The sequence below is a fragment of the Staphylococcus sp. 2S1 genome (assembly GCF_046721335.1).
Taxonomy (GTDB): Bacteria; Bacillota; Bacilli; order Staphylococcales; family Staphylococcaceae; genus Staphylococcus; species Staphylococcus equorum_A.
In genome coordinates, this window is sequence record NZ_JBEUUJ010000003.1 from 2,420,253 (window position 1) to 2,535,595 (window position 115,343).

Below are 115,343 nucleotides of genomic sequence, written 5' to 3' on the forward strand. Positions count from 1 at the left end.
AGGATGATGATAAATGAAATTAGAACAGATTACCGCAGAATTAAAATCACAACAAGTTGGAGCGACATGGATTACAACACCATTAAACATTTTTTACTTTACAGGCTATTTAAGTGATCCTCATGAACGTTTACTCGCATTATTAATCAAAGAAAATGGTGAACAAGTATTATTTTGTCCACAATTAGAAGTTGATGAAGTAAAAGCCTCTCCTTTTGAAGGTGAAGTAGTTGGATATTTAGACACAGAAAATGCATTAGATAAATATACGTTCACTGTAAATAAATTATTAGTTGAAGCTGAACATTTAACAGTAAAACGTCAACGCGAACTCGTTGAAGCATTTAATGTACAAACTTTTGGTGATATTGATCAAACAATTAAAGACTTACGTAACGTAAAAAGCGAAAATGAAATTGCTACTATTAAAAAAGCATGTGAACTTGCTGACAAATGCATTGAAATCGGTGTAGACTTTTTAAAAGAAGGTGTGACGGAACGCCAAGTTGTTAATCATATTGAGAATGCAATCAAAGATTACGGTGTAAATGAAATGAGTTTCGATACGATGGTACTCTTCGGTGATCACGTTGCTTCACCACATGGTACGCCTGGTGATCGTCAATTACAAAGAGATGAATATGTATTATTTGATCTTGGTGTTATTTATAACAATTATTGTAGTGATATGACTAGAACCGTTAAATTTGGCGAACCAAATGATAAAGCCCAAGAAATTTATAATGTGGTTTTGAAAGCTGAACAAGAAGCGATTGCGAGCAATCAAACCAGGCGTTACGATTAAAGATGTAGATGATATTGCACGTAATATTATCAGTGATGCAGGTTATGGTGATTATTTCCCTCATCGCTTAGGACATGGATTAGGCTTGGAAGAACATGAGTATCAAGATGTTTCTAGTTCAAATACCAACCAATTTGTTGCTGGAATGGTTATCACTGTTGAACCAGGCATATACGTTCCTGGCGTTGCAGGTGTGCGTATTGAAGACGATATTTTAGTAACTGAAGATGGTAATGAAAGTTTAACGGGTTACGAAAAATGATAAAAGAAGCGGTTGTTGAAACGATTCAACAAGTTGAACAAGCAATAAGCAATGGTGCTGATCGTATAGAATTATGTGATAATTTGAGTGTCGGCGGGACGACACCTAGCATCGGGATGATTGAAATAGCGACAGAAATTTGTCATACCAACGATGTTGAAATCGCAGTAATGATTCGCCCTCGCGGCGGTGATTTCGTATATAATTTATATGACTTTGAAATCATGCAACGAGACATGAAAGCAATCAAACAACTCAACGTAGATTACTTTGTATTTGGATGTTTAACAGAGGATAATGTCTTAAATGAATGGCAAATGAAGACTTTGAAAAACCTAGCGGCACCTGTATCGGCCGTATGCCATATGGCATTTGATGAAATTCATATACATGGTCAAATCAAAGCACTACATCAGCTGATTGATATTGGCTTTATCAGATTACTAACACATGGCGGCCCTTCAGACACTGATATTTTCGATAATTTAAATCATCTTGGCAAACTTGTGGTTAATACAGGCGGCCGTATCGAAATTATGCCTGGTGGTGGATTAAATAAAGATAATTTACAAGATTTAATATCTTCTTTCCCTTTCCAAGAAGTGCATGGTACAAGAATCGTTTAAAACATGTCATTTATAGTTTAACTGCTTGAGACACAAGATCTTATAGCATCAATAAAACAGGCTGAGACATAATTACATGTCTCAGCCTGTTTTATTATATTGGCAGTAGCTGACTGAATTGAAAATGCGCTTATAACAAGCGTTTAAAGAACTACTGCTTGTCCTATAACACCACTAGACAATCATGTATAAAAAGTGCCGACAAAGTATCTGACTTTGTCGGCACTTTAGAGTGAGGTACATAAATACATGTCCTACTCTCATTTTATTTACATCAATTTAATACAATCAATTCGTTATGGTTGAGTTGTATTATAGGTATTTTTATTTTAATGCACTTTCAATATCGGTATATGATAAGTTTAATGCATCTGCAACACCTTTATTAGTTAATTCACCATTAATCGTACTTAAGCCTAAAGATAATGCTTGGATTATCTTGTAGTGCTTTTAAATAGCCTTTTCCAGCTACTTGTTGCGCATATGGTAACGTCGCATTGTTTAATGCGATTGTTGACGTACGCGGCACTGCACCTGGCATATTAGCTACTGCATAATGTACTACACCATGTTTTTTATACGTTGGGTCATCGTGTGTAGTAATACGATCTGTTGTTTCGAAAATGCCACCTTGGTCGATCGCAATATCAACAATCACTGCCCCATCTTTCATTTGTTTAACCATTTCTTCAGTAACGAGTTTTGGTGCTTTTGCGCCTGGAATAAGCACTGCACCAATGACTAAGTCACTATTTTTAACACATTGCTCTATATTTAATGGGTTTGACATGATTGTATGTACTTGGCCACTAAACAAATCTTCTAATTGTTGTAAACGTTTAGGGTTAACATCTAAAATTGTAACGTCAGCACCTAAGCCTAAAGCAATTTTTGCAGCATTTGTACCAGCTTGGCCACCACCAATTATACTTACGCGTCCTTTTTCTACGCCAGGAACACCACCAAGTAGAATACCCATGCCGCCTTTATATTTCTGTAAGAACTCAGCACCAATTTGAGCAGACATTCGACCTGCCACCTCACTCATTGGTGTTAATAATGGTAAAGAACGATCTGGCAATTGCACTGTTTCATAAGCGATACTAATGACTTTGTTTTCTAATAAAGCTTTAGTCAATTTCTCTTCATTTGCTAAATGTAAATAAGTAAATAGAATTAATCCTTCCTTAAAGAATTGGAATTCTTCTTCCAATGGTTCTTTAACTTTCATAACCATATCTACGTTCCATACTGCAGACTTGTTCATTTACAATTTTTGCACCAGCTTCAGTATAGTCCACATCTTCAAAATAAGAGCCTAAACCAGCAGATTTTTCAACAATAACATTATGACCTTGCTCAACTAATGCATGCACACCACTTGGGGACAAACTCACCCTGTTTTCGTTGTTTTTAATCTCTTTAGGAATACCTATAATCATTTCATCCACCTCCAAATTTATAGTAACGTGTATTCTATGAAAGCGCAATCAAAGAATAGGGTACTTTTACAACAGCGAATTATGTTAATATTCTGTAAATGGTGGTATAATATAAATAAGAAGAATAAGGAGGTCATTGATATGCTAACTTATAAAAACATTTTAATTGCGGTAGATGGTTCACACGAGGCTGAATGGGCGTTTAATAAAGCTGTAGATGTTGCAAATCGTAACGAAGCAAAATTAACAGTTGTGAACGTCATTGATTCACGAACATATTCATCATACGAGGTATATGATGCACAGTTCACTGAGAAATCAAAAAATTTCTCTGACGACTTGTTAAAAGGTTATAAAGAAGTTGCAACAAACGCTGGTATTAAAGATGTTGAAACTCGCTTAGAATTTGGTTCTCCAAAAGCAATTATTCCAAAAAAATTAGCAACTGAAGTAGAAGCTGATTTAATTATGTGTGGTACTTCTGGTTTAAATGCTGTAGAAAGATTTATTGTTGGTTCTGTTTCTGAAGCAATTGTACGCCACTCACCTTGTGATGTACTTGTTGTACGTACTGAAGAACTGCCAGAAGATTTCCAACCACAAGTAGCAACAGACGAACTTAGATCGCAACACCAAGCTCAATAAAAATTCACTAGTTTAATTTCATAAAAATAATTTAGTTACCTTTAAAATCGAAACAAAGATAATTGGCTTGTTTCGTTAGGATAGTTTGTTCATTTATTTAGAGCAATCTATCCTTTTTAATATCCAAAGAAATGAACTTGCAAAGTTATATTGCGCATTCAAAGTGAGTTTTACAAACTCCTTATCAAAACTTCATATGCACTTTAAACAAAAGATATATGATTGAAGTTGAAAAGCATAATGAAAGGAGTATGAACAACCTATGAAACCGATGCGTAAAGCGCTTATTACAAGCATGTTTACATTATTCATTTCGAGCACAACCTTACATAGTGAAATAATTGCTACAGAAAAAGACAATACAACACGTACCGCAGATCATCTCAAATTAATAGACACCAAAATCTTACCGTTCGATAAAACTTACAAAGATACAAAAGTTGGTGGATTATCTGGTATAACGTATGACCCTAAAAATGATAAATGGCTACTTATGAGCGATGACCGATCAGAACACAATCCAGCAAGGTTCTATGAAGCTGATATCGACTATAATAGTAATGAATTCAAAGACGTCAAATTTAATGGCGTTCACAAGTTAAAACAACCGAATGGCAAAGATTACATCAATAAAGAGCAATATAAGAACGACGCTGATAATATTGTCGCTGACCCAGAATCGATACGGTTCGATCCACAAACTAATGAGATTCTATATACTAGTGAAGGAGATCGTTCCTTAGGATTGAATCCATTTATTCGTAAAGCAACTGAAGATGGTAAATACTCAGCTGAAATTCCTATTAAAGATACAATAAAAATGGACAAACAAAATAAGAAAGGTTTCCGCAATAATCAAGCTATTGAAGGTAGCACTTTTTCTCAAGATGGTAATACGTTATGGACTTCTATGGAAGGTCCACTAATACAAGATGGCCAAAAACCTACGCCTGAGTCAGGCGCCTTATCACGCATCACACAATATGACCGCGAAGGCAACATATTATCTGAATTTGCATATCCACTTGATGCGATTCCTAAAAAGCCTGGCAAAGACAAACAAGCTGATAATGGCATCACAGAAATATTAGCCCTCAATGACCATGAATTTCTTACTTTAGAGCGTGCATCTGTACAAGCGGAAGATGGCTCATTTAGTAATTATGTGCGTATATATAAAATTGATGTGAGTAAAGGAACTGATATCAAAGATATAGAGTCACTCAAAGAAACAAACTCAAAACCTTTAAACAAAACGCTGATTGCTGATTTAAATGAACAAGACATTGGTAAAGTGGATAATATTGAAGGTATGACCTTTGGTAAAAAGCTATCCAACGGTAATGACAGTCTAGTATTGACAGCTGATAATAATTTTAATGAAACACAACAATCTCAAATTATTGCTTTTGAGGTTAAACCAGAGAAAAAATAATCCATTTGCTAAAATGGATTAACAATATAATAAAAGCACCCATTCATTAGTTTTTCTAATGAATGGGTGCTTTTAATTTAAGTATAAATATTTACAACTCATACTTATTTAATGAATCTGGGTTTACTTCCAGATTATTTTACGTTTCCAAAATCAACAACATCACGAGCAATCATTACTTCTTCGTTCGTAGGAATAACAATAACTTTTACAGGTGAATGTGGATAATTAATGAAACCTTCAGATCCATGAATCATTTCATTTTTCTTAGCGTCCCAATAAACACCCATAAACTCTAAACCTTCTAAGACTTTTGCTCTTACAGGGTCAGAATTTTCACCTACACCTGCTGTAAATACAATAACGTCTACACCATGCATACGCGTCGCATATGAACCGATATATTTGTGAATACGAGATGCAAAGACATCAAGTGCTAATTGCGCTCTTTCTTTACCCTCTTTAGAGTCTTCAATGATATCTCTTAAGTCACTTGAAGTACCTGAAATACCTAATAATCCCGATTCTTTATTAAGTGTATTTAATACTTCTTCTGCATTTTTACCCGTTTTTTCCATAATAAATGGAATTAAAGCTGGGTCAATATTACCTGAGCGTGTGCCCATTGTAACACCTGCTAGAGGAGTGAAGCCCATAGACGTATCTACAGATTCGCCACCATCAATAGCGACGATTGAAGCACCATTACCAATATGACACGAGATAATACGTAATTCTTCAATTGGTTTTCCTAAAATTTCAGCTGCACGTTGTGAAACATATTTATGACTCGTGCCATGAAAACCATATTTACGAATTCCAAAATCTTCATAATATTGATATGGTAAACTATATAAATAAGATTTCTCTGGCATTGTTTGATGGAATGAAGTATCAAACACAGCGACATGTGGTGTCTCTGGTAAAAGTTTTCGGAATGCACGAATTCCCATTAAGTTTGTCGGGTTGTGTAACGGAGCTAATTCACTTAACGATTCAATTTGCTTTTCTACTTCATCAGTTATATAAACTGATTCTGGGAATAATTCTCCACCATGAACAACACGGTGACCCGTACCATCAATATCATTAATACTTTCAATGATACCATGTTTTTTAAAGCTTTCTAACATAATGTTTACTGCTACTTCGTGATTAGCAATATCATTGGTATCAGTAATTTTTTCTCCATCCACTTCAATAGTAAAGACAGAATTTTTTAAACCAATACGTTCAATTAGTCCTTTAGTAACAACTTTTTCTTCCGGCATTTCAATAAGTTGGAATTTCAGTGATGAACTACCAGCGTTAATGGCCAAAACTAATTTTGACATAAGCTTGTTGCCTCCATTTTCAATTAAGTTTTAATATACCTATCTATTTAATCATTAATACAGTTTATTTTCAAGAATAATACAGTTTAATTTTCAGGATGATTTTCTTCCATCCACACATTTAAATCTTGTAAAAATGCTTGGAATTGTTGAGGGCTTTTGAAGTCAGGAATGTTCGCTAATAAAACCTCTACTGGTTTAGTAACGTTTGTTTCTTTTTTCTGTAGTACAAGAATAGATTTGCGTGCTTTTTCATTTTTAAATAATGTTGAGGGTAAATTTAAAAATGCTTGCATTTCCGTCTCTGTTGCAATGAAGTTTTGTAACTGTTTCACATTTGAACCTTCGAAAATATTACTTGGAACAACTAAAAAAGCATAACCTGATTGTTTTAAGGCTACAACAGCTTGTTCAATTAATAAAAAGTGAGAGAAACTGTGACCTTCTTCAAATCCTAAAGCCATTTCCTTACTTCTCTCATCTGCCGGATAATAACCAACAGGTAAATCGCCAATAACAACATCTGTCTCCTCAAAAGGTAATGGCATAATTGCATCTTGTGGATAAACATCAAATGGTATTTCTAAAAAGTTGGCTAAATGAACGCTGACTCTTGATAATACTGGATCAACTTCTATAAGATGATGCATTACCGTATGTTCAGTTAACACTTCATGTACAGACGCACTTAGATGACCTGCCCCACTTGCGATATCTACAACGTGTAATTCTTCTTTGTTTTTTAAGAAGCGTTGAGATAAAAAGCCTAAAATTAAGCCAATAGAGTCTGGTGTAATTTGATGATTTGCTTGGATATCTTCTTTTTGCATTAAGCTTAAGTAAGCAAACTGAAATGCTTTTCTTCTATCTTGCAATGTAGCTTGTTCTAACAAGTCTCTTTTACTTGTATAAATATGTTCCATTGCTAGTCCTAAGTTTTCAATAAAACTTTGACCGTTATTTTCATTTAAAGCTTTAGCTTTTTCGTCGAGTGTTTGGAATAACTTTTCCATTACTGTTTCTTCTTGTGTCATTTAATAGTCCTTTCTAAAAAAACTGTCCATAATTTGTTTGAAATTAAGTCAGTTTATGCTAACTTATATTACCAAATAATTATGGACAGTATACTTTATAATGTCAATGATACTGTTTGATTGTTTAACTTCAAATCAAATGACAAATTTTATATTACCTATATTTAATTTAAATAGCACGATATGCTTCTAAAGCGACGTCGAAGTCTGGGAAATCAGTGCCTTCAGAAACAACTTCAGTATATACTACTTTATTATTTTCATCTAAAACAAAAACTGAACGTGCAAGTAAACGTAATTCTTCCATAACTACGCCGTAATTTTTACCAAATGAAAGTTCTTTATGATCACTTAAAGTAACCACGTTATCTAAGCCATTTGATGCACACCATCTTTTTTGTGCGAATGGTAAGTCAACAGAAATAGTTAACACGACGCCATCTTCTGCTGCTGCTTCTTCGTTGAATTTACGTGTTTGTTTATCACAGACACCTGTATCAATAGATGGTACTACACTGATCAATTTCTTTTGACCATCATAGTTTGATAAAGTTACTTCATTTAAATCATTGTCTAACACTGTAAAATCTGGTGCTGTTTCACCTTTTTTTACTTGTGATCCTAATAATGTAATTGGTTCTTGTTTAAATGTAATTTGCGCCATTTGAATGCCTCCTATAAAAAGTGCTTACTCAATAATTATAACTGTTTAATCTGATGAAATAAACCTTAAACCCTTTGAAACATAACAATCTACTTCAAATAAAACAATTTTTCGAATTTGTTTTTTATTACAACAGTATCAGCAAAATAATCATGTATACCTTTGTGTTTATCTGTAAATATTGTTACTAAATAAGGTAAATTAGCAAATACGCCACTGATAATGCGACCAATCCATTCTCTAAATAATACGTCTACCCAAGTTAATGGTTGTCTATCTGCACGTTCCACTCTTATATTCAAAATCATTTTACCAATAGTTTGTTTAAAATATTTCGTTAATAACACAAAGTACAAATAAAATACGAGTGCATCTAATACGTGACCTACACTAAAATAATCAATCCATAACTTTGCATTATCTATATGTGTAAAATGATAGATTGGTTTCAATATAATACTTTGAATACCAAAAATGATGAGCAAATCAATGAGAAAACTACAAAATCTTATACCAAATCCTGCATATAGTGCTTTTGCTAATTGATTATGAGCAAGTACATCTGACTCTGTTTGTGCTTCGTTTGAATCTGCAACCGAATGTGCAGTATCATCTTGTTTCATATTATCCATTATTACACCTAACCTTCGTATAGATACATAGGTTCAGCTTCAGTATCATTTTTAATTATTGATTTAACTTCATTGAATTCATTTTTAAACTGACCAATACTCGCTTTTGCATTACTAAACGATGAGAAGAAACTACCTTCTTCACTATATTCAAACACTTCTGCATCTTTTGCTTTCATATCTTTTTTCATTGCTTTTAAAGTTTCATCTTCATAACCAATTTCGTCAATTAAACCATTATCTTCCGCTTGTTCTGCACTGTAGATGCGTCCATCAGCTAACTCTCTAACTTTACTTTCAGACATACCTCTACCATCTTTAACTATATTCACAAATCGATCAAAACTATCATCTAATACAGATTGTAAAATATCTTTTTCTTCACTTGTCATAGCTCTTGAGCTACTTAATATGTCTTTATGATCCCCTGATTTTATAACATTTTCTTTAACGCCTATTTTTTCTTGTAATTCTGAATAATCAACACTAGACATAATAACACCGATTGATCCTGTCATTGTTTGAGGACCTGCGTATATTTTGTCTGTTGGTGCTGAAATGTAGTATCCACCAGATCTTCGCCATACTACCCATATGTACATAAATCTTTTTATCTTTTTGCTTAATTTCTTTTATCTTTTGATAAATTTCATCACTTGGATACGTGCCACCACCAGGAGTATTTACAGATAACAACATACCTTTGACTGTGTCATCATTTTTTACGTTTTCTAATTGTTTTAAGAACGCCTCATGGTTGTAACCACCGCCACCAAACATGCCCCCGCCTGTACCTTCAGCTATTTGGCCATCTAATGTTAAATGTGCAATTCGTTTACTTGAATTGCCCTCTTTTTCTACTTTTTCTGTAAATGGGTCCATTTTAGATGTAGCTTGTTCATCAAATAAAGATGAAAAGACCGCTGAAATTGAACTCATCACGATGCCGCCTAACACGATGACAACCGCAAGTATGATTGCGATAATCCTTTTCTTCGACATTTACACTCACTCCCATAATTTATTTTCCTTTTAACTCCATCCTCAATTTAACCATAATCAATTAAGCTATGTATACCTTATCTCAAATATAAAATAAAAGAGTTTTAAAATAATAATAATGTTTTATCGTAACTGTAGTAATAAGGTACTAAAATATGAACAGACATTATATTATATTTTCGAAAATCATATACAAAAAAGAACGGAAATACGAAGTCAAAATTTGATTTCGTATTCCCGTTCCTATAAGGCTGGACTGAAAAAGGAAGATAAGCACTGAAGATTTTGCATGAGATTGTTATATAATTTTTAATTTAATCTATTTTTAAGTACTATATGATTTGCATTAAATAATCATACGCATTTTTCAAAATTAAAATAGCAGTAACTACAATAAACAGACCTTTGACATAACCAACACCTTTTTTAATTGCGAATAAAGCACCCAAATATGAGCCACAAATCATACTACCGACCATGATAAAACCATAAAAATAATCGACTTGATCTAAAAATATAAATAATATTAATGCCCCTAAATTGGATGCAAAATTTAACACTTTAGCATTGCCTGCTGCACCTAGAAAATCAAATCCAAACATTAATAAAACAAAAAGCATAAATGAACCTGTGCCACCGCCTAAAAATCCATCATATAGACCAATTAAGCACATTAACGCGGCAAATAATATGGCTTTACCGGTAGTAAGTTTTGTAAAAGTACGTATACTACCCCAATCTTTTTTCATTAATGTATAAATCATGACAAGTGTTAAGATAATGATTACGACTGGCTTCAAAAGTTCAGACGGTAAAAATGTAGCAACACTCGCACCACCCATAGCCATTAGGAATACAAATGGAAATAACTTTCCAACAATTTTCAAATCGACATTGCCTGACCTTAAAAAACGAAATGCACTAGTCATCGATCCAAACGCACTGGCTAATTTATTTGTACCTAAAGCCATAGCTGGTGGCATACCCACTGCTAAAAGCGCAGGGATAGAAATTAACCCTCCACCGCCGACAACTGCATCAATAAACGCTGCTAAAAATCCAAGAAGTATGATGATAATTACAATTGAAATGTCCCACTCTAACATGCGCCAACCCCTGTCTGTTTAAATCATGTTAACTGATTATTCATTATAAATTGAACATCTAAAACTAAGTTTTCTATTTTTTAAATGATGCTTACTATAATTTAAACTTATATTTATATTTAAAATAAATCGTCTGCCAAAGCTTGTGTCTCTGAGTCTTTATCACTTTGGTAGTCATTTGAAATTTCTATTGTTTCGATTTGATCCACAGCTTGTTGTACTAATGGTTCAAAATCAAAAATATTTTCATATTTTTCCACTTTTTCAATATCAGGTTCAGTTACCGGATTTTTTGGTGTGAAAATAGTACAACAATCCTCATAAGGTTGAATAGAGACATCAAAAGTTCCAATTTCTTTAGCTCTTTTCACGATATCTTCTTTATCTAATGTGAGTAATGGACGTAACACTGGTGTTGAAGTTACGCTATTGATTGCGTACATACTTTTTAACGTTTGGCTCGCAACTTGACCAAGATTCTCACCATTTACAATGGCATGCCCATCAATTTCATGAACAATTTTGTCTGCCACTCTCATCATCATACGACGTGTAGATGTCATTGTATAACGTTCATGTACAACTTTATTAACTTGTTTTTGTAAATCTGTAAAAGGCACAATGTGTAATTTAATTGGACCTACATGAGAAGCTAAAATACGTGTTAATTCAATAACTTTTTCTTTAGCTTTTTCACTTGTAAATGGCGGACTATGAAAATGAATGGCTTCAATCATTGCACCTCTACGCATGACTTCCATACCTGCTACAGGAGAATCTATACCACCTGAGAGCATAAGTAATGTTTTGCCACCTGTTCCAACTGGCAAGCCACCAAGTCCGAGCTATGGTTTTGTCATAAACATAAATGGCATCTAAACGGACTTCTACTTTTATATTGTGATCTGGATTGTGGACATCAACAGTTAAATCCTCTGTTGCATTTAATACCATGACACCAATGCCACGTTGTAATTGATAAGTGTCATAAGGAAAGTTTTTATCTGAACGTTTCACGTCTATCTTAAATGTATCTCCGTTTGCGTAGTCTTTTGCAAATTGAATGGCTTGTTCATTTGCCGCTTCTACAGTTTTATCAATTTTTAACACTGGACTAATAGAATAAATGCCGAATACTTTTTTAAGTCTATTACACATTTCATCTATATCTGCGCCTTCGTCTAATTCAATATACATTCTATCTCTATTCGCTTTTACTTTATAACCTTGCAATGGCATTAATGAACGCTTTACATTTGCGCGCAATTTATTCACGAACATTTTACGATTAGCGCCTTTTAATGTTAATTCACCATACCTAACTAATATATGATCATAAATCATACTAACAGCTCCCTTACTTCTTCATATACTTTATAAAAATTATCTTTAAATATTTGAATATCTTCTTGAGTCGTATTGGCTCCCATTGAAATTCTAATACTACCTTCAATTTGTTTTCTAGGTATATTCATCGCTAAAAGCACCTCGTTTAGACTCGATTTTTTAGATGAACATGCACTTGTTGTAGATAACATAATACTATGTTTTGAAAAAGCATTGACCAATACTTCGCCTTTAACGCCTGGTAATCCAACATTAAGAATGTGTGGCGCCGAATTTTGAGGTGAATTCAGTTTAATGCCGTGAAAACCTGTAAGAAATTGACATAAGTCAGCATTAAATTCACTTAAAGCATGGTTAAGTTCTGTGGTATGATTCACAGTTGCTTTCATGGCTTTAACAATTGCAATATCCATTGGTAAATTAACTGTACCACTTCTCACACCATATTCTTGTCCACCACCGTGAATAATAGGTTCAAGTTGATGAATATTTCGAACAAATAATATACCTTGCCCTTTTAAACCGTGAAATTTATGCCCACTCAAACTCAACGTATCTACACCTTCAAAGCATAATGGCACTTTACCAATCGCTTGTACTGCATCTACATGAAAATGTGCTTTGGGATATTGGTGCACAATTTTTGTTGCTTCTTCTATTGGTTGGATTTGACCCATAATATTATTAACGTGCATACAGGTTACTATAGCAACATCATCCGACATCAATGTTTTTAAATGGTCCAAGTCGATTTGACCCTCGTCAGTAACATCAACATATTTAATAATAAATCCTTCTGTTTCTAATGAACGTACAACTTCTAATACAGATGGATGCTCAAGTACTGAAGTGATTATTTCATTAGCAAATGCTTTTTTCTTATATGCTACGCCTTTAAGCGCCATATTATTAGATTCAGTCGCACCACTTGTAAAAACAATATCAAATTTTTCATCTAAATTAAACAAATCTTTTATTTGTTTTTTAGTTTGTTGTAACAATTGGTCTGCTTGTAAGCCGGCTTGGTGTGGACTATTAGGGTTAAAATACAATGATTGATTTACTTTTACATAAGTATCCAACACGTCTTGGTTTGGCTTTGTCGTTGCGGCATTATCAAGATATATCAATTCTTTCACTCCATTTCATTTTTATCATACACACTTATATAAGAAGTGACACTAATTTTATATTTATATTTAAGTTATTACATCAACAACAATACTTTTCTGTCATTTTAAAAATTAATTTTATACTTTCCCTTTAAGCATTATACGCGCTTTTAATAAAAAGAAAAGACACGAAATCATAATTCATTTCGTGTCTTACTCGTGTTATTTTTAAAAAATAAATAATTTAACCAATAACTTGATCTTCTATTTGTTTTGTAATTCCTGGTTCCACACTTTCTAACGCATGTTCAGATATTTCAATTGAACGTTTATATCTATTATTTTTAAATAGTCTTTCAGCTTCATTAAGGCTTTTATCTATATTTGAACTATCTTTACGGTAACGGTTACCATATTCAATAAGTTTCTCAGCATAAACTGCATTAACGAGTACATCCGTAGCTTCATCTTCAAATTTATTCATTTGCGGCACTACTTTAGATACTTTATCTTTCAATTGCTTAACATGTATCGGACGTACACTGAATTTCTTGTTTACTTCACGCACTTCGTAATCAATTTCATTTTTCATTATAATGAAACGTTCCGGTACGCTAGGTAAATTAGAAGCTAATAGCTTTCTATAAACCTCTTCTTTTTTACTTTGTACACGTAAGATATTTTCTTCTGCTTCCGCTTCATCTTCGCGTAGTTGAATTAAGTGATTTTGTAATTTTTCTTGTTTTTCATTAATTACAGCTACATGCTCTTCGATATATTTCAAGTTATCTTGAACTTCACTGTAACGTACTGCAGATTTGGCCATTTCTTTTAGAATTTCATCATAAACAGCTATTAAGTTTTGAATTTCATTTTCAAACTGTCTTACATTCTGTACATCACTTTCATTTATATAGTAATTTTCACGTACATATTCAATTTCAGTTTGTAATGTATAATTCATTTCTTTCGCTCTAAACAAATTATCTGTAATGACTTCTTTTGATTCTTCTACTTCATTTTTTGCTTTAACTTCATGCTCAATTAATTCATACATTTCATCAAGACGATCATTAATATTATTTAATTTTTCATTCGCTTCATCAAGTTCCAATCTACTAATCATCGGTTCTACAAAGCTAAGTTCTGTTTTAAGCGTTTGTAAAGTACTATCAATTTTGACATGATCTAAATCATAGCCCTCTACTTTGAGATCTCTACATCCGTATTTCATATCTTGGAACTGTCCAGGTAATTCTTTTTGTGCTTCTCTGATTAACTCAGGAATTTCTGACATATCCTTTTTTAAAAAGTTCATATCTTCATTTAAAGTTTTGATATGTTCATGTGCGTAAACATAATTACCTTCTGCTTTATATGATTCATAGCTTTCCATTTCTGGTACGAATGCTTCAATTTCATGTTCTAATGGCGCTGTCGCTTCACCGAACTGATGTCTGTTCGCTAACACGTCGCGCTTCATTTCTCGGTAATCCACTTTACATGCTTCATATAAGTGATCACTTTCTTTATGTACGCCCATAATATCTTCGACATCTGTAGTTAATACATTATAATTTTCTTCGTATTTATCCATCAATTCATGTGCTTCATCAATTTCAGTTTGCGCTTGCGAAAATTTAAATTTATCAAGTAAACCTTCCGCATTGTGAATCTTTTCTTCTAATGGTAACAAATATTGATTTTTACTATCTAAAGACGTTTGTTTTAATCTATCATAAGTAGATTTTGTTTCACCTGTTAAAGTTAAATCAGATAATTGAGATAAACTTTCATCATAGGGTAATTGCTCTACTTGTAATTTTCGTTCTTCAGCCTTCTCAATCATTTGGCTTTTATTCGAACGCATATAGAATAATACACCGACAATAATCAGTATAATAACAATAATTGCTAGAATGATATACAATACCATATGTTTTCTCCTCCTATTTTATCACTATTCATTATAACGTAATTTACCCATGCATTAAAAGAGAAAATGAATTAATCAATAATAATATTTTAAATTTCATAGTAAATCTATCTCTGTTAATATTATGTATCATGTTGCTACTAAAAAAAGCCCTTACAAATCATTTGATTGATTACTATTAAAACAGTCTTTATACTAAATGAAAAGTAAAAAGTGAGGTTTTATTAATATGACAGAGGTAAAAGAAACAAATTACGATTTATTACAAAAGCAAGTTGCTAGTCTAATCGAAGATGAATCAAATTTAATTGCTATACTTAGCAATGTCTCTGCTTTACTAAATGATTCATTAGATCAAATTAATTGGGTTGGCTTCTATTTAATAGAAAATAATGAATTAATCCTAGGACCATTCCAAGGCCATCCTGCTTGTGTACATATCGCTATCGGCAAGGGCGTATGTGGCACAGCTGTAGAAACAAATGAATCACAACTCGTTGAAGACGTTAATGCTTTTCCAGGACATATTGCATGTGATGCGAATAGTAAGTCAGAAGTTGTTGTTCCTATTCATAAAGGCAATCAAGTCATTGGTGTCTTAGATATTGATGCCCCTATTATAAATCGCTTTTCAAACACAGATAAAATTGCTTTAGAAGAAATCGTAAGCATTATTGAACAACAAATAGCTTAACATTTAACGCTTGCCTTTCTAATAAGTAAATCTTTGTTTACTGTTGACAGTCATTTATAACAAAGGTACAATGTACTTTGTGTGAATAAACGAAATTAGCAGTTGCCTATTAGTTGGCTCTATGTTGTTCCCAACGCGGACGTGTCGTGTAACCGTAGCTATGAGGTGAGGATACATAAAACAATATATCCAAATAAGCATGCAACACTCTTTTTTGTTTTTTCATAACAACAAAAGAGAAAAAGGAGGAGTCTATTATGGCTCGATTTAGAGGTTCGAACTGGAAAAAATCACGTCGTTTAGGTATCTCATTAAGTGGTACTGGTAAAGAATTAGAGAAGCGTCCATACGCTCCAGGCCAACATGGTCCTAACCAACGTAAAAAATTATCAGAATATGCATTACAATTACGTGAGAAACAAAAATTACGTTATTTATACGGAATGACTGAAAGACAATTCCGTAACTCATTTGAAATTGCTGGTAACCAACACGGTGTCCATGGTGAAAACTTCATGCAATTACTAGTCTGCTCGTTTAGATGCAGTTGTATATTCATTAGGTTTAGCGCGTACGCGTCGCCAAGCTCGCCAACTTGTTAACCACGGTCATATTTTAGTAGATGGTAAACGTGTTGACATTCCATCATATACTTTAAAACCTGGTCAAGAAATTTCAGTACGTGAAAAATCTTTAAAATTAGATATCATTGCTGAATCTGTTGAAATCAACAACTTCGTACCTGAGTACTTAGAATTTGATGCAGACAACTTAAAAGGTAAATATGTACGCGTTCCTGAACGTAGTGAATTACCTGCTGAAATCAACGAACAACTTATCGTTGAGTATTACTCAAGATAAGCGTTTTAATTTCAAACCAAGAAGTCCTTTTGAGGATTTCTTGGTTTTTTTATTTCTATAAAAGTAATAAACTGCCCCCTATTATTTAATTATAAATAGAAATCTTTTTAACTCCCCCGCTTTAAAGCACAATATCTTTTTACTTTTTTATAATAATTACTGTATGCTATGGGTAAAGGAGTGTTAAATTTGATTATTAGAGCATTAGAGGAGACAGATTTAGATTTTGTACATCACTTAAATAATGAATATTCCATTATGTCTTATTGGTTTGAAGAACCTTATCAATCATTAAGCGAGCTTCAATCATTATATAAAAAACATTTATTAGATGAAACTGAACGTAGATTTATTATTGAAAAAGATCAAACGCGTATCGGTGTTGTTGAATTAGTTGAAATTGACTTTATACATAGTAATTGTGAAATTCAAATTATCATTGATTCCGAATATGGTGGTAAAGGATACGCTAAAAGCGCTTTTAAAATGGCTATTGATTATGCATTCCTAGTACTTAATCTCCACAAAATATATTTATTTGTTGATGTAAACAATGAAAAAGCCGTTCATATTTATAAAGCACAAAACTTCTCCATCGAAGGTACATTACAAGAACATTTTTATACTCGCGGTGAATATAGTGATTGTCATGTGATGGGGTTATTAAAAAAGAATTGGGTAAATCATCACGATAATGATTTATCTCATATTAAATAATATGTCTTGCCTATTTATTAAAACTATAAAAAGCTTAAATGAATCTTTACTATTCATTTAAGCTTTTTTAACTTTTTCATTTTACAAAATATCATTTTGGTTATCTGAAATCAGTCCGTCTACCCCTAATTTCTGCAATGATTTTGCTTGTTCATGTTCATTAACTGTATAGGGCATCACTGACAATCTATACTGATGTGCACTTTTTAAAAACTTCTCTGTAACTAATGCATAATTGGGATTTACATAATTGGCATAGGCCGCAATGCTTTTAAATGGAGGTAATTTATACCAATACTTCTTTTTACTAATCAATACACCTAGCTCATATCCTTCATTCATATCAAATATTTTTTTCATACTTTTTTGATTGAATGATTGTATGATGACTTTGTTTTTTGGTAAATTCCAAGCATTTAATGCATCTATTAATTCGTTTTCAATTTCAGGATAATTCTGCGGTTGTTTTAGTTCTATTAATAATTTTTGAGGATAGTCTTGGATTAATTTAATTACTTCATCCAATGTTGGTAATGTCTCTCCTTCAAATTGCTTATCTTTAGTTATACCATAATCAAATTGTTGCAAAGCTGCTAAAGTCATATCCTTGATTTTTCCTGATCCATTTGAGGTACGGTCAATCGAATCATCATGAATAACTACAAGTTGATTGTCTAATGTCCTGTGTATATCTATTTCTAATATATCAATATTACTTATAAGTGCGGCTTTAAAAGCAATCATCGTATTTTCAGGAAAATATGTAGCAATACCACGATGTGCCACTAATATGAGCTTGTTGTCAGAAGTATATATTGTCATTAAAATTGCTCTCCTCTTTCTTTATAGCTTATTTTCATCTAAACTTAAATTATCACAAATCAACTGGAGGTCAATCGTTATGGTTCAACATGAATTCAAAGTAAACACACAATGGTCTGGTGGTCGCGAAGCTGTAGGTCAACTTCACGGAGACGTATTAGATGAACAAATATCTATACCATCAGGTTTAGGTGGCAATGGAACTGGTACAAATCCAGATGAATTGTTAGTTTCAGTTGCATCTTCTTGTTATATTATCTCACTTGCGGCTGTACTCGAACGTTCTGGTTTTAATAATATAGAAATTCAACAATCATCTATAGGTACAGCTATTTTTGAAAATGCAAAATTTCGTATGGACAACATTATCCATTACCCTGTTATTGAAGTTGAAACTGCACAAAAAGATAGTTTAGTTAGAAAACTACCTAAACTCTTAAAGGTTGCGGACAATAATTGTATGATTTCAAACTCAATTAAAGGTAATGTCACTGTAAAAATAGAACCAAAAATAAAATAATTTAAAAAAATTTTATATATGACGGAATATGAATGTGATAACAATGTATGCCCTTTCATGATATTTTATTTTGTTTATTTACATTATCTTTTAACTTTTGCACTTTTATATTTTCTGAAAATTTGCTAAACTAAGACAATCATAAGCATTGGGGGAATCACACATGAAATATTATCGTCCTATGTTACTTACACCAGGACCAACGCCAGTACCAGAAGAAATTTTACACGCAACACAGTCACCAATGGTCGGACACAGATCAAGTGACTTTGAAACAATTGCTGAAGAAGCGTTTCGTGCACTAAAACCAATATTCGGTGCGCAAAATGACGTAATGATATTAACTTCTAGCGGGACAAGTTCTTTAGAAGCAAGTATGTTAAATATTGCAAATCCTGACGACGATATTGTTATCATTGTTTCAGGTGCTTTCGGTAATCGTTTTAAACAAATTGCTGAAACATATTACGATAACGTACATATTTTTGAAGTCGAATGGGGTAAAGCTGTAAATGTGCCTGAATTTATTGACTTCTTAAAATCATTGAACACAGATATTACAGCAGTTTATAGTCAATATTGTGAAACATCCACTGCAGTTTTGCACCCTGTCCATGAATTAGGACATGCCCTTAAAGCCTACGACGAATCGATTTACTTTATCGTTGATGGCGTGAGTTGTATCGGTGCAGTTAATGTAGACTTACAACGAGATCAGATTGATGTTCTTATATCTGGTAGTCAAAAAGCCATTATGTTGCCTCCTGGCTTAGCGTTTGTAGCTTACAATAATCGTGCTAAAAAACGATTTAGCCAAGTTACTACGCCGAGGTTTTATTTAGATTTAAATAAATATTTAAAATCATTAGAAGCAAATTCAACACCTTTCACACCAAACGTTTCGTTATTTAGAGGTGTGAATGCATATGCCAAATTAGTTGAAGAAGAAGGATTAGACCAAGTTATTGCACGTCATTATGCAATACGTGATGCTTTAAGACAATCACTCAAATCATTAGACTTAGAATTATTGGTACAAGACGAATATGCTTCACCTACTGTTACAGCTTTTGTACCTAAATCAAAAGAAGAACTCAACTTCATTAAAAAAGAACTTAAAAACCGTTTTGCTATAACAATTGCGGGTGGACAAGGTCATCTAAAAGGAGAAATTCTACGTATAGGTCATATGGGTCAAATTTCACCTTTTGATATTTTACAAGTCGTATCAGCATTAGAAATTCTATTAACAGAATTCAGAAAAGAATCATATATTGGTACCGCAATTACTCAGTACATGGAGGTCGTAAAAGCATATGTATAAAATTTTAGTATCTGATCCAATCTCACCAGAAGGTTTAAAAAGTTTAATTGACCATAAAGACTTCGAAGTCGAAATCAATACAGAATTAAATGAAAGCGAACTCGTTGAAAAAATTGGTGATTACCAAGGCTTAATCGTTAGAAGTCAGACACAAGTCACTGCAGAGATGATTGAAGCAGCGCCAAATTTAAAAGTTATTGCTAGAGTCGGCGTCGGCGTTGACAACATTGATGTTGATGCGGCGACCAAAAATGGTGTTATTGTAATTAATGCACCAGATGGTAATACTATTTCTGCAACTGAACACTCTATGGCCATGATTTTATCAATGGCGCGTAATATCCCACAAGCACATCAGTCATTAAAAAATGGAAAATGGGACCGTAAAACATATAGAGGTACAGAGCTTTATAATAAAACGCTTGGCGTCATTGGTGCTTGGTAGAATTGGTTTAGGTGTTGCAAAACGCGCACAAAGTTTCGGTATGCATATCTTAGCTTTTGATCCTTACTTATCTGAAGATAAAGCAAAAGAACTAAATGTAACACGTGCAACAGTTGAAGAAATTGCTGAACAAGCAGATTTCGTTACTGTACATACACCATTAACTCCAAAAACCAAAGGTATCGTCGGTAAAGCATTTTTCGAAAAAGCAAAACCGACGTTACAGATTATTAACGTAGCACGTGGTGGTATTATTGATGAAGCGAGCGCTATTAGACGCTTTGAACAATGATCAAATTCAAAGTGCGGCGATAGATGTATTTGAAAGCGAACCAGACAACTGAGTCCCCTCTTGTTGAGCACGATAAAATTATTGTTACGCCACATTTAGGTGCATCCACTGTTGAAGCACAAGAAAAAGTAGCTGTTTCAGTAGCAAATGAAATCGTGGATATTTTCGAAAATGGTAACGTCTTAAATGCGATTAATGCACCAAAAATGACTTACAGTGAAATCAATGATGAATTGAAGCCTTATATTGAATTAAGTAAAATGACAGGTGAAGTGGGTATTCAATTACTTGAAAAAGCACCGCGCGAACTACAAATCAAATACGAAGGTGACATTGCATTAGATGATACAAGTTTGATTACCAGAACACTTGTATCTGGTGTCTTACGTCAAGATTTAGCAGAGCGTGTAAACTTAATCAATGCTTTAGTACTCTTAAATGAACAAGGTGTATCTTATAATATTGAAAAAAACACAAAACATCGTGGTTTTAGTAACTATATAGAATTAACATTAATCAATAAAGATACTCAAATTAAACTTGGTGCAACTGTACTCAATGGTTATGGTCCAAGAATCGTACGTATAAATGACTATCCAGTAGACTTTAAACCTGAACATCACCAACTGGTAATAAATCATAACGATAGACCAGGCATTGTAGGCCGTACAGGACAAATTCTTGGCACATATGATATCAATATCGCTTCTATGCATCTTGGTCGTACAAACCAAGGTGGTAATGCGCTAATGGTATTATCAATAGATCATCCTGTTACACCAGATGTTATTGATGCTTTATATCAAATTGAAGGATTTAATTTAATACGAAGCGTTGAACTTGATATCCAGAGTGATGCAAACTACAACATTTAAATAGTGAATCATCATAAAAGAACCCGGAACATAAATAGCTTATTTCTCAAATTAAAAATACCAATCTATTAGTTTTCTAATGGATTGGTGTTTTTTATTAACAATAAAAAAGATACTGACGCTTTATTTTTTAGTCATCAAATAATAAGCGTAGTATCTTTTTTAATTACAATAATATTTCTCTGATATCTCCTACATGGTCTACGATATATTCAGCGTCATAAGACTCTAATTCTTCACGAGCATTCTGACCTTTCAAACCTGTTAATGGACCAATGAAAGTCGCCCCTATTTTCTTAGAACTTAATAAATCTGCTAATGAATCTCCTACCACAAAGACATCATCTTTATTAACACGATTTTCTTGATTTGTAGCATATCGTTCATAATTTTTTAAATGATTACCTTCTAATGTTGCTAAATAGCTAAAGGGATTAGGCTTACCTAATGGCTTTAACTCAGGATATTGTTCCTCAGCGATTAATACCTCACTTGCGGTAACAATATGTAAGTCATCAAATAAATCTTTGATACCAATTGCTTCAAATGGCACTATTGTTTCTGTTCTAGGTCTACCAGTTGCAATGGCTATATGATAGCCAGCAGCTTTCAAATCTGTTAATAACTGTTTAATTTCAGATACAGGTCTTAACACGACTTCTTTATATATGTATCCTTCTTTAAATTCTGTACGGTTAGGCTTTTGTTCTACTTCATTAAATAACTGGGAGCCTAAGTACCACTCTTGGTAAACTTCTTGCGCAAGCGTCCAAAACGGACTTTTTAGTTCAAATAGTGCTGTTTGTTTTGTATTTAACTGATCACCGAGCATGCGTAACAAGTGTTTGATAAATATTGTCTTTTCCTGAACTTATACCATCTAAAAACGATAATGGTGACTCAAAGTTCAATTCTATATCAAAAATGTTTTCACCAATCTGTTGCAATGTTTCTTGATTAAAGCTTTCTGAGTTTAAAACTTCCACTAATTTTTCTTGGGGTAATGTCTTGCAAATTTCAATAAAGTGAATGGCAACTACTACAAATAACATATCCCAATTTGAATTTAATCCAAGTGATTTTAACTTAGTTAAAATTTCATCATGATAGAATACGATATCTCTTATTTCAGTAATTTGTTGATCACTTAAATCATCAAATTGTATAGATGGATCTAATCCCATATAATCTTTACTCATAAGCATTTCGTAAACCGTCAATGCGGATACATCAAAACACCTTTCTTCACTTAAAAAAACACCATCAACATCAAATAATACCGACTTCATCTCATCTACTCTCCTTAAATCAGAAAATTCTGATACTAGTTCATCGTACTATTTACCCATGAAAAGAGCAATGTATTTTTATCATTTTATCAAACAAATCATATCGTTAAATATTTAATTTTTTTATATAAAAAATACGCCCTACAAAGATCCACTTTTTCAGTGATAACTATGCTTAGGCGTATTCTAAAATAAACTATTTAGATATTATTTTTGTTGCTCTGATTCCATTTGTACTTCAATTTCATCAGCTACTTGCTGAACTTGAGTGCCGATAATAACTTGGGCATTATGTTTACCACTCTTCGTCACACCGACAGCTCCTGCGCCCTTAATCTTAGCTTCATCAATAATGCTATTATCATGTAATTCCATGCGTAATCTAGTAGCACAGTTTGTTAATGATGCAATATTCTCTTTGCCACCTAATCCATCTAAAATTTGGCTTGCTGTATTTGTATATTTATTAGTTGCCGCTGTAGATGCGCCTTCTGAATCTGCAGCATCCCCCGTTGACGCTTCATCAGAAGTTGGATCTGGTAGTAAGTTATCCCCACGACCAGGCGTATTTAATTTCAATACTTTAATCGCTATTCTAAATACAAAGTAATATATCACAAAGAATACAAGTCCTTGTAGTAATAACATGAATGGTTGACTTGAAACAGGATTAATTAATGATAGTACATAGTCTATTAAACCAGCACTAAATGAGAACCCTGCTGTCCACTCAAACAATGCTGCTATAAACATGGATAAACCAGTTAAAAATGCATGTATAACAAATAATACTGGTGCTACAAACATGAATGAGAATTCAATTGGTTCAGTAACACCAACAAAGAATGCTGAAACTGCGCCACCAAACATTAAACCATAGACACGTTTTTTCTGTTTAGATTCAGCTGTGTGGTACATCGCTAATGCTTGCAGCAGGAATACCAAACATCATTACTGGGAAGAAACCAGCCATATAACGTCCTGTAATACCATGTACTGCACCATCACCAGTTTGGAATTTAGCAATGTCATTAATACCTGCTAAATCAAACCAAAACACTGAATTTAATGCATGATGCAAGCCAGTTGGTATCAATAATCTATTAAAGAAACCATATAAGAAAGCACCGACTGGACCTAAATCTAAAATCCATGTCCCAAATGTTACAATTGCTGAATAGATAACTGGCCAAACAAATAACATCAATACAGCCAATATAATACTAAAAAATGCTGTTAAAATAGGTACTAAACGTTTACCACTAAAGAATGATAATGCTGTAGGTAATTCAGTTTTACTAAATTTGTTATAAGTATACAGCTGCAATTAAACCAATCAACAAACCAATAAAAACGTTAGAATTATTCATTTGTTCAAAAGCTTCGTTTACGCCTGTCTCCTTAACACCTAATAATGGTGCTAATTTGGCTGGGCTTAAAACCACTGTCGTTAAAAAGAAACCGACTGCTGCAGCAAGTGCTACTGCACCGTCATTTTTCTTAGCCATTCCTAATGCTACCCCAATCGCAAAAAGAATACCTAGTTGTTCAAGAATCGTCGAACCGGCAGAAGAGAAAAACGCTGCTACCGTTGGCAAGACTCCTATTGCTGTTAACGCGTTACCGATACCTGTAATAATCGCGGCTGCTGGTAATACTGCAACAGGAAGCATAAGAGATCTACCAAGACGTTGAAAGAAACTAAACATAACAATTCCCCATTTCAAAATAGATATTTACACAAACAAACACCACATGCACAATATGTCCACGTGGTGTTTGTAAACGTTTTACTTGTTGTCATTGTACAGTTACATAATAACACAAGTTTAAAAAAATTCGTATATAAATTAAAATGTCTAACTTTTTAAAAAATATTGAAACTTACTATTTATCATTCACATAATCATTTAATTCATTTTGTAATTGTATCGTTCTACTTTCTAATTCTTTAGTTAGATATTCTAACTTTTCATTGCGTTTCATGTTTTTTGGTAAATGCTTTGTTTCGATAGGTTCACCAAATTTAACAATTGCTTTACCTGTAATGAGTCCCTTAATTTCTTTAGGTCCAACATATGCGGCAGGTAAAATGGGAGCTTGCGCCATCAAAGCAATAGTTACTGCGCCACGTTTCATTGGCGATCCCTCATCATATTTCATACGATGACCAGTTGGGAATATACCTACCGTTTTATTTTCTTTTAATAATTTAACCGGTTTTTTCAATGTACTTGGCCCTGGATTTTCTCTATCTACAGGAAAAGCATTTAAAGAACTTAAAAACTTACCAAACCATTTATTGTTGAATAACTCTTTTTTAGCCATGTAATGAATTTGATTTGGGTATATTGCTGTCCCTAACATGATTACTTCATTATAGCTTTCGTGAGTACAAGTCACTACATATCTGTGAAGTTGAGGTATATTTTCTTTACCTTGCACCTCTAGTGATTTACATATTTTCATAATAATTAAATCTAACAAACCGCTAATGAATTTATACATTTCTCCACCTACTTCATTTTCCATTATATTTACCTATTGATTCTATCATTTAGTCACCTTATGAACAAGAATATTTATATTTCAGTCTAAAGTTGTATAGTGATATACTAGAAAAAGTTGTATAAACCTAGCATAATAGGTTATATAGAATAAATCGGAGGTAAAGTATGTCAGATTTTAATAACGATAATAACTCTAATGAAACTCAAAACCCTCGTCAACCGCAACAACCGGAACAACCTCAAAATAAAAGGTCAAAACATAAAGCCAAATTCCCCTGGTTTAAAACAATAATCGTGGCCTTAGTTGCCGGTATTATAGGTGCGCTTTTGGTATTAGGCATTGGGAAAATTATGGAAAGCACAGGTTTAAATGATAACGGGTCTTCCGTTCAAGACGCTTCTAATAGTAGCAATGGCGGCAATACACTTGATGGGAAAAGTGAAAAATATGATTCTGTGAATCAAATGATTAACGATGTCTCTCCTGCTATTGTAGGCGTTATTAATATGCAAAAAGCTCAGAATTTAGATAGTTTACTGAAAGGTGAATCTTCTAAATCAGAAGAAGTCTGGTGTTGGATCAGGTGTTATTTATCAAAAAAATAATGGTTCTGCATATATCGTAACGAATAACCACGTCATTGATGGTGCAAATGAAATTAAAGTACAATTACATAATTCTAAACAAGTCGATGCTAAATTAGTTGGGAAAGATGCGTTAACAGATATAGCAGTATTAAAAATCAATGATACAAAAGGTACAAAAGCAATTGATTTTGCTAATTCTTCAAAAGTAAAAACAGGAGACAGTGTTTTTGCAATGGGTAATCCTTTAGGCTTACAATTTGCTAACTCAGTGACTTCAGGTATTATTTCTGCTAGCGAACGCACAATTGATACGAAAACATCTGCTTGGTACGAATAAAGTAAATGTATTACAAACAGATGCGGCAATTAATCCTGGTAATTCAGGTGGCGCACTCGTTGATATTAATGGTAATCTCGTAGGTATTAACTCAATGAAGATTGCAAGTGAACAAGTTGAAGGTATTGGTTTTGCAATCCCAAGTAATGAAGTTAAAGTTACCATTAAAGAGCTTGTAGAAAATGGCGAGATTGAGCGCCCTTCTATTGGAATTAGTTTACTCAATGTAAGTGAGATACCAGAACAATATAAAGAAGAACTGAATACAAAACGCAAAGATGGTGTCTACATTGCCAAAGTTCATGCTGATAATGAGCTTAAAGAAGGTGATATCATCACTGCGATTGACGATAAAAAAGTTAAAGAAGACACGGACTTACGCTCTTATTTATATGAAAATAAAAAACCTGGTGATTCAGTAGAAATGACTATTGAAAGAAATGGTAAAGAGCAAACAGTGGAAGTACCATTAAAAGAACAAAAATCAACATCTTCAGAGTCATCTGAGAAAGAAAGTGAAAATACTTCACCGTTTAATTAAAAACAATAACAGAATACCTATTTTGAACCAACCAAGTAAATTAATCTGACTTGGTTGGTTTTTTATTACATAACAATCAGGCCTATTCCATTTTATTCAAATTAATAATTATGATAAAAATTAAACTCAGTTCTATCCTACAGAAAGCACTTTTCCCATGAGACAATTTTCATTAAAAAATGACAATACTTTAGCCGACTCCTGTGGAAAAAATGTATTAGCCGAAGAATAAAGGCTGAGGCAAGCTAAACAAAAACAGCCGACAAAGTCCTAAGGCATTGTCGGCTGTTTTGTCGATAATTTAAATATCGTATTATTCTTCTATCTTTATATATATTATTTATAATTAACCATGAAATATTTTTTCTTACCACGACGAATAATTGTAAATTCGTTCTCAATTTTATCGTCAGCTGTTAATTCATATTTCACATCCTGTTGTCTTATACCATTGATATAAATTGCACCGTTATTCACATCTTCACGTGCTTGACGTTTAGACGATGAAATACCAGTTTCAACAATTACTTCAACAATATTTGTTATTTCTTTGCTCAATTCAACTTGTGGCACATCCTTGAATCCTGCTTTTAATTCTGAAGCCGACAATGATTGTAAGTCACCGACAAATAATGCTTTTGAGATACGCATTGCATCGTCTAATGCGAGCTTGACCATGGATGAAACGTGTTACATTTTCAGCTAAGGCTTTTTGTGCTTCACGTAAATGTGGTGCTTCATTTAACGATTTTTCTAATGCTTCAATTTCTTCTTTTTCTAAGAATGTAAAATATTTCAAGAATTTGATTACATCATCGTCTGTAGTGTTGATCCAAAATTGGTAAAATTCGTATGGACTCGTTTTTATAGCGTCTAACCAAACTGCGCCACCTTCTGATTTGCCGAATTTTTTACCATCTGATTTAACGACTAATGGAATCGTCAGTCCGTAAGCTTCTGTTTGGCCGTACATACGACGCATTAATTCAATTCCACTTGTGATATTGCCCCATTGATCAGAACCACCAACTTGTACTTTACAGTTGTAAGTGTTGTTTAAATGACCAAAATCAATTGCCTGAAGGATTGTATATGTGAACTCAGTGAACGAAATACCATATTCTAAACGACTTTGAATGGAGTCTTTACCCAACATGTAATTCACACCAACATGTTTACCGTAATCTCTTAAGAAATCAATCAAAGAAATTTGGCTTAACCAATCTCTATTATTAACCAGTTTAGCACCTTTATCAGTACCAAATTCGAAAATTTTATGCATTTGTTCACTGATGCCTTGAACGTTTAATTCAACTTGTTCTTCTGTTTGTAAGACACGTTCTTCAGATTTACCTGATGGATCACCAATCATACCTGTGCCCCCACCGATTAATACGAGTGGACGATGCCCATGTTCTTGGAATCTACGTAAAGTTAAAAATGGTAATAAATGACCGATGTGTAAACTATCTGCAGTTGGATCGGCACCACAGTATAATGTAACTTGTTCTTTATTCAATACATTCTCTATACCAGACTTCGTCTGTTTGTTGATAAATTAAGCCTCTCCATTTTAAATCTTCTAATAATGCATTTGTCATTGTATATACCTCCTATATTTATTAAGATATTGTTTCGAATAGATTTTAAATATCATCCAAAGTTTAATTTACTTTTAGCAAGTGCGACCGAATAACACTTAAAAAATAAAAAAACGCCCCTACAAATTAATGTAAGGGCGCATGCGCACGGTACCACCATACTTTAAGTCAAACAACTTTATTAATGATACGTTCATTAACTTAAACGTTTGGATGAGTGAAATCATTAAGGTGTATTCACATATGAATCATCGTTAGTTCACAGCAACCACTAACTCTCTGAAGATGACACCATATGTTACTTCTCCTTTATCCAAAAACGATATCGAATTGATGTTAATTATAAGTAACTCTATTTTAAAAGTCAATATCAAATATTATGTTATAATATTGCATACGTAAGGAGGTCAGACATGGAAAATCAAACACATGAAAATAATGTTCACAATCATTTACATAACTCTAAATTCTCTAAATTTGAAATTATCTATAAAAAATTAAAGCATCTTTTCATTGGCTTGTTTGCAATTTTCGCATGTACCTTTATTATTCTATTAGCCATATCGGTATTTTACTTCCAAAGTTTGACTGATGAATCTGTAAACATGTCAGATAACGAATTACGTACTAAATTGCTGAACATTGTTGGTAGTCAAGATATAAATTATAACAGTAAACATATTTTAACAGAATACAATGGATCAACAAATTCACTTATCGTAGGACCAAAACATGTGAATAGCAATGTGATAAAGGCGTTAACTTCTTCAGAAGACAGCTTGTTTTTCTATCATAATGGTATTTTACCAAAGGCTATTATTCGAGCTGTTGGTCAAGATATATTTAATACAGAAGCCGCAACTGGAGGCGAGCACCATCACACAACAACTCGTAAAAAATCAATTACTGACAAACGAAAAAACATATCATCGCAAAGCTAATGAACTCATCCTATCTATGCGAACTGAAAAGATTTTAACCAAAGATGAAATTATCTATACTTATTTGAATATCGTGCCTTTTGGACGTGATTATAATGGCACTGATATCACAGGTATCGCTTCAGCATCCTACAGTTTATTTGGAAAAGCAGCTACAAACTTAAATATCGCTGAATCAGCCTATCTGATTGGACTTTTACAAAGCCCTTATTATTACACTCCTTATGAAACAGATGGTTCACTCAAATCTGACGCTCAAATACAAATTGGTTTGGATCGCCAACACTATGTGCTCAAACGGATGTTAGTTGAAGGTGAAATTACTACTTATGACTTTAAAAAAGCTGAAAAATACAATATCAAACAACATTTAATGACAAAATAAAGTGTCTAGTTCATAAACTTCTCTGACAATTAAAAAAATAGCTGTGAAGAAATCTATCTTTATAGATTTCCTTACAGCTATTTTTAATATGTTTGTATTATATAATAGTTAAAATTTAGAATAGACCAATTGCATGTCCATCATCAGTAACATCCATGTTTAATGCTGCTGGTTTTTTAGGAAGACCAGGCATAGTCATGATTGCTCCAGTCAATGCAACAATAAATCCTGCGCCAGTTTTAGCTTCTAATTCACGAATAGTGATTTCAAAACCTTCAGGTGCGCCTAATTGTGTTGCATCATCCGAGAATGAATACTGTGTTTTAGCCATACAAACCGGATAATTATCCCAGCCATTTTCTTTAAATTGTTTAAGCTGTTTTTGTGCTTTGCTCGCTAAATGTAACTTTTGAGCCACCATAAATTTCTTTAACAATTGTTTCAATTTTTTCTTCAAGTGGTAAATCTAATTCGTATAAATGTTTGAAGTCTTGTGGTTCATCAAGCACCTCTAGCACTTCATTTGCTAAATCGATGCCGCCTTTACCACCTTTTTCCCAAACTTCAGTTAAAGCAAGTCTCACACCGTTCTCTTTTGCCCATTGTTGTACATATTGTGTTTCTTCTTCAGTATCATGTACGAACGCATTCAACGCAACTACAGGTTCTAAACCATATTTTTTAACGTTTTTAACGTGGCGTTCTAAGTTCACGATGCCTTTTTTAACCGCTTCAACATTTTCTTCTTTTAAGTTGTCTTTAGCTACACCGCCATGCATTTTAAGCGCACGAACTGTCGCAACTACTACAACTGCTGAAGGTTCAAATCCTGCTTCACGTGCTTTAATATCTATGAATTTTTCAGCACCTAAATCTGAGCCAAAGCCAGCTTCAGTTACAACAATATCTGCTAAGTCTCTTGCAGTTTCTGTTGCTAAAATTGAATTACAACCATGTGCAATATTAGCAAATGGCCCACCATGTACAAGGGCTGGTGTGCCTTCAATTGTTTGTACTAAGTTAGGTTTAATTGCATCTTTAAGGATCATAGCTAACGCGCCTTCTACTTTTAAATCAGCTACTGTAACAGGTTTACGTGATCTAGTATAACCTACAGTAATCCTACTGATTTTCGCTTTTAAATCATTAAGGTCATTAGATAAACAAAGAATTGCCATTATTTCAGAAGCAACGGTAATATTAAAGCCATCTTCTCTTGGAACCCCTTGCGTTGGTCCACCTAAACCTACATTTACATTACGTAATGCACGGTCATTCATGTCTAAAACACGTTTCCATTCAATACGTCTTTGATCGATTTCTAATTCATTACCTTGATGCATATGATTATCAATAAATGCTGACAGTGCATTATTTGCAGTAGTGATTGCGTGGAAGTCACCATTGAAGTGTAGATTTATATCTTCCATTGGTAATACTTGTGCATAGCCACCACCAGTTGCCCCACCTTTTATTCCGAAAATAGGACCTAAAGCTGGTTCACGTAACGCTACCATGACGCTTTTTTTAAGTTCGTTGAATGCATCTGCTAACCCAACTGTAACTGTCGATTTACCTTCACCTGCTGGCGTTGGACTCATAGCAGTAACTAATACTACTTTCCCCTTACCATTTTTTTGTTGAACTTGATTAATATCAATCTTAGCTTTATAGTGCCCGTATGGTTCTAATGCATCTGCGGGTATGCCCGCCTGCTTAGCAATGTCTCCAATCGGTTTTAATGTTGATTGATTTGCTATATCTAAATCAGATAAGTGTGCCAAATTCATTCGCCCCTTCTTAAATAAATTTTAAATCAATACATATATTTCCTATATATACTACTGATAAAAATAAATCCTTACATATTAATATTAACTAACTTATGTTGTGTTGTCGATTAATAGAGATAGCGCTTTCAAAATAATAAATGAATATTTTCACCTTATGTGACCTATGTTACGCTTAAATTGTTATTTTACACCAAAAAAACTCCCTGAATATCATCATAATCTTTAGTGTGTAGCATAAAGCACATACTTAAAGTTGATAATATAAAGGGAGTATAAAATAGCTTGTGTTATTTTATATTGAAAATACAGGTTAACTATTTATGATTAAACTAAGTAAAATAAAACTACTTTTTTGTTTAATTAGTCTTCCATTGTACTTAAATCGCCTTCAGGTAAATCAAGTTCCCAAGCTTTAAGGACACGACGCATAATTTTACCAGAACGTGTTTTAGGAAGTTTTTCTTTAAATTCTATTTCGCGTGGTGCGGCGTGTGCGGCTAAACCTTCTTTAACAAATACGCGAATTTCTTCTTTTAGTTCATCTGAAGCTTCATACTCTGGGCGTAAAGCAACAAATGCTTTAATAATTTCTCCTCTTACTGGATCTGGTTTACCAATCACACCTGCTTCGCAACCGATTCATGTTCTACTAGTTTCGATTCTACTTCAAAAGGACCTACACGTTCGCCTGCCGTCATGATAACGTCATCTACACGACCTTGGAACCAATAATAGCCATCTTCATCTTTGTAAGCAGAGTCTCCAGAAACATACCAATCACCAATAAAGTATGAATCATATTTTTCAGGATTTTTCCAAATAGAAACCATCATAGATGGCCATCCTTTTTTAATTGCAAGGTTGCCCATTCGATTTGGTGGCAACTCGTTACCTTGATCATCAACAATAGATGCTTCTATACCTGGTAACGGTTTACCCATTGACCCTAATTTAACATCCATAGATGGATAGTTAACGATCATATGGCCCCCTGTTTCAGTCATCCACCACGTATCTAAGACACGTTTACCAAAGACATCTTTTGACCATTTAATAACTTCAGGATTAAGCGGCTCACCTACAGATAAGATACTTTTTAGTGATGATAAGTCGTATTTGTCGATAATATCATCGCCGGCACTCATCAACATTCTTAATGCAGTTGGCGCCGTATACCATATTGTAACTTTATATTCTTCAATCATGCCGTACCACGCTTCAGGTGAGAATCTACCTCCAACGATACAATTTGTCACACCATTTAACCAAGGACTGAAAATACCATATGAAGTACCTGTCACCCAGCCCGGATCAGCTGTACACCAATATACATCGTCTTCTTTAAAATCTAGTACATATTTACCAGAAATATAATGAACGAGCATTGCTTTTTGAGCATGTAATACACCTTTAGGTTGGCCTGTTGATCCTGAAGTATAATGCAATATCAAACCGTCATCTAAGTTTAACCATTCTGTTTCAAATTGGCCACTCGCATTTTTAAATTCACTATTAAAGTCAACATATTCACTATCTACTTCTTCATCTACGACTACAATCGTTTCTAAATGTGGTAATTTATCTTTAGGAATACGTGGCAATAATGCATTCGTCGTCACAATCACTTTCGCTTCACTATTTTCTAAACGATCTGCAACAGCTTTTTCCATAAATGCTTCAAATAACGGTCCTACAATTGCACCTATTTTTAATATTCCAAATAAAGCAAAATAAAGTTCTGGTGTTCTAGGCATAAATACAAAAACGCGGTCACCTTTCTCAATGTTTGCTTTATCTTTTAATACATTTGCGACTTTATTAGAATTTGATTTCATTTCTTCAAAAGTATAACTTTCTTTACGCTTATCATCTTTATAATGTAATGCGATTTTTTCACCATTACCTTCATCCACATGGCGGTCAATACATTCATGTGCCATATTGATCTTACCAGTTTCTGACCATGAAAATGCTTTTTCTATTTCTTTCCAATCAAAATTTGCGTATTCTTTTTCATAGTCTTGTAGGTTAAAATTTCCATTTTCCCCTTTGTATACTTCTACTTTCATTTTGAATCCCCCTCTTAATGAAATCGCTTGCTTAAAAATTATTATAACTAACATTGTCAAAATTTTCAAAATAATAGTGTGTAAACGAATACATTATTGTGTTATTTTAAACTTTTTTAACTTATAATAGAGTTATATTAGATTGTTTACTGTATGCGTATGCGGTAGTTTGGAGTGAAAAAATGGAACATATAAAAACATATCAATCTCAAACTTATCATTTGGAGCAAGGAACATTTGTGATAGAAGGTCCTGTTTCAAGAAATAACCTTGAATCTATGACATTTGATGATGGGCTCTTTGCATTTCGCCCACCTGAGGATCAATTTGAAGCCATAAAAGAAATTAGTGAATTAGAAGAAGGCAGAATTTTTGTACTACGTAATTCACAACATATTATTGGCTATGTCACCTATCATTATCCAGACCCATTAGAACGTTGGTCTAGTGGTAATTTGGAATACTTAATAGAATTAGGCGCTATAGAGTTAAGCCTAGCCTATCGTGATTTACATTTAGGCAGTGAACTTATCAAAGTCAGTTTAGCGACTGATGAATATGAAGATTACATCGTGTTAACTACTGAATATTATTGGCATTGGGATTTGAAAAATTCTGGACTTGATGTATATGAATATAAAAAATTAATGCAGAAATTGATGGGTTATGGGGGCCTTGAAGTATTTGCAACAGATGATCCAGAAATTACAAGTCATCCTGCTAATTGTCTTATGGCAAGAATTGGTTCAAGAATTTCTATAGAACAATTACAAGCATTTGATGACATTCGATTTATGAATCGCTTTTTCTTTTAAAGGGGAGAAACATATGAGTAATACGCAACAATCAACGGGCTTTGTCTATTCTAATGAAATACTGCAATATCGTTTTAGTAATAGCCATCCATTTAATCAAATGAGATTAAAATTAACAACAGAATTATTAACAGATTTAGGATATTTAAAATCACATCATATTATTAAACCACGTATAGCTAATGATACCGAATTATCATTAATTCATTCTCATGATTATATTCAAGCGATCAGACGTGCTTCACATGGTATTTTAAGTGACAATGAAGCTAAGAAGTATGGATTAGATGGGGATGATACCCTACAATTTAGAATGATGCATAAGCACAGTGCACGCATTGTGGGTGGCGCATTGAATTTAGCTGATCACATCATGGATGATACAGTCACCAATGGTTGCCATTTAGGTGGTGGTTTACATCATAGCCTACCCGGCCGTGCAAATGGTTTTTGTATTTATAATGATGTTGCAGTTACAATCGCCTATCTCATACAGAAATATGGGCAACGCGTGCTATGTATTGATACAGATGCACACCATGGTGATGGGACCCAATGGAGTTTTTATACAAATGATCAAGCCTTAATTTATTCGATACATGAAACTGGAAAATTTCTTTTCCCTGGTTCTGGACGTTACACAGAACGTGGTAGCGAACAAGGTTTTGGCTATACAGTAAATATTCCACTTGAACCTTATACAGAAGATGATTCATTTCTGGAAATATTTAAAGAAACGATAGAGCCTATAGTAGCTTCATTTAAACCAGATATCATTGTGAGTGTGCATGGTGTTGATATTCACTACTTAGATCCACTCACGCATTTAAACTGTACGCTTGAATCACTATATCAAATTCCATATATCATTAAAGATTTAGCAGATAAATACACAAATGGTAAAGTATTAATGTTTGGTGGTGGCGGCTATAATATTTGGAAAGTTGTCCCACGTGCTTGGAGCCACGTTTTTTTAGCTTTAATCGGAGAAAAACCACAAACTGGTCGTTTGCCTGATAAATGGTTAACAAAATGGCAACAATACGCACCTTGCGAACTACCACAAACTTGGACCGATGAAAAAACTGACTATCACATCATACCTAGACAAAAAGAAATTACGGAAACCAATTTAAAATATGCTAAACAAGTGCTGAGTTGGTTTTAAATAAATCTACATCACATATACTGAGTTAAATCTTTAATTTAAATAAAAAACGAAATTCTTAATTAATAAGAATTTCGTTTTTTGTATTTCATTATAGTTTAATAACATTGATTGTTAATTATACTTTGCTATATCTACAAAAATTTTATTTTGTAGTACCTCTATACTCAACTCTATGAGGTAAAATCACATTAGGCTCGTCGATTTCTTCATCATTCATATATTTAGTAAGAAGTCTCATACCCACTGCCCCAATATCGTATAACGGTTGGATTACACTAGATAATTGAGGTCTTACCATTTCAACAAGTCTAGTATTGTTAAAACTTACAATTTGTAATGACTCCGGAACATTAATCCCTGCATCTTGAGCGACATGAACTAGGCCAATTGCTTGTTCATCACTGATTGATAAAATTGCATCTGGCTTAGCAGATTTCAAAGCATCAAATGCACGTAGACCATCTTTATACGTTTCATTACCATTAAAAATCAATCCTTCATTTAATGAAAGTTTATGCTCTGCTAAGACGTCTTTTAATCCTACTAGCACATCTTCTTGTGCTTTTTTAGAATAATCGCCGCCCACAAAAGCAAACGTTTTTGCACCGTTTTCGATTAATTGATTTGTAATTTGTTTAGTTGCTGATTTGAAATCAATATTTACAGATGAAATACCTTCATCTTTACCATTTGTACCTGAAACTACTACAGGAACTGATGTTTTATTAATCAATTCTTTGATTTCTTCTGAAATTGTTCCACCTAAGAAAATAATACCATCTACTTGTTTACTTAATAGGTTGTTAAATATTTCTTTTTCTTTACTTGGATCATTATCAGAATTTGAAATAATTGAATGGTATTTATACATTGTTGCTATATCTTCTAACCCTCGAGCAAGTTGCGAATAATAGACATTTGAAATATCTGGAATAATAACGCCTACTGTTGTTGTTCGTTTACTAGCTAATCCTCTTGCTACTGCGTTTGGACGGTAGTTCAATTTATTAATAACATCGTTTACTTTGTCACGTGTTTCGGGTTTAACATTTTGATTACCATTAACAACACGTGAGACAGTTGCCATAGATACTCTTGCTTCTCTAGCTACATCATATATAGTTACAGTCATAATTTCCTCCTTGAAAGCGATTTCTTTATTATTATACTCTGTTTTCATAACATTTTCAAAGTTTACCATATTTTCACTAAATGTAAAATAGTTTTGTTTTGAATGTCATAATTATGTCATTTTATAAAATTATAAACCTACTAAATGTATTATATTTCTTATTTTCAGTGAAAACAAACCTTTTTCGTTTAAATTTTTATGTTTTTCATTAAAATCAAGTGTAATTTGATGATTCATCATTTATTTTTTATTTTATATTTAAATATGCTATTCAGTTAGCACGTCACTCCAAAGCATGAGCATTTTATAAATTACCACAATATGCTTCATTCATTTCAAAAATAGTATAAAGACACAAAAAACCCTTATTACAATTACTAATCAAGTAGTAACGTAACAAGGGCTATATATATATTATTTTAATTGTTTGTTATTGTACATATCAGCTAATGGTCTAATTTCATTATAGAAATTCTCGAATTCATCGAAATCCATTTGTTGACCACTATCGCTTAATGCAACTGATGGATCAGGGTGGACTTCAGCCATGATGCCATCTGCGCCTACTGCTAAGCCGGCTTTAGCTGTTGGTAACATGATATCTTTACGTCCTGTACTGTGTGTAACGTCAACCATTACTGGTAAGTGTGTACCTTGTTTTAAAATAGGTACTGCAGAAATATCTAATGTGTTTCTTGTTGCTTTTTCGTAAGTACGGATACCGCGTTCACATAGAATAATGTTTTCATTACCTTGAGAAGCAATGTATTCTGCTGCAAAGATAAATTCTTCAATTGTTGCAGATAAACCACGTTTTAATAATACTGGTTTATTTGAACGACCTGCTTCTTTTAATAATTCAAAGTTTTGCATATTACGTGCACCAATTTGGAATACATCTAAATAATCATCTGCTACTTCAAAATCTGCAGGATTTACAATTTCACTAACTACATTCAGGCCGTATTTGTCTTTAGTATTTTTAAGAATCTTAAGACCTTCAACACCTAATCCTTGGAAATCATATGGAGATGTACGCGGTTTGAAAGCACCACCTCTAATGAATTTTTCGCCTCTAGCTTGTAAATTAGCCGCAACTGCATCAACTTGTTCTTGAGATTCAACTGAACATGGTCCAAATACGAATGATTTATTACCACTTCCAATAATGCCCCCATTATCGAATTGTACTATTGTATCTTCTGGTTTTAATTTTCTTGATACATATAAATGTTTTTCATTTTCAGATTTTTGTAAATCAGTAGAGGCTTTAAAAATTTCCTTGAATAATTGTTTAATCACATTATCGTTAAATGGACCTTCATTTTTATCTAATAGTTTGTTAATCATTTCTTTTTCACGTTGAGGATCGTACACTGCTGTACCCTGCTTACGTTTTTCCTCACCAATGTTTTGTGCTATTTTCCCTCTTTTAGATAAAAGATTTAAAATTTCTTCATTAATATCAACAATCTCGCTTCTGAATTCTTGTAATTTGTCTGTCATTTTATTCACCTCTATGAAAAATTTAAAATCGATATTTTATTCTGCTTTAAAGCGATAAAATATTTGTTAAACGTAATTCTAACAATAACTACTTATAAGTTCAAGTAATGATTGTTAAAATTTCACTTTCTGTAAGTGAATATCCCTAATGGTAACTGAATTTTCAGTCATTTACCAGTAATATTTTACACTATTCTTTCATTTTCTATAATTTATTAACTTAAGTTTCATTTAATTCAATTTATTGCCATATAAATGCTCAATTGTACTTTCTAAATAATGATTTACTCAAACATTTATTAAATAAATACATTGTTTATCTCATAATTATTTTTGCTTTAAAAAGCACTAAAAAAGGATTGGCATTAATTTTAAGCGTCCATTATAAATTTGCAAAGCACATTGCACGTTGAGGCATCAAAATGTAGCTATATCGTCTAATCAATCAAATATATGCAATAAAGCATTTGTAGGCATTCTAGATGACTTAAATAACGTTCTAGATGCATCATAGTTATTTGTGTAATTATAATACTTCAAAAATAGTAACATAATCGTTTTAAGAGGCTCAATGAGTATAATAAATTCTAATTCGTATTACACTTAACATGACCTAGCTAATAAAAAGTATAAATTAAAAAGGAATCGAACAAAACATGTTCGATTCCTTTTATTATATTTCAATTTTAGTAATGATTAATCATTAAAAGTTCTTTTGTCTATTTTACTTTGAGCTTTTTCTGATTTTTTCAACTGCGATCTGTTTTTAGAGTAAGTTGGCTCATTATGTCCACCTTTACTTTGTTGTGCTTCACTATCGTCTGTTGTTTTATCAGTCTCTACTTCATCATGCACAAGGATGCCATCTTTAAATGATGATGTCTTATCTGTTGTATTAGTAGTGGTCGCGTTCTGTTGCCCTTCACTTGCACTTTGGTTGCTAATATCAGTTTCTGCTTCATTATGAACAATAATACCATCTTTGAAACTTACAGTTTTATGTGTCTGTTTTACACGTTGTTCTGCTTTTTCTGGTTTTGCAATCGTATTACTTTTATTTTTGTCTGCAGAGTTTTCTACTTTATCAGTTGATTCTACCGCATGACCAACTTTAGGTGTTACTAAATTAGGCACATCTTTTTTTGTGCTTTGTTTAGGTGTTTCTGGTTTTAATAAACTTGCTGTGTTTTCTGCAACTTTATTATCGTCATTTAAAGCTTTGTTTTTATTTTTAGCCGCTAACGCTAATCCAGATGCTGTGACAGTACCTGCTAAAGCGCCCGCTTTCAAATGATCATTATTTTTACTTTCATCTTCTTTTGAGTCTTTAGTAACTAAGTTAGGCGCATCTTTTTGATTATCACCTTTCGTTGTTTCTTCAGATTTCAAAAGATTATCAGTGTTTTCTGCAACTTGTGAATCATTATTTAATGATTGCTTTTTATCCTGTGCAACTTTAGCTAAACTACCTGCCGCTATTGCACCACCTGTTGCTCGCAGCTGCAGTTTTTGTACCTTTATTATTTGAAGGTGTAGTAGTGGAATCAGCTAAGTTATTATCTGTCGCTTCTTCTTTAATAGCATTCTGTTGCGCACTGACCTCGTCCTCAGTCGGTTCTGAATTGGGATCAATATGTGTTGTTGTGTCGTCACTCTGATCCAAATTATTATCATCTTGTAGATCTTGTGCTTGTGGTGACGTATCTGCTAAATTGTTGTCTGAAGTTTCTTGCTGAATCGCCGCTTTTTGAGCGACTAGTTCAGAATCTGTTACTTCAGTATCTTTGTTTTGCGCATCTGCGACTGTAGATTTAATACTATCTACTTGTTGTTCAGCATCTGTTTGTTCGCTTTCAGACTGCTCAATAATACTAGATTTAAAACGTGAGTCATCTTCAGAATCAACTTGAGATTTATCTTTAGTGCGTGACTTGCTTATAGAAATTAATCCAACAGCTGAGCCAATAAATGCACCGATTAGAAATCCGTAAACAAACTCATTTCTGGCACCTTTAGTAAAATATTCTGGCACTTCATAACTTTCTACATTTCTTTCGTAATTATCACGGTTATAGTACTTCATAATTGAATGCCTCCTATAACAAATGCACTTAAATAAGTTTCATACCTCATTTAAGTGCATTTGTTTGTTTAAATATACGAATTATTTATTATCTACACGTGTAGTATAGCTATGATTAGAATCATCTGCTACACTGCTCGCTTTATAATTTGCACTATCTCTACGATTTCTTCTGTTTTGCCATTTGTCAGCAACTTCCATTGCTACATTTGACCATTGAACTACTTGAGAAATTTTATCTTCATTTTGAGAAATATTGTGCGTGATTGAGTTTGTAACTCTATCAACTGAACCATTTAACGTTTGAGCTGATTCACCGATGCCTTTCACTGCATCAACTACAGAATTCAAACGATCTGATTTGTCTTGGATATCTTCAGTTAAGCGATTTGCTTTATGAAGTAAGTCCGTAGATTCACGTGTAATACCTTGAATTTGTCCTTCAACACCATCAAGAGTTTTTGCAACGTGATCTAAGTTTTTCTTAACTGAAAGTAAAATTACAACGATACCAATTACTAAAATAAGAAAAGCAACCGCCGCAATAATACCAACTATAGGTAAAATCCATTCCATTTAAAACGCCTCCTATTAATCATATGTTGTTATTTAATATAAATACCCAAATCATTTTAACATAAACATATTAAAATGAGGTAGTAACACCCATTTCTTTCATATAAGCACGTTGAATCTTTTGAATATCGCCCGCACCCATAAATAAAATAACTGCATCACTATATTGTTCTAACGCATTCACAGTAGTTTCATCAATTAATGTCGCATTATCAATTCTTTGGAGTAAATCTTGAATTGTTAAATTACCAGTGTTTTCTCTTATTGAACCAAAAATTTCACATAAGAAAGTTTTATCTGCTAAATTTAAACTTTCAGCAAAATCATCTAAGAATGCTTGTGTTCGACTAAAAGTATGAGGCTGGAATACAGTTACAACTTCTTTATTCGGATATTTCTTTCTAGCTGTCTCAATTGTAGCACTAATTTCTCTAGGATGGTGTGCATAATCGTCAACTAATACTTGTTTTCCCACTTTTGTCTCATTAAATCTTCTTTTTACGCCACCAAATGTTTCTAAGGCTTCTTTTATATTATTTACATCCAAACTTTCAAGATAGCTCACTGTAATTACAGCAAGTCCATTTAATATATTATGATCACCAAATTGTGGAGATAAGAACGTATCATAATATTCATTTTTAATGTATACATCAAATTTAGTTCCATTTTCACTAATTTGTAGGTTATCCGCATATACATCATCATTTTTTGAAAACCCATAATAATATACTGGAACATCTGCTTCTATCTTACGTAAATGATCATCATCACCCCACGCAATAATTGCTTTTTTAACATTATGTGCCATTTCTTGGAAAGCACTAAATACATCTTCAACATCTTTAAAGTAATCAGGGTGATCAAAATCAATGTTAGTCATAATAGCATAATCAGGATGATAGCTTAGGAAATGTCTACGGTATTCACAAGCTTCGAATGCGAAATAATCACTTGCGGGAATACCTAAACCAGTGCCATCTCCAATTAAAAATGATGTCTTTTTATCCCCATTCATCACATGTGACAATAAACCAGTTGTAGATGTTTTACCATGTGCACCTGTTACAGCTACAGATGTATACTGACTGATAACATGACCTAAAAAGTCGTGATAGCGTATGACATCTAGTTTTAATTCATTCGCTTTAACAACTTCTTCGTGTGAATTTGGAAATGCGTTACCTTGAACAATAACCATGTCTTCTTTTATATTGTTTTCATCAAAAGGTAATATTTGAATACCTTTATTTTGTAATGCTACCTCTGTAAAAACATAATTATTTATATCTGAACCTTGTACTTCATTTCCAAGATCATGCATTATTTGTGCTAATGAACTCATGCCGGCGCCTTTTATGCCGACAAAATGATAATGTGTCATTGTAACACTCCTTTATCTCTATTTAATTCTCATTCAAATCTGATTCTGTAATGTATACATCTCTTGGTTTTGAACCATTTGCTCCAGAAACATAACCTAATTGTTCTAATTGGTCTACAATTCTCGTCGCACGATTATAACCGATTTGGAAATGGCGTTGTACTAATGAAGTAGAAATATGACCTTCTTTCAACATAAAACTACATACATCATCGAATAAACTATCCTGAGGTTGTGCTTCCGTTTTTTTCAATAATTCTTTTTCTTCAAATAAATATTCTGGATCTCTTTGTTGTTTTATAAAATCAACAACATCATCTATTTCATCATCCGATACAAATGTGCCTTGAACACGTATCGGTTTATTCATACCACTGCCTAAATAAAGCATATCTCCATAACCTAACAAGCGTTCAGCGCCGCCACTATCTAAAATGGTTCTTGAATCAACGCTAGATGATACCATAAATGCAATTCTTGTAGGTATGTTTGCCTTAATTAAACCTGTAATGACATTTACTGATGGACGTTGTGTTGCTACTAACATATGAATCCCACATGCACGGGCTTTTTGAGCAATACGTGCGATAGATTGTTCTACTTCTTGTGGCGCCATCATCATTAAATCAGCTAATTCATCTATTACTATAACAATTTTTGGCATTCTATCTTCGTAAGTTGCTTTCTTATTAAAAGCAGTAATATTTCTTACGTGATATTTTGCGAACACTTTATAACGACGTTCCATTTCTTCTACAGCCCATTTTAAGCTTTGTGTCGCCGCTTTTACGTCAGTAATAACAGGCGCTACCAGATGTGGTAAATCATTATATGGTGCCAATTCTACCATTTTAGGATCAATAAGTAATAATTTTAGCTCTTCTGGATGATTTTTATATAATAATGACATTAAGATACTATTTATGCACACAGATTTACCTGAACCAGTTGCACCGGCTATAAGTGCGTGTGGGGTTTTAGATATATCCATTAGTAAAGGTTCGTTATTAATTCTAAGCCCCATAGCAACAGTTAATTTAGACTCTGCATTTTTAAATGTGGGATCTTCAATAATTGAACGTAAATTGACTGTGGTAGCGTTCTGATTAGGAACTTCTATACCTACAAGGCTAGTACCAGGGATTGGTGCTTCTATACGAATATCTTTAGCCGCAAGTGCCATTTTAATGTCGTCTTGCAATGCAGTGATTCGAGAAACTTTGACACCTTTTTCTACTGATAATTCAAAACGTGTGACACTTGGTCCTTCAGTAACGTTTTGAACTTCAGCGGGTACATTAAAATAGTAAAACGCATCATTCAATTCTTGTTTTTTATCTTCAATCCAAGCGTTATCAATTTCATGTTGTTTAGGTTCTTCTAATAAATCTAAGTTAGGCAACTTAATATTTGGCCCTCTTCTAATTGTTGGCTTACCACTGTCGTCAGTTGTCTTGTTAGCGTCTAATTGATTGTGTGCCATCTCGGGTTTTAATTTCGGCTCTTGATTTTGTGTTATTGGTGACGTCTGTTCATTATTAATTTCAGTTTCCTTATGCTCCGCATGTTGAGCGGAGTCAACTGAAGATGGATTTATTTCATCGTCATGTTTTTCTGACGTTCCATGATTGATAGATTGTTCACTATGATTTGATGCATCCATAGTAGTTGATGGATGTTCTGTTATTTCGGGCGTTGATGTCAGATTTTGCTCTTGTTGCTCTTGTTGCTCTTGTTGCTCTTGTTGCTCTTGTTGCTCTTGTTGCTCTTGTTGCTCTTGTCCAACTGTTTCATCTTTAACTACACTTTCAGTACCAAGATCATTGGATTCAATTTCTTTACTTTCATTTTGTGATGATTGTGATGTGTTACTTGAATTTGTAAAATGCTGATTACTATTCTTAGGTTTTTTAGCATCCATCATACGTTTTTTGTCAGAAGGTGTCATAACAACATTAAATGGCTTGCTACCTTTTCTAATTGATGTTTGATTGCTACTTGTAGTCGCTTCACTTGATTCAGTTGTTTCATTTTTTAGTACACTTGATTGCGTACTACTAGGATTAAGCTGTGTTTCTTGATCAACCACTTCATCTTCGATTTCAAATTGGTCTGTATCAGATTGCTCTGTATTGTATTGTGCTGAATCTTGTTGTACTTCAGCTATTTCATTAGATACAGATTCCGATGACATCTCTGATTCTGACGGTTGTGTCATATCTTGAGCACTATTTAGTTCTGTTTCAGTCGCTAACTCCTGATCTTCACAATGTATTTCGCTCTCGCCCTCAGATATAATACTATCCGCTTCTGTTAATTCATTTTGTGGGCTTGTCACTTCTCTATATTGAGCGTCTGATATATCTTCATTATCTTCTATTTCTACATAAAGATTTTCATCAGAAATATTTTCATTATTATCTTCAACTGTATTTAAAGTATCATCGTTTGAAATGGTTGTTTCGACATCATCATTTAATGATTTGTACTCAGTTGATGCATGATTTTCAATGTCACTATCAGGCGATTCTGATTCTAAATCTGCATCTACATTTACGTATTCATCATTAATTGTATGTACATCACGCACATGATCTAAATCAATTTCTTCATAATTAAATGGTGATGTAGCGCCTAAGCTGCTTTCATCCTCATTTTGTTGACTATCATCGGATAGTTGAGCGTCTTGAATCGATGCTTCTGTTTGATGTTCAGAAACATTTTTATTTTTGCTCTCTTCGTCTAAAGAGCTTTCTCCAATAAAATGGTGTGCTTGTTTGGCATACATTTCATCTATTGCTTTTTGTATGCTGTCTTCGTTATTATCTTGGTTTTCTTGACGTTTTTGTTGCAACGCTTTTTTGAATTGGCGTTTTTGAAGTACTTTACGTTCACGTTCTCTTCGAATTTCTTCTACGATTTGTGATGCGTAAATATTTTCAATATTAATTGCGTTGTTTACTTTAGGTTGTTCATTTGAAGATCGGCTGCTTTTGTTCAGAAAGTTGTTGTGACTGTTCATTATCTTCTTCCACTTGCGCTTCTAAATAGTCATTATCTTCAAAAGAATATGGTTGCTGATTATCAACTTGTAAATTTTCATCGTCTGTTGCATCATTTGATGGTTCTACAAATTGGTCATTATAAATTTTAGTGTCATGTATTTCAGATGATTCCTGTGCTAGAGTTTGTGATTGTGTTTTGTTATCTTCATCATTTGAAACTTGCTCGCTATTTCCGTTTTCAGTTTCGTCTGAAGGTTTTATAACACCGTTTTCCAGCGGGTGTGGCTTTTGAGTACCAAATATTGCAGATGGCACTTCACTCGCTTTAAAATCACTCTCATGATACATAGGTATGTCTCTTTTAGTTTTCTTAGAAGCATTTGCACGTAAAACATCAGTTTGTATTCTCATTCGTTGACCTTTATGAGATTTTGGTTCTCGTTTTGGTTCTGAATATGTTTCTTTTTGTGACGGCTGATTTTCTGTTTGTGTATTAACATCATTAGAAGCTGTCTTATCATACATATGTCTACGTCTTCTCTGCTTATGATTAGCATTTATTGAGTCTGAAGCATGACGGTCACTATGTTGTTGATTACCATAATCTGAACTATCTTTTGAAATTGAATCTTCTTCTGGATGCTTGGCTTCATTCGCTTCTTCTAAAATACGCATTGGAAACCTGAATTTTCCTTTGGGTCTTTCATAAACATCATTGTTCTGAGGAAGTAATGAATCTTGTTCTTCTTGTTGTGTAGCTTTTTGACGTCGTTGGTTTCTTTTACTAAGATAATCTTCTGTAGAATCATTATCTTCTCCAAATAACTTGTCGAACCTGACTCATTCGTACATTACCTCCTTTTATTCTTCAAAAAATGCTTGGCCAACTGTATAATCATCAGATAAGACCATAATCCCTTTTTCTTGAGGTGCATTGGGTAAATCAAGTTCCTTCATAGAACAAATCATACCACTTGAAGCTACACCTCTTAGCTCAGCATCTTTAATAACCATACCACTTGGCATTACAGCGCCTACTTTAGCCACTACTACTTTTTGTCCAGCATCTATATTAGCCGCACCACAAACTATCTGTAACTTTTCAGTACTTACATCAACACTAAGCACACTTAATTTATCAGCATCTGGGTGCTTTTCTTTAGTTTCAACATAGCCTACAACAAACTTAGGAGATAAATCTGCCTTTAATTTAAATGTAAATCCGAGCATCTTCAATGGCTTTTTGAAATTCATTAACTAATGTTTCAGTTAACTTAACATGTCCATTTCCACTTATAGTTGATTTTTCTGATACATTAAAAATGTTATAACCTACAACTTGTGATTCACTTTTAATTTCAACAACATCACCTTTATACTCATAGTTGAACTCACCGCTAGTTGGTTCAACTTGTAAAAATGCAACGTCTCCTACTGCTTCTTTATTATAAAATAAATTCATATCTATATACTCCTTATTTCTTATCTTTATTTTCGTATTGTTTTCTTGTTGCTTCTAATCTTTGTATCACGTTAGGATCTCTTTTTTGTTTGTTATTTTTTCCTAAGATGAAAATAGGCTCAAAATGACCTTTGTCGTAACCTAATGATAATGATGTGATAGGCACTAAGCCTTTTGTAAAGAATTCCATAGTTAAATGTGCCATTACGTCATAACCCGTTTTATTACGGATATCTGCAATAATCAAGACATCTTGATGTGGCACTGCAACTAACATTTCTCCTTCACATTGGTCTTGTATTTCATTTAAAAATGTTGTATTTAAGATTCTACTCGCATCATAGCCATCGTTAGAGTTAATAAAGTAAAATATATTGCCTTTTACTTCATCTGTAGTATATTTATTTTCTAATTTTCGCACATTAAATAAAGCCATTTCTTTTAATTGTTGCTTAGATAACTTCATTGACTCTAACATTTTTTCATCCATAAGACGATATGATTTCCCTAGATCAACTACATAGTAAATATTTGTTTCTGCAGTGTGTTCTTCTATAACAAATGCATTACCATCTTTGTCTTTTTTATCAAAGCTTGGGGATCTCAGTACTGGCATGATTTGAGCACTATTAACCTCTGATAGCCCCTCCCCTTTCATTTGTTCAATTGCTTCTTCTACATAATATACAATTTCATCTACTATATTTTCTTTTTGTTCTTTATATTTAGCTACTATCGTAGCAACTTTAACAGTGACACCCTTGCCATTGTCTACTCTAGATATACGTAGCGTTTCATCTTCACGATTAAAAGTAAACTTTACTTCTGGTTTGCTTAATCGATCTTTTAATTTATCTCTCATTTGAAAGACATTCATTGTTAACACTCCTATTTACGTGCCTTATTATAGTTTACAATAAATACACCCTTAGGAACAGAAAAAATGTAAGTTCTAAGGGTATATATTTTTATATTTCAACATTAATTATTTACGAAGTAAAATTTTTTATAAAGAAGCTAAAAAGTTATCAATTTGTTCAATGGATTTTCTTTCTTTTCCAATATAACTACCGATTTGTGAGCCATTACGGAAAACTAAGAAACTTGGTATACCCATAATTCCATTTTCCACACAAATATCTATAAATTTATCTCTATCAACTGAGATGAATTTGTAATTAGTGTATTTTTCCTCCAACTGTGGTAATTCAGGTTCAATCACTTTACAATCAGGACACCAATCAGCCGTAAATAAAAATACTGTTTGCTCGTTTTTAAGTTGCTCAAATTGTTGTTCAGTTTCTAATTGTTGCATCCAATCACTCCTTAGTGTGTTATTTATATTGTAATTCTTCAATTTTAGAATCATCTAATTGAGTTGTAGCTTGTGTTAATAATGCTCTTGCGACTTCGTAATCTCTTATATCAAACACTGCATTTGTACTATGGATATATCGTGCACAAACTCCAATTACTGCGGTTGGGATACCGATTTTTGCTTTGTGGATTTCTCCACCATCAGTACCACCAGGTGAAATATAATATTGATGCTTAATTTTAAATTGGTCAGCTAAATCTAATAGGTAATCTCTAAGAATTGGTTTAAGTAGCATCGTACCATCTTTAATTCTAATTAATGTGCCGGCACCTAATTCTCCAGATAAATTCTGTTTACCTTTCATATCATTAGCTGGTGAACAGTCTACTACAAAAGCCACATCAGGGTCTATCAATTCAGCAGACGCTTTAGCTCCTCTTAAACCAACTTCTTCTTGGACATTAGCACCTACATATAAGTCATAGCCAAGCTCTACATCTTTTAATAATTCCAATAATTCAATGCTAAGCAGACAACCATAACGATTGTCCCAAGCCTTACTTGAGAAACGATGCTCTGATAATTGTGTGAACGGTGTTTCTGGAACAATTGAATCACCAATTTCAATGCCACGTTTTCTTACCTCTTTTGGATTTTCACAGCCAATATCTAAAAGTAAATCTTCTATTTTAGGTGCACCTTCATTACCTGTCCTAAAATGTTTAGGTATATTCGCCACCACGCCGATGATTTCTTCATTTTTACGCGATTTTACTTTAAGTCGTTGACCTTGCCAAATATCTGTAGCAACGCCACCCAAATTTGTAAATTGTATCATACCGTTTTCTGTAATATTTGTAATCATAAAGCCAATTTCATCCATGTGAGCGACCACCATTACACGCTTTGGATTCTTTACTTTCGAACGTTTAACACCGTAAATGCCACCCATGCGATTATAAACAAACTCATCTACAAATGGTTCTAATTCTGATTTCAGGTATGCTTTTACATCATCTTCAAAACCAGGTGCCCCATGTAATTCTGTTAATGTTTTCATTCTAGCTAATGTTTTATTATTGTCTATATTCAATGTCTCTCACTCCTTACTATTTATTATATCATCTTCATTATGGTAAACTATAAATATGACTTTATTGGAGGTAGATTGTGTTATGTTAAATAAAAAGAATTGGCTTATCATCTTATTTATTTCACTAACAACAATTGTCGGAGTGGCTTATTTTTATAAACGTCAAAAAGATCTACAATATCACGATCCAGATAAAATTATTACTGAAGTAAGAACATACTTTATGAATGTTGTAGGATCTTATATATTGAATGAACCGATTACGTATAAAAAATCCGATGATAATTTTATTGTTTTTCAAGGTGGTATTACCACACAAAACAATAAAACATTAACATATTATGACTTTTTTGCAGATGCAAAAAGTGGAGAAGTTATAGATATTATTGAATGTGAATCATAAAAGGTTAAAGTTTTGAACATGTAATGTATCAATCGCTCAAAGCACTGATAAACATTACAAGACAAGAGATAAAGGTTTACACTGTATAGACACAAGGACCACACCCATCCGTTTCTAAAACAGTGATTATCCATATCTCTTCGTTCATAACTTTAACCTTTTTAATTTCTCGAAATATAAGTTTCTATTTCATTCAATTTATTCTTATCAAATTTCACAGCAAAGTAATTAGCATCATGATAGTATAAGAACCAATAATCTTGCATAATATAGTTTGGAATTAAACGTTCTTTCTCTCTTATGGATTGCATAGGATAGTCATCATATGCTGTTACCCACAATGGATTTCTATGAGCCAGTGTCGGGAAGATGTCTCCCATGTGCACTGCTTTTTCTCCTTCACTTTCTATTGTTACTACTGAATGTCCGTAACTATGTCCCCCAGTATGACGAATTTGAATGCCAGGATATATTTCTATCTCTTTCTCAAAAAGCATTAATTTATTTTTAAAATCTCCATTATTTTTCTGCCAGTAAGTCGATTTACTACGTATATTTGGACTTTGGAACTCATGCCATTCGTCTTGTTGAATGACATGGATTGCATTACTGAAAATAGCGTGCCCATCGTTATCCGTTAGCCCAGTCGCATGGTCAAAATGAAGATGAGTCATTAATACATAATCAATATCCTCTAGTGTTAGATTTAACGCTTTTAAATCATTTTCCATATCACTCTCATAATGGACACCAAATATTTTACGTTCTTTATCAGTTAATTTTCCCGCACCAACACCAGTATCAACAACAATATTTTTGTCCTCAGTTTGGATAAGTATCGGATGCGTCGGTAATGGGATTTGATTTTTTTCGTTTACTTCATATTTCTTTGTCCATAATGCTTTAGGTACAACGCCAAACATTGCGCCCCCATCAATATGAGTAATACCCCCATTTAAATAATGTACTTTATAATTACCTAATTTCATCATTTAATTCCTCCTCACCTTTCATTTAACAACGTCAATTACTTACTATAGTAATACAATACATTTACTACGTAAAATAAAGGCAATGATTTGAAATTTAAAATATCCCCAATTCTAATTCTTCATTACTTTTTATTAGATAGTGAGTTATTTTTAATACATTGATTTCTTAATAAACATCCGTTACAACTATCACTGTCATATAGTTTGAAATCTCTTCTAAAACCATATTTATCATTTCTATAATCATACTTTATAAAAGGTAATCTACAATTATTCGGACAAATAAGTTCATCGTTAATCTCGTTGTATGGCCAGTTTTGTGTATTAAACTTGTCATTTTTATATTTCTTTTTTTGTTCTTTGATAAACATTCCATATGTAACTAAAGGTGTTTTACCAAAATCATCTAGAATAGATAAATAATTTGGTTCACTTCCATTGCCTGCGAGCAACGATATATACAGGAATGTCACCATGATAATTTTTAATGTGCTCTAAATAAGGTTTAATTGTACCGATTTTTTAAAGCGCTGACGCCTAGTAGAATAGTATGAGTCTGTAAAACAAATAATATCTCAACTCTATTGCTATATTGGCAGTAGATGACTGAAGTGAAAACGCGCATAATATGAAGCTTGTTTCACTTCTAGTCATCTTTGCCGAGGTGGGACGACGAAATCTTATTAGAAAAATTAGATTTCTGTCCCACTCCCATACCCGAGGCAAACATGCGTTTTCAAAATCGGAATATTTTAAATAGAAAAGCGACAATCCATTAGAAACTGAACTGCACCCAGTCAAGTAGACAAGTAAATAATTAAATTTTAGGTTGATCTCGTATTAAGCGAGATCAGCCATTTTTAATGTGATGCGCTCATTATTAAAAAAATGAATATAATCATCTATAATAATTTTAGCTCTTTCTATATTCTCAAATAAATAATGTTTATTTCCTCTATAAATCTCACTTTTAATAATCCCCCAAACACTTTCCATTGGTCCATTATCTATACATCTACTAACACGCGACATACTTTGAATTACGCCAAAGCGATTTAATTTATCTCTAAATCGCCTAGATGTGTATTGGTACCCTCGTTCACTATGCAAAAGAATACCTTCGGTAGAGTCCATATTACATACTGCTTTATCAAAAGTGTTAAATACGAGTTGATTATTATTTGAAGCACTTGTTTCATAACTAACTATTTTATTTGTACCTAAATCATAAATAGCACTTAAATATACTTTGTTTCCAGCTTTAAGTCGAAACTCAGTTACATCAGTTAACCATTTAACGTTAGGTTTATCTTCTTGAAATTCACGATTCAATATATTTTCAGCTGTGATTTGAGGCGTTGAACGTTTATATGGTGTTCTCTTACGACGTATGACAGCAGTTAGCCTCAGTTTTTTCATTAATCGATAAATACGCTTCTGATTCACTTTTTTACCTAATTTAATTCGAATATAAATGTAAATACGTCTGTAACCATAAATGCCTTTATATTTATCATATATTTCTTGTATGTCTTCCATTAAAGATTCGTTTTCTACATCTCTTTGTGTAGGTACGCGATGAATCCATTTATAATAACTGGATCTTGAAATTCCAAGCGTTTGGCATAGTTGTTGAACAGGATATTCTTCTTTTAGCGTTTGGATCGTTTCGTATGCCGTGATTTGTTTGATTTTTGATTCATCATCTCTCTTTCTATTTCTTGATATTTTTTTAAAACTTTATTTTCCATTTCTAAAATTTTATTACGTTCTTTTAATGCTTTAATTTCAGCTTCATTAACTTCTTCAGAAGTTAATATTGATTGAGGTTTACCTTTACCTCGACCATCGATTAGACCGTCGCCGCCATGCTCTTTATATTTTTGTATCCATTGGTACACTTGACCGTAAGTAACATTAAATCTTTGGGCTATTTCTTTGTAACTTAATTCATTATCCAGATAAAATTTAACGATATTTAATTTTTCTTCATAAGTCGTTTTTTTCGCTTTCATTATATACACCTCAGATATTGAAGAATAATTTTGGTTCTCTTTATCCTCAGTATAACGTTTTGTCCAATTAATTATAGTCTTATGTGATGGCACGTTGTATTTAATCGCTAAATCTCGATAAGATAACTCACTATGAAAATATTCATCAACAACGTTCATTTTAAATTCTTTTGAATAACTATTGTTATTTGATTTTGGAATCAACGATTCCATACCTTTATCTAAATATTGATAGTATTTATCTCTTAATATACCTGTAAGAATATCTAGGTTTAATTCATCTACAATATTCGCAAAACTCATGCCTTCTTCATATTTGTCAAAGGCAATAAGAAGTGAATTTAAATCTACTTTAAGTTTTTGAGACACAAAAAAACTCCCTTCAAAGTTTTTACTTTTTAAGTGTCTACTTTGAAGGGAGCATATCAAAACTAATAGATTGCTTGCTTTTAATTTGAAAATCATTATAAATTTTTATGGAATTTTGCTTCCATTCGATAAATTCTTGAACCTCTGTCAGAAAACTTTCTTTCATACTCAGTTTCTATATTATCTTCGTCATCTTCTTGATGAAGATTTAAATTGAGTTTAGTAAAATACATGCCGAATTGAGACATACTCTCTAAACTATAAGCAAAAAGACCTCTGTTGTCAGTTTTAAAGTGAAGTTCTCCGTCTTCTTTCAAAACTTGCTTATACAGTGCTAAAAACGTATGATACGTCAATCTGCGTTTAGTATGTCGTTTTTTAGGCCATGGATCTGAAAAATTCAAATATATGCGATCAATTTCGCCATCTTTGAAATATTCATTGAGCTCCAGTGCATCGTTACAAATCAATTTAATGTTAGTAAGACCAAGTTCTTTAACTTTATCTACAATATTAACCACTACACTTTTTTCTCGTTCCAAAGAAATAAAATTTATGTCAGGGTTTTGTCCGGCAAGTGTTGTAATAAACTGTCCCATTCCTGATCCTATTTCAATGTATATCTCTTGGTCTTTATCAAACCAGTCACTTATATGCCCCGCATGACTACCATCCATATCCACTAGTTCAGGATGTGATTTCAAATAATCTTCTGCCCAAGGCTTGTAACGCATTCTCATTCTGATAACTCCTTATATAAAAGCATTGTTATTCATTACTTCATTTAAGAATTTGAGCCACATATTCATATCTTTGTAGCGCTTTTGTTCTTCATACCATTGGACCATACCTATAGACTGAATAACTGTATACCATTTCATACGTTTTTGTAAGTCCATTGAGTCTTTAGTTCCATAAACATCTAACCAGTGAGGCCATTTTTTTCAGGAACGTAATTGTATAGCGAGCATGCCTAAATCAATTGCAGGATCAGCAATCATCGCGCCTTCCCAATCAACTAAGTAAAGCTCATCACGATCTGATAATAGCCAATTATTGTGGTTAACATCGCCGTGTACAACGGTAAAGAAACGTGGATCTAAATTAGGCATATGGTCTTCTAAATACGTTAATGCTTTTCTTACTACATGATGCGTTAAAACTTCTCTAGATAATGAAGCGTTAATTTTATTTAACAAAATATCTGGTGTGATCGGCTCCATTTCCATTCGTTTTAACATATTCAATAGTGTTCTAGAACTATGAATTTTTTTCAATAAATTAGCTACTCTTTGTTCATGCATTTCATTGAAAGTAAGTTCTCTACCATTTTTCCAATGTTGCGCCGTTACAACTTCTCCAGTTTCGATTCGTTTCGTCCAAACTAGTTTTGGCACAATACCTTCAGCAGATAAGGCTGCGATAAAGGGGTTTGAATTTCTTTTTAAAAATAATTTCTGCCCATCCTGTTCAGCCATATAAGCTTCACCAGATGCACCACCTGCTGAATCAAGCGTCCATCCTAATTGATAAAACTGCTCCAACACGTTCACCTCACTTTCAACTAGAAAATGGCTCCTGAAAAGAATTTTCGAGAGCCATATATAATAATTTTTTAATTCAAAATTATAAACTCCAACCAAAATTGTGCAGCCTCAAGTTTTATGACTGACACATTGTCCCATCATGGTTCAAGTTCTTTTTAATTTATTAATACTCATACTGTCTGAGCTAATTTACAATAACTTTTACATCATATCATAAATTAGCTCTTAACAGAGTATTAATTTAATATTTCTCTATCTTTTTTTGTGAAATTTTTTACTTCCAAATTTCACGACTTATAAAAGATTTTATAATCTTTAATACTTTATTTCAACTATAAATGAGAAATTAAAATTCACATTTTGATTCCATACCTTTATGGAATTCTATTAAACGGCTCAGTAAGAATTATAACATAATTTGACCTTAATATATGTTACATTTTCTATCCATTTATTGAAATTATTAACTATGCGTGTCAATATATCTATTAAATCCTTCTTGTAGCGATTTAGTGATTGGTCCTACTTTTCCATCACCTACAGCTTCACCATTTAATTTAACAACTGGCATCACTTCAATTGATGTACTTGAAACCAAAACTTCATCCGCATTTTTTAAAAATTCTAAAGTAAATGTTTCTTCTTTAAACGAAATACCTTTTTCTTCAGCAATTTCTTTTATTACCATACGCGTAATACCATTCAAAATATAGTTATTGATTGGGTGCGTATAAATCACGCCATCTTTAATTGCGTAAACATTGCTTGAAGATCCTTCTGTAACAGTTTCACCACGGTGTTGGATTGCTTCTTGTGCATTATATTTAACAGCATATTCTTTTGCTAATACATTGCCTAATAAATTCAAGCTTTTTATATCACATCTTAACCGACGGATATCTTCAGTCGTTACGGCGTTTATGCCTTCTTCTAATAATTTGTATGGACGGTCATAAGATTTTGTAAAAGCTGTGATATTCGCTTTTACTGATGGCGTTGGAAAGGCATGATCACGCGGCGCAGTACCACGCGTCACTTGAATATATACGCCGCCATTAACGATACCATTAGCGACTATCAGTTCTCGTACAAGTTCTATAAGGCCATCAACTGTATAGTTTAATTCTAAGCCAATTTCTTTAGCGCTTCTTAATAATCTTTCAAAATGCGCATTGGCAGTAAAAGGATGATTGTCATAAACTCTTATATATTCATAAATACCATCACCAAATACATATCCTCTATCGTTATAAGCTACATTTGCATCTTTTTCCTCTAGTAATCTTTCATTTATTAATACTTTTGTCATATTTATTCCTCCACACACAAAGTATATAGTGATTCTAAGTAGATACTCGTCGCATCAAACAATTGCTTTTTACTGATATATTCATTTTTTTGGTGCATTAAATCTTCAGAATCACTGAACATTGCGCCAAAGGCAACACCTTTGTCTAAATTACGGGCGTATGTGCCACCACCAATTGTGTATGGTTCTGTTTCGTCACCTGTTTGATTTCTATAGGCTTGTACTAACGTTTGAACGAATGGATCATCTTTTTCTACATAATGCGGTGTTTGGTTTTTACCTAATTCAATTGAAAATCCAAGTGGTTGAACTTCACTCTTGAAGCGCGTCATTGCTTCTTCAAATTCAAATCCTTGTGGATATCTTAAATTAACACCAAATGTTCCACCTTCAACATTGTCATAAGACATGACACCTATATTCGTCGTTAAATCACCCATAACATCTGTGTGGAATTTCATACCCATTTTTTCTCCAAAATGAGAATTAAATAAATATTTTTCACTGAAATTCACGAAATTAGCTGCTGTTTTGTCTAAATCTAGACTAGATAAGAAATTCAACAAGTACAAACCAGCATTAACACCTATAGAAGGATCCATACCGTGTACGGCTTTTCCTTGAACTTTTAATACAAGTACGCCACTATCAACGATGCTTTCCCCTTCAATATTGTTCTCGTGAACAAATTGTTCGAAGTTTTGAATGACATCAGTCATGTTTTCTTTTACAGATACATTCGCCACAGCTTCATCAGGTACCATATTATATCTTTGTCCTGAATTGAATGAAATTAATTCATATTCTGGCTCGTCTTGGTCTTCTGCTTTTTCGTTTTGAATCACATCAAAAGTAGTAATACCCTTTTCGCCATGAATTGCAGGGAATTCTGCATCTGGTGCAAATCCTAAAGCAGGCATTTCTTCAGTTTCAAAATAACGCTCAGTACATTGCCAATCAGATTCTTCGTCAGTGCCTATTATAATATGTATACGTTTTTTCCAATTTACATTCATATCATTTAATATTTTAATTGCATAGTACGCCGCAATTGTTGGTCCCTTATCATCAAGCGTACCTCTTGCAATAATTTTATCGTCTGTCACAACTGGATCAAATGGGTCAGAATCCCAACCTTCTCCAGCAGGTACGACATCAACATGGCATAATATACCAAAAACATCTTCTCCGAGCACCCGCTTCAATTCGACCAGCAATATGGTCTACATCATGTGTGCCAAATCCGTCGCGTTCAGCTATTTTGTACATGTAATCTAAGGCTTTTCGTGGACCAGGTCCAACTGGATATTCGGTCGATGCTTTATTATCTTCCCTAACACTCTCAATAGATAATAAACCTTTCAAATCTTCAATGATTAGATCTTCATATTCTTTCACTTTGTCTTTCCACATTTGTGATCCACTTCCTTCTCCAAACTTATATATTTAATATTTTACATGATGTGTGGCAGAAACTACAGTGAGATGTCATTATTTTTTAAAAATTCCAACTGTTTCGCTAACAGATAAAACAGTTCAACCTATATATATTAATATATTTTAAAATCTGTATTAATATAAAAAAGAAGGTGAGATAAAATACATATCTCAGCCTCAATGATTAATTTCGCAGTGATTGACTAAATTGAAAAAGCGCTTCAGCGCTTGTATTCCATTTTCTAGTCTACTTTGTCGGGTCAGGTTCATACGACGAAATCTTGTTAAAAATATAGATTTCTGTCCCACACGCATAAAAAAACCTAGTTCATTAAAGTGAACTAGGTCGCCAAATAGTAATTTACTATTTATTATCACGTTTATTACTATTATTTTTTAATTCTTCTTCAGTTACGACACGTAGATTATTAGAAGGATCTCCGCCTTCATCATCGAATCTAGCTTCTTCAATCTCTACGTCTTCTTTTTTAACACTATTTTTGAAATTATTTTTCTGATCTTTAAGGTAACCTTTAGGGTCTTGTTTTACTTTTGAAGCATAACCTTTAGGATCTTGTTTTACTTCGCTATAAGTTTCGCCTGCTTTTGAACTAATTTGACTAGCGATATCTTTCGCGTTTTGCTTATATGATTCTGGATTAGATTTGTATTTGCCATACTCATCTTTCAATCTATCTCTATTTTCTTTTTTAGAAAGAACAACTGCAGCCAGTTGCTCCACCGATTCCTAATACTGCTTTAAATAAATTTGACATAAAAACACCTCTTCATTATTTTAATCCTAATTGTTTAAAATCTTGTTGAGTTAAATGACGAAATTCTCCTGGCGCTAATGCTGAATCTAGCTTTAAGTCGCCAATGCTAATACGTTTCAAAGCTAAAACTTCATTATCTATAGCATGAAACATACGCTTAACCTGATGATACCTTCCTTCGTATATTGTGACAAATGATTTGTTCTTTTCATCACCTTCAACTAATTGAGCAGGTTTCGCCAATCCCTCATTTAATTCAATACCCGTTTTAAAGGATTCTATATCATTTTTTGTAATAGTTTTTTCAGAAATCACTTCATATGTCTTAGAAACATGCTTTGTTGGACTCATCAATTGGTGGTTAAACTGCCCATCATTCGTGATGAGCAATAACCCTTCAGTATCTTTATCCAAACGACCAACTGGAAATAGTTCTAAATATCTAAATTCATCTACTAAGTCTATAACAGTCTGTTGATTATTGTCTTCAGTAGCTGATAAATACCCTTTTGGTTTATTTAACATCAAATAGATTTTATCTATATACTGAATTTGCGTTTCATTGACGCTTACAATATCCGTTTCTGGATTAATTTGAATTTTTGGTGACTTCTCTTTTTTATCATTCACGGTAACATTGCCTTTTTTTAATAACTGTTTCACTTCTGTACGTGTTCCTACGCCCATATTAGCTAAGAATTTATCTATTCTCATTCTGCAATACCTAACTTACGTCTAATTTTCTGTGGAATATCACCTAAAAACTGATCTGCAAGCCTTGTCTTCATTGTCATGCTAGCATAAACTAACATACCTACAATTACACTAACAATAATTATAATCAGCGATCCAAATTTAGATTGTGTTGAAATAAATAATTGTAAGATAAAGAATGTTAACTCAACTGATATCATCATAATTAAGCTATATAAGAATATTTTACCAAAATGTAACCATGTTTCTGAAAAATCAAATTTAGCGTGTTTTTTAAGTATATACAGATTACATGATACTGCAAATAACAATGCAATTGCCGTACTTAATATCGCACCAAGCAGAATGGAACGCTAAAATTAATGGCGTATTTAATACTACTTTTATTACAACTGTCGCTAATATAACAAATACTGTTAATTTTTGTTTATCAATACCTTGTAACATAGATGCTGTTACACTCAGTAAACCAATTAGAATCGCTACTGGCGCATAGTAGAATAGCATTTGGCTACCATCAACATTATAACTATAAAAGACTGTATATAATGGTAACGCTAATGCCATAATACCTAAACTTGCAGGCACTGTGATGAACATTAAAACACCTAACGACGTACGCATTTGTCTGTGCATCTCATGCAATTCACCTTTTGCATAAGTTTTCGTAATAAATGGAATTAAACTTACTGCAAAACCTGCTGATAATGCTGTTGGAATCATCACAATTTTGTTTGTCGTCATATTTAAAATTGTAAAGAAATAGTCATGCATATGACTTGGAACGCCGACTAAACCGAGTGCACTGTTATGTGTAAATTGATCGACTAAATTAAATAATGGGAAATTTAAACTCACAATGACGAACGGGATACTGTAAGAAATAATTTCCTTATACATTTTACCGTATGATACATCGATATCCGTTGTATCCGTTGCAACCATTTTTTCAATATTAGGCTTTCTTTTTCTCCAGTAATACCATAGCGTGAAAATCCCTGCAATTGCTCCTACAGCCGCTGCAAATGTAGCAATACCATTAGCTGCAAGTACACTACCGTTAAATACATTAAGCACTAAATAACTACCAACTAAAATAAATAGTATACGTGCGATTTGTTCGATAACTTCTGACACTGCCGTCGGTCCCATAGATTTGTAACCTTGGAACACACCACGCCATGTAGCAAGTAGCGGGATAAAAATAACTACCATACTAATAATTCTAATAATCCATGTAATTTCATCTACTGACCATCCGCCATTTGCACCTGCTTTATTTGCTAAAGTAATAGATGCAATTGTTGGAGCTAATAAATATAAGATGAAAAAACCTATAAATCCTGTTACAGTCATAACAAGAAAGCTTGATTTGTACAGTTTCTCACTTACCCTATATGCGCCCATTGCATTATATTTAGATACATATTTAGACAGCCGCTAATGGGACGCCCGCAGTTGCAATAGCAATCGCTATATTATACGGGGTGTATGCATAGTTGAAAGGCGCCAAATTTTCCTCTCCACCAATAATCGAGTAGAATGGAATAATATATATAACACCTAAAACCTTAGTAATCAAAATACTAAGCGTAATTAAAAAGGTGCCCCTCACTAATTCTTTACTTTCACTCATTCAGATCTTCCTATCTCAAATTAATTTTTACACTCATAACTTTAATAATAACGTTATAACTACTTTTTTCAAAAGTATATTACTATAAAATAACACTATATAGCTAAGGGAGGCAATAAAATGTATCAAACAATTATAATCGGTGGTGGGCCAAGTGGACTCATGGTCGCCAGCTGCGACAAGTCAAAATAGTGAAAATGTTTTATTAATTGAAAAGAAAAAAGGATTGGGTCGCAAGCTGAAAATTTCTGGTGGTGGCCGCTGTAATGTTACTAACCGCCTTCCTTATGATGAAATTATTAAAAACATACCGGGTAATGGAAAGTTTTTATATAGCCCTTTCTCTGTATTTGATAATGAATCCATCATTCAATTTTTCGAATCCAGAGGTGTAGGTTTAAAAGAAGAAGATCATGGTCGTATGTTTCCAGTATCTAATAAAGCACAAGACGTGGTAGATGCACTCATTCATACGTTACAACAAAATAATGTCGACGTTAAAGAAGAATCAACTGTTCAATCTATTGAATATACGCCCCAACAAACGTTTGAAGTTATGCTAAATAATCAACAACAATTTGAATGTAAGAGTCTTATTATTGCGACTGGTGGTACTAGTGTACCCAAAACTGGTTCTACTGGAGATGGTTATAAATTCGCTAAACATTTAGGGCATACAATTACAGAATTATTTCCAACCGAAGTCCCTATAACATCTTCTGAACCATTTATTAAGAACAAACGTTTAAAAGGATTAAGTTTAAAAGATGTTGCACTATCCGTATTAAAAAAGAATGGCAAACAACGTATCACACATCAAATGGATATGATATTCACACATTTTGGTATAAGTGGACCTGCCGCACTGAGATGTAGTCAATTTGTATATAAAGAGCAAAAAAGTCAAAAACAAAAAGAGATTCAGATGCAACTTGATGTTTTTCCAAATCTGAGTGTCGCTCAATTAGAAGCACAAATTAGAAATATATTAAAAGATACACCTGACAAATATATTAAAAATAGTTTGCACGGGTTAATCGAAGAACGTTATTTATTATTCATTATTGAACAAGCACAAATTAGTGATGACTTAACTGCTCACCATATTTCAAATGCACAAATTAATAAATTAGTTGAATTATTTAAAGGATTTACTTTTACTGTCAATGGAACGTTGCCCATCGATAAAGCTTTTGTAACTGGTGGTGGTGTGTCATTAAAAGAAATACACCCTAAATCTATGATGTCAAAACACGTACCAGGGTTATTTTTATGCGGTGAAGTATTAGATATACATGGTTACACAGGTGGATATAATATCACAAGCGCTTTAGTCACTGGTAATGTAGCCGGTTCAAACGCGGGTGAATTTCATCTTTAATGCTGAAATATAAGCTTCACAAATCAAAAAAAACAAACAAAATGCGCTTATAGCATTTTGTTTGTTTTTTTGATTTGTATTTTTCTTTGAAGTAATCTTTGTCTTCGACAAGTTCATAGCTAAAGACTATAAGATGATGTTGCGCTTATGGAATACTGCACAAAAAAATGCCAACAAAGTCAGAGACTTTGTCGACATTTTAAAATTGCAATAAACGCTCTAAAAATAAAACTTACAATATTTTCAATTCAATATTATAAGCTTTATTTTAACTTAAATACTATTGATTTCTCAACCTTCGTCGCCCCATGCATCCATGCCGCCTTCAACGTTAACTGCATGGATATCATTTTGCTCAAGGTATTGTACTACTTGTGCACTACGACCGCCCACTTTACAGATGATGTAGTATGTTTCATCTTTATTAAAATGATTTAATTCATCCGGAACTTGATTCATCGGTATTGTTTCTGCGCCTGGTATCACACCCATAGCTGTTTCTTCATCTGTTCTAACATCAACGATATGAATTGGGTCACTATCTAAAATTTTCTCTTTTAATTCATCAATTGTTATAGATTCCATAAATAATTCCTCCTGTTATTATTGAGCTACAATGTTAACTAATTTTTTCGGTACTGCAATGACTTTCTTAATCTCTTTACCTTCAATTTCAGCCTTAACATTTTCATTACCAAGTGCTAATTGTTCCATTTCTTCTTTTGAAGTGTCTTTAGGGATATTAATCTTAGCACGTACTTTACCGTTCACTTGAACAACAATCTCGATTTCATCATCAACGAGTAATGATTCATCATATGAAGGCCATGGTTGATAAGTGATTGTTTCTTCATGTCCAAGTTGCGTCCATAATTCTTCAGATATATGTGGCGCAATTGGTGCCAACATTTTAATGAAACCTTCAATGTATGGTTTGTAAATTTCATCTGCTTTATAACAATCATTAATAAATACCATAAGTTGACTTATTGCAGTATTGAAATTCAACGTATTATAATCTTCAGTTACTTTTTTCACTGTTTGATGATAACTCTTATCTAAAGCTTTACTGTTATTGTTTACCACTTTATCGGAAATCAAACCATCATCAGTTACTAATAAGCGCCAAACTCTATCTAAAAAACGTCTAGAGCCGTCCAGGCCATTTTCGCTCCATGCAATTGCTGCATCAAGTGGTCCCATAAACATTTCATACATACGTAAAGTATCAGCACCATGTGATTTCACGATATCATCTGGGTTGATTACATTACCTTTTGACTTACTCATTTTTTCATTACCTTCACCAAGTATCATGCCTTGGTTAAATAATTTTTGGAATGGTTCTTTAGTAGGAACTACACCTAAATCATATAAAACTTTATGCCAGAATCTCGCATATAATAAGTGAAGTACTGCGTGTTCTACACCACCAATGTATAAATCAACCGGTAGCCAGTGTTTTAATTTTTCTGGATCTGCAAGCATTTGGTCATTATCAGGATCAATATATCTTAAATAATACCAACAGCTACCTGCCCATTGTGGCATCGTATTTGTTTCGCGGCGACCTTTCATTCCAGTTTCTTCATCAACCACATTAACAAAATCTGAAATGTTAGCTAATGGAGATTCACCTGTACCTGAAGGCTTGATTTCATCCGTTTCAGGTAAAAGTAATGGTAGTTCTTCTTCTGGAACAGTGGTCATTGAACCATCTTCCCAATGAATTACAGGTATTGGTTCACCCCAATATCTTTGGCGACTAAATAACCAGTCTCGTAATTTATAATTTACTTTGCGAGTACCCGCACCTTTTTGTTCCAACAATTCAATTGCTTTAGCAATCGCTTCTTCGTTGTATAAACCATTTAACTCACCTGAATTAACATGTGGTCCATCTCCATCATAGGCTTCTTGCGATAAGTCTCCACCTTCGATAACTTCTAAAATTGGCAAATCAAATGTTTTTGCGAATTCATAGTCTCTTTGGTCTCCACTTGGTACTGCCATAACTGCACCAGTTCCATATGTGGCAAGCACATAATCAGCAATCCAAATTGGCACTTGTTGCCCCGATAAAGGATTCGTTGCATATGCGCCAGTGAACACACCTGATTTTTCTTTAGATAAACCTGTACGTTCTAAGTCTGACTTTTTAGCCGCTTCTTGTTGATAATCTTTGATAGTCGCTTCTTGATCAGCTGTTGTAATTTCATTTACTAGTTCATGTTCAGGACTTAACACTAAGAAGGTTGCACCGTATACAGTATCTGCACGTGTTGTAAACACTTCAATTTGGGCATCACTGTCTTCTACGTCGAATGCGATAGCGACTCCTTCTGAACGACCAATCCAGTTACGTTGCATGTCTTTTAAAGACTCAGGCCAATCTAAGTCATTTAAATCTTCAAGTAAACGATCTGCATATTCAGTAATTTTTAATACCCACTGTTTCATTGGTTTTCTTACCACAGGGTGGCCACCACGTTCAGACAAACCGTCAATAACTTCTTCATTTGAAAGTACTGTACCAAGTTCTGGACACCAGTTTACTGCAACTTCATCTACGTAAGCGAGTCCTTTATTATATAATTGAATAAAAATCCATTGCGTCCATTTATAATATTCTGGGTCTGTAGTATTCACTTCTCTATCCCAATCATAACTGAAACCTAATTCTTTAATTTGACGTTTAAACGTCTGAATATTCTTTTTAGTAAATTCACGAGGATCATTCCCAGTGTCTAAGGCATACTGTTCTGCGGGAAGACCAAATGCATCCCACCCCATTGGATGTAACACATTATATCCTTGCATACGTTTATAACGAGAAATAATATCTGTAGCTGTATAACCTTCTGGATGCCCTACATGAAGTCCTGCACCTGATGGGTATGGAAACATGTCTAGCGCATAGAATTTTTTTTGACCTAAATTATCGCTCGTTTTAAAAGTTTTATGTTCTGCCCAATAATCCTGCCATTTCTTTTCAATTTCATTATGATTGTAGTTCACTACTTTTCCTCCTATTCAATAAAAAAACACCTCAAACTATTATCGACTTCAAAAGGGACGACTTTCACCGCGGTACCACCCAGTTTCACATTAAATGTGCGCTCATTTAAATTAATAGTTAGAGATGTTATAAATTCATTTAAGTCCTGGTAAGTTCACTCAATGCTTAACACTAGGTTCCACCTTTCCTAGTTCTCTGTAGAAAAGCTTTTAAGTTACTACTCCTATACATTACTAATGATATTTGAAAAAAGGTTTTATTTCAAGTGGAAAACGTGAAATAAAGCTACACTAAAAGTTTCTGTGTGGCGATTTATTAGTTTTTATAAAAAAATCGAACAGGCAACCTTACACCTGTTCGAGAAAATGATTAAACTTTTTATTTTCCACGTATAACTTATACGTCTTTTGGTAATTTCTTATCATAAATCATTAAGAAAAACACTGCGATAACTAATAACCCTATCATACTTAAAAACATCGCTTGCATATTTAGTGTATCTACAAGGACCCCACCTATAAGTGGACCAAAAGCCTTACCAACAGTTGTTGCTGAGTTAACATACCCTTGAAACGCTCCTTCTTTCCCTTTTGGAGCTAATTGGTTTGCAATTGTTGGAACGAGCTGGCCAAACAAACATTTCACCTAATGTCAGTATAATCATACCTATCATGAACACTGAAAATTGTTCAGCAAAACTCGTCACTAAAAATGACACTATGAAAATCGATATACCTACTAACATTTGATATTTCAAATTACCTTTTAGCAACCTGATCACCGGCATAATCAGCGGTTGTGCAACCAGAATCATAATACCATTAACAGTCCATAATAAACTGTATTGGCTCATTGACATATTAATTTCTTGAGTGAAAGAAGCAATCGTACTCTCCCATTGAATATATGCAATCCAACAAATACTAAACATCACACATAAAAGTGACAGCGCAGTAAATTGAACTCTGTTTTGTTTAGATAATAAGGACATCGTATCATTCGATTTTACTTTCACATCAAGTTTAATATTAAATTGTGTAATTGCTACCACTGCAAATGCTACATACATTAATAAGTTAGCTATAAATATATAATTGAAACTCAACTCTGCCACAAAACCTCCGGATCTTGCTCCTATAGCGACGCCTAAATTTTGCGCTAAATAGATTGCGTTAAATGTTTGGCGGCCACCTTGAGGCCATGCGGCGCACTGCAAGTGCATAAATAGCTGGAATAATCATACCCCCGCCAAAACCTAATGCTACGAGCCAAACCGCATACCAAGGCCATCCGTGGAAGAAATTCAAGAGTGTTGTACTGATTAAACATATAACAGTACCTATCATAATTGTTGGATAGCCACCTAATTTATCAAATAAATTACCACCTAATAAATTACCAATGACCATACCAAACGAATTAATCATTAGGACAAAACCAGCCATTGTAAGACTTTTATCTAATTGTTCATTCATATAAATTGTATTTAAGGGCCATAAAAAACTTGAGCCAGTGATATTTAATGCCATCCCAATAACTAACCACCACACTGATTTAGGCATTTTCATAACAGTAAGCTCCTCTCTATTTTAAAAATTTCTAATTTTACACTAAACACTATATCATTAAAATATGTTAAAATCTTTAACTAGAATGAATTCAGAAAGGAAAATGTTTTATGGGACAATTTTTCCCTTACGCATTCGAGAATAAAAGATATCACACTTGGAATTATCACTTAAAAAATAAATTTGGACAAAAGATTTTCAAAGTAGCAATTGACGGTGGCTTTGATTGTCCTAATAGAGACGGTACTGTAGCACATGGAGGATGTACTTTCTGTTCAGCTGCAGGTAGCGGAGATTTTGCAGGTAATCGTGTGGATCCAATCGATGTACAATTTCAACAAATTAAAGATAGAATGCACGAAAAATGGAGTGACGGTCAATACATTGCTTACTTCCAAGCATTTACAAATACGCATGCACCTGTTGAAGAATTACGTGAAAAATATGAAACTGCTTTGAAGGAACCTGGTGTTGTTGGCCTTTCAATAGGTACACGACCTGATTGTTTGCCTGATGATGTGGTTGAGTATTTGGCAGAGTTAAATGAGCGTACATATTTATGGGTAGAGCTTGGCTTACAAACGGTACACCAAGAAACATCAGATTTAATCAATCGCGCGCATGATATGCAAACATATTATGAAGGTATCGCTAAATTACGTAAGCATAATATTAATATTTGTACGCATATTATTAATGGTTTGCCAGGCGAAGACTATACGATGATGATGGAGACGGCTAAAGAAGTCGCTCAAATGGACGTCCAAGGTATTAAAATTCATTTACTTCATTTACTTAAAGGCACGCCAATGGTGAAACAGTATGATAAAGGCATGTTAGAATTTATGTCACAGGATGAATATACTAAATTAGTTTGTGATCAATTAGAAATCATTCCAAAAGATATGATTGTTCATAGAATTACTGGTGATGGTCCGATTGATTTAATGGTAGGTCCAATGTGGAGTGTTAATAAATGGGAAGTACTGAACGAAATTGATAATGAACTAGGTCGCAGAGAATCATATCAAGGAAAACATTTTGAAAGTACGATAAAATCATGAAATTAGAACGCATTTTACCATTTGCGAAAACGTTGCTTCAACAACATATGACATCAGAAAGCATTGTCATAGATGCTACTTGTGGTAATGGCAATGACACACTTTTTCTTGCGCAACAAGTGCCTCACGGTAAAGTATATGCATTTGACATCCAAGCAGAAGCTATTAGTAATACAAAACAAAAAACTGAAGGTTATGACAATGTAATGTTGATTCAAGATAGTCATGCGCATGTAAAACAGCATATTCAAGAGATTGAAGCTGGTAAAGTGGATGCTTGCCATTTTCAATTTAGGATATTTACCTAAAGGTGATAAATCGATTGTTACCCACCCTGAAAGTACATTATCAGCTATCAACTCAATTTTTGATATATTAGCTCCAGAAGGCGTCATTATATTAGTGATCTACCATGGTCATGATGAAGGTAAATTAGAACGTGATGCTGTAATTGAATATTTGTCACAGTTTGATCAAACTAAAGCACATGTATTGCAATATCAATTTATCAATCAACAGAATAACCCGCCGTTTATCTGTGCACTTGAAAAAATTTAGACTGTGAATACCTCATGAGTTCAAGATATAATTTCTTAACACAATCACGATTATTAACAATTTATTCGAAAATAAAATAAAAAAGACAAACAAAAGCCTCGGTATTTGACTACCGAGGCTTTGCTTATTCCCTATAAGTTAATGATAGATTTAAGACTAGTTTGAATGCTAGTTGATTTTGATTCAATTTCTTCTTTGAAGAAATTTAAAAGGCTTTCCCGTTGCGCTTTTAAATCTTCATTGAAATGAATGATAACTGTACGTTCGTCATTTTGTGGTCTTTCTTTAATGATCCACGCTTTTTCCACTAAATCATTATAAGTTCTTGTACGCTTATAAGATTTAATGTGCACAAAATCATCCATTTCTTTTAAAGTCATCGATCCTTCTTTCCAAAGCGTTAAAAGAATCAAAATTTCTTCTTTCGACATCTTGTACTGCTTTTGAACTTTGTTAAAGATATCTTCGATGTCATTCAACACCATTTCTAATCTTAAAACGCCATCAACATTATCAGTAAATGTCTTCCCCATAGAATAATCCCCCAATCATAGTATAAAGTTAAACATGTAAAATTAATTTATCAAAAAACATCATTCTTAGTAAATAAATTCTTCACTGAATTAACATTAGAATTTTTAATAAAATTAATCTTATATACAGTTTAAATTTAAACTATGAATTATGCAATTATATGAGATATTTTATTTTGCATTTCTTTCAAAATAGTAGCTGATTTTTCGAATAATTCGCGCTCATGGCTGTCTAGAGGCATTTCAAAAACTTTTACAGCACCTTCTTTATTTACTTGTGTTGGTACACCAATATAGACATCTTCTTGGTTGTATTCACCTTCTAAATAACTCGAAACTGTTAGTACAACATTTTGGTTATTTAAAATTGCTTTTGTAATGTGTAATAGCCCCATTGCAATCCCATAATACGTTGCACCCTTTGCTTGTATTATATCGTAGGTCAGCATCACGCGTATTTGTAAAAATCTCTTCAACCCTGTGTTGTTTTTCAGGGTCATCTTTTAAAAATTGATATAAAGATTGACCGGCTATATTAGCTTGAGACCATACCGCTAATTCTGAATCGCCATGTTCACCGATGATTTGACCATGCACACTACCTGGTGAAACGCCAAATTCTTCAGCTAATTCATATTTAAAACGTGCTGTATCTAAAATTGTCCCAGAGCCTATCACTTTTTCTTTCGGTAAACCAGATACTTTGTATGTCACATATGTTAAGACATCTACCGGATTGGTTGCAATTAAGAAAATACCATCAAATCCAGATTCCATAACTTCAGAAACAATTCCTTTAAAAATTTGGGTGTTTTTTTCGATAAGATCTAAGCGTGTTTCACCTGGTTTTTGAGCTGCTCCGGCAGTAATAACTACTAAATCTGCATTTGTACATTCATTATACGCGCCTGCTTTGATTTTCACTGGTGAATCACCATATGGCGCACCGTGATTTAAATCCATGACGTCGCCCTTAACTTTTTCTTCGTCTAAATCAATAATTACTAATTCATCAGCAACACCTTGAGCTACTAACGCAAAAGCATAACTTGAACCTACTGCCCCATCACCTATTAAAACTACTTTATTATTTTTAATTTGTTTCATTATATGACGCTCCTCACGTATTCAATCATTTAGTTAATGTTTGTGATTTATTTCACAATATAAATATAACAGTATTTCATAAGTTTTTCAATAACTTTGTTATTTTTTTCACAATATTATTTTGTTAATCTTTCTAATAGATTTACATACACCATACTTCTGATAATTTTATAAAAAAAAGCATCAGATAACATTTAAAGTTTTCCGATGCTTTTCTTACTCTATTTTAGTATAAGGGTTCTTTTAATTAAGATACTTCATGTTCATCATGAACGATAAAGCCATTATTGCTTGCACTATTATTTAAAAATGCCAAAATATATCTCATTACTTCATCTCTTTCAGGTTCATTATGTACCTCATGATAAAGTCCTTCCCATGCTTTGAAATATAATTCTTCGGTTGTGACTTTGTCTTTAATTAATTCCATTGTTGATACATCCGCAACTTGATCTTCTAGACCATACATTAACAATAGTGGTAATGGTTTAATATCAGTTAAATGTGTTACCGTTTCTTTCATAATTTCTATGATTTGTTTATACCAATGATAAGTTACTTTTTGCAACATCAACTGGTCATTTTTTGTTTCTTCAATTACTTCTTCGTTTCGTGTTAAGTCTTCAACTGTAATCCCTACTTTAAATCTTGTATCTTTAGCTACTTTACCTATATTTGAAATTATTTTGTCTTTACGAGATTTATTACTCTTTTTAAATTCTAAAAGTGGAGATAAAAGCATCAAACCTTCAATTGGTACTTCTACTTTTTCAAGTAAATTAAGTGTAATTAAACCACCTAAACCGACACCTAACACGTAAGTAGGTATTTTATACTCATTCGCTATTCTAATCCACTCTAGAATATGCTCATGATATACATCAAAACTGTCAATTTGACCTTTGTTAGAACGTGACGTTTGCCCTTGTCCAGGTAAATCGCCCATAATAACATGATATCCATTTCGGCGAAGCATCGTAATTACATATGCGTATCTTCCCGTATGTTCAAGCATGTTATGTGCAATTACAACGACACCTTTAGCTTCCTTTTCGGTTTCCCATTTCCACATAATACATACTTCCCCTTCTCGTTAAATTTCATTATATTTATTGTATCAAAATACGATGTACTTTTTCCATTTTAAAGATAACCATAGACGCGAAAAACTCAATTTGTTTTAAAAATTAAAAGCATCTTATAATCAACACTTTATCATAAGTGTATTTAATAAAATAAAGTGTAATATATTCTATTGTAAACGATTTCATTCCCTTTAGATTCATGCTACACTTATATTGAAAGATCAGCTGTAAGCAGAATGGGAGGAATTAATATGCCAATTGTGAAAAATTTTTTTATCGGGTTATCTAACAACCCTTTTTTAAATAAGAGTGCTAAGGAAATCGGTCCAATGCTCGGTGCTAATAAAGTGGTTGCCGGCAATACAATCGAAGCCTTATTAAACACAATTGAACGTCTAAACAGCAAGGGAATTACAGTTACTGTAGATTGCCTTGGAGAATTTGTTGTAACTGAAGGTGAAGCAATTCAATCAAAAGATCAAATATTAGAAGTGATGTATGCTATTTATAATCGTAGCTTAGATGGTCACATGTCTATTAAATTAAGCCAGTTAGGCTCTGAATTTGATTTAGATCTTGCTTATCGCAATCTACGTGAAATATTATTAAAAGCGAATGAGTTTAATAATATGCATATTAATATCGATACTGAAAAGTATGATAGTTTATTTGACATCACGCAAGTGTTAGACCGTTTAAAAGGTGAATTCAAAAATGTAGGTACCGTAATTCAAGGTTATTTATATGAAGGCGATACACTTGTAGAAAAATATCCGGAATTACGATTGCGCATGGTTAAAGGCGCATATAAAGAAATTGATACAATAGCTTATCAAACTAAAGAAGACATTGACGAAAATTACATACGTTTAATTGAAAAAAGACTATTAAACGCTAAAAATGTAACTTCAATTGCCACTCATGATGATAAAGTTATTACACATATAAAACAATTTATCAAAGATAATAATATTGAAAAAAATCAGTACGAATTTCAAATGTTATATGGTTTCCGTACTGATTTAGCAGAGAAAATAGTCGGTGAAGGTAACAATTTCTGTATTTATGTACCATATGGGGATGATTGGTTTAGTTACTTTATGAGACGACTAGCTGAACGACCTCAAAATTTAAATTTAATGTTTAAAGAGTTAATGAAACCCGAAGTAATGAAAAAAGCGGGTATCGTTACAGGTGTAGTTGCGGCCTTTGGAGCGGCTAGTGCTTTAGTATATCGTCTTTTAAAAAAATAATCTTTAACAAAAAAGAATTGGACAATAACGATTTCGTTAAGTCCAATTCTTTTTATTTTAGTAGAAACACCTATAGCCTTTATAAAAAAGTTAGTGCTTCAGTCTGGTTCTATTATATTTCTTTTAATAAATTAGCCATTTCTATTGCACTAATTGCTGCATCTGCACCTTTATTACCTGCTTTTGTGCCGGCACGTTCTATTGCTTGTTCAATATTTTCAGTTGTCACAACACCGAAGATAACTGGTGTATCGGCAATATCATTTGCCTTAGAAACACCTTTCGCCACTTCATTACAAACATAATCATAATGAGAAGTAGATCCTCTTATTACACAACCTAAAGTGATTACAGCATCATATTCACCTTTTTGAGCTAATTTTTTAGCTACTAATGGAATTTCAAATGCACCTGGTACATATGCTACATCAATGTTTTCTTTCGGTACTTCATGTCGCACTAAAGTATCTTTAGCCCCGTCCAATAAACGATTTGTAATAAAATCATTAAACCTACTTACCACAATTGCTACTTTTAAATCTGAACCTATTAATTTACCTTCAAAATTCATCTTATTGCCCTCCTATATTAAATGACCCATTTTTTCTTTTTTTGTATCCATATAATCTTGATTAAATTTATTTGTTGGAACTACTAGCTCAATTCTTTTCGCAATATTTACACCATAAGTTTCTAGACTTTCGAATTTTTTGGGATTATTGCTTAACAAATTCACGCTTTCAATACCAAAATACTTTAAAATTTTTGCGGCGTCTTTATAATCTCTCAAATCTTCGTCGAAACCTAAAGCAATATTAGCTGTCACAGTATCATAACCTTGTTCAATAAGTTCATATGCTTTTAACTTATTAATTAAACCAATACCTCTACCTTCTTGAGGTAAATATAAAATAATGCCACCATGTTCACTTATATATTTCATAGAAGCTTCAAGTTGTTCTCCACAATCACATCTTTGACTATGAAAAATATCTCCTGTCAGACAAGAAGAATGAATACGCACATTCTCAGTTTTCTTTATGTCTCCACTTACAATCGCCACAAGTTCTTCGTCACTCGTCTGTGAAGTAAAACCATACATATCAAACTTACCATGTTTAGTAGGCATTTTTACTTTTGCTTTTGCTTCTAACTTAGATGTGAGTGATTTTCTATATGTTTCTAAATCTTCAATAGAAATCATTACAAGCTCATGCTTTTCCTTAAATGCTTCTAATTCTTCACCTTTAGCCATTGAACCATCTTCATTCATAATTTCACAAATTAATGCTGCTGGCTTTGCTCCTGTTAGTTTTGCTAAATCTACAGATGCTTCTGTATGACCACGTCTTTCTAACACACCATTATCTTGTGCAATTAACGGAAATAAGTGACCTGGTTTATTAAAATCACTAGCTGTTGCATTTTCTTCTATCAACGCTTTTGCTGTCATTGTTCTTTCTCCGAGCACTAATACCTGTCGTCGTATTAATATGATCGACACTCACAGTAAACTCTGTACCATAAACATCAGAGTTATGACTCACCATTGGATTGAGTTCTAATTTTCTGGCTATATCTTTGCTAATTGGTGCACAGATGAGTCCTCTACCATATTTCGCCATGAAATTAACGGTATTATCTTGCATCCATTCTGTCACAGCTACTAGGTCGCCTTCGTTCTCTCTGTTTTCATCATCAACGACCACAATACTTTTACCTTTTTTAAGCTCCGCAAGCGCTGTATCTATACTATCTAATTTCATACTACCCCTCCTAAAATCCAAATGCTCTAAGTTTTTCGGTGCTTAATCCTGATTCATTATTACTGACAATTCTCTCTACATATTTGAATAACATATCAGTTTCAATATGGACCGGATCGCCTACACGTTTTTGATTTAAAATAGTGGATCTTCGCGTTTCAGGAATGAGATGAATGTCGAATTCAGCATCTTTTAATTGAAAAATAGTTAAACTTACGCCATCTACAGTTATGGATCCTTGTGGCACCATTTGTTTAATAAGTGTAGTAGTAGGCTTTATTGTTACAATTTTAGAATTATCTGATGCTTGTATACGTGTAATCTTAGCTACTTCATCTACATGCCCGAGCACAAAGTGCCCTCCAAAACGACCTTGACCACTCATCGCTCTTTCTAAATTCACTTCTGCAGATTGGTTTAAATGATTTAGATAAGTCTTATTTTCTGTACCTTTAATTACTTGTACTGAAAACGAATGCTTATTAAAATCAACAACAGTTAAACATGCGCCATTCACACTTATAGAATCTCCTATATGCATGTCTGATAAGATGGTCTCGCAATCAATTGTTAAGTTAACTACAGATTGTTGTGTCGTTATTTTTTTAATCGTGCCTATTTCTTCAACAATACCGGTAAACATGATTATTCACTTCTTTCGCAACTCTAATTTAATGTTTTGCTCAAGCATTTGGGAATTAACAATTTCGAATTGTGGTACTTCTGATAATCTAAAAATGTTTTTAGTTTGATAAAATTGATAATTACCAGAACCACCTATAATTTTCGGGGCATAATATAAGATAAGTTCATTCGTATATTGAGATTGTAGAAATGCTGAAGATACGGTTGGACCCGCTTCTACTAACAATTTCCCAATTCCCTTTTGATATAAATCTATTAAAATATTTTCAATTGAACAATCAGTTAAAATAATAATTTCTACATGTTCAATATCTGTTTTCAAGTTTTTATTTTGTGTATAAATCCAAATAGGTGTATTAGCATTTTTAAACATGTCTAATTCAAAATCAATTTGGCCTGATTGCGATAAAATCACTTTTATTGGATGCTTACCTTCCTCAATTCGTGTTGTATATTGAGGGTTATCTGCATCTAACGTGCCTCTACCTGTAAGTACAGCATCATGCGTATGACGTAAGTTGAATACATCATGCTTAACGGCTGTATTCGTAATCCATTTACTTTCACCTTCATCAGTGGCCTGTTTACCGTCTAAACTACAAGCTACTTTAACTGTCACTTCAGGAACCTCTTTACTTTTGCTTATAAAGAAGTCTTTGTACAAGTGTTCTGCTTCTGCATTATGACGAAATTCAACTTCTACTCCCGCATGTTGTAATATTTCGTCACCGTTAGACGCTAAAGTCGTATCTTTTACAGCATATATGACTTTCTTTATGCCAAAATCAATAATTTTATTTACACAAGGTGGCGTTGAACCAAAATGTGTACATGGCTCTAATGAGATAAAAATGGTACCCTCTTTAGCTTCATCTTGTGCCATATCTAACGCTTGTACTTCAGCATGTTTATCGCCCTTTTTTAAGTGTGCGCCCATCCCTACGATTCGGCCGTCTTTAACAACTACCGCGCCTACAGGTGGGTTTACACCCGTTTGACCATTGACCATTTTTGCTAATTGGATTGCATAATTTAAATATTGACTCACGTTATCACCTCTAAATAATAAAAAAACACCTGAAATAAAATATTTCAGGTGTGGGATATATTGATATAACATCATTAGCTTCAAGTTAAATACACTTATCCATTTTCAAACATAAGTGTATGCCAAATAAACACTTAAAAAGTGTCGTTTTTGTTATACTTCATTCTTTCTCCCATCCAGACTTTACTGTCGGCTCTAGAATCTCACTAGATCAGCCACATTTGAATAATCAAATGCGGGTCGCAGGCTTTGTTTACTGCCGGTTGGGAATTTCACCCTGCCCCGAAAGAATATCTATGAAATTGTAATTAATGATTGAGTCAAGTAACTCTTACTAAGTTACACCAATATCGTACTACATTTTAGGCAGAATGACAATTCATATTATCTAAGTCGGCTTTATTTTTAACGTATTATTATTATTAAAATGCTTTAAATACTAATAAGAAAAGCTTTTTACTTAAATTAATGAAAAAATAAATTAATTTTTATTATGACTTTTATAACCTTAATAATCTAGTTATCATTTAACAGATTAACCTCTCGAAACCATACAGTTAATGTTTTTATTTTTGTAATTACTTATTCGGTAATAACTGATTTACTATGCTAACTGCTTGTTTAACTATCATTGCTACACCATTTCGAGACTGATTGATTCCATTTGTTAATTGACCTAATGCGTACATGTGTTTAAGTGTTCCATAACGAGGGCTTATAATTTGATTTGTTTCAGCAATAATTTGAATACCACCAAGTGGATGCGCTTGTACAACCTGTCTATTTTCAAGATTCAAAACCAATTGATCATCACTATCAAGATCTGAAAGTTGTGTTTTTGAACCAGTTGCGTTGATTACGACATCAAATTTATGGTTTGCCTCTGTTTCATTTTTATATTTGAAACAAAATTGACTTGCTTCATATTGAACATCCTCTAGACCACTTTTAATTTCAATAGTCCCATTTTTGATATGATCTATAATTAATCGAGTCTGTGCGTGGAGGCATTGGATTAGAATTATCCTTTAATATAGATTGGTAATCTTTTAAAAATTGTTTTTGATCTTCCCTACTGAAACTATTCCAAATCCAATTTAAATTCTCTTTTACTAATTCAAGTATACTTTGGAATGCCCCTAATTCAGTTGCGTGTTCTAAATCATATGTTAAATCCTTCACAGGGTCATTTTGTCTACGGTGCACTAATTTTTCAATTGCAATATCATAATATGCACAATCTTTCATAAATAAAGTTAGTGCTTTTTCTAAAGGTACATTTCCAAAATTTTCGTTCTTTATTGCATTAAAATTTTCTGGTGTTAAGTATTTAAATTCAATGTCAGGCATTTCGCCTCTCACGCTTGGCAATTGACCTTTGCGACTTGTTATAGTAATTGGTAATTTAGGATGATGTGCAGTAACATAACGAATTACATCTAAAGATGCTAAACCTGTGCCAATGATCGCAATTCTGTCAGTATCCTTCACATCATCTAACGTATTATAAGTTGGATATGGTGTGTGAATATATCCTTTTTTTCCTTTCAAATGGTATGGATCATGGTATGACAGTGTACCAATCGTTAAAAATACAGCATCATACTTTTGACAATTCGACATGTCTTTCGACGTACAAACATAATATTTAACATCCGTTTGACCTACATCAGCCTCAATGAAAACTTCTGACACTTCTTCTTTAATCATCTGGACATTTTCAAATTGCTGATTATATTTTTCTAAAAAATCTTTCATATAATGACCAAATATAAACCTTGGTAAATACTCCGGATTAGAAAACTTAAATATCGATTGTGATTTGTACCATTCGTAAAATTCACCTTGATTATCTAAATTTAAAGACATTTGTTTCGCGGGCATATTGATTAATAATTGATCACTGTCATTTTGAAAAGGTACACCTTGCCCCATATTTTTAGGATTATCGTACATGTCTATATTCATTGTTGCAAAATTATCATGTTTCACTAATTCCTTTAGCAAGCTTACACCCGCTGTGCCCATTCCTATGATAGCTATTCGCATTGTACACATCCTTATTAAATTTATTTATATTCATTATAGCAATGATTAACCTTATATTACATGCTAATGTATTCAACTACCGTACAATTTAGCGTTGTTATAATATTTTGATAAATATGTTAATATTAATATATTGAAAAAATATTATTTCTGTACTTATTTTAAGGAGCTAGACAATGAAATTTTTAAAACATTTATTATTTTTAATTATAGCAAGTACAATATTATTATCCGGTTGTGGATTGCCAGGACTTGGTGGAAGTCAATCAAAGAACGAGATTAAAGTTTCAGCTTTGGCTACGAGTGAGTCTCAAATCATGGCATATATGATCATAGATCTTATCGAACATGATACAAAAGGTAAAACTAAAGGTTCAATCATTAATAACTTAGGCTCAGCTACAATCCAGCATAATGCGCTAATGAATAACGATGCTGATATTTCGAGCACGCGATATACTGGGACAGATTTAGTGGGTGTCCTTGAGTCTGAACCCGTTACTGACCCTAAAAAAGCGATGGCTTTAACTAAAAAATTGTTTCAGCAAAAATTTAATCAGACCTTTTTTGATTCATATGGTTTTGAAAATACCTTTGCCTTTATGGTAACCAAAGAAACTGCTGAAAAATATGATTTACATACTGTTTCAGATTTAGAAAAAGTAAAAGATCAAGTAGATGTAGGCACAGATACCACTTGGATTAAACGTGGGGGCGATGGTTATGCACCTTTCCAAGCACATTATGGTTTTGCTTTTGATTCTATTAAACCGATGCAAATCGGACTCGTTTACGATGCTTTGAAAAGTAAAAAATTAGATGTTGCACTAGGCTATACGACTGATGGTAGAATTGCGAGCTTATGATTTAGTAGTACTTGAAGATGATAAAAAGTTCTTCCCAACATATGATGCAAGTGCTGTAGCACCAAATAAACTTTTAAAAGAACAACCAGAAGTTAAGAAAGCACTTAATAAATTGAACGATAAAATAAGTACGGAGCAAATGCAAAAATTAAATTATGAAGCAGATGGAGAAGGCAAAGAGCCCGCAGTTGTTGCAGAAGAATTTTTAAAAGAGCACAATTACTTTGAAAAAGAATAATGCTCAGTATATACACCTGTATGTAGTTATTGATGTATCTTCACACCCATTTAATGTTAATATGTTGGCATAGATTAGGATGTGATAATATGAAATTTACTATAAAAGTGTTTATATCAGCGCTCATGTTCTTCATTCTTATAAGCAAAAAAAACAAAGTAGAATAATAAAAAAGAGTTTCCAAAATTGGAGACTCTTTTTTTATATAAATTATGAAATTAATAAATAAAGCTTACTTCAAGAGAATAATATCAATTAAAAAATAGGATTTATAGATGCTCTGCCATTATCAATTGATTGATTCAACATAATAAACACCATCACTGTTTAATTTATAAATATTAAAATATTGGCAGTAATTTGGGCCGACGCCTGACTCGTTAATAAATCACAAGCTGAAGACTACAGGCTAAGGCAGTGCCGGCGGAAAGCGTGCACAAAAAAACTGCCAACAAAGCCAGAGGCTTTGTTGGCAGTCTGAAACCAACTGCTTTTATAGCAATTGGTGTTCTTCGTTCTATTGTATTAGAAATAATATTTCAAATACTTATCTAATTTTTGTGCTTTTCATCATCTTTATAAACAAAATATTTATAATATTTACCTTCTGTTTTCATATCTTCATAGAAATGAGCCATTAAAGTCGCATTACTTTCAGCCCATTTAATGTCTGTAGCGTATTGGTGTTCTCCTGGATTTTTAGGATTCCATCTCATACTATAAAGCGTGTTTTGATCTTCATTAGATAAAAAGTGATCATGAATGAAGTTAGCCCCACCACTAATTGCTTTTTGTGGTGTGTCCCAGCCATGTTTTTTAGCATATTCTGAACCTGTTTTAATCGGATCTTCATCAAGTGCACCTACACCAAAGAAGTTATAATATTTTTTACCATCAATTTCTACACCACTTGCAAGCTCACTTTTAGCAGAGCCTGTTTCAAGTAACGCATGTGAAATTAAATAAACTTCATTGACGTGCTTATCCTGTGCTTGCTTTTATAAAATCATCTGAATGCTCTAACAACGTAGGGTTATCTATGAGCATGCGTTTTATTCTATTTTCATCAATACCTTGATACTTATCTAATTCTAAAAATTGGTATTTTTGCGTATCACTTTCAATAAATTCACTACTGTTCATCGCAGCTTTTATCTCAGTAGATGACGCATCTCTCCATGTTTTATTATCTTTGCTTGAAACTTGTTGGCTAGTATAATTATCAATTTGTTTTTTAGATGCTTTATCCAAAGTTACTTTAAGATTTTCTACTTTTTCTTGTTCGTCAACTTCTTTAAAAAAGATTTGATCTGAGATCATTGAAAAAACAACAACCGCATGACTACACCTAAGACTATCAATAAACCAATGATTGATAGAATTGAGCCTTTTTTATGCTTCGTCATGTTTACACCTCTTAGGTAATAATTAGGAAGGACACGCCTTCGTCATATGTATCATAGCTTTAAAGCCATCCGATTATAAAGTTTAACACTAATTACTTGAACAGACAATTTAATATGAACGTTGTTACATATTCATAAAAAAAGTAATGAAATTTTAATTTCATTACTCTTGACTTTTATAATAATCCATTATAATAAAGCTTGCGGCTTGTGATCTATTTTTATAAAAATAACGATTTAAATCAATCGTACCTTCTATTTCCCCATCTCGATACATCATTTCTTTTGCCATGTTGTTTATCATAACAAAATCTGATTTATCTTTAATCGTATCCAAATCATCATGCCTTGCAAAAAAATGTTCTAAATTTAAATATGCGTAATCCATATAAACCTCCTGATAATTGTCCGAAGATAATAATATACCTCTAAAGTGTTATATCTTTAAGTTGAATACGCGCTAATGTTATAAAACTTAAAATTTATCTATCTTATGACTACTATTTAACACCTATTATCCCTATTTGGCAAATGAAAATTACTATTTCTTATAATAAAATAATAACATCCGGAAATATATGTTGTATATACGACAATGGAGAGAATGAATGACCTTTGAAGAAGTTTATAAAAAGTACAAACATATTATTCATTATCTATTAAAAAAGTACAATATTAAGTACAATTATGATGAATATGCTCAACTCCTCTTAATTAAAATGTGGGAGCTAAGCAAAATCTACAATTCACAAAAAAGCGAGCTCATTAAACACCTTCTTATATTCACGATTAAATTTCTATTTGATAGACCTTTTCCGCAAACACCAACCACTACTACTAGTTGATCCTATAGAACAAGAAGTTAAAGCTTCTTTATATAATGATGATTATGACAGTATGCTAGTTTTCCAACAATTTTTATCATTATTGACTGATAAAGAGCAACAATGGTTACGATTAAAATTTGCAGGACTTAAACAATATGAAATTGCAAAACTTCTAAATTGTTCTGTCTCAACTTTAAAAAACTATCAAAAACGAATTCAACAAAAACATTTGAAATTTTATACCTAAGATTGAGGTGAATATGATATGACGCCACTTACTCAATTGCTTTATTTCAAAACAGTTCTTGGACCAGAAATATTAACAATATGCCAATATACTACGCACCAATTCACTTACCCTACTACAATTAATCTCACGTTAAATTATTTTTTAGAATCACGACATTTATCTTTAACACTTCAGACGAAACAAGCCAAACAATTACTAAAAATACGCAAGATCGTTCCAATATTTATTAATAGCGATATAACATTATTTCCAGTAAAACCACAGCGCTCACCAATACAATATTATATTAACGCAATCCCAATCACTGGATTAAAGTCAAAAGGAACACAAACAATTATATATTTTGAAAATGCTACCTATATTACAGTTAATGCTTCCTATGTATTTATTCATAAAAAATGGCAAGAAAGTTTAACACTTTCTCACCATTTAACTTAACACGATTCAACTATAGTGCTTTATTATGCTTATATTCTAATAATTTTTTCGTAAAATAAGCAGTTACCATTTTAATCAAATATAAACTAACGATTAATAGTAATATTGAGCCAATCAAGGTCAAAATAACAGTGGTTGTAGATAATTGCACTTCAGGTTTAATAAAGTATTGCACAGATGATAGACTTGTCAAAAAACCAAATAAAAACAAACCTAAGAGCACGATATATGTGATTAAAATACCTATAAGCAATGCAAATAATTGTGTTGATGATACAACTTTCTCTTTAAAGACATATTCCTTTAAAAATTGATTTGAAAATGCAATAGGACGATTAAAATTTTGTCCATCACTAGACTTAGTAACTTCCTCTAATACTTCATTCAATTGACTTTTTTCTTTTTTATTTAAAAACCATAATTGCTTTTTAACTTTTTGTTTAAAGATATCTAGTTTCATAAATGTTTCTCCTTTAGAACTTTCACAGTACACTATACTCATTAAATAATAAATCAATTATCTAAGTTATTCAATTAAATTTTATAATATTTGTATTAACTTTAATTTTATCGATTTTTATTTCATCTAATCTACGATAACTAAGCCCATTAATGCTGCAAATTGTACAGCTTGATTTCTAGAAACTTTGCAACCTAATAAGTCTTCTTTATTAACCACAAATGACTCAAAATAAGATTGGCTCAAATCACAATCTTTTAATGGGGTTTGGTAAATTGATAAATGCTCTAAATTACTATTGTCAAAAACAACCTTTTTCAAATTTGAATTATGAAATTCAGCATTTTCAAAGTTACTTTTTTGTGTCATCAGTGCTTCTATCTTAGAGTCCACAACACTTATAAAATCAGCTTTCACTTCATCAAACACTGTATTTCCAAACCTCATATAGTTAAATAAAGTTCCGGTCATACGACAATTTTTAAATGTCACTCTATGTATGGAACCATGATCCATTTTCGTATTCGAGAAATCGCAATTTTCAAAAATAACATCTGTAAAATCAGCGCGACCTAAATCAGAGTTAGAAAAATCACAATCCTTGATATATGAACCATAAACTACAAATCTTTGTAAAACTTTATTACTTAAATTAGCATTTTGTATTTCCGCAACTTCAACTATATCATCTTCATCTTGAAAAATTTCTTCTAATTCTTTAAGTTCTAAATTTGCGCTGATTTTGGGTTGTTGTATTTTCATAAATCATCTTCCCCTCTATATCATTCATGTTTAATCGAACAAGTATATATATTTTAAGAACTTCAACAGTATAACAGATATCTAGCATCCTATACTTATGCTCAATATAAAAGCTGAGACAACTCATTTAGAATGAATTGCCTCAGCTTATTATTATTTGAAATTTAAATTTCTTAATCTTCTATTAAAGAATAGATAATCCTGAACTTTGAATATCTTTAGCAAATCCTTGTACTGTATCAACTGATAATTCGTTAATATCACGGCCAAGGTTGTTATTTACTTTTTTAACAACGTCTGCAGGACATGTAATGATATCTGCGCCAACTTCATCCGCTTGGATTACATTGATTACTTCACGACAGCTTGCCCAAAGTAATTTAACGCCTTTTTTACTATGTGTTACTTCTGCTTGCATCTTTCATCATTGGAACTGGATCTACACCAGTATCAGCAATACGACCAGCAAATACTGATACATATGTTGGAACACCTTCTGTTACAGCTTCTGTAATTTCTTTAACTTGATCTAAAGTATAAACAGCAGTTACATTTAAACGTACATTGTCTGCTGATAATTTTTTAATTAGAGAAATAGTTGATTCACCTTTTGTGTTTACGACTGGAATTTTAACAAATACGTTTTCACCATATTGTTTCAAAATTTCAGCTTCTTTTTCCATTGTTTCTAAATCATCTGCGAATACTTCGAATGAAATAGAAGCATCAGGAATTTCACGAACAGCTTCTTCTGCGAAAGCTTTATAATCTGTTACACCTGCTTTTGCCATTAAACTAGGGTTAGTAGTAAAACCATCTACTTGTTTATTTTTATAAGCTGTTTTCATTTCTTCAATATCTGCACCATCTGCAAACACTTCAACATTTAATTTTGCCATTACTAATTCCTCCTGACTTAAATAAATAATTCAATAAAGAATTATTCTTATAACGGTTATTAACCATACAACTCATTTATACCACCATTAATCACTAAATTCTAATTTTTTGCTTAAATTGTCAAAATCTTTAGAGTAAAAAGAAACATTAAGCTACTTCAAGCTCTATATTGTTATGTTTTACTATAAATCTAAATATATATATATTCTAAATTTACAAATTAGTTAAATTTTTGTAAATCTATGGTATTATTATTTAATGAATTGTACTAGGAGGTAAATATGGCACGTTCAAAACTTTATTTTTATTTATCTAGTTTATTGGTTATTATTAGCTTGTATTTTAATACTAGAAATCCTCTAATTACTATGCATTTTAGTTCAATGATCAAATTAATTTTTGTTTGTAGTATTATTAACGCTATAATTTTAATAATTTCAATTATTTTAGCAGATAAATCAATTAAACACTTACATGAAAATTCTGGATGGGTTAGAAAAGCAAGTAAAATATTACCTTATGTGATATTAGTAGTGCTTATCATCCATATCGTTGCTTCACTATCAACGTTTGGTATTATTTTCTAATTAATGCTACAAAAGTTATAATACTTTTGTAGTTTTTTATTTTTTGTCGAGAGGAAGAATAAAAACAATGCAATACTTATATATTTTTATAGGCGGCGCGATTGGTGCTTTACTAAGATATCTATTAACATTCATCAATCAAACTACTGAATTTCCGGCAGACACATTTATTGCTAATGTTGTTGGCGCTTTCTTAATGGGACTTATTGGAACGATGACTATAAAGTATTTTAGAAATAATCCATTACTTAAAAAAGGTATAACTACTGGATTTTTAGGTGCACTCACTACTTTTTCTACTTTTCAATTTGAGCTTGTTTCGTTTTTAGAACAACAAGCATATTTATTAATGATTTTATACGCTTTAAGTAGTTATATTATAGGTATACTTGTCTGTTATCTTGGTGTGAAAATGGGGGCTCGTATATCATGACACAATTACTGTTAGTTATGTTAGGTGGCGGTCTCGGAGCTGTAATCAGAGGATTTATTACTAACGTTTGTACAAGTAGATTTAATAGTAAGCTACCTATTGCAACGCCAATTGTTAATATATTAGGCAGTTTAATAATTGGTTTATTGATGGGTATGACATTAAATATAGATTGGGTCCATCCCTTTGTAGTTGTCGGCGTTCTCGGTGGATTAACTACATTTTCTACTTTATCTTCAGAGTTAGTCAAATTACTAACATCCGAAAAGAACATTTTTAACTTTTTAATTTATTCTTTACTGCAATATGGCGTTTCATTTTTATCCTGTTTATTAGGATACATCATGATTTAGCCGATTAATTGAAATTCAGATGCATATAAATACAATAGGTATTAATAACTTCAATCACCATCCTTATTATAAAAATAGTTAAACATACGGCTTAACTATAAAAAGACTTAAAAGGGACCAATCTATTTGAAAAAACAAATAGATTGGTCCTTTTCTATTTAAGAAGTGCGTATTTGTAACTCACTCTCTTCTTTTCATACTAGTGCCCACTATATTCAGATGGATCTGGTCCAATTCTTCTATCTTCGTTGAGTTTATCTAATTTCTCAATTTGTGCTGATGTTAATTGGAAATCAAATACATTTAAATTTTCTTCTATTCTAGAAGGCGTTACTGATTTAGGTATTACTACAACACCATGTTCTATGTTCCAACGAATAATCACTTGTCTTGGTGATTTCCCTACTTCAGATGCAACACTTTTTACAGTATCATCTTCTAAAATTTGCGCATTCATGAGTGGTGACCATGATTCCATGTGAATATTTTGTACTTCTAAATATCTGCTTAATGATTCTTGCAATAAATATGGATGGAATTCAACTTGGTTAATCACAGGTTTAATAGAAACTTGGGCTAACAACGCTTCAAAATGCTCTGTTTTAAAATTACTTACACCAATGTTTTTCACTCTGTCATTTTTGTATAAATCTTCCATACCTTGCCAAGTATCTATCATTAAAGCTTCATCTGTACCTGGCCAATGCATGAGATACAAATCTAGGTAATCTAATCCAAGTTTATTTAAACTCGTTTCATAAGCATCTGCAACGTTTTCACGGCCATAATCTGCTAACCATAATTTAGATGTGATAAACAAATCACTTCTTTGCTTACCTGTAGCTACTAAACCTTCTGCGATACCTTCCCCTACTTTTTCTTCGTTATCATATACCATTGCCGTATCTATATGTGTGTAACCATTTTCTATCGCATGTTTTACTGATGCTTTACATTCGTTACTGTTTTCGACACGAAACGTACCTAAACCAACAATTGGCATTTCATTGCCATTATAAAAAGTTACATGTTCCAAATTAAAATCCCCTTTTCTATTTAGATAACTATTATATTAATCAATTTTCTTTAAATTATAAATTAAAAGGACTTTAATTTACCAAATTATCTCGAATTAATAATTAAAATACATTGTTCAGGCATTTAAAAATTCAACAAAAAAAGATAGATAACCTATATGGCTACCTATCTTTGTTAAAATTAAGTATTTCACATTAATTAAATGTTTCTATTTCATCCATAACACGTTGTAAATCTTCAACATTGTATTGAATTCGACCGTGGAATACAAATTTATTAAAGAACTCATCAAGTTGCTCTGCACCCACTAGCACTTTAGTATTTGAACTTTGTGCATAATTTGAAATTGTTACAGCACCTTCATTTTTAGGATTGAAGTATAAAATAGTAGTTGGTGTGAATTTTAAATTGAGTTCTGTTTGGATATCACCGGCAAGTTTTTCTATTTCATTTAAGTGCGATGTATAATTTACAAACGATAATGATTGCGTATCTTCATTCTGATCTAACACAAGTGTTTGTGGTGTATGCTTATCAAGATCTAAAGTATTAAATACCTGCTCCATCATTGGTTGTTCTTTGAATTGGGCTGCACTAACACCATTATAAACATGCCCTTTCAATAATTGAGAATCTATGATGTATAAACCAGTACGTGTCAGTACTAAATGACTGATACGTTGAACATCGCTAAATTCATTTCTAGGTAAAAATATATTAGCCATAATGTGCATATCTTCAGGACGTATTCTTTTTTCATTTACAAGACGTTCACGGATACCAATCAATCTCATGTCAGTTACATATTCACTATGATTCTTAGAAAATAATTTTAAAGCATCAATTTCTCTATCTTTAGAACTAACTGTAGTCGCATATTCTTCCTTTTGCTTCGTTACAGTTTTTTTATTTTCTATTCTTTCCTTTTCCAACTCTTCTTCATGCTCATCGCTTAATTTTTGTTCTCTAGATTTATACTGCTCTTCAGCGTTTTTTTGCGCTTTCTTTTTACTTTTTAAAGCAAGCATAAATAATATCAAACAAATGACTGCTACGATGATTGCCACGATTAAACCAATTTCTATTGGCCCTAATGAATTCATAACAAAAACGCTCCTTTATGTGTTCAGTAACTTAATTATAATAGATAATAGCTCATCATTCGATAGAAAAGTCCAGAAAATTAAATTTTAGTTTTTTATGCTTCTACAGAATCTTTTAATAGGTTTACTTTATCTAATTTTTCCCATGGTAATAAGATATCTGTACGGCCAAAATGACCATAGGCAGCTGTTTGTTTATAGATTGGATGTTTTAAATCTAACATTTTAATAATGCCGGCAGGTCTTAAGTCAAAATGCGTGCGTACAGCTTCTACTAACTCATCTTCACTTACGCTACTTGTTCCAAATGTATCAATAGAAATTGAAACTGGTTCAGCAACACCAATTGCATATGCTAATTGTACTTCACATTTGTCTGCTAATTTAGCCGCAACAATATTTTTAGCTACATAACGTGCGGCATAAGCAGCAGAACGGTCAACTTTTGTTGGGTCCTTACCACTGAAACAACCGCCACCATGACGTGCATAACCACCATATGTGTCTACAATAATTTTACGACCAGTAAGTCCGAGCATCTCCTTGAGGACCACCAATCACAAAACGACCAGTAGGATTAATATAAAACTTAGTATCTTCATCTAATAGATGTTCAGGCACTGTTGGATAAATAACGTGCGCTTTAATGTCATCTTGTATTTGTTGCAATTCAGTATCTTCTGCATGTTGCGTAGAAACAACGATAGTGTCTATACGTTGCGGCTTATCCTGTTCATCATATTCAACCGTTACTTGTACTTTCCCATCTGGGCGTAAATATTTTAATATTTCATCTTTTCGTACATCAGATAATTTCTTAGCAAGTTGATGTGATAAGAAGATTGGTAAAGGCATATACGTATCCGTTTCATTTGTAGCATAACCAAACATTAAGCCTTGATCACCAGCACCAGTTGCTTCAATTTCTTCTTCTGATGCATCTTCACGATACTCTAATGCTGTGTCAACACCTTGCGCGATGTCAGGAGATTGCTCATCAATTGCAGTTAATACGGCCATGGTTTGACTGTCATACCCATATTTTGCACGTGTGTAACCAATCTCTTTAATTGTTTCTCTTACTACTTTTGGAATATCAACGTAAGTTGTTGTAGATATTTCACCTGAAATTAACGCCATACCAGTAGTTACCGTAGTTTCACAAGCGACCCTTGCATTAGGATCGTCTTTTAAAATCTCATCTAATATTGCATCAGATACTTGATCCGCTATTTTGTCCGGGTGCCCTTCTGTTACAGATTCTGAAGTGAATAATCTTCTATTGTATGTCATAATTTGCTCCTTTAGTTTTAAATTACGAAAATTCTCTCTCTGTTGAGCTCATTAAAAAAGGCCTTCATCACTATATTAAATAGAGAGAAGGCCCTTATACGTCCATTCGCTCTTATCGTTCAGACGATATATGTCTGCAAACGGTTTGGCACCTTTCTTCGTATTAAGAAGAGGTTGTCGGGCTTCATTGGGTCCATGTCCCTCCGCCACTCAGGATAAGAGAATCCGTTAAGTCCTATAGTACCTAATCTATGATATATTGTCAATTTAACAATTATTAATATTTATTTAAAATTTCTAAAATTCCTTTTAATATGATGTGGACTATTAATTCATATGTGTTATACTCTTTAATTGTAAAGGCTTACATTAACTAAATAGCGTTGGAGGGATTAGTATGGCGGTAGATACATACACATACACAAGCAAGATTGAAAGTATATTAGAGAAACCATCATCATTATTTCAACTATCTACAACACAGTTGTATAACAAAATTTTAAATAATGATGAAGGTGCATTGACTGAACTTGGAGCAATTAACGCTAAAACAGGTAAATACACAGGTCGTTCTCCAAAAGATAAGTTTATTGTAAATGAACCATCTTATAGAGATGACATCGATTGGGGAAACATAAATCAACCTATCGAAGAAGAAACGTTCTTAAATTTGTATGATAAAGTTTTAGCCCATTTAAACAAAAAAGATGAACTTTATGTATTTAATGGTTATGCAGGTAGTGATGAAGATTCACAATTAAAACTCACTGTCATTAATGAGTTAGCTTGGCATAATTTATTCGCACAAAATATGTTCATTCGCCCAAGTACTAAAGAAGAAGCTAGCGAAATCAAATCAGATTTCACTATTGTTTCAGCACCTTCTTTTAAAGCAGTTCCTGAAGTTGATGGCACAAACTCCGAAACATTTATAATTACCTCTTTCAAACATAAAGTGATATTGATTGGTGGCACTGAATATGCTTGGAGAAATGAAAAAAGGAATTTTCTCAGTAATGAACTACTTACTCCCTAAAGATAAAATCATGAGCATGCACTGTTCGGCTAACGTTGGCGATAAAGGTGATGTAGCATTGTTCTTCGGTTTATCCGGTACAGGTAAAACAACACTTTCTGCTGACCCAACACGCAAACTGATTGGTGATGATGAGCATGGTTGGAATGAAAACGGCATTTTCAATATTGAAGGTGGTCGCTATGCTAAAGCAATTAACCTTTCATATAAAAAGGAACCGCAAATTTACGACGCAATTAAATATGGTACTATTTTAGAAAACGTAGTTGTCGATGAAGATGGTGATGTAGACTTCGATGATAACTACTACACTGAAAACACTAGAGCTGCCTACCCAATTGATCATATCGATAATATCGTGACACCATCTAAAGCGACACATCCGAATACAATTATTTTCTTAACTGCTGATGCTTTTGGTGTATTACCACCTATTTCTAAACTATCTAAAGATCAAGCGATGTACCATTTCCTTAGTGGTTTCACAGCTAAATTAGCTGGTACAGAACGTGGTGTCACAGAGCCAGAACCATCATTTTCAACTTGTTTCGGTTCACCATTCTTACCTCTCAACGCAAAAGTATATGCAGATTTATTAGGAAATTTAATTGATAAACATGGTGTAGATGTTTATCTAGTTAATACAGGTTGGACTGGTGGCCAATATGGGCTCGGACGTCGCATTAGCCTTAACTATACAAGACAAATGGTAAACCAAGCTATTACTGGGCAATTAAGTGAAATTGAATATATGAAAGATGATATGTTCGGATTAGATATCCCAGTAGAAATTGAAGGTGTACCACAGACATTATTAAACCCTATTAATGCTTGGAGTAAGCCAGAAGCATATAGAGAGCAAGCCCAAGATTTAATTAACCGTTTTAAACATAATTTCGAAAAATTTGGTACAGAAGTAGAAGATTTAGCTAACAATGGCGGTTTCAAATAAGTTAAATAAATAAAAAGGCATGAACTACGAAAGCATTGTAGTTCATGTCTTTTATTTTTCATTATAATTTTGTTTAATATCTTGGACTTCAACATCTGTCATCCATTGTTTGATGGTCGACAATGTAGATTTTAATGCAAAAGGTCTAGGAATATGTCCTTCTTCCATTTGATAAAATGTACGATAAGTCATACCTATACGATTTAATTGTTCCGCTAAATAATACGCTTGATGAATACCAACTTGATGATCTTTTCCACCGTGAACTATTAAAATTGGTGGGCTATCCTCAGTAATTTGAGAAACTGCATCTCGTTGCCTATACGCTTCAGCATTCTTTTTAGGATGACCAATCATACGTTTAAGCATTCCTCTTAAGTCTACACGCTCTTCATACATTAAATATATATCAGAGACGCCACCCCAAATTATATAACTAGATATTGGTAAATCTTGAAATGTTAATAATCCTTGTAGACCACCTCTAGAAAATCCAATCATGTGAATATGTGCCTCTGGATACATTTGGTTTAACATTCTAATAGCAACAGTAACGTCGTTTAAATCCTCACCGTAAAATGCATCTTTTCCTTCACTGCCATTATTCCCTCGATAATATGGACCGAAAACTAATGTATGATCGTCTGCAAATTGCATTAAACGTCCTGTACGTACCATACCTACTTGCCCTTTTCCACCTCGTAAATAAATTACAATTCTTTCAACATTAGCTTTAGGTGCCATTAAGAGGCCACGCACTTTTAACGCATCGACACGATATGTGACTTCTTCAAAAAAATGTGTTGATGATTCAACTGGCATACGTTTTCTATGAATAAAATCCAAGCTCCATCACTCTCTCTAAACATTGTAAAATTGTCGCATCTTTCAATAAATAGCTTTTACGTTCTTCTGGAATATCATAAACATTATTATAAAATAAAGGTCCATTTGTTTCTAAATAGTCGTTTTGTTGCGCTACATCCTTAACGACAACCATAAATACATCTTTAGTAAAGCTTAATCCATTTTGTCTTTCTACACGATATTGCGCAATATAATTACACTTTTTTATCGTTGCACCTGTTTCTTCAAATAATTCTCTAGCTGCTTGCTACCTCACTGGATTCTCCTATTTCTTTTTTGCCACCAGGAAACTCTATACCTCTCAATTTATGATTGGTAAACAGCAACTCTCCTTGAAATATAGGTATAATCAAGACATGGTTACCATCAGCATGATTTTCGTCATTTTTATATGATAAAAACACATCATCATTTTCGCTATCTTTAAACTTCACGTTCATCCTTCTCCCTTTAATTATGTTAAACTATCTATGCTAAGTTATTTGTTGGAGGCAAAATTATAATGAAAACATTGTTCCTAGGACTTATACGTATTTATCAACGTTTCATTTCGCCAATGACACCTGCTACATGTCGCTTCTATCCAACTTGCTCTGAATATACGAGAGAAGCGATACAAGTCTATGGTGCATTTAAAGGTACGTGGTTAGGTGTTAAAAGAATTTCGAAATGCCATCCACTTCATAAAGGTGGCTTTGACCCAGTACCATTAAAGAAAAAAGAAAAGAAAAAAGATTAATAAACGCGCTTTAATTGTGCTGTATTAACAACAGGAGGTTCAAAATATATTGAATCTCCTTTTAATATGCCTGCATTATTTACTATATCATTTTTAAAATAATAACCTTCTGGTGTGATATCGCTTGGATAGTCAGCAAATTGAGCTAACAATGCGGTGAAATATCTACTTAATCCATATTCATACATACCACCGATAACAATTTTGATATCTTTTGCTTTTAATACGTTAATGATTTCTAATACTTTATCTACGCCACCCAATCTAAATGGTTTCAACACAACTACATCAATAGGATTATTAGCAATGATTTCCATAATTTGATCTTGAGATAATGCTTTTTCATCAATTGCGATTGGTGGTAGTTCAGACTTAGTAAAAGCCTCTAGTTTATCTAACGATTTAAAAGGTTCTTCGATATAGAGTAATGATTTATTAGCCAGTTGTTTTAACTTGTGCGACTCATTATCTTGAATAGATTCATTCGCATCTATTGCGATATCCGGTTGAAAATCTAATTGTTTTAACATTTCAATATTTTGTAGTATATGCTGTGACCATTTTATTTTAACACGTTGTGGTTGGGTATCTACAAGTTGCTTTAAATTCCCTTCAGTCAAACCACTGACTGTTGCGCCATAAGGAACATTAAATGAATGCATTTCATAAAACATTTGATAAAAAGCCATTACTAGCATGCTTCTTGTAGCTGGATATGCCATCAAACAACCTAATGTTGCTTGTGCCTCTCCAAAATGATTAAACGTTTCATTTTGGTATTGTTTAATCCATTTCTCAGTTTGGCGACGTACAACTTCTATCGTTTCTGGTGAGTACCAATCCGTCTCAAAAGCATTACATTCACCAAAATAATGTTGCTCCGTATCAGTAATTAATTCAATAATTAATACCTTCCGGCAACTCAATTTAATTTTCGGCGTCACAATAGCATGTTTAAAACTAGTATTATATTCGTATAATTTCACTGCTTGTAATTTCATATCCACCTCGAATTTAAAGTTTCAAACGGTTTCTCTGTAGCTTTCCTGTTGATGTATAGGGTAATGATTCAACACGTACAAAGTGCTTAGGTATTTTATATTTTGCTAAATTTTGTTTGAAATGTTCTAATAATTGCGCCTCAGATATTGTTATATTCGCAACGTAATATAAATATGGGACTTCCCCCCAAGTATCATCTTCTATGCCGACACACATCGCATCTTCTATGCCAAAATAATTCTTAGCAACTGACTCAATTTGATAAGGATAGATATTTTCTCCACCACTGATTATTAAATCTTTTCTGCGATCATAAACCATGACATAACCTTCGTCATCTATTTCTGCAATGTCACCAGTATTAAAATAGCCTGCTTCAAAAGTATCTTGCTTATTTTCAGGATATAGATAACCTTGCATAACGTTATCTCCTTTGATTAACAATTCACCATGACCTTGCGTATTTGGAGCTTTAATTTTTACATCAACATTTTCACTCGGTTTCCCTACTGTATCATAACGATGTGCTAACATCTCTGGTGAGGCAGTTAAAAACTGTGAACACGTTTCTGTCATACCGAAGGAATTATATATTGGCAATCTACTTTGAAGTGCTTGATCAATCAAAGCACTAGAGAGTTTCGCACCACCAAGTAATATCTTTTGAACATGATAAGGTTGATTAAACCCTTCATCCATTAACCATTTTAAGGTTTGTGGTACGAGTGACACATGTGTAGGTAATTCTTCTTTTATAATATTTAACATAGTTACAGAATTAAATTTAGATGCTATACGAACTGTAAAGCCTTCAATTAATGCTCTTAATACTACGCTTAATCCTGAAATATGATAAATAGGCAATACCGATAACCATTTAGTATTCTGATCAAACCCAAGGCTTTCTTTACAACCACTTGCACTTGCATAATGATTGCTAAATGTCTGTGGCACAGCTTTTTGAGGCCCTGTTGTCCCTGATGTAAACATAATTGATGCAATACGTTCTATTGAAAATGAAGCTTCAAATTGCTTATCATCCAAATAAGTCCATAAGTTTTCAAAATTAACTATATGAATACCTTCTAATTGTATTGGCTCACGTGCTATCACAGTATCAACCTCAATTGATGCCATTTGTGCAAGCATTTCCTTCTTAGTCAGCCTTGTATTTAACATAGCAATTTCAATTCCAGCTAGCCACAGCTGCATTAATTAAAATGACAGATGCTATCGAATTATCGATATATAATCCAATTCTTGGCTTATCTAATTGTTTTAATTGATATGCTAATCTCGAAGCATATTGATAGGTCTTATTAAATGAAATTTGCTTTGTGCCATCATCTATAAACACCTTTTCACCATTTAGTTCTGCTTGTTTTTTCAACCAAAATTCCACGCCTACATTCCTCCATCTCATATTATATTATAACGCTTTTATTATTATTTAACATGGTCCAAATCTTCACTTTAATGTTATGACTACGCAAAGGTTTTATAAGTTAAATTTTTAGTCACACATTCTAATTTTTAAAGCTTGTTATTATTTCAAATAGCTTTTGAATTTTCATACATATGTTTTTTTACATTTACCGTTATATTTTTCACACTTTACTAAACTTTATTCCATCTCATATTTAACTTTGCTATTTTAGTTTAAAGGAGTGATTTCTTATGAAAATGATTAGTGTCATTATGCCTACATATAATAATGGAAAAATGATTTCTCGTACTATCGATTCAATTCTAAATCAAACTATGAGTCATAAAGATTTTGAATTAATAATTATAGATGATCATTCAAACGATATTGAAACCATTGAAACTATTAAAGCATATTGGGTTAATTATAAGCATTTAATAAAATTTAAAAGATTAAATAAAAATACAGGAAGCGCAAGTGCTCCAAGAAACAAAGGCATAAGCATGAGTAATTCGGAGTACATTTTCTTCTTAGATTCTGATGATTACTTGCATGAAAGAGCGTTAGAGGACCTTTACATATATGGGAAAGAAAATAATAGTGATTTAATTATTGGTAAGTATGGTGTGGAAGGAAAAGGTAGAGGTGTTCCGAAAGCAGTGTTTGAAAATGGTAATGTGCCAAGAGCAGATATTATAGAAAACAGTTTATTTTATGCATTATCAGTTTTAAAGATGTTTAAAAGTAATATTATACATAAAAATAAAATTCGTTTTAAAACAAATGCTAAAACTGCAGAGGATCAACTTTTCACTATAGAATTCCTAATGAATTCAAAAAATTATTCTATTAAAACTGATTATGAATACTACATTGTTGTGAATGATTTCTCGAAAAAAAATCATCTATCTACTAAGAAAAGCACACCAAAACAATATTTTTCTACTATAAGTAATATCTATAACGCTATATATTGCAGTAAAGTATACAAAAAGCGAGTGCTCCGTGACAAACTTGCGACGAAGTATACGACAAGACTATTTAGACATGGACAGAATAAGCATTTTTCAATTAGTAAAATGAGTTATAGAGAGAAAAAAGAATGGCTTAACTATTTATCAAAAACTATAAATGAAGTTCCCAGAACCGCAGATACATATGTAACACCTATATTTAATTTAAAATTAGAGGCTATACGACAAAATAACCTATTAGCTGTGATGACTGCAGATAAAATATTAAAAGGTGGTTAAAGATATAATTGGAAAACTTTAATTATGAAAATAGACATTACTTAGCATTGAAGCAAGAAGATTTAAAACTAAACAAAGAAAAAATTGAATGGATATTCACCAATTATGAGCAAATTACATTTTCAGTTAAATGGAACAAAAATAAAACACCAATATTAATGATGAATGGGTATAAAATAGCAAGTATTAGCAATTTAAAAAGTCATATAAACATTCATGATTTAAAAGGAGAATTTAATTTTAATAATACCCCTCTTCTCCGTGTATCTTGTAGATTTTAAATCATTATAAGATGATAAGTTAACGAGTCATTTAAGTGATTGTATTCTATTCCTAAAATTGTTTCAACAATTTAATTAACTACATGGGTGATAGCATTGTTTGATATGAACATCGAAGTTTCCATTGGCGACATTAACTGAGTCACATTATAAAAAAAGCAGACAAACATGTGCTTTCAAAATTGGAATATCATAAATAGAAAATATGTTTAATTTATCATTTTTAGTTATTTATATTCAAAAATATAAATTTTTCCACGCTAAAATCCCTCAAAAAACTATTTTTTCTTTTATTTTATAGTTTAAAAGTATTATTAATGGGTATATACTTGTTAATGAATCATTTACAAGGAGAGATAAAAATGAAATTAAAATTGGTGACTGCGGTTGCACTATCAGGTATTTTGCTTACGGCATGTGGTAATGGAGATTCAGAGAGCGATACTAAATCTGAGGATTCTAGTAATAAAGATACAGATAAACAAGTTATTGCTTTAGATAAAATCAAAACAAGCCCTGAAGATGCTATTAAAAAAGCACAAGATGAATATAGCGGACAAGACTTAAAAGGTATCTCTTATGAAAAGAGTAATGGTGAATGGGCTTATAAAATAGAGCAACAAAAAAATGGTGAAGAATCAGAAGTTATCATTTCTGATAAAAACAAAGAAGTTTTAAATAAAAACACTGAAAATGAAGATTCAGTAAATAAAAATGAAGCCTTTAAATATAGTGATGCCATCGATTATAAAGATGCTATCAAAAAAGGACAAGAAGAATTTGATGGCGACATCAAAGAATGGTCCCTATCTGAAGATGATGGCAAACTCGTTTACGATTTAGACCTAAAAGATGATAGTACTAAGCACGAAATCACAATAGATGCTAAAAGTGGCGATGTACTAAACAATGAACAAGATGATTAAAACGCACTAAATAACAAAGGAGAATCAATATTAAATTATTGATTCTCCTTTATTATTTCTATAAATTTATGACTTACACGATATGTTTATTCCCCATAGAAATAGATAATCTATTCCACATATTAATTTGATTAATGATTAATATTAAGTCTGTGTACTCCTCTTCTGTATACACTTTACGAACTTCGTTAAATAGTTCCTCTGTAACGCCATTTACAGTAATATTTGTCACTGCTTCTGCAAGTTTAAAAGCTAGTTTATCTTTTACAGAATATATATTTGTTTCATGCCATGCGTTTAATAAATAAATTTCTTCTTCTGATACTTTCATTTTTCTAGCATCTGCAGTATGCATACCAATACAAAAAGCGCGACCGTTTATTTGAGAAACACGTATTTTAATCAACTCTCGTAACTTTCTATTAATAGATGTTTTCTTTAATTGTTTTTCCAAATCCATAATTAATGCCATTTCTTCCCTAGCAATTTCATAATAATCTATTCTATTTTCCAAGTATGAGCCCCCGTAATTATGATTTTCAAGCTTTCTAATTTAGTATAGTTTTTAAATTTAAAAATCACAATTTCTTTGTTTAGTACCCATCTTTTTAATAGTTAGACGAAATAAAAAACCCTCATTACTCAACATTCTAAGGAATGATGAGTAATGAGGGAAATCATAATCAAATAGCGGAGAGTGAGGGATTCGAACCCTCGAGACGCTTGTGACGTCTACACACTTTCCAGGCGTGCTCCTTCGGCCAACTCGGACAACTCTCCAATAGAATATAAAAAAACAGAAGCGATATTTCACTTCTGTTTGTATGACCCCGACGGGACTCGAACCCGTGTTACCGCCGTGAAAGGGCGGTGTCTTAACCGCTTGACCACGGGGCCATATGGCTCCACAGGTAGGACTCGAACCTACGACCGATCGGTTAACAGCCGATAGCTCTACCACTGAGCTACTGTGGAATAATTAAAATGGAGCGGGTGATGGGAATCGAACCCACAACATCAGCTTGGAAGGCTGAGGTTTTCCCATTAAACTACACCCGCTTAATTAATCATTATGGGGCGGATGATGGGGATCGAACCCACGCGTGTCGGAACCACAATCCGATGTGTTAACCACTTCACCACAACCGCCAAAACTAATATTAAAAAAATGGTTCAGGACAGAGTCGAACTGCCGACACATGGAGCTTCAATCCATTGCTCTACCAACTGAGCTACTGAACCATAATGATAATGGCGGTCTCGACGGGAATCGAACCCGCGATCTCCTGCGTGACAGGCAGGCGTGTTAACCGCTACACTACGAGACCTAAAATAAAAAATTGCGGGAGGCGGATTTGAACCACCGACCTTCGGGTTATGAGCCCGACGAGCTACCGCCGCTCCATCCCGCGGTAATATTATTAATGACGCCTACCCAATTAATATACCATGAATCTTTACTTAATGTCAACAACTTTTTAAAAGTAATTTACATTGGCTTAATCAGGAGTTAAAACTTTAATGCGATAATTGATGTTTGCACATCCCCTATCAATCAATACTAACTTAGTATATAAATTTCCAACACTTTAGTCAATAACTTTTATAAACTATTTTGTGTAAAAAAGGAATATAATAATAATATTTTATCTTTAGTTCCTTATTTATACAAAATTCTATTGTTTTCATACTTAAATACTACATTTATAGTGATGTCATTACATTCAATATTGTACATTAAAGAACAATAACTAACTAAATAATGTTCTTTAATGTACAATAGTAAATTACTTACTCATAATGCCTTGCATTTTTCCATGTAAAATTGTGAATGTAGTGAAGCCATCATCTTCTATAAAGTGGCCACCGTTCTCTGTAACTTTACATACACCATTTAATGTATCCATTAATCTTTTAGTTTCTAAATACGATACATATTCATCATTTTTAGAACATAAACCATAAAATTCATCTACTTTATTTTTAACAATCTCATAATCGATTGCTTTTGTTTCAGGATCGATGTAGGCATCTATTTCTTCCGCGTCATCCATAAAGCCCGCAACACTAAACAATCCTTCGATGTGGTTTATATTCATTTCTTCTATATACTTTAGTGATGCTAAAGTACCAAAACCATGTGTTATAAAATACGTTTCATATTTTTTTACAGTGATCTGGTCTTTCATTCTTTCCACCCACTGCTCAAGATTATCATTTTCTTCTACTGGTAAATCAAATAATGTTACATTGTAACCTTCTAAAATAAGATTATTAGCTAACCATTTATACCAATGATTTGTGGCACCTCCAATTTTTGAATGTACAATTATAATATCTGTCATAACTACTCCCCCTGTACAATAGCTCATAAACCATTGTTATATTGCTACTGCATACGTTTCTACTACACTATATATTAAGTATCTCACAATTATTATAAATATTAAATTATCCAACAATTAAAAATATAAAAATAAGCCGCTACTTCGATATAATAACTTATTATATCGAAGTAGCGGCTCTTTAAACTTTCTATTATAGTTCAGCTATTAATTCTTCGACAGCATTTTTGCCTTGTTGAATACAATCAGGTAACCCTACTGCTTCAAATGAGGCACCAGTAATACGTAGTCTTGGATAGCTTGTTTTAATATGTGTTTGTAATTCTTTAATACGATCTATATGGCCTACATGGTATTGCGGCATGCTTTTAGGTAATCTATTCACGATGCTGAAATCTGGTGCACCTTTAAATGTCATCATTTGACTCAAATCTTTTTTAACAATATTTACAATTTCCTCATCTGTGTGATCGTCCACGACCGTGTCATCAGGTTTACCTACGTATGCACGAATAAGTACTTTACCTTCTGGTGTTGTAAATGGCCATTTTTTACTTGTCCATGTACATGCAGTGATACTTGTCTTACTTGTACGCGCAATGACAAATCCGGTACCGTCATATGTGTTTTCAATATTTTCTTCATCAAAAGCTAATACGACTGTTGCCACAGTCGTAGAATTCATTGTATTGAAATAGTCAAAGGAAGGATCATTGCCAAACCATTGCATAAATGTTTGGTGTGGCGTAGTAACTAGGACACCATCATATTCAGTTTTCGTTTCTGATGTGACGATTTCATAAGATTTTTGAGCAACAATAATATCTTGAATAGGCGTATTAAACTCTATTTTGACACCTAGATTTAAAACATATTTTGTTAAAGCTTCTATAAATGAACTCAGACCATGTCTGAATTGCTTGAATTGTCCTTTTGGCGCACCTGGATATAGTTGACGTTGTTTTTGTCGTTGTTCTTTTTCATATCGCATACCTTTAATTAAGCTGCCAAATTGTTCTTCTCTTTGTTTGAATTCTGGAAAAGTACTCATCAAACTCAAGTCATCTATATTCGTACCGTAAATACCACCCATTAGAGGTTCTATTAAGTTTTCTAACACTTCATCCCCTAGACGTTGGCGGAAAAATGATCCTACTGAAATATCATGGTTCATTTCTATCGATTTCTTAAATAAATCTAATCCGGCTGTTAATTTACCCGTAGGAGAAATTAATTTTGTCTTTAAAAATGGTTTAATGTCAGTTGGCACACCTAAAATTGATCCGCCTGGGATAGGAAATAATTTATTTTTAGCATATATAAAAGACTGTCCTGTTTGGTTTGTAATAAGGTCATTTTCTAAACCAATTTCTTTAGCAATATCTGTCATTATCTGTTTGCGTCCTAAATAGGATTCTGGCCCAAGTTCAATGGTGTAACCTTCAGTTCTATAAGTTTGAATTTTACCACCAGTTCTATTAGATGCTTCATATATAGTGACATCAATGTCAGGTCGTTGTTTTTTAATAAAATATGCACTTGATAAACCTGTAATACCGAGCACCAATAATCGCAATACTTTTAGTCAAAACAGTTCACGCTTCCTTTAATAAACATTTTTGATTTCATCAACGATTGCCCCAATAAACAATGGATCCGTATTAGGCATTGAGGGACGGAAATAGTTAACGCCTAATTCGTCGCAGACTACTTTACATTCATAATCATTATCGTATAACACTTCTAAATGTTCACATACAAAACCAACAGGAGTGTAAATGAAATTTTTATAGCCATGTTCTTTATATAACGCCCTAGTTAAATCTTGAACATCAGGCCCTAACCACGGTGTACCAGTATTACCTTCAGATTGCCACCCTTCAGCTACATGGAGAATATTAGAATGTTCTTCTAATAATTGTGCCGTATGGTGTAATTCATTTGGATATGGATCATTATTTTGCTCAATAAGTTCTTTTGGCAGTGCTGTGCGCTGATACAACTAACACTGTTTCATTATGTTCTTCTTCTGGAATTTCCGATAATGACTCATTCACTTTTTCTGTCCAATATTGAATGAATTTAGGTTGTTGATAATAGTGTTCTACATGTTTAAATGTAATACCATATTTATCCGCTTCTTTTTGAGCTCTCGTATTATATGAACCAACTGAGAAACTAGAATAATGTGGCGCCAATACTACTGTAACTGCTTCTTCTATACCTTCATCATACATTGATTGAACCGCATCTTCTATAAAAGGATGTATGTGTTTCAAACCAATGTATAATTTAAATTCAACATCACTGTAAGCTTCGTTTAGTGCATCACAAAGTGTTTCAGCTTGGCGATTGGTTGTATTAGCTAATGGTGATAACCCACCGATATGTTTGTATCTGTCTTTTAAGTCTTGTAATTCTGCTTCAGTAGGTTTTTTCCCATGTCTAATATCTGTGTAGTAAGCCTCAATATCACTTTCTTGATATGGTGTTCCATATGCCATAACTAATAAGCCTATTGTTTTTGTCATTTTTAAATCATCCTTTTGTATAATAAATTTTAGATGTATATGACATAATAAATTGTTACTCTTGATGACGTGTGTTTATGTCTACTATCTCTTAGTATAATCATGAACGAATGTTGTTATACGTTTAAGTGTTTCTGGTTTAACTTCTGGAAAAACGCCATGTCCAAGGTTGAAAATGTGCTGTCCATGTTCCATACCTTGATCTAATATTGGTTTTAATCTTTCTTCAATAACGTCCCATGGTGCTAATAACAATGATGGGTCTAAATTGCCTTGCAGTGTTTTAGTGATATTTAAATCTCCGGCTTCTTTGATAGAGAGTCTCCAATCTAGACCTAATACATCGATAGGTAATGAATTCCACTCCTGTGCTAAATGACTTGCACCTACACCAAATAATATTACAGGTACATCATGTTTCGCTTTTATACCCTTAATAAGTTTCTCCATCGCTGGTTTAATGTAATAACGATAATCTTTTACATTTAACGCCCCAGCCCATGAATCAAACACTTGTATTATCTCTGCGCCAGCCTCAACTTGAGCAGAGGTATATGTGATGGACATGTCTACTAAATGATCCATAAGTGCAAACCAAGTTGCTTCGTCACTATACATCATTGCTTTAGTAAAATTATAATTCTTTGAAGGTCCACCTTCAATCATATAACTTGCTAATGTAAATGGCGCTCCCGTAAAACCAATTAATGGCACATTTAATTTTTCTTCAGTCAATATTTTTATTGTATCTAAAACATATGGCACGTCACGCTTAGGATCAATCTTTCCTAATTTTTCAACGTCGTGTATATTTTTTATAGGGTTGTGAATTACTGGACCTATACCAGATTTAATCTCTACATCTACCCCTATCGGCTGAAGTGGTGTCATAATATCTTTATACAGCACCGCCGCATCTGTATTATAATTATCAACTGGTAAATGTGTAACATAAGCACATAACTCAGGTTGATGTGTAATTTCAAATAAAGAATACTTTTCTTTCAATTTTCTATATTCAGGCTGTGATCTACCGACTTGACGCATAAACCATACTGGTGTGTGGTCTACCGCCTCACCATTTATCATATCTAGGATTGTATTATTTTTATTATGCACCTTGAATCCTCCTACATTATAATCATTCTTATTTATAATACCATACTGTTATATACCCCGTATTTCATTGTGTTAAAATGTCATAAAAAAGACAAACAGTCTACTTTTACCATCTTAATCATTTGACTATTGTTTTCTTTTAGAAATCTATTATAATGTTATCAAAGACTATTATTATATTTATTTGATAACATAGATATATCTATAGTACAGTATAATAGTTATATGCACTTTCTTAAACAAAGCAAGGGGGAAATCTTATGAAAATTCATGCATCTTATGGTACTTTTGGTTATTTGAATCAAATCAGACTTAATAACCCTGATCATAACTTATTACAATTTTCAGCTTCTGACTCTTCAGTAATCATTGAAGAAACAGATAATCAATCCGTTTTAAAACAACCTTTAGTTTATGAAGTTCTAAAGGCTGAGGGCGATTTAGATGAGAATAACTTTTATTCAGTAATATTTATTCCGACTTCAGAAGATCATGCTTATCAATTAGAGAAAAAATTGGAAGGCTTTTCTACTGATTTCAATCAATTTGTTGGTTATAGAAGTTATCGTTTCTTAAAACCGGAACAAGGTTTAACATATAAGATTTACTTTGGCTTCGAAAGTAGAAATGCTTATGAAGATTTTAGAGCTTCGTCTTTATTCAAAGACAACTTTGATAAGCCGGCATTAAGCCAGTTCTTCGGCTCAAGTCGTCAACATTCGAGTTATTTCGAAAGATATTTATTCCCGATTGATGATAATTAATATTGGAAATTACAATTTTTAAAATAAAAAGTCGTTTCTTATGCGCTAGATAAACTATCTAACACATCGAGAAACGACTTTTTTTAATCTCTTAACAATGTTTCTTGATATTTAAGTTTTTTAATGACATTTAAAATTGTTAGCCAACCTACAAGGAAGTATAACAAACCAAAGTAACTATAGAGCGGAAATACTACAGCATAGATGATAATAAATAACGCTCCTACAATTAACATTAATCTATACAAGAATTGTTCATATCCTTTTATTACTTTCGATTCAGTAACGGGCCATACTTGTGGCCACAACCCATAGGCTTGTTGTGTATAAAATTGTGCCATTTGTAATAAGATAATGTACATAAACAAGCTACCAATAATTAACATGATAATAGGTTGTTCTAACCAAAACATTAAAACAAGTGCAAGCATTACTAACCTTAAAATAATATTAAAAGCATCTTTACCACGTACAAAACTTCTTATAAATAAATAAAGATACATATAATTTGAATTAAACTTTTTACGCTTAGGCGTAATCAGCAATGGATCTAGATAGCTTCTTCTTACTGCTGTTTCTTTAAGATGTTTTACATCCGTGAACATATTAACGAATTTATAATAATTCATGTGATGTTGATGTTCTGATTTAATCATTCTTTCCCAAGGATATAAATGTGTCTTATTTTGATAACGGATTAACATTGTTATACCCACGAGGAGGAAAACAGAAGTAATACTTGATAATTGTTTCGGGTCTAATGCTAAGTAATATCCCGAGGTGAAAATAATAAAGAGTAATACATACAGAGACCAACCTTCTAATCGGTATTTATACCATTGCCATTTTAATAATAAACCTAGCAATGGGAAAATGAGTGCTAATACAGCAAACAAAATATAAAAACCAAACGTTTGATTATTAATCACAAAGAACAATGGGAATAACACAATTAGTATTAATACTTGAAACCCTATTCGAGAAAAGTAACTATAAATCAAACTATGTTTCATATATTCCGACATGTGTTTTTCAAATGGTAATAGAAAAAGTCTATCCGCATCTTTAAGCAACGTTCTAATTGGAAACATAGATGTTAATGCTACGACGATACTAGCAATCAAAGCGTAATTAAAATCATGTGGTATAGATTGTAGCCAATCACCATAGCCTACTAGAAAGGCACCAAACATAATTACAAGAAATACGGAGAAATGGCCATTAAAGATGAATTTATTATAGTATTGCTTTTCTTTGCTTATCTCTTGTTTTCTTGTATTAAATAATTGTTTCGCATTTTGATTCATGTTTGTTGGCCACCTTGTGTGACATGGATATATATTTCATCTAATGTTTTACCTTCTAAGCCTGTTTGTGCTCTTAGTTCATCTAAGTTTCCGAATGCTACAATTTGCCCTTCGTCCATAATTAAGAATCTATCGCAGTATCTTTCTGCAGTTGCTAAAATATGTGTACTCATTAATACAGTACGACCTTCGTCTTTTTTCTCAACCATTAAATCTAACATTGATTGAATGCCTAGAGGATCTAATCCAAGAAATGGTTCATCAATAATGTATAATTCTGGATCTACAATAAAGGCACAAATAATCATTACTTTTTGCTTCATACCTTTAGAAAAGTGGCTTGGAAATATATTTAATTTATCTTCTAAGCGAAATATTTTTAATAAAGGTTGTGCCTTCTCCATTGCGACTTCTTTGCTAATATTATAAGCCATAGCTGTCATGTAGATATGTTCTTGCAATGTTAATTCTTCATAAATAACTGGAGACTCTGGAATATAAGATAATTTTCTTCTATAAGTTTCAACATCTTGTTTTATATTTATATTAGAAATTGTCATCTCACCTTCCATAGGTGTCAGTAAACCAAGCATGTGCTTGATTGTCGTACTTTTACCTGCTCCATTTAATCCAATAAGCCCAACAATTTCACCTTGGGTTAATTCAAAATTTATATTTTTAATTACAGGTCGTTTACCATAACCGCCTGTTAAATGTTCTATTTTTACTGTCATATGGCACCTCCACAAATTATATTGTATCAAAAATCAGTCTATAGGCATAAATTTACTGCGAAAAATGACGGAAATAATATACTAATGCTATAATAGTCAGTAACAATCTTACAAGGAGTGAAGATTCATGTCAGAAACAGTCTTTAGTAAAATTATTGATGGTGACATACCTAGCCATAAAGTATACGAAGATGATTATGTTTACGCATTTTTAGACATTTCTCAAGTTACAAAAGGTCACACACTATTAGTTCCTAAAAAAGCATCAGCCAATATTTTCGAAACAGATACTGAGACAATGAAACATATTGGTGCGGCATTACCTAAAGTGGCAAATGCGATTAAAAAAGCATTTAACCCTGATGGATTAAATATTATACAGAATAATGGTGAATTTGCCGATCAATCTGTCTTCCATCTTCATTTCCACTTTTTACCAAGATATGAAAACGATGTGGATGGCTTTGGCTATAAATGGGAAACGCATGAAGATACGATTGATGATGACCAAAAAGCTAAACTCGCACAAGAAATAGCAGCTCAATTCGACTAAATATGCTTATCTTATCTCATACGGGGTATATAAAACATATTAAAGAATGCGATATTATTTAGAAATGAGGAGAATTTTTATGAAAACAGCTCAAATATTATTAGGTCTTGGTGCTTGGCGTTGCAACTGGTCTTGGCTTTGCTTTAATGAATCGCGATAAAAGAGAGTCTAACCAATTTAATGCACAAACAAAAAGACCTGCCGGCGCTGAATCAGAAGTTGATAGAGAAATTAATACCATTAAGCAAAGTATAAATGATATTACGAATTATATCTCTCAAATTAAATCTGAAAGTACAGAATTTGGTAGTACAATTGGTGATGAAGTGAAAACAATGATTGGTGATTTCAAATCTGATATCAACCCTAACATTGAAAAATTACAGTCTCATATCGAGAATTTACAAAATCGTGGCGAAGAAATTAGCAAAACTTTTGAAAAAGATAAGTAACCTACAGTTATTCAATTGATTTTATGCTAAACATCTATCAAACCTAAACATAGAGCTGTAACCTTTAGCATTGTCCATAATGAGGTTTACAGCTCTTTTTATATACTGATATAAACTCCTATAAAAGCATTCAATTGATCGCTTATTTCTTCTTTTATATGCGCCCTATTACATATTCAAAATTATCTTGACCTTTTTACTGTTAGGATAGATAATACGAAAGTATATAAGTGCTGATATTTATTAAGTAGAGGAGCATGATTTAGTTATGTATCTATGTACACGCCAAATTGATATAAATGCACGTTTCGGCTTACCTAGAATCGCATTTCTAAGTTTAGTCACAACGATCATTACATTCTTAATTGCCTATGAAATTTTGTATTTCTTTTCCAATACGAAATTGACGGATCAATATTTTTTAGTATTTTTAGTGTTAGTGGTGATCTTATACCCTATTCATAAAGCAATTCATTTAGTATTTCTGTTTCCTTATTATAAATCTTTCAAAAAATATAAATTAGTGCGACATAAATCCGTTCCTTTTTATAATACGTATGTGAACACACCTGTAAATAAATATTACTTTTGCTTTGATTTAATTACGCCTGTAATCATTATTACGAGCATCTGTGCATATGCCGGCATACAGTTCCCACAATTTGGTCACTACTTTATGTTTATTCTTGCATTAAATATGGGTTATTCAGTAATGGATTTTCTTTATTTAAAAATAATACTATTTTCCAATGAAGGTTCATATATAGAAGAACATCAAACTGGTATTAATATTCTAAATAAAGTTGACACTAAATATGAACAATAATGCATAGTGTCTTTGACATACAAGCGACATGCTATCTATCAGATACCTAATACGTCTTGTGGGTGGGATAGAAATCAAATTTTAAATTTTGATTTCTATCCCACTTTTTTGTTTTTTATTCAAATTAATTTTAATAATCTATTTTTTTATATATTTACTAATACTATAGTCTTAGAAATAGGGTTTCTTATTGGTGAACACAGCATAATATGTTATATTTACGTTGTTATTATTACAAAAGGAGTTTCCAACCATGAAAACATTTAAAAAAGTTATACTTCCGGTTACGGCAAGCGCGTTGCTATTAAGTGCTTGTGGTAGTAGTGCAACAGATTCAAAAGATGATACGATTATTTCATCAAAAGTCGGAGACGTTAAAGTAGAAGATGTCATGAGCAAAATGGGCGATGAACAAATTGCCAACAGTTCATTCTCAATCTTATTAAACAAATTACTAGCAGATAAATATAAAGACGAAGTTAATACGAAAGACATCGACAAAGAAGTTGAAAAAGAACAAAAACAATATGGCGGTAAAGAACAATTTGAAAGTATGTTAAAACAGCAAAAAATGTCTATAAGTGATTATAAAGAACAGAAGAAAACGCAAGCTTATCAAAAAGAATTACTTAATGACAAAGTCGATGTTTCAGATAAAGAAATCAAAGAAAACACTAAAAAAGGTTCTCATATCTTAATTAAAGTAAAAGAAAATGAAGATGATAAAGAAGGTTTATCTGATAAAGATGCAAAAGCAAAAGCAGAAAAAATCAAAAAACAAGTCGATAAAGATCCAGACAAATTTGGTGAAATCGCAAAAGAAGAATCAGGAGATAAATCATCAGCTAAAAAAGACGGTAGCTTAGGTTATGTTATGAAAGGCCAAATGGAAGATAAATTTGAAAAAGCTCTCTTTAAACTTAAAGAAGGCGAAATTTCTAAAGTAGTGAAAACAGATTATGGTTATCATATTATTAAAGCAGACAAAGAAGACGACTTTGATAAACAAAAAGATAAACTTAAATCTCAATTATTACAATCTAAAGTACAAAAAGAGCCTAAACTATTAACAGATGCATACAAAGAATTATTAGATGAATATAATGTAGACTATAAGGATAGAGATATCAAAAAAGCTATTGAAGATTCAATCTTAAACCCAGAAAAAATAAAACAACAGCGACAACAACAGCAACAGCAACAAGCTATGCAACAAGGTGGCGCCGGAATGTCTACAGGACAATAAAAAGCCATCACAGTGTCTCTGAAATAGCTCACACAAATTCAAAAAGGCTGATAGATTCTAAAAGAGATTCTATCAGCCTTTTTTATAATAGAAAACACCAAGCCAACAGAAAAACAAATGGCTTGGTGTATTTAATTTGAGGATGTGTTCTTGATGTTCCAAACTATCCTCTTATATAAACAATGACGTGATTAGTCTAGTGACGTTGGATTATAAAACTGTCTGCCATCTAGTCCAAAAATACGCTCAGTAAATTGACCTTTATCCGTTTTCTTATATGCTTTTTCAAACATATTCATTTTAGCATCGATATTATCAATAAAGAATAATATTTCTGCTTCTTTCATGTGCGGTAACTTAGGAGAACCATATTCCATCTTACCATGATGTGCTAAAATCATATGGCGCAATAAAAGTACTTCTTCTCCGTCAAGATTCAACTCTCTTGCCGCTTACGCAACTTCATCACTCGCTATGGAGATGTGACCAAGTAAATTACCTTCTACTGTGTACGATGTAGCAACTGGTCCGCTTAATTCTCTTACTTTACCTAAATCATGTAAAATAATTGAGCTATATAATAAACTACGGTTAAGTAAAGGATAAATATCACATATAGATTTAGCAACACGCAACATCGTTAATACATGATAACTTAAACCACTAGAAAAGTTATGGTGATGTGTACTTGCCGCTGGGAATGTGAAAAATGCTTCTTGATGCTTACGTATCAAATGACGCGTAATACGTTGTAGCGTAGCATTTTCAATATCTAGCATATAATGTGAAACTTCTTCTTGAATTTCATCTGGTGTTAATGGCGCACCATCAACAAAATCTTGTGTTTTCATATTATCTTCTGGTTTAGCTAACTGTATTTTATTGATTTTCATCTGTTTTCTACCACGATAATTGATAACATCACCAGTAACATGGACAATTTGTTCAGGCTCTAATATTTTCATATCTTCTTTTGAAACCGTCCATAATTTAGATTCTATATCCCCACTTTTATCTTGTAAATGTAGTGTCATATAATCTTTGCCTTGAGCTGTCACACCTTGTATTGCTTTATGAATTAGAAAAAAGTGATCTACAGAATCTCCAGGCTTTAAATTTTCTACGTTTCTCATTATTTACCGCCTTCCTCGAATTTATTCAACGTAATGATTTGTTTTGAAGGCACACTTGTATCTTTCACACATGTAAAGAATAAAATTTGATAGTCTTTCGGCATTTGTCTTAAATAATTCATCATAATTTCTTTGCGTTGTTTATCAAAATGTACAAATGCATCATCAATGATAATTGGAAATGGATAGTATGGTTTTAACGTTTTGATTAAACTCAATCGCAATGAAATATAAAGTATTTCTTTAGTAGACTGACTAAGTTCTACTGGTTCATACATTTGACCATTTTGTTGTTTCACCATTAATTCATCGTTAGCATAAGTCACTTGTACGTAATGACCATTTGTTAAATGCGTAAATATATCAGTTGCTTCGCTTATCACTTCTGGTAAACGTTTATCTTTAATTTGTGCAATGTGACCTTCTACTAAAGATTGTAAGTAACTCAGACTTGCCCAATCTTTTGCTTCATCATTTACTTTATTTTTAAGAATATGGAATCTATGTCTTAAATCAGCTAATGTCTTGTCTGTTTCCATATCAGTTATTTTTGCGTTTAAGTCACTAACTTCTGACTGCATTTCTAAATATTGATCATTATATTCGTCTACTTGTCGTGCTAAGACTTCATCTTCATGCGTTAATTGCGCATAAGTCTTTTCACTTAACCTTGAGCTTAAATCATAATTATAATTTTGATTCTCTAAGTATTTCGATAAATCATTAAACCTTGTCATTTGTTGTTGATAATTTTGATATTGTACATGTTGTTGATAATAACTCTCTTCATCAGAAGCATTAACATAGCCAAATAACTGTGTAATCACATTATTATTTTCGTTTAATCGATTGTGTAGTTGCGATACTTCACTCTCAATTAATTTGATTTGCTCATCGTTTCTATTCCATTTTTCAAGATTACTTGTTTCTTCTTTGAGCCACTGTCTAATGTCATGGAATAGTGATAAATCATTAAAATACGTAAATTGATTATTAGTTATTTCTTTAGCATGTGCATAAAATGCTTCTAACGATTCACGTAATTGACGCGCTTGCTCTTTAAGTTCATCGATATGCTTATCGTAGTCTTTAATCTTATTCATTGTGCCAATACTATCAATGATTAGTTCATCTGACATTTTATCAGATAAATGCAAATCTGTTTTAACTTTATGAATACTGTCTTGTGCTTCTTGATATTGTTTTTGAGCTTGCTCTAAACTCGTTGCTAAATAGTCGGCCTTTTTATCAAGTGCTTCTTTTGTCTTAACTGTACTATGCAACTGTTCCCGCACTCGGTACTGATCATCCAAGTCAAAGTCAAGATCATAATTATCTTCTAAATGCGTAATTTGTCGTTGCAAATCATCTATTTCTTTTGAGAAAGTTTCACTATGACCTATTTCCTTAGATTTTACAAAGAAAACGCCTATGATAAATATGACTGACAATATCGTAAATACAACGCCAAAGAGTATGTTCGCAGATACGAATGAGAAAATCGTTAGTCCTATACTTATTACTGCTAATATAATTAAGCTTATGCGTAATAAATTCTGTTTTTTCTCATTTTCTTGTTGATCTTTATCAAAAGCCTCTTTCATTTTTTGGTAAAGGTTATTCTTTTCTTGAAGCTCAAATACTTGTTTATTATATTGTTTTTTCTTTTCAAAATTTTCTTCAGGTACAATATCTGCTTCTAAAGCATCTATTTCCGTAGCATTGGTCTCTTGATCAATTTTATTTTCTTCGATATTACGTTCGAGTTGTTGTACAAATGCAGTTTGTTCTTGTTTGTTTTTAATTTGATTACTTACAAAGCTTTTCATTGCTTCTGAACTGTCAACTTGATGATGCACATCATGCCGACCAATATTAGACTTCAGACCAGTCTTTTCGCGCTCTTTATCTTGGATGTCTTTTTCAATAGCTTTAAGTTCGTATTCTTTTTGTTTAATTTCATTCTCTTGTTGGTGTAAATGATTGAAAGCATCTATATCACTTTGTTTCGGAACATTGATTTTTTCATTTTCTGATTTAAGATGCGCTAACTTTTCTTCTCTTAAACCCAAATCTCTTTTAAGGTTTTGGGTTTGAATTTTTGCAGATTCGTAGCGATCAATACCTTGTTCTGGGAAAAGTACTGGTTCAATATTTAGTTGAGATTCTAATGTTTTCCATTCTTGTGTTTGTTCATGCAAAGTGAGTTCTTTTTGTTTTTCGTTATGCATTTTAGATAACTGTGCTAGATTTTGCTTTATATTATCTAACACGCGTTCTGATTTATCTTTATCATCCACAAGTCTTTTATAAGTAGTTAACTTCGACTCTTCTGCTCTAATTTGACTCTCTAAGTCTTTCAACTGATCTAATTGTTGATTAATAATTGGATTACGTCCATTTTTCTTATATAACATTTCTTTTTTCTCATTTAAAATGCCACGCATGCTAGTAAATTCTGTAGAACCTAATGCACCCGCTTGTAATAAATAATTTTGTAATTGTGTCTCATCCATATTTTTATGAATATCTTGTAACCCAAGTACATCAAAAGAAAAAATACCTTGGTATGTACGTTTAGAAATAAAATTCAATTCTTTTTTCAACCAATTTTCATCTTTAATCGTGCCATTAGGTAAATAAACTTTCACATCGCCTACTGCACTACCCTTTATACGCTCTACATCAACTAATGTGCCATCATCTTGAATTAAAGTTAATTTACCACCATATTGGTTACCTAATCGTGGTTCTAAGCGCGGCTCATTTTCTTTTTTTGTTGGAAAACCAAATAAGATGGAGTGAATAAAGGCTTGTATCGTAGACTTTCCAGTTTCGTTTTCACCATATATTTCAGTGAAAGTCTCATCAAATTCGATTGTTCTTTGTATAAATCTACCATAACCATATATCTCTAACGATTTAATTTTCATATTATTCCTCCCTCATATCTGACTTTAATAATTCTTCGGCATGTTCTATCAAACCACGTCGATCAAAATCACTATAATTTTCTAGATATTTAGAAGCTTTAGGGTTTAAATATAAATCGTTCATAGCTTTATCATAAACAGTGTTGTCATCGATTAACTCTGGCGAGAATTCTTTTACTAATGTATTTTGATCTTCATATTTATTGTTGATTGTTAAATTTTCAATAAATACAAAGTTATGTTCATTTTCTTCATAATCACTAATCATTTCATGAACTTGTATGACGTCTTGTTCAGGTATCAATTGATCGGAATTAACAATAACCTTCAATTGATAAATCGATTTACCATTTTTTCTCACTTGTGTTTTAAAAGTTTGAATTGCTTCAAAAAGACCTTGCTTAGAAGTTTTATCTGTTTCAAGCGTTGCTTTTTCAAAGCGAATAAATTGTGTAGGTACGAATTTAGCCTCGAGATTTAAATCGTCGCCTTCTACGAGTAAACAACCTTTTTCACCTAATTCTTTAAAGTGTCGGCCTTGTATATTACCTGGATAGTGAATTTGAGGCATATCGCTTAATTGTTGACGTTCATGAATATGACCTAGTGCCCAATAATGATACAGCTTATTGTTTAAATCTTCTAATCTAAATTCTGTATAGCGGTCTTTCGCACTAGATTTACTATATGTACCATGAAGTATGCCAATATGGATTCCTTTTTGGCCTTGACTTGATGGATAAGCATCTAATTTATTTTCGTAACTCGCATCATTTTGATAACTAAAGCCGTGAAGATAGATTTCTTCTCCATTTTTAGTGATTGTTTGATAAGTTTCAACATTTTCTGAGAACACTGAAACATTATCTGGCCATTCTGTTCCAATATTCGATGATAAAGGATCATGATTGCCATGACAAATATAGACGAATATTTGTTCTTTAGATAAGCGCTCAAATTGCTCTTTCAAAAACACTTCTGCACGTAATGTCCGATTCTGTTGGTCAAATAAATCACCAGAAACAATCATAAAATCTATTTCTTCATTCAATGCTAAATCTACTATTTTTTTAAAGCTTTCGTACGCACTTTTTTGCATATCTTCAAAAATCGACTGACTTAAATAGCTTCTTGACTTAAACGGGCTATCTAAATGTAAGTCAGCACAATGAATAAATTTCACCATACAGTACAGTTCTCCTTTATCTAAAGGTTTATTTAAGATGATACATGCAAGACAATCTATAAATGAATTAGTTGCTCATTCAAATTTTAAGATGTGTGCATGCGAATACCTTGTATCTCTATATTTTACCACATTGTCTAAGATTCAGTCGATAAAACAAAAAAAGCTACAATACATAAAATGTATTGTAGCCGGAAATCAAAAATCTGATTAATTGATATTAGTCAGCGTAGATTTCGTCTAAAGGTTTAACAATGATTTGGTTGATTTCTTGGAATACTTGGCTCATGTTTTGTTCAGCGACCATTAATTCTGAAATGTTTGAATCATTTTCGATTTTTTGAGCTTGTTCTTGTGCTTTTTGTAGCTCTTCTTCACCGATTTCTTCACCTTGCATTTGTTTTTGTTGGAATTCTAATTGAGTTTCACGGAATTCGTCAAATAATTCTTTTGACTCTTTATTTTCTTTAACATTTGCATAAGCTTTTTGAATAGCTTGGTATTCATCACTTTCTCTTAAAGCTTGTTCTAATTGATTTGCATGATCGTGTAAATTTACTGCCACTATGCTTCACTCCTTTTTTGTATATGTGTGAAAACCACATCGGTATTACAATAACATAATTTAATATGTTATACAAAAATTGCAATTACGCCCTGTAATAGCCCTATTATGCCCCCTAATAAAAAACCTAAAAGCATAATTAATTTCAGTTCTTTATTTGCGACATCAATGATTAATCTTTCTATATAAGCTAAATCAAATGTATTAATTTGTTCTTCAACCATTTGTCTTAAATTAATCTTTTTCATGATTGGAGATATATGTTTAGATATATTCTCTATAATAACATCTGTTAGTTTTTGAGAAACTTTACTTTCTAAGAAATGAATAAAGCTTGGCATTAAAGTATTAAACGATTGTTTTGATACTTTATCTACATCTAAATAACCAACAGCTAATTCAGTTATA

The 115,343-nt window shown here is 32.6% G+C and carries 71 protein-coding genes, 8 tRNA genes, 39 pseudogenes and 2 riboswitches (1 of these 120 only partly in view); of the genes and pseudogenes, 35 read left to right on the forward strand and 83 right to left on the reverse strand.

Features of this window, described 5'->3' with window-relative positions; all coding sequences use genetic code 11:
- The first annotated feature begins 13 nt into the window (after positions 1-13).
- Both ABLV90_RS12595 and ABLV90_RS12600 read left to right on the forward strand, forming a co-directional pair.
- A pseudogene (locus ABLV90_RS12595) lies at positions 14-1,067 on the forward strand (M24 family metallopeptidase).
- Complete coding sequence (locus ABLV90_RS12600) at positions 1,064-1,693, forward strand: copper homeostasis protein CutC (RefSeq protein ID WP_427704248.1); 630 nt, start codon at positions 1,064-1,066, stop codon at positions 1,691-1,693. The pseudogene ABLV90_RS12595 and the gene ABLV90_RS12600 overlap by 4 nt, the downstream one beginning before the upstream one ends.
- Before the next feature lie 324 nt (positions 1,694-2,017).
- Here the strand turns inward: ABLV90_RS12600 and ald are convergent.
- Positions 2,018-3,135: pseudogene (gene ald / locus ABLV90_RS12605) on the reverse strand (alanine dehydrogenase).
- A 141-nt stretch (positions 3,136-3,276) separates the two neighbouring features.
- Here ald and ABLV90_RS12610 point away from each other — a divergent pair.
- Both ABLV90_RS12610 and ABLV90_RS12615 read left to right on the forward strand, forming a co-directional pair.
- Positions 3,277-3,780, forward strand: a complete 504-nt coding sequence (locus ABLV90_RS12610; protein WP_046465558.1) for a universal stress protein — start codon at positions 3,277-3,279, stop codon at positions 3,778-3,780.
- A 262-nt stretch (positions 3,781-4,042) separates the two neighbouring features.
- Positions 4,043-5,215, forward strand: a complete 1,173-nt coding sequence (locus ABLV90_RS12615; protein WP_427704247.1) for an esterase-like activity of phytase family protein — start codon at positions 4,043-4,045, stop codon at positions 5,213-5,215.
- A 134-nt stretch (positions 5,216-5,349) separates the two neighbouring features.
- On the opposite strand, the gene ABLV90_RS12620 is transcribed toward ABLV90_RS12615, so the two are convergent.
- From ABLV90_RS12620 to ezrA, 9 genes and pseudogenes are all read right to left on the reverse strand, one after another.
- Positions 5,350-6,549 carry an acetate kinase gene (locus ABLV90_RS12620; protein WP_460872722.1) on the reverse strand — a complete coding sequence of 400 codons (1,200 nt, stop codon included), beginning with the start codon at positions 6,547-6,549 and terminating at the stop codon, positions 5,350-5,352.
- 86 nt (positions 6,550-6,635) lie between these two features.
- On the reverse strand, positions 6,636-7,583 hold the full coding sequence (locus ABLV90_RS12625) for a class I SAM-dependent methyltransferase (RefSeq protein WP_046465561.1): 948 nt from the start codon (positions 7,581-7,583) through the stop codon (positions 6,636-6,638).
- A 169-nt stretch (positions 7,584-7,752) separates the two neighbouring features.
- Entirely contained in the window at positions 7,753-8,247 is a 495-nt protein-coding gene (gene tpx, locus ABLV90_RS12630; RefSeq protein ID WP_460872723.1) for a thiol peroxidase, read from the reverse strand.
- An 89-nt stretch (positions 8,248-8,336) separates the two neighbouring features.
- A complete protein-coding gene (locus ABLV90_RS12635; RefSeq protein WP_046465563.1) occupies positions 8,337-8,879 on the reverse strand; it encodes an RDD family protein in 543 nt (180 codons plus the stop codon).
- A gap of 8 nt (positions 8,880-8,887) precedes the next feature.
- A pseudogene (sppA, locus tag ABLV90_RS12640) lies at positions 8,888-9,881 on the reverse strand (signal peptide peptidase SppA).
- A 332-nt stretch (positions 9,882-10,213) separates the two neighbouring features.
- Complete coding sequence (locus tag ABLV90_RS12645) at positions 10,214-10,987, reverse strand: sulfite exporter TauE/SafE family protein (RefSeq protein WP_460872724.1); 774 nt, start codon at positions 10,985-10,987, stop codon at positions 10,214-10,216.
- Between the two features lie 119 nt (positions 10,988-11,106).
- Positions 11,107-12,331, reverse strand: a pseudogene (gene thiI / locus ABLV90_RS12650) (tRNA uracil 4-sulfurtransferase ThiI).
- Positions 12,328-13,464, reverse strand: coding sequence for a cysteine desulfurase family protein (locus ABLV90_RS12655; protein ID WP_460872725.1), 1,137 nt, complete (start codon positions 13,462-13,464; stop codon positions 12,328-12,330). Before ABLV90_RS12655 ends, thiI begins: the two are co-directional and overlap by 4 nt.
- A 226-nt stretch (positions 13,465-13,690) precedes the next feature.
- The gene (gene ezrA / locus ABLV90_RS12660) at positions 13,691-15,382 is read right to left on the reverse strand and encodes a septation ring formation regulator EzrA (RefSeq protein WP_460872726.1); all 1,692 of its coding nucleotides are present in this window, start codon (positions 15,380-15,382) and stop codon (positions 13,691-13,693) included.
- A 229-nt stretch (positions 15,383-15,611) separates the two neighbouring features.
- Here ezrA and ABLV90_RS12665 point away from each other — a divergent pair, with 229 nt between their 5' ends.
- The 3 genes and pseudogenes from ABLV90_RS12665 to ABLV90_RS12675 all read left to right on the forward strand — a co-directional run bounded on the left by ABLV90_RS12665 (position 15,612) and on the right by ABLV90_RS12675 (position 17,654).
- On the forward strand, positions 15,612-16,076 hold the full coding sequence (locus ABLV90_RS12665; RefSeq protein WP_427704241.1) for a GAF domain-containing protein: 465 nt from the start codon (positions 15,612-15,614) through the stop codon (positions 16,074-16,076).
- A 257-nt stretch (positions 16,077-16,333) separates the two neighbouring features.
- Positions 16,334-16,937 (forward strand): annotated as a pseudogene (gene rpsD / locus ABLV90_RS12670) (30S ribosomal protein S4).
- A gap of 189 nt (positions 16,938-17,126) precedes the next feature.
- Positions 17,127-17,654 carry a GNAT family N-acetyltransferase gene (locus ABLV90_RS12675; RefSeq protein WP_002507336.1) on the forward strand — a complete coding sequence of 176 codons (528 nt, stop codon included), beginning with the start codon at positions 17,127-17,129 and terminating at the stop codon, positions 17,652-17,654.
- Between the two features lie 81 nt (positions 17,655-17,735).
- On the opposite strand, the gene ABLV90_RS12680 is transcribed toward ABLV90_RS12675, so the two are convergent.
- On the reverse strand, positions 17,736-18,476 hold the full coding sequence (locus tag ABLV90_RS12680; protein ID WP_427707879.1) for a glycerophosphodiester phosphodiesterase: 741 nt from the start codon (positions 18,474-18,476) through the stop codon (positions 17,736-17,738).
- A gap of 79 nt (positions 18,477-18,555) precedes the next feature.
- On the opposite strand from ABLV90_RS12680, the gene ABLV90_RS12685 reads away from it, so the two are divergent.
- The 3 genes and pseudogenes from ABLV90_RS12685 (at position 18,556) to serA (ending at position 21,932) form a co-directional block, all read left to right on the forward strand.
- On the forward strand, positions 18,556-18,996 hold the full coding sequence (locus ABLV90_RS12685) for an SACOL1771 family peroxiredoxin (RefSeq protein ID WP_460872727.1): 441 nt from the start codon (positions 18,556-18,558) through the stop codon (positions 18,994-18,996).
- 163 nt (positions 18,997-19,159) lie between these two features.
- Complete coding sequence (locus ABLV90_RS12690; protein ID WP_427704237.1) at positions 19,160-20,320, forward strand: pyridoxal-phosphate-dependent aminotransferase family protein; 1,161 nt, start codon at positions 19,160-19,162, stop codon at positions 20,318-20,320.
- A pseudogene (gene serA, locus ABLV90_RS12695) lies at positions 20,313-21,932 on the forward strand (phosphoglycerate dehydrogenase). Before ABLV90_RS12690 ends, serA begins: the two are co-directional and overlap by 8 nt.
- 166 nt (positions 21,933-22,098) lie before the next feature.
- Here serA and ABLV90_RS12700 read toward each other — a convergent pair.
- From ABLV90_RS12700 to ABLV90_RS12715, 4 genes and pseudogenes are all read right to left on the reverse strand, one after another.
- Positions 22,099-23,221, reverse strand: a pseudogene (locus ABLV90_RS12700) (HAD family hydrolase).
- A 207-nt stretch (positions 23,222-23,428) separates the two neighbouring features.
- Positions 23,429-23,740 (reverse strand): annotated as a pseudogene (locus ABLV90_RS12705) (PTS transporter subunit EIIB); the annotation flags it as partial.
- A gap of 5 nt (positions 23,741-23,745) precedes the next feature.
- Positions 23,746-24,930 (reverse strand): annotated as a pseudogene (locus tag ABLV90_RS12710) (PTS transporter subunit EIIC); the annotation flags it as partial.
- 178 nt (positions 24,931-25,108) lie between these two features.
- The gene (locus ABLV90_RS12715; RefSeq protein WP_069816471.1) at positions 25,109-25,729 is read right to left on the reverse strand and encodes a lysophospholipid acyltransferase family protein; all 621 of its coding nucleotides are present in this window, start codon (positions 25,727-25,729) and stop codon (positions 25,109-25,111) included.
- Positions 25,730-25,896: 167 nt separating this feature from the next.
- Here ABLV90_RS12715 and ABLV90_RS12720 point away from each other — a divergent pair.
- Positions 25,897-27,197, forward strand: a pseudogene (locus ABLV90_RS12720) (S1C family serine protease).
- A gap of 336 nt (positions 27,198-27,533) precedes the next feature.
- Here the strand turns inward: ABLV90_RS12720 and tyrS are convergent.
- A pseudogene (tyrS, locus tag ABLV90_RS12725) lies at positions 27,534-28,798 on the reverse strand (tyrosine--tRNA ligase).
- Positions 28,799-29,211: 413 nt separating this feature from the next.
- Between tyrS and ABLV90_RS12730 the strand changes: the two are divergent.
- Positions 29,212-30,124: pseudogene (locus ABLV90_RS12730) on the forward strand (transglycosylase domain-containing protein).
- 115 nt (positions 30,125-30,239) lie between these two features.
- Here the strand turns inward: ABLV90_RS12730 and ABLV90_RS12735 are convergent.
- Positions 30,240-31,908: pseudogene (locus tag ABLV90_RS12735) on the reverse strand (formate--tetrahydrofolate ligase).
- Between the two features lie 369 nt (positions 31,909-32,277).
- Positions 32,278-33,986, reverse strand: a pseudogene (gene acsA, locus ABLV90_RS12740) (acetate--CoA ligase).
- Between the two features lie 182 nt (positions 33,987-34,168).
- Here acsA and ABLV90_RS12745 point away from each other — a divergent pair.
- Positions 34,169-34,801: an N-acetyltransferase gene (locus ABLV90_RS12745; protein ID WP_460872728.1), complete on the forward strand. Its 633-nt coding sequence runs from the start codon at positions 34,169-34,171 to the stop codon at positions 34,799-34,801.
- Positions 34,802-34,814: 13 nt separating this feature from the next.
- Complete coding sequence (locus tag ABLV90_RS12750) at positions 34,815-35,969, forward strand: acetoin utilization protein AcuC (protein WP_285323386.1); 1,155 nt, start codon at positions 34,815-34,817, stop codon at positions 35,967-35,969.
- Between the two features lie 145 nt (positions 35,970-36,114).
- Here the strand turns inward: ABLV90_RS12750 and ccpA are convergent, their stop codons facing one another.
- The 12 genes and pseudogenes from ccpA to ABLV90_RS12810 form a co-directional block, all read right to left on the reverse strand.
- On the reverse strand, positions 36,115-37,104 hold the full coding sequence (gene ccpA, locus ABLV90_RS12755) for a catabolite control protein A (RefSeq protein WP_460872729.1): 990 nt from the start codon (positions 37,102-37,104) through the stop codon (positions 36,115-36,117).
- A 414-nt stretch (positions 37,105-37,518) separates the two neighbouring features.
- Positions 37,519-38,610, reverse strand: coding sequence for a bifunctional 3-deoxy-7-phosphoheptulonate synthase/chorismate mutase (locus ABLV90_RS12760; RefSeq protein WP_002507320.1), 1,092 nt, complete (start codon positions 38,608-38,610; stop codon positions 37,519-37,521).
- Positions 38,611-39,306: 696 nt separating this feature from the next.
- Entirely contained in the window at positions 39,307-39,999 is a 693-nt protein-coding gene (locus ABLV90_RS12765) for a hypothetical protein (RefSeq protein ID WP_460872730.1), read from the reverse strand.
- Positions 40,000-40,075: 76 nt separating this feature from the next.
- On the reverse strand, positions 40,076-40,693 hold the full coding sequence (locus ABLV90_RS12770; RefSeq protein WP_460872731.1) for a hypothetical protein: 618 nt from the start codon (positions 40,691-40,693) through the stop codon (positions 40,076-40,078).
- An 81-nt stretch (positions 40,694-40,774) separates the two neighbouring features.
- Entirely contained in the window at positions 40,775-41,269 is a 495-nt protein-coding gene (locus tag ABLV90_RS12775; protein ID WP_460872732.1) for a DUF948 domain-containing protein, read from the reverse strand.
- Between the two features lie 70 nt (positions 41,270-41,339).
- Complete coding sequence (gene murC / locus ABLV90_RS12780) at positions 41,340-42,653, reverse strand: UDP-N-acetylmuramate--L-alanine ligase (RefSeq protein WP_046465585.1); 1,314 nt, start codon at positions 42,651-42,653, stop codon at positions 41,340-41,342.
- Positions 42,654-42,675: 22 nt separating this feature from the next.
- A pseudogene (locus tag ABLV90_RS12785) lies at positions 42,676-45,618 on the reverse strand (DNA translocase FtsK); the annotation flags it as partial.
- 7 nt (positions 45,619-45,625) lie between these two features.
- Positions 45,626-46,333, reverse strand: a complete 708-nt coding sequence (locus ABLV90_RS12790) for a hypothetical protein (RefSeq protein ID WP_460872733.1) — start codon at positions 46,331-46,333, stop codon at positions 45,626-45,628.
- Between the two features lie 186 nt (positions 46,334-46,519).
- Positions 46,520-47,120 (reverse strand): annotated as a pseudogene (gene ytpR, locus ABLV90_RS12795) (YtpR family tRNA-binding protein).
- Between the two features lie 13 nt (positions 47,121-47,133).
- Positions 47,134-47,997: a DUF1444 domain-containing protein gene (locus tag ABLV90_RS12800; RefSeq protein ID WP_046465588.1), complete on the reverse strand. Its 864-nt coding sequence runs from the start codon at positions 47,995-47,997 to the stop codon at positions 47,134-47,136.
- A gap of 129 nt (positions 47,998-48,126) precedes the next feature.
- Positions 48,127-48,435: a thioredoxin family protein gene (locus ABLV90_RS12805; RefSeq protein ID WP_046465589.1), complete on the reverse strand. Its 309-nt coding sequence runs from the start codon at positions 48,433-48,435 to the stop codon at positions 48,127-48,129.
- A 19-nt stretch (positions 48,436-48,454) separates the two neighbouring features.
- Positions 48,455-49,498, reverse strand: coding sequence for a M42 family metallopeptidase (locus tag ABLV90_RS12810; RefSeq protein ID WP_460872884.1), 1,044 nt, complete (start codon positions 49,496-49,498; stop codon positions 48,455-48,457).
- Between the two features lie 115 nt (positions 49,499-49,613).
- Between ABLV90_RS12810 and ABLV90_RS12815 the strand changes: the two genes are divergently transcribed.
- On the forward strand, positions 49,614-49,934 hold the full coding sequence (locus ABLV90_RS12815) for a hypothetical protein (protein ID WP_427707896.1): 321 nt from the start codon (positions 49,614-49,616) through the stop codon (positions 49,932-49,934).
- A gap of 161 nt (positions 49,935-50,095) precedes the next feature.
- On the opposite strand, the gene ABLV90_RS12820 is transcribed toward ABLV90_RS12815, so the two are convergent.
- From ABLV90_RS12820 to ABLV90_RS12865, 10 genes and pseudogenes are all read right to left on the reverse strand, one after another.
- Positions 50,096-50,923, reverse strand: a complete 828-nt coding sequence (locus ABLV90_RS12820; protein WP_460872885.1) for a YtnP family quorum-quenching lactonase — start codon at positions 50,921-50,923, stop codon at positions 50,096-50,098.
- 117 nt (positions 50,924-51,040) lie between these two features.
- Positions 51,041-51,439 (reverse strand): annotated as a pseudogene (locus ABLV90_RS12825) (transposase); the annotation flags it as partial.
- A 327-nt stretch (positions 51,440-51,766) separates the two neighbouring features.
- A pseudogene (locus ABLV90_RS12830) lies at positions 51,767-53,367 on the reverse strand (IS3 family transposase).
- Positions 53,368-53,405: 38 nt separating this feature from the next.
- Positions 53,406-54,050: a tRNA (guanosine(46)-N7)-methyltransferase TrmB gene (trmB, locus tag ABLV90_RS12835; protein ID WP_046465594.1), complete on the reverse strand. Its 645-nt coding sequence runs from the start codon at positions 54,048-54,050 to the stop codon at positions 53,406-53,408.
- A 12-nt stretch (positions 54,051-54,062) separates the two neighbouring features.
- Positions 54,063-54,854, reverse strand: a pseudogene (locus tag ABLV90_RS12840) (phosphotransferase).
- A 466-nt stretch (positions 54,855-55,320) separates the two neighbouring features.
- Positions 55,321-56,166: a D-amino-acid transaminase gene (dat, locus tag ABLV90_RS12845; RefSeq protein ID WP_460872734.1), complete on the reverse strand. Its 846-nt coding sequence runs from the start codon at positions 56,164-56,166 to the stop codon at positions 55,321-55,323.
- A gap of 2 nt (positions 56,167-56,168) precedes the next feature.
- Positions 56,169-57,579: pseudogene (pepV, locus tag ABLV90_RS12850) on the reverse strand (dipeptidase PepV).
- A 388-nt stretch (positions 57,580-57,967) separates the two neighbouring features.
- Positions 57,968-58,379: pseudogene (locus ABLV90_RS12855) on the reverse strand (YtxH domain-containing protein).
- A gap of 15 nt (positions 58,380-58,394) precedes the next feature.
- A complete protein-coding gene (locus ABLV90_RS12860; RefSeq protein ID WP_046465599.1) occupies positions 58,395-59,093 on the reverse strand; it encodes a pseudouridine synthase in 699 nt (232 codons plus the stop codon).
- Positions 59,090-60,729, reverse strand: a pseudogene (locus tag ABLV90_RS12865) (polysaccharide biosynthesis C-terminal domain-containing protein). Before ABLV90_RS12865 ends, ABLV90_RS12860 begins: the two are co-directional and overlap by 4 nt.
- 120 nt (positions 60,730-60,849) lie before the next feature.
- Between ABLV90_RS12865 and ABLV90_RS12870 the strand changes: the two are divergent.
- Positions 60,850-62,110: pseudogene (locus tag ABLV90_RS12870) on the forward strand (NAD(P)/FAD-dependent oxidoreductase).
- Positions 62,111-62,401: 291 nt separating this feature from the next.
- On the opposite strand, the gene ABLV90_RS12875 reads toward ABLV90_RS12870, so the two are convergent.
- The 3 genes and pseudogenes from ABLV90_RS12875 to ABLV90_RS12885 form a co-directional block, all read right to left on the reverse strand.
- On the reverse strand, positions 62,402-62,695 hold the full coding sequence (locus ABLV90_RS12875) for a rhodanese-like domain-containing protein (protein ID WP_427707904.1): 294 nt from the start codon (positions 62,693-62,695) through the stop codon (positions 62,402-62,404).
- 18 nt (positions 62,696-62,713) lie between these two features.
- The gene (gene leuS, locus ABLV90_RS12880; protein WP_460872735.1) at positions 62,714-65,128 is read right to left on the reverse strand and encodes a leucine--tRNA ligase; all 2,415 of its coding nucleotides are present in this window, start codon (positions 65,126-65,128) and stop codon (positions 62,714-62,716) included.
- A 397-nt stretch (positions 65,129-65,525) separates the two neighbouring features.
- Positions 65,526-66,697: pseudogene (locus ABLV90_RS12885) on the reverse strand (MDR family MFS transporter).
- 110 nt (positions 66,698-66,807) lie between these two features.
- Between ABLV90_RS12885 and ABLV90_RS12890 the strand changes: the two are divergent.
- Together ABLV90_RS12890 and ABLV90_RS12895 are read left to right on the forward strand one after the other, a co-directional pair.
- Positions 66,808-67,761, forward strand: a complete 954-nt coding sequence (locus ABLV90_RS12890; protein ID WP_427707908.1) for a tRNA modification radical SAM protein MnmL/YtqA — start codon at positions 66,808-66,810, stop codon at positions 67,759-67,761.
- Positions 67,758-68,319 (forward strand): annotated as a pseudogene (locus ABLV90_RS12895) (tRNA (mnm(5)s(2)U34)-methyltransferase). The gene ABLV90_RS12890 and the pseudogene ABLV90_RS12895 overlap by 4 nt, the downstream one beginning before the upstream one ends.
- Before the next feature lie 131 nt (positions 68,320-68,450).
- Here ABLV90_RS12895 and ABLV90_RS12900 read toward each other — a convergent pair.
- The 3 genes and pseudogenes from ABLV90_RS12900 to ABLV90_RS12910 all read right to left on the reverse strand — a co-directional run bounded on the left by ABLV90_RS12900 (position 68,451) and on the right by ABLV90_RS12910 (position 71,031).
- Entirely contained in the window at positions 68,451-68,852 is a 402-nt protein-coding gene (locus tag ABLV90_RS12900; protein ID WP_021339039.1) for a transcriptional regulator, SarA/Rot family, read from the reverse strand.
- 149 nt (positions 68,853-69,001) lie between these two features.
- A pseudogene (locus ABLV90_RS12905) lies at positions 69,002-69,959 on the reverse strand (L-lactate dehydrogenase).
- Positions 69,960-70,206: 247 nt separating this feature from the next.
- Positions 70,207-71,031, reverse strand: coding sequence for an alpha/beta fold hydrolase (locus tag ABLV90_RS12910; protein ID WP_069818199.1), 825 nt, complete (start codon positions 71,029-71,031; stop codon positions 70,207-70,209).
- A gap of 264 nt (positions 71,032-71,295) precedes the next feature.
- Here ABLV90_RS12910 and ABLV90_RS12915 point away from each other — a divergent pair, with 264 nt between their 5' ends.
- The gene (locus tag ABLV90_RS12915; protein WP_460872736.1) at positions 71,296-72,297 is read left to right on the forward strand and encodes a proline dehydrogenase family protein; all 1,002 of its coding nucleotides are present in this window, start codon (positions 71,296-71,298) and stop codon (positions 72,295-72,297) included.
- A gap of 112 nt (positions 72,298-72,409) precedes the next feature.
- Here ABLV90_RS12915 and ribE (ABLV90_RS12920) read toward each other — a convergent pair whose 3' ends face one another.
- The 5 genes and pseudogenes from ribE (ABLV90_RS12920) to ABLV90_RS12940 all read right to left on the reverse strand — a co-directional run bounded on the left by ribE (ABLV90_RS12920) (position 72,410) and on the right by ABLV90_RS12940 (position 77,805).
- Positions 72,410-72,868 carry a 6,7-dimethyl-8-ribityllumazine synthase gene (gene ribE / locus ABLV90_RS12920; protein ID WP_046465610.1) on the reverse strand — a complete coding sequence of 153 codons (459 nt, stop codon included), beginning with the start codon at positions 72,866-72,868 and terminating at the stop codon, positions 72,410-72,412.
- Between the two features lie 12 nt (positions 72,869-72,880).
- Positions 72,881-74,063, reverse strand: a pseudogene (gene ribB, locus ABLV90_RS12925) (3,4-dihydroxy-2-butanone-4-phosphate synthase).
- Positions 74,064-74,073: 10 nt separating this feature from the next.
- Positions 74,074-74,706, reverse strand: a complete 633-nt coding sequence (gene ribE, locus ABLV90_RS12930; RefSeq protein ID WP_046465612.1) for a riboflavin synthase — start codon at positions 74,704-74,706, stop codon at positions 74,074-74,076.
- 6 nt (positions 74,707-74,712) lie between these two features.
- Positions 74,713-75,756, reverse strand: coding sequence for a bifunctional diaminohydroxyphosphoribosylaminopyrimidine deaminase/5-amino-6-(5-phosphoribosylamino)uracil reductase RibD (gene ribD / locus ABLV90_RS12935; RefSeq protein ID WP_427707914.1), 1,044 nt, complete (start codon positions 75,754-75,756; stop codon positions 74,713-74,715).
- Between the two features lie 160 nt (positions 75,757-75,916).
- Positions 75,917-76,050, reverse strand: a riboswitch (FMN riboswitch).
- A 284-nt stretch (positions 76,051-76,334) separates the two neighbouring features.
- Positions 76,335-77,805: pseudogene (locus ABLV90_RS12940) on the reverse strand (FAD/NAD(P)-binding protein).
- Positions 77,806-77,981: 176 nt separating this feature from the next.
- On the opposite strand from ABLV90_RS12940, the pseudogene ABLV90_RS12945 reads away from it, so the two are divergent.
- Positions 77,982-78,909 (forward strand): annotated as a pseudogene (locus ABLV90_RS12945) (osmoprotectant ABC transporter substrate-binding protein).
- 551 nt (positions 78,910-79,460) lie between these two features.
- On the opposite strand, the pseudogene ABLV90_RS12950 reads toward ABLV90_RS12945, so the two are convergent.
- Both ABLV90_RS12950 and ABLV90_RS12955 read right to left on the reverse strand, forming a co-directional pair.
- Positions 79,461-80,315, reverse strand: a pseudogene (locus ABLV90_RS12950) (N-acetylglucosaminidase).
- Positions 80,316-80,478: 163 nt separating this feature from the next.
- Positions 80,479-80,703, reverse strand: coding sequence for a hypothetical protein (locus tag ABLV90_RS12955; protein ID WP_046465617.1), 225 nt, complete (start codon positions 80,701-80,703; stop codon positions 80,479-80,481).
- A 413-nt stretch (positions 80,704-81,116) separates the two neighbouring features.
- Between ABLV90_RS12955 and ABLV90_RS12960 the strand changes: the two genes are divergently transcribed.
- Both ABLV90_RS12960 and ABLV90_RS12965 read left to right on the forward strand, forming a co-directional pair.
- Positions 81,117-81,389 carry a LuxR C-terminal-related transcriptional regulator gene (locus tag ABLV90_RS12960; RefSeq protein WP_460872737.1) on the forward strand — a complete coding sequence of 91 codons (273 nt, stop codon included), beginning with the start codon at positions 81,117-81,119 and terminating at the stop codon, positions 81,387-81,389.
- Positions 81,390-81,407: 18 nt separating this feature from the next.
- Positions 81,408-81,830, forward strand: a complete 423-nt coding sequence (locus ABLV90_RS12965; protein WP_427707916.1) for a competence protein ComK — start codon at positions 81,408-81,410, stop codon at positions 81,828-81,830.
- 10 nt (positions 81,831-81,840) lie between these two features.
- Here the strand turns inward: ABLV90_RS12965 and ABLV90_RS12970 are convergent, their stop codons facing one another.
- From ABLV90_RS12970 to ABLV90_RS12980, 3 genes and pseudogenes are all read right to left on the reverse strand, one after another.
- Positions 81,841-82,290 carry a hypothetical protein gene (locus ABLV90_RS12970; protein WP_427704205.1) on the reverse strand — a complete coding sequence of 150 codons (450 nt, stop codon included), beginning with the start codon at positions 82,288-82,290 and terminating at the stop codon, positions 81,841-81,843.
- Positions 82,291-82,416: 126 nt separating this feature from the next.
- Positions 82,417-83,052, reverse strand: coding sequence for a pentapeptide repeat-containing protein (locus ABLV90_RS12975; RefSeq protein ID WP_046465621.1), 636 nt, complete (start codon positions 83,050-83,052; stop codon positions 82,417-82,419).
- Between the two features lie 184 nt (positions 83,053-83,236).
- A pseudogene (locus tag ABLV90_RS12980) lies at positions 83,237-83,951 on the reverse strand (transaldolase).
- A gap of 282 nt (positions 83,952-84,233) precedes the next feature.
- Here ABLV90_RS12980 and ABLV90_RS12985 point away from each other — a divergent pair.
- The 3 genes from ABLV90_RS12985 to ABLV90_RS12995 all read left to right on the forward strand — a co-directional run bounded on the left by ABLV90_RS12985 (position 84,234) and on the right by ABLV90_RS12995 (position 85,325).
- Complete coding sequence (locus ABLV90_RS12985; protein WP_002507278.1) at positions 84,234-84,539, forward strand: hypothetical protein; 306 nt, start codon at positions 84,234-84,236, stop codon at positions 84,537-84,539.
- A 67-nt stretch (positions 84,540-84,606) separates the two neighbouring features.
- A complete protein-coding gene (gene crcB, locus ABLV90_RS12990; protein WP_427707025.1) occupies positions 84,607-84,972 on the forward strand; it encodes a fluoride efflux transporter CrcB in 366 nt (121 codons plus the stop codon).
- On the forward strand, positions 84,969-85,325 hold the full coding sequence (locus ABLV90_RS12995) for a fluoride efflux transporter FluC (protein WP_046465624.1): 357 nt from the start codon (positions 84,969-84,971) through the stop codon (positions 85,323-85,325). Before crcB ends, ABLV90_RS12995 begins: the two co-directional genes overlap by 4 nt.
- A gap of 199 nt (positions 85,326-85,524) precedes the next feature.
- Here the strand turns inward: ABLV90_RS12995 and ABLV90_RS13000 are convergent, their stop codons facing one another.
- From ABLV90_RS13000 to metK, 3 genes and pseudogenes are all read right to left on the reverse strand, one after another.
- Positions 85,525-86,361, reverse strand: a complete 837-nt coding sequence (locus ABLV90_RS13000; protein ID WP_460872738.1) for an aldo/keto reductase — start codon at positions 86,359-86,361, stop codon at positions 85,525-85,527.
- Between the two features lie 196 nt (positions 86,362-86,557).
- Positions 86,558-87,466 carry a nuclease-related domain-containing protein gene (locus ABLV90_RS13005; protein ID WP_460872739.1) on the reverse strand — a complete coding sequence of 303 codons (909 nt, stop codon included), beginning with the start codon at positions 87,464-87,466 and terminating at the stop codon, positions 86,558-86,560.
- Positions 87,467-87,561: 95 nt separating this feature from the next.
- Positions 87,562-88,759 (reverse strand): annotated as a pseudogene (gene metK / locus ABLV90_RS13010) (methionine adenosyltransferase).
- 109 nt (positions 88,760-88,868) lie between these two features.
- Positions 88,869-88,981: riboswitch (SAM riboswitch) on the reverse strand.
- A 175-nt stretch (positions 88,982-89,156) separates the two neighbouring features.
- Here metK and pckA point away from each other — a divergent pair.
- Positions 89,157-90,747: pseudogene (pckA, locus tag ABLV90_RS13015) on the forward strand (phosphoenolpyruvate carboxykinase (ATP)).
- A gap of 51 nt (positions 90,748-90,798) precedes the next feature.
- Here the strand turns inward: pckA and ABLV90_RS13020 are convergent.
- Positions 90,799-91,593, reverse strand: coding sequence for an alpha/beta hydrolase family protein (locus tag ABLV90_RS13020; protein ID WP_460872740.1), 795 nt, complete (start codon positions 91,591-91,593; stop codon positions 90,799-90,801).
- Positions 91,577-92,054, reverse strand: a pseudogene (gene ytkD, locus ABLV90_RS13025) (RNA deprotection pyrophosphohydrolase). Before ytkD ends, ABLV90_RS13020 begins: the two are co-directional and overlap by 17 nt.
- A 62-nt stretch (positions 92,055-92,116) precedes the next feature.
- Here ytkD and yidD point away from each other — a divergent pair.
- On the forward strand, positions 92,117-92,353 hold the full coding sequence (gene yidD, locus ABLV90_RS13030; protein ID WP_002507269.1) for a membrane protein insertion efficiency factor YidD: 237 nt from the start codon (positions 92,117-92,119) through the stop codon (positions 92,351-92,353).
- Here yidD and menC read toward each other — a convergent pair.
- Both menC and menE read right to left on the reverse strand, forming a co-directional pair.
- On the reverse strand, positions 92,350-93,354 hold the full coding sequence (menC, locus tag ABLV90_RS13035; RefSeq protein ID WP_460872741.1) for an o-succinylbenzoate synthase: 1,005 nt from the start codon (positions 93,352-93,354) through the stop codon (positions 92,350-92,352). The two genes, yidD and menC, sit on opposite strands and share 4 nt — an antisense overlap.
- A gap of 13 nt (positions 93,355-93,367) precedes the next feature.
- Positions 93,368-94,757: pseudogene (gene menE, locus ABLV90_RS13040) on the reverse strand (o-succinylbenzoate--CoA ligase).
- A gap of 275 nt (positions 94,758-95,032) precedes the next feature.
- Here menE and ABLV90_RS13045 point away from each other — a divergent pair.
- The 3 genes from ABLV90_RS13045 to ABLV90_RS13055 all read left to right on the forward strand — a co-directional run bounded on the left by ABLV90_RS13045 (position 95,033) and on the right by ABLV90_RS13055 (position 97,241).
- Positions 95,033-96,034, forward strand: coding sequence for a glycosyltransferase family 2 protein (locus tag ABLV90_RS13045; RefSeq protein ID WP_460872742.1), 1,002 nt, complete (start codon positions 95,033-95,035; stop codon positions 96,032-96,034).
- Between the two features lie 47 nt (positions 96,035-96,081).
- Entirely contained in the window at positions 96,082-96,315 is a 234-nt protein-coding gene (locus ABLV90_RS13050; protein WP_460872743.1) for a hypothetical protein, read from the forward strand.
- A gap of 362 nt (positions 96,316-96,677) precedes the next feature.
- The gene (locus tag ABLV90_RS13055) at positions 96,678-97,241 is read left to right on the forward strand and encodes a PepSY domain-containing protein (protein ID WP_427707010.1); all 564 of its coding nucleotides are present in this window, start codon (positions 96,678-96,680) and stop codon (positions 97,239-97,241) included.
- A 73-nt stretch (positions 97,242-97,314) separates the two neighbouring features.
- Here ABLV90_RS13055 and ABLV90_RS13060 read toward each other — a convergent pair whose 3' ends face one another.
- The 13 genes and pseudogenes from ABLV90_RS13060 to hemE form a co-directional block, all read right to left on the reverse strand.
- A complete protein-coding gene (locus ABLV90_RS13060; RefSeq protein WP_460872744.1) occupies positions 97,315-97,755 on the reverse strand; it encodes a carboxymuconolactone decarboxylase family protein in 441 nt (146 codons plus the stop codon).
- Positions 97,756-97,932: 177 nt separating this feature from the next.
- A tRNA-Ser gene (locus ABLV90_RS13065) sits at positions 97,933-98,021 on the reverse strand.
- Between the two features lie 45 nt (positions 98,022-98,066).
- Positions 98,067-98,138: transfer RNA gene (locus ABLV90_RS13070), tRNA-Glu, on the reverse strand.
- Positions 98,139-98,141: 3 nt separating this feature from the next.
- Positions 98,142-98,216, reverse strand: a tRNA-Asn gene (locus tag ABLV90_RS13075).
- A 10-nt stretch (positions 98,217-98,226) separates the two neighbouring features.
- Positions 98,227-98,300, reverse strand: a tRNA-Gly gene (locus ABLV90_RS13080).
- A 14-nt stretch (positions 98,301-98,314) separates the two neighbouring features.
- Positions 98,315-98,390, reverse strand: a tRNA-His gene (locus ABLV90_RS13085).
- A gap of 20 nt (positions 98,391-98,410) precedes the next feature.
- Positions 98,411-98,483, reverse strand: a tRNA-Phe gene (locus ABLV90_RS13090).
- Between the two features lie 10 nt (positions 98,484-98,493).
- Positions 98,494-98,569: transfer RNA gene (locus ABLV90_RS13095), tRNA-Asp, on the reverse strand.
- A gap of 12 nt (positions 98,570-98,581) precedes the next feature.
- A tRNA-Met gene (locus ABLV90_RS13100) sits at positions 98,582-98,653 on the reverse strand.
- A 375-nt stretch (positions 98,654-99,028) separates the two neighbouring features.
- Positions 99,029-99,586 (reverse strand): RBBP9/YdeN family alpha/beta hydrolase, encoded by a 558-nt coding sequence (locus ABLV90_RS13105; RefSeq protein ID WP_427707920.1) that lies wholly within the window; start codon positions 99,584-99,586, stop codon positions 99,029-99,031.
- A 193-nt stretch (positions 99,587-99,779) separates the two neighbouring features.
- Positions 99,780-101,175 (reverse strand): annotated as a pseudogene (gene hemY, locus ABLV90_RS13110) (protoporphyrinogen oxidase).
- A 17-nt stretch (positions 101,176-101,192) separates the two neighbouring features.
- Positions 101,193-102,117 (reverse strand): annotated as a pseudogene (hemH, locus tag ABLV90_RS13115) (ferrochelatase).
- Between the two features lie 84 nt (positions 102,118-102,201).
- Complete coding sequence (gene hemE, locus ABLV90_RS13120; RefSeq protein WP_460872745.1) at positions 102,202-103,236, reverse strand: uroporphyrinogen decarboxylase; 1,035 nt, start codon at positions 103,234-103,236, stop codon at positions 102,202-102,204.
- A 260-nt stretch (positions 103,237-103,496) separates the two neighbouring features.
- Here hemE and ABLV90_RS13125 point away from each other — a divergent pair, with 260 nt between their 5' ends.
- On the forward strand, positions 103,497-104,000 hold the full coding sequence (locus ABLV90_RS13125) for a signal transduction protein TRAP (RefSeq protein ID WP_460872746.1): 504 nt from the start codon (positions 103,497-103,499) through the stop codon (positions 103,998-104,000).
- Between the two features lie 83 nt (positions 104,001-104,083).
- Here ABLV90_RS13125 and ecsB read toward each other — a convergent pair whose 3' ends face one another.
- The gene (gene ecsB, locus ABLV90_RS13130) at positions 104,084-105,307 is read right to left on the reverse strand and encodes an ABC transporter permease EcsB (RefSeq protein WP_285323449.1); all 1,224 of its coding nucleotides are present in this window, start codon (positions 105,305-105,307) and stop codon (positions 104,084-104,086) included.
- Positions 105,304-106,041 (reverse strand): ABC transporter ATP-binding protein EcsA, encoded by a 738-nt coding sequence (ecsA, locus tag ABLV90_RS13135; protein ID WP_460872747.1) that lies wholly within the window; start codon positions 106,039-106,041, stop codon positions 105,304-105,306. Before ecsA ends, ecsB begins: the two co-directional genes overlap by 4 nt.
- A gap of 127 nt (positions 106,042-106,168) precedes the next feature.
- On the opposite strand from ecsA, the gene ABLV90_RS13140 reads away from it, so the two are divergent.
- From ABLV90_RS13140 to ABLV90_RS13155, 4 genes and pseudogenes are all read left to right on the forward strand, one after another.
- Positions 106,169-106,594 (forward strand): HIT family protein, encoded by a 426-nt coding sequence (locus tag ABLV90_RS13140; protein ID WP_046466338.1) that lies wholly within the window; start codon positions 106,169-106,171, stop codon positions 106,592-106,594.
- A 79-nt stretch (positions 106,595-106,673) separates the two neighbouring features.
- Positions 106,674-107,046 (forward strand): annotated as a pseudogene (locus tag ABLV90_RS13145) (YtxH domain-containing protein).
- A gap of 268 nt (positions 107,047-107,314) precedes the next feature.
- Positions 107,315-107,872: a DUF3267 domain-containing protein gene (locus ABLV90_RS13150; protein WP_460872748.1), complete on the forward strand. Its 558-nt coding sequence runs from the start codon at positions 107,315-107,317 to the stop codon at positions 107,870-107,872.
- A gap of 253 nt (positions 107,873-108,125) precedes the next feature.
- Entirely contained in the window at positions 108,126-109,118 is a 993-nt protein-coding gene (locus ABLV90_RS13155) for a peptidylprolyl isomerase (RefSeq protein WP_460872749.1), read from the forward strand.
- Between the two features lie 191 nt (positions 109,119-109,309).
- Here the strand turns inward: ABLV90_RS13155 and yhaM are convergent.
- The 5 genes and pseudogenes from yhaM to ABLV90_RS13180 form a co-directional block, all read right to left on the reverse strand.
- A pseudogene (yhaM, locus tag ABLV90_RS13160) lies at positions 109,310-110,251 on the reverse strand (3'-5' exoribonuclease YhaM).
- On the reverse strand, positions 110,251-113,184 hold the full coding sequence (locus tag ABLV90_RS13165; protein ID WP_460872750.1) for an AAA family ATPase: 2,934 nt from the start codon (positions 113,182-113,184) through the stop codon (positions 110,251-110,253). The pseudogene yhaM and the gene ABLV90_RS13165 overlap by 1 nt, the downstream one beginning before the upstream one ends.
- Position 113,185: 1 nt before the next feature.
- Positions 113,186-114,370: a metallophosphoesterase family protein gene (locus tag ABLV90_RS13170; protein WP_046466333.1), complete on the reverse strand. Its 1,185-nt coding sequence runs from the start codon at positions 114,368-114,370 to the stop codon at positions 113,186-113,188.
- A gap of 220 nt (positions 114,371-114,590) precedes the next feature.
- Positions 114,591-114,935 (reverse strand): YlbF/YmcA family competence regulator, encoded by a 345-nt coding sequence (locus tag ABLV90_RS13175; protein ID WP_460872751.1) that lies wholly within the window; start codon positions 114,933-114,935, stop codon positions 114,591-114,593.
- A gap of 68 nt (positions 114,936-115,003) precedes the next feature.
- Positions 115,004-115,343, reverse strand: the 3' end of a protein-coding gene (locus ABLV90_RS13180) for a DUF445 domain-containing protein (RefSeq protein WP_460872752.1). The gene runs 791 nt beyond the window's last position; the window shows 340 of its 1,131 coding nt (coding positions 792-1,131); its start codon lies beyond the right edge, outside the window — the gene reads right to left on this strand; the stop codon is at positions 115,004-115,006.

Coding starts and splice junctions, on each gene's coding strand:
- ABLV90_RS12805 (WP_046465589.1), bottom strand. CDS start 48,435: ATGCAACAATTAGAAACTGAACAACAATTTGAGCAACTTAAAAACGAG.
- ABLV90_RS12955 (WP_046465617.1), bottom strand. CDS start 80,703: ATGGATTACGCATATTTAAATTTAGAACATTTTTTTGCAAGGCATGAT.
- ABLV90_RS12815 (WP_427707896.1), top strand. CDS start 49,614: ATGTTAAATAAAAAGAATTGGCTTATCATCTTATTTATTTCACTAACA.
- ABLV90_RS12995 (WP_046465624.1), top strand. CDS start 84,969: ATGACACAATTACTGTTAGTTATGTTAGGTGGCGGTCTCGGAGCTGTA.
- yidD (WP_002507269.1), top strand. CDS start 92,117: ATGAAAACATTGTTCCTAGGACTTATACGTATTTATCAACGTTTCATT.
- ABLV90_RS13170 (WP_046466333.1), bottom strand. CDS start 114,370: ATGGTGAAATTTATTCATTGTGCTGACTTACATTTAGATAGCCCGTTT.
- ABLV90_RS12810 (WP_460872884.1), bottom strand. CDS start 49,498: ATGAAAACATTAACAGAATTACATGGGGCACCTGGTTTTGAAGATGAT.
- ABLV90_RS12970 (WP_427704205.1), bottom strand. CDS start 82,290: ATGAAACTAGATATCTTTAAACAAAAAGTTAAAAAGCAATTATGGTTT.
- ABLV90_RS12985 (WP_002507278.1), top strand. CDS start 84,234: ATGGCACGTTCAAAACTTTATTTTTATTTATCTAGTTTATTGGTTATT.
- ccpA (WP_460872729.1), bottom strand. CDS start 37,104: ATGACTGTAACTATATATGATGTAGCTAGAGAAGCAAGAGTATCTATG.
- ABLV90_RS12685 (WP_460872727.1), top strand. CDS start 18,556: ATGGTTCAACATGAATTCAAAGTAAACACACAATGGTCTGGTGGTCGC.
- ABLV90_RS13055 (WP_427707010.1), top strand. CDS start 96,678: ATGAAATTAAAATTGGTGACTGCGGTTGCACTATCAGGTATTTTGCTT.
- tpx (WP_460872723.1), bottom strand. CDS start 8,247: ATGGCGCAAATTACATTTAAACAAGAACCAATTACATTATTAGGATCA.
- ezrA (WP_460872726.1), bottom strand. CDS start 15,382: ATGGTATTGTATATCATTCTAGCAATTATTGTTATTATACTGATTATT.
- ABLV90_RS12790 (WP_460872733.1), bottom strand. CDS start 46,333: ATGCGTATTTTAGAAGAAGCGAATGAAGCCAAGCATCCAGAAGAAGAT.
- ABLV90_RS12965 (WP_427707916.1), top strand. CDS start 81,408: ATGACGCCACTTACTCAATTGCTTTATTTCAAAACAGTTCTTGGACCA.
- ABLV90_RS13165 (WP_460872750.1), bottom strand. CDS start 113,184: ATGAAAATTAAATCGTTAGAGATATATGGTTATGGTAGATTTATACAA.
- ABLV90_RS13150 (WP_460872748.1), top strand. CDS start 107,315: ATGTATCTATGTACACGCCAAATTGATATAAATGCACGTTTCGGCTTA.
- ABLV90_RS12915 (WP_460872736.1), top strand. CDS start 71,296: ATGCCAATTGTGAAAAATTTTTTTATCGGGTTATCTAACAACCCTTTT.
- ABLV90_RS13155 (WP_460872749.1), top strand. CDS start 108,126: ATGAAAACATTTAAAAAAGTTATACTTCCGGTTACGGCAAGCGCGTTG.
- ABLV90_RS12860 (WP_046465599.1), bottom strand. CDS start 59,093: ATGAGAATAGATAAATTCTTAGCTAATATGGGCGTAGGAACACGTACA.
- ABLV90_RS12620 (WP_460872722.1), bottom strand. CDS start 6,549: ATGTCAAAATTAGTTTTGGCCATTAACGCTGGTAGTTCATCACTGAAA.
- ABLV90_RS12750 (WP_285323386.1), top strand. CDS start 34,815: ATGAGTAATACGCAACAATCAACGGGCTTTGTCTATTCTAATGAAATA.
- ABLV90_RS12875 (WP_427707904.1), bottom strand. CDS start 62,695: ATGGAATCTATAACAATTGATGAATTAAAAGAGAAAATTTTAGATAGT.
- ribE (WP_046465610.1), bottom strand. CDS start 72,868: ATGAATTTTGAAGGTAAATTAATAGGTTCAGATTTAAAAGTAGCAATT.
- ABLV90_RS12890 (WP_427707908.1), top strand. CDS start 66,808: ATGGGACAATTTTTCCCTTACGCATTCGAGAATAAAAGATATCACACT.
- ribE (WP_046465612.1), bottom strand. CDS start 74,706: ATGTTTACCGGTATTGTTGAAGAAATAGGCACGATTAAAAAAATAACG.
- menC (WP_460872741.1), bottom strand. CDS start 93,354: ATGAAATTACAAGCAGTGAAATTATACGAATATAATACTAGTTTTAAA.
- ABLV90_RS12680 (WP_427707879.1), bottom strand. CDS start 18,476: ATGACAATATATACTTCTGACAACAAGCTCATATTAGTGGCACATCGT.
- trmB (WP_046465594.1), bottom strand. CDS start 54,050: ATGAGAATGCGTTACAAGCCTTGGGCAGAAGATTATTTGAAATCACAT.
- ABLV90_RS12910 (WP_069818199.1), bottom strand. CDS start 71,031: ATGTGGAAATGGGAAACCGAAAAGGAAGCTAAAGGTGTCGTTGTAATT.
- ABLV90_RS13045 (WP_460872742.1), top strand. CDS start 95,033: ATGAAAATGATTAGTGTCATTATGCCTACATATAATAATGGAAAAATG.
- ABLV90_RS12645 (WP_460872724.1), bottom strand. CDS start 10,987: ATGTTAGAGTGGGACATTTCAATTGTAATTATCATCATACTTCTTGGA.
- ABLV90_RS12745 (WP_460872728.1), top strand. CDS start 34,169: ATGGAACATATAAAAACATATCAATCTCAAACTTATCATTTGGAGCAA.
- ABLV90_RS13105 (WP_427707920.1), bottom strand. CDS start 99,586: ATGACAGATATTATAATTGTACATTCAAAAATTGGAGGTGCCACAAAT.
- ABLV90_RS12625 (WP_046465561.1), bottom strand. CDS start 7,583: ATGACACAAGAAGAAACAGTAATGGAAAAGTTATTCCAAACACTCGAC.
- ABLV90_RS12715 (WP_069816471.1), bottom strand. CDS start 25,729: ATGTATAAATTCATTAGCGGTTTGTTAGATTTAATTATTATGAAAATA.
- dat (WP_460872734.1), bottom strand. CDS start 56,166: ATGACAAAAGTATTAATAAATGAAAGATTACTAGAGGAAAAAGATGCA.
- ecsB (WP_285323449.1), bottom strand. CDS start 105,307: ATGAATCAAAATGCGAAACAATTATTTAATACAAGAAAACAAGAGATA.
- ABLV90_RS12615 (WP_427704247.1), top strand. CDS start 4,043: ATGAAACCGATGCGTAAAGCGCTTATTACAAGCATGTTTACATTATTC.
- ABLV90_RS12635 (WP_046465563.1), bottom strand. CDS start 8,879: ATGGATAATATGAAACAAGATGATACTGCACATTCGGTTGCAGATTCA.
- ABLV90_RS12975 (WP_046465621.1), bottom strand. CDS start 83,052: ATGAAAATACAACAACCCAAAATCAGCGCAAATTTAGAACTTAAAGAA.
- ABLV90_RS12760 (WP_002507320.1), bottom strand. CDS start 38,610: ATGACAGACAAATTACAAGAATTCAGAAGCGAGATTGTTGATATTAAT.
- ecsA (WP_460872747.1), bottom strand. CDS start 106,041: ATGACAGTAAAAATAGAACATTTAACAGGCGGTTATGGTAAACGACCT.
- ABLV90_RS12690 (WP_427704237.1), top strand. CDS start 19,160: ATGAAATATTATCGTCCTATGTTACTTACACCAGGACCAACGCCAGTA.
- ABLV90_RS12820 (WP_460872885.1), bottom strand. CDS start 50,923: ATGAAATTAGGTAATTATAAAGTACATTATTTAAATGGGGGTATTACT.
- ABLV90_RS12665 (WP_427704241.1), top strand. CDS start 15,612: ATGACAGAGGTAAAAGAAACAAATTACGATTTATTACAAAAGCAAGTT.
- crcB (WP_427707025.1), top strand. CDS start 84,607: ATGCAATACTTATATATTTTTATAGGCGGCGCGATTGGTGCTTTACTA.
- ABLV90_RS12600 (WP_427704248.1), top strand. CDS start 1,064: ATGATAAAAGAAGCGGTTGTTGAAACGATTCAACAAGTTGAACAAGCA.
- ABLV90_RS12770 (WP_460872731.1), bottom strand. CDS start 40,693: ATGAAGTACTATAACCGTGATAATTACGAAAGAAATGTAGAAAGTTAT.
- ABLV90_RS12775 (WP_460872732.1), bottom strand. CDS start 41,269: ATGGAATGGATTTTACCTATAGTTGGTATTATTGCGGCGGTTGCTTTT.
- ABLV90_RS13005 (WP_460872739.1), bottom strand. CDS start 87,466: ATGAATTCATTAGGGCCAATAGAAATTGGTTTAATCGTGGCAATCATC.
- ABLV90_RS12610 (WP_046465558.1), top strand. CDS start 3,277: ATGCTAACTTATAAAAACATTTTAATTGCGGTAGATGGTTCACACGAG.
- ABLV90_RS12900 (WP_021339039.1), bottom strand. CDS start 68,852: ATGGGGAAGACATTTACTGATAATGTTGATGGCGTTTTAAGATTAGAA.
- ABLV90_RS12800 (WP_046465588.1), bottom strand. CDS start 47,997: ATGAATGTCTTTCAAATGAGAGATAAATTAAAAGATCGATTAAGCAAA.
- ABLV90_RS13125 (WP_460872746.1), top strand. CDS start 103,497: ATGAAAATTCATGCATCTTATGGTACTTTTGGTTATTTGAATCAAATC.
- ABLV90_RS13140 (WP_046466338.1), top strand. CDS start 106,169: ATGTCAGAAACAGTCTTTAGTAAAATTATTGATGGTGACATACCTAGC.
- murC (WP_046465585.1), bottom strand. CDS start 42,653: ATGACACATTATCATTTTGTCGGCATAAAAGGCGCCGGCATGAGTTCA.